We start from the raw sequence: 115,343 nt of genomic DNA, 5'->3' as shown, positions 1-115,343 counted from the left end.
GTTCCGTACGAGCGCCGGGAACGCCTCGCGCACTTCGGCGGCCGAGGAGAGCCCCACCCGTACACCGCCCGCGTCCGTCTTGTGCGGGATGTCCGGCGAGACGATCTTCAGGGCGACCGGCCCGCCGATACGGGCGGCGAGCGCCACCGCCTCGTCCGCCGTTTCCGCCAGCCCCTCCGCCGGGGTGGGAATCCCGTACGCGTCCGCGAGCAACCTGCCCTCGGGAGCTGTCAGCGTCGTACGCCCGGCCGCCCGCGCGGCCCGCAGCACCGCTGCCACGTCCACCGTCGCCGCCGCCGCTGCCGCGTCCGCCGCTGCCGCGACCGCCTGTCGGTCCGCCATCAGATGACCCCGTCCGTCGCGAGGCGCCGCAATTCCTCGGCGCCGAGCCCCAGCTCGCCGCCGTACACCTCGTCGTTGTGCTCACCGAGCAGCGGTGAACACACGATCTCCACGGGGGAGTCGGACAGCTTCAGCGGCGATCCGACCGTGGTGAACGTGCCGCGCCGCGGATGCCGGACCCGGACGATCATCCCGTCGGCGGCCAGCGACGCGTCCCGCACGATCTCCTTCGTGGACAGCACCGGACCGCAGGGGATGCCGTGCGTGGTCAGCCGCTCCAGCACCTCCCACTTGGGCAGCGTGGCGCTCCACTCCTCGACGAGCTGGAAGACCTTCGCCAGCTTGGGCAGCCGGGCGGCCGGCGTCGACCACTCGGGGTCGTGGGCCAGCTCGGGCCGGCCGATGAGCCGGGAGAGCGGTTCCCAGCCGGCCGGCTGCACGATGACGTACACATAGTCGTTGGGGCCGCCCGGCGCGCACCTGACCGCCCAGCCGGGCTGCCCGCCGCCGCTCGCGTTGCCGCTGCGCGGCACCTCGTCCCCGCAGGTGTCGTCCGGGTACTCAGGCAGCGGACCGTGCTCCAGCCGCTGCTGGTCGCGGATCTTGACCCGGCACAGATTGAGCACCGCGTGCTGCATCGCGACCTGCACGCGCTGTCCGCGCCCGGTGCGTTCCCGCTGGTAGAGCGCGGCGAGGATGCCGGCGACGCAGTGCACCCCGGTGCCCGAGTCGCCGATCTGCGCGCCGGTCGCCAGCGGCGGCCCGTCCGCGAACCCGGTGGTCGCCATCGAGCCGCCCATGGCCTGCGCGACGACCTCGTAGGCCTTGAACCGGGTGTACGGACCCTCGCCGAAGCCCTTGATCGAGGCGTACACGAGCCGCGGATTGATCTCCTGGACACGCTCCCAGGGGAAGCCCATCCGGTCCACGGCACCCGGCCCGAAATTCTCCACCAGCACGTCGGACCGGCGGATCAGCTCGGTCAACAGCTCCTTGCCGCGGTCGGTCTTGGTGTTGAGGGTGATGCTGCGCTTGTTGCAGTTGAGCATCGTGAAGTACAGGGAATCCACGTCCGGTATGTCCCGCAGCTGCCCCCGGGTGACGTCCCCGGTGACCGCCTCCAGCTTGACGACGTCCGCGCCGAGCCAGGCGAGCAGCTGGGTGGCGGACGGGCCGGACTGCACATGCGTCATGTCCAGGACCCGCACGCCGCTGAGTGCCTTCCCGCCGGCCTCCTGAGCCGGGACCGTGCTCATCGAGTTCATCGCGCGCATCGCGTTCATCAGCGGCTCCTCACTTGTACATGGTCTGGTTGACGGTGCCGGGGGCGTACGCGTCCGGATCGATCCAGACGTTGACCAGCGACGGCTTGCCGGACTGCCGGGCGCGCTCCAGCGCCGGCCGGATCTGCGCGGGGTCGCGGACCTCCTCGCCGTGCCCGCCGAGCATCCGCGCGAACGCGTCGTACGGCACGTCGCCCAGCGTGTTGCCGAGCCGCTCGCGTGCCGCGCCGTACTTGGCGCGCTGGCCGTAACGGATCTGGTTCATCGAGGAGTTGTTGCCGACGATCCCCACGAACGGCAGGCCGAAGCGGACCAGCGTCTCGAAGTCCCAGCCGGTCAGCGAGAACGCGCCGTCCCCGAAGAGCGCCACCACCTCCGTCTCCGGCCGCGCCTTCTTCGCCGCCAGCACGAACGGCACGCCGACGCCGAGCGTCCCCAGCGGCCCCGGGTCCATCCAGCGGCCCGGCGCCTTCGGCTGCACCACCTGACCGGAGAAGGTGACGATGTCGCCGCCGTCCCCGATGTAGAGCGAGTCCTCGGTCAGGAAGTCGTTGATCTCGCTGACCAGGCGGTACGGGTGGATGGGCGCGGCGTCCGAGCGGAGCAACGGCAGCCGCTTGGCCAGCGCGGCCTCCTCGACGGCCCGCAGCTCCTCGATCCACTCCTTGCGCCGCCCGGCGCCCGCACTCGCGTCCACCCGGCCCGAAGCGGCCTGCGCGGCAGCGGCCAGCACCATCCCCGCGTCGCCCACGATCCCCAGGTCGACGTCCCGGTTCCGGCCGACCGTGCGGTAGTCCAGATCGATCTGCACGACGGTCGCGGCGGGGGACAGCCGCCGCCCGTATCCCATCCGGAAGTCGAAGGGGGTGCCGACGATCACGATCAGGTCGGCGCGGGCGAAGGCGTGGCGGCGGGAGAGCTGGAAGTGGTGCGGGTCGCCGGGCGGCAGGGTGCCGCGGCCCGCGCCGTTCAGGTACGCGGGGACGTTCAGGGCCCGTACGAGACCGGCCGCCGCGTCCGTACCGCGCGTCGTCCACACCTGGCTGCCGTACAGGATCGCCGGCCGCTCGGACCGTACGAGCAGGTCGGCCAGCTTCTCGACGGCCTCCGGATCGCCTGCCGAACGGGTCGAGGCACGGTAGTGCCCGGCCCGGGGCACCCGCGCCGTGTCCCGCGGCACCTTCGCGTCCAGCACGTCCCGGGGTATCTCCAGAAAGGCGGGTCCGGGCGCGCCGTGGAAGCACTCGCGGAACGCCATCGAGACCATGTCGGCCACCCGTGCCGTGTCCGGCACGGTGGCCGCGAACTTCGTGATCGGCGTCATCATCTCGACGTGCGGCAGATCCTGGAGCGACCCCATCTTGTGCTGGCCGCGCGCGCCCTGCCCGCCGATCAGCAGCATCGGTGACTCGGCACGCAAGGCGTTGGCCACACCGGTCACGGCGTCCGTCGTGCCGGGACCCGCGGTGACGACCGCGCACCCCGGCCGCCCGGTGATCCGGGCATGGGCGTCGGCCGCGTGCGCGGCGACCTGCTCGTGCCGGACGTCGACCACGTCGATGCCCTCGTCCGCGCAGCCGTCGTAGATGTCGATGATGTGGCCGCCACAGAGGGTGTAGACGACGTCCACTCCCTCCGCCTTGAGCGCTTTGGCGACGAGGTGGCCGCCGGAGACGAGGTCGTGGGGGGTGGTGTCCGGGGCGAGGTCAGGGGCTTCGTCGGGCATGGGGGCATCGCTTCCCTTCGAGGGCTGTGGCCGTGGCTGCGGCTTGCGGTAGATCGCATACAGTCGACGAATACTGTATGGAGCCTGTATCCCGCATCGGGCCGCCGCTGTCCAGGGCCGACCGCACCGTTCCGGCCACCGGATCGAACAGGGGATGCCCTGGTATGACCCATAACCCTCGGTTATGTCCCCACGCGCATACGCAGGTGAAACCCACTCCAAAACCTTGGTATTGTTGTCCATGTCGCCGCGGGGAACACCCCGCGAAGACCACACCTGGTCCGGGTGGCGGAATGGCAGACGCGCTAGCTTGAGGTGCTAGTGCCCTTTATCGGGCGTGGGGGTTCAAGTCCCCCCTCGGACACAAGAGCTTCGGCACGTTCACAAGAACGTCTCGAAGCGTGCACGAACTATCGGTCGAGTCATGTGACTCACCGGTATTTCGTCGTTTCTGGGGCCTTGAACCTTGCGACCGGCTCGATGAGGGGACGAGGCGGTGGCGGTCCAGGTGCTGTGCCTCTCGTCTTTTGGTCAGCCTCGTTCGAAGGTGCTGGTGGGTGTGCGGTGCGGCCGACCCCGCCATCGTCCAGCAGCCCTCGCGGCCGTCCCAGCGCAACGATCGATCGCTTCCGGCCCAGCCCGTGAGTTTCCGCTCGTGCTCCCACATCGTGTGCGCCGGGAGCCAGCAGCCGAACCATTTACCACCAGCGTGGCGAGCTGACCGGAGGCGTGGCAGGGGGGATGGCTCAGCGGCCTGTCATGGGTGATTACGAGGTCGCCCTGGTCGACCTTGATGAACCTGCGGCACTGCAAACACGTGCGGCTGAACCTACTGTCGTTCACGTCCCCCTCCGAATGCGCTGCTCGTCAGGCAGGCCACGACGTCGGAGGTGGGCCGAAGGCGCGACGGGCGGCCCGTACGGTCAGGGCGGCCAGGGCGGCATTGGCGCCACCGCCGATCGCGGCGCCGATACCGAACGGTGCCACTCGGCCGAGAACGATGATGCCCTGCTTGGTCCCGTACTTCGTGACGAAGTTCCTGCCCAGGATCTTGTTGATCTGCCGCAACGTCTCGACCGGCACTTTGGTGACGACGTGACGTCCCCAGTGCTGTCCCGTCCGCTCGGCGACCGCGGTGATGGTGGTGGAGCCGGTCCCGCCGAGCATGATGCCCAGCACGATCGTCCGGCGGCGCTCGATCATGTCGATGGGGACGCCGTGGACTTCGGCGATCGAGAGGGCGAAGAGGGCGGTCAGTTCGAGAGACGACAGGGCCTCGCCTGCCGACAGTGCCAGTGCGACTCCCGTACCGATGCCGGGGGCGGCCGCAGTTCCGCCGATCGCGGCACCGGTCCCGGTCAGGGCGCTGACGTACATCCGCTCCAGATTACGGATCACCTGCGCCGGTGTCGCTTCCGGGTTCCGTTGGCGGGCCCGGGCGACGTTCTTGCGCACCAGGGGGCTCTGGCCGCCGATTGCTTGATCCAGGAGGTCGAGGACTCGCTGCCCACGTAACTCTGCTGCCGGAACCGGTCTGTCGTGGGCGTCTGTTGTCATGCCTTGATCTCCTTAGGCCGTCAGAGATCAAGTCTGCCACTCAGGCTGCCAGTTCTGGGGTGTTTCGCGACAACTCCGATCTGTCCGGGCTCGGAGCCGCTGCGGTCCGCCTTGTCTGTCGCGGGGGATCGTCGCGTCACTCCGGAGGCCGGGCCCGCCGCGAGGTGACTGAGGCTGCGGAGGTGGTCGGCGCTGGTGGCGTGTCCGGGGACGGCGGGGTGAGAGGTGTGCTCGGGCAAGGAGGGTTTCGGGGTAGCTGCTGGGGTGGGGCCCGGAGAGCTTTCCGGGGCTTTTCGTTACGGGTAGTGAGGGTTTTGGGGGAGGTCGCGGGGAGGGCGCCGGAGGGGAATGGTGGACTCCTGAAATACTTTCCGGTGCGGCCTGGTCGGAGGGCCGGTCCGGGGTAATGTTGAGGTAATGCGGAACATGTTAGGCGGGGCGGTCGGCGCCGGGGTGCGGACGCGGGCGGTGACCGTTCCGGAGGCCGGGATAAGCGGCCGGTGTGGATTTCCTGTGACCGTGGGAGCCGAAGGGTCGGTTGCGGCTGGATATCCGTCCAACTGAACAACGCGAGTCCGGATACGGGGGTGAACCGGCTCATGAAGTTGGTGGAGCGGGACACGGAGCTCTCCGTCCTGGAGGGCCTGCTCGACGCCTGCGCGGCCGGGCGTGGCGGAGCGGTGGTGGTCGGTGGCGCGGTGGGCAGTGGCAAGACGGCCCTGCTGCGCGCCTTCCAGGAGCGGGCCGCGCCCACCGGGGCCCTGTGGCTGCAGGCCACGGCGGCCGCGGCGGAGAGGGAGGTGCCGCTGCGCGCGGCGGGGCAGCTGCTGCGTACCGCGGAGCTGGCCGGCGCGGGCGCGGAGCCGGTGGTGTGGCTGCCGCCGCCGGCCGGGGGCGGTGGCGCGCCGGTGCGGGCGGCCGCGGGGGCCATTCCCGCGGAAGTCGCCGTGAACGTCGTTCCCCGGGTGTGCGGCATTCTGTTCGCCCAGGCCAGGAAGCGGCCGGTCGTCGTGTGTATCGACGATGTCCATCAGGTCGACGCCTATTCGCTGGAATGTGTGCTGTATGTGGTGCGGCGGCTGGCCGTCAGCAGGATTCTGGTGGTTCTCGGGGAAAGCAGTGGCACGGCGTGGGAGGACAGTCCGGCGCGGCGGGAATTGCTGCGCGGTCCGGCGTGCCGATTCCTGCACGTCGGTCCGTTGCCGCGGGACGGTGTCGTCGCCATGCTGGCCGCCGGGCAGAAAGGGCGGCGTTCGGCGCCGCCCGTTCCGGAATTCCACCGGCTGAGCGGCGGCAGCCCGCTGCTGATGGAGGCGCTGCTGGACGACTACGCGGACGCGGAGCGGGCCGGGGGCGCCGGGCCGGTGCCCGGAGAGGCGTACGAGCGCGCCGTGGCGCAGTGCCTGAGTCGCAGCGACGACGTCACGCGGCGTACGGCGTGGCTGCTGGCGGTGCTCGGGGAGCGGGCCGCGCACGGCGGGCCCGCCGAACTGCTCGGGGTGTCCCGCCAGGCCGGCGAACGCGCCCTGCGCTCCCTGCACGACATGGGGCTGCTCGCCGACGGCCGGTTCCGGCACGAGGCGGGGCGGACGGCGGTGCTGCGGCGGGCGGAGCCGCCGCGCAGCGCGCGCCTGGAGGCCCGCGTCGCCCAGGTGCTGTACGAGCGCGGTGCGCCGGCGACCGCACTGGCCCGCCACCTCGTCGCCGCGGAGACCGTGGACGCGCCGTGGGCGCTGCCCGTGCTGCTGGAGGCGGCGGAGGCGGCGCTGGCCCGCGACGAGGTGGGCACCGCGCTGGACTGCCTGCGCGTGGCCAGGGACAGCTGTGCGGACGAGCAGCAGCTGCTGGAGGTCAGGCTCGCCCTGGTACGGGCCGGGTGGCGGGTCGACCCGTCCGCCGCCGTACGGCACTTGTCGGCGCTCACCGACGCGGCACCGGCCGGGCGGCTCACCACGCGCGCCATGAAGGAGCTGGTCGGCCATCTGCTGTGGTTCGGCAGGGCGGACGATGCTTTGGAGGTGTTGCGGATCGTGGAGGAGAAGGACGGGGAGGAGGAGGGCGGGGAGGAGGACGGTGCGGGGGTGGGGCTGGAGTCGGTGCGGTTCTGGTTCGCTTACGGGTATCCGGGGCTTGCGGGGAAGTACCGCGCCGAGGTGGCCGCGGGCCCGTACCGCGGTACGGCGGCGGGTGCCCGGACCCCCGGCCTGACGCCCGAGCAGGACACCCAGCAGCGCGCGCTCGCACTGATGGCCTCCGTACTGGACCAGCGGGTGACCGGCGACGTGACCGGGCGCGCGGAGCGGATTCTCCAGGAGACCCGGCCGGAGGACCGTACTCCGGCGGCGGGACTGGCGGCGCTGGTCGCGCTCATCGTCGCCGACGGGCTGCCGGAGGCGGCCCGCTGGTGCGAGATCCTGCTCGCGGAGGCGCGGGAGCACCGCACGCCCATGTGGCAGTCGCTGTTCGCCTCGGCCAAGGCGTTCATCGAGATCAGACTCGGCGAGCTGGCAGCGGCGGAGGAGTCGGCGCACACCGCGCTCACCGTCGTCCCGCCCGAAGGGTGGGGGGCGGCCGTGGCCGCCCCGGTCGCCGCGCTGCTGTACACGAAGGCCGCCACGGGCCGGCTGGACGAGGCGGTGGCCCACCTGAAGGTCCCGGTGCCCGACGCGGCGTTCCGGACGCCCGCCGGGCTGCTGTACCTCTGGGCCCGCGGCCACTACCAGCTCGCCGCCGGCCGGCCGTACGCCGCGCTGGAGGACTTCCACCGCTGCGGTGATCTGATGGCCCGGTGGCGGCTCGACCTGTCCGGGCTGGTGCCGTGGCGGACCGACGCCGCGCAGGTCCATGTCGCGCTGGGGGACGACCGCCGCGCGCGGGACCTGCTGGAGGAGGAGCTGGTCCGTACCGGGCACCGCCCGCTGTGGACGCGGGGCGTGGCGCTGCGGGTGCTGGCGTCGCTGGCCGAGCACGCGGACCGGCCGCGGCTCCTGGGGGAGGCGATGGACCTCCTCCAGCGTGGCGGGCACCGGCTGGAGCTGGCGTACGCGATGGCGGAACTGTCGTACAGCTACTGGGACGTGAACGACGACAGCCGGGCCCGGATCGCGGCGCGCAAGGCGCAGCAGCTGATGCGGGAGTGCGGCATCAAGGCGCCCGTCCTGAAGGCGTCGCCGGTCGGCGCGGCGAGCGCCTGCCCGCCCGAGCGGTCCGGGGCGGGCTGCGCCGGACGGCCGCCCGCCGAGCTGAGCGGCGCGGAGCTGCGGGTCGCGACGCTCGCCGCCCGTGGCTACACCAACCGGCAGATCGCCGCGGCGCTGTTCATCACGATCAGCACCGTGGAGCAGCACCTGACCCGGGCATACCGGAAGCTGGGCGTGCAGCGCCGTACCGACCTGGCGACGCGGCTGGAGCCGGACACCGTGGAGGACACCGGCCTCGACGGGTGCGGGGACGGCGCCCGGCGGGACTGCCTGCGTGCCGGGTAGGAGGAAGGGGGAGGGACGGGCGGGAGCGGGGCAGGCGGGAGCGGGAACAGGCCGGAGTGCGGGACGGGCGGGTGCGGGGACGGGCGGGAGCCAGGGGCAAGCCGGAGCGCGGGACGGGCGTGCGGTGCCGCGGTGGATGTTGCGCGGTTGGACAGTCCGGCGCGGGCGTGTGGAATGATTGACGGTGATACAAGAATCCGCGAACTCCGTTGAAAAGCAGGGGAGTTGATGCCGCCTGGCGGCTCGACCGGAGTTGGCGGGCGGGTGCGTACCGGGGCCGCTTCCGGAGGCGTCCGGGGCCGCGGCGCCGCGGCCGGACGGTCCGTACGGGCCCCGGCACCCGGTCCGGCGCGCGGCGGTGCGGGCGTGCGCCGGTGTCTCGTCCAACCACATCCGGCCGGCCGGTGCCGGCCACTCAACGGGAGGAACCCCTCATGGTGGTGGTGATGGCCCCCGGGGCCACGCAGGAGGATGTCGACGCCGTCGTCGGCCTGGTGCGCTCGGCGGGTGGTGACGCCTTCGTCAGCCGGGGGGTGACCCGGACGATCGTCGGACTCGTCGGGGACGTGGACGAGTTCGAGGCGCTCAACCTGCGCAGCCGCAGGGGCGTCCTCGACGTCGTACGGATCTCCGTGCCGCACAAGCTGGTCAGCCGGGAGCACCACCCCGCCCGCTCGGTGGTGCGGGTCGGCGGTGTGCCGATCGGGCCCGACACCCTGTCCGTCATCGCGGGACCGTGCGCGGTGGAGTCCGCCGAGCAGACGCTCGCCGCGGCGCGGATGGCACAGGCCGCCGGGGCCGCCCTGCTGCGCGGCGGCGCGTACAAGCCGCGCACCTCGCCGTACGCCTACCAGGGGCTGGGCGAGACCGGGCTGCGCATCCTCGCCGACGTGCGGGCCGAGACCGGGCTGCCGGTGGTCACCGAGGTCATCGACCCGGGCAGCGTCGAACTGGTCGCCTCCTACGCGGACATGCTCCAGGTCGGCACCCGCAACATGCAGAACTTCGCACTGCTCCAGGCGGTGGGCTCGGCGGGCAAACCCGTGCTGCTCAAGCGCGGGTTCGGCGCGACCATCGACGAGTGGCTGATGGCCGCCGAGTACATCGCGCAGCGCGGCAACCTGGACATCGTGCTGTGCGAGCGCGGCATCCGTACGTTCGAGACGCGGACCCGCAACACGCTGGACATCAGCGCGGTGCCGGTGGTCCAGCGGCTGTCGCACCTGCCGGTGATCGTGGACCCGTCGCACTCGGGCGGCCGCCGGGAACTGGTCCTGCCGCTGATGCGGGCGGCGCTGGCGGTCGGCGCGGACGGCGTCATGATCGATGTCCATCCGGCGCCGGAGACGGCGCGGTGCGACGGTGACCAGGCTCTGCTGGAGGCCGACATGCGGGAGATCGCCAGTACGGCCACGATCCTGTCGCCGCTGATGGGCCGGACCCTCACCCAGCCGGTGCCACAGGCCGCGGCCGCCGTCTCCTGAGATTCCAGGGACCCCGGCTCCTCCCGGCGGGGTGCGCACCGCCGGTAGGGGTACCCCGACGGGCGGCCGGACGAAAGCGCACACGACCCACCGTCCGGCCGCTTGGTACAGGCCAATTTCCGCGCCGGCGGACGGACGGGTGGGGCGTCCGGGGGCCGGTGTTCCCCGGTGCACGGCGCCGCCCGCGATAGGGGTACCGGTGCTGAACCCGTGATGTCGCCGGAGGCCGACGCGTCGCGCAGGGTGGGGTATGTCGGAGAGATGCGATACGCACAGGGCGGCGGACTGACCGCCGAGCGGCGGGAGTTCCGCGAGCGGCTGCGGCTGAAGGCGGTCGAGCGGTTCGCGCGGGGCGAGACCAACGCGGTGATCGCCCGGGAGCTGCGGGTGAGCGTGCGGTCGGTGCAGCGGTGGCGCCGGGCCTGGCAGCAGGCGGGGGAGCGGGCGCTGGACTCGAAGGGGCCGGCGTCCCGGCCGCGGCTGAGCCCGGCCCAGTTCCGCCGGCTGGAGGCAGAACTCGCCCGGGGGCCCGCGGCCTACGGCTGGTCCGGCGACCGCTGGACGCTGGAGCGCATCCAGGCCGTGATCGTGCGGCGCTTCCGGGTCACGTACACGGTGCAGGGCGTACGCAAGCTGATGCGCCGCCACGGGTGGACGTACGTGGCGCCGGTGGCCGGCGGGGCAGGGCGGGAGCCCGGCGGCTGGACGCGGGCGGAGGACGGGCGCGGCGGGCGCTCCCGGCGGGGGACGCGGACCGGCTGACCGGCGCCGCCGGGCGCCGGGGTCCCGGTGGCGGGGAGCGGGAGCCGCGGACGGTGGCCGGGAACGGGAGCCGAAAGGCCCGGTTCCGGTGCCCGGGGGAATGCGACATCGCGGGTTCAGGCACTTCAGGTAGGGGTGCCCCGTAGATAAAGGCACTGTTAGAGTATGTATCTGAATGGGGGAAGATGGTTTGTTTGCCTGTGCGTTCCGCTTTGCGTGGGACGTTTTCTGTGGTTCGGGAACCTTCCTCCCCCGCCGGGAGTTGTAACCGGTCGAGAAGCGGGGGTGGGTTCTACACACCTGAACGGCCCGGTGATGTCCTACTCAGGCCGGCATCACCGAAGCAAGGGCCTGCCGTACGACGTTAGGGTGCGTCGGCGCGAGCTTGCGCACGGGGGAATCACAACGCGAGGAGCCTGGAGTGGAACCTGGGCAGGCGCACCTGGATATGCAGACGGTCGTCGAGGTGGAGATCAATTCTCTCTCGGTGGCCGGTTCTCCGCGCATATCCGGGGAAGACATCGAACATGTGGAGATGCTGACGGTGGCACAGGCACCGCTGCCGCCCATCATCGCGCACCGCGCGACGATGCGGGTCATCGACGGCGTCCACCGACTGCGCGCCGCGGAGCGGCGCGGCGACGACAAGATCGCGGTGAGGTTTTTCGACGGTGACGAGGCGGACGCCTTCGTCCTCGCCGTCGAGTCGAACATCACGCACGGCCTTCCGCTGTCCATGGCAGACCGCAAGAACGCGGCCGAACGCATCATCCGTTCGCACCCGTTGTGGTCGGACCGGATGATCGCCTCGGTCACCGGCATCGCGCCGGGCACCGTCGCGGAGATCCGCCGGCGGGTGGCGGGCGCGGCCGCCGCGGGGCGCGGCAGGATCGGCCAGGACGGCCGCTTCCGGCCGCTCAACGGGGCCGAGGGCCGCCGGCTCGCCGGCAACCTCATCGCCGAGAATCCGGGTCTGTCGCTGCGGCAGATCGCGCGGGCGTCCGGGATCTCGCCCGAGACGGCGCGCGACGTCCGCAACCGGCTGCGCCGGGGCGAGGAACCGCTCCTGAAGGGGCGGGGCCGGCCGGCCAGGGCACCGCAGGAGCAGCTGCCCGCCGGGTCCGCCGACGCGGGGGACGGCGGCGACGGCGCGGTGCCGGTGCGGATGCCCGTCCAGGACCGGACGGTGGTGGTACGCCGCCTCAAGGTCGACCCGGCCCTGCGGTTCAGCGAGACCGGGCGGACGCTGCTGCGGCTGCTGAGCATTCACACGATCAGCGCGGAGGAGTGGGACGACATCATGGCAAACATTCCTCCGCACTGCAGCGGCATCATCGCGCAACTGGCCCGGGAATGCGCGGACATCTGGGCGGACTTCGCCCAGCGGGCCGAGCGCAATGTCGCCGAGGCCGTCTGACAGGCGGCCGCACCATGTCCAAGTGAGGAACGCGGCCGGTTGGACGGATATCGGGCCGGCCGCACCCGATGGAAATGCGCGATACGGTCGGTACCGGCGGGCGCCCGCGAAAACGCCGCCCGCCGGGCCGCCCGGCACCCGGCGCCGTGAATTATCCGGTGCACCGGTGTGCCGTGGACCGGTGCTGCACTTTCACCTTTTCCGTGGCCGGGCGAGAAAACCCCGGAGCCGCCCCGGGCCCATCGGCCTGGCCGGCGGAAGTTGACATGGGTATCGTCGAAATGGCGCACGGCGGCAGGGCAGTATTCCGGTCACCGCATCCGGTGAGCCGGCCTTCGTGAAAGCCCGCCGAACATGACGGATCAGGCACCCCTCGGGGCGCCGCCTTTTCCCTGCGGTCCGGCCGTACGACCAGGAACCAGGAATCAGGAAACAGGAATCCCGACCCAGGAGGTTTCCGCTGATATGTTTGCCGGACAAGGCTCGGGCATCATGCTGGCGACGTACGACGACCCGGGCAATTCCACGGCTTCGCAGCGGCTCCGGCCGGGAACGCTCCGCCGGATTCTCGCGTATGCGAAACCGCATTCCCGCGAGAGCGTCCTGCTGGTGCTGCTGACCGTGCTGGACTCGCTCATCATCGTCTCCACCCCGCTGCTCCTCAAGGAGATCATCGACGTCGGCATCCTGCAGAAGGACACCACGGTGCTGACGGTCATCTCGCTCGTCGTCGCGGGGCTCGCGCTCCTCGACGCGGGGCTGCAACTGGCGCAGAGCTGGTACTCGGGCCGGATCAGCCAGGGCGTCAGCTACGACCTGCGGGTGCAGGCGTTCACCCACGTACAGCGCCAGCCGCTGGCCTTCTTCACCCGGACCCAGACCGGGTCGCTGGTCAGCCGGCTCAACACGGACGTGGTGGGCGCGCAGCACGCGCTGGGCACCCTGCTGGGCTCGCTGTCCAGCGTGTTCACGCTGGTGCTGGTCCTCGGCAGCATGTTCTACCTGTCGTGGCTGGTCAGCCTGGTCGCGCTGGTGATCCTGCCGATCTTCATGATCCCCGGCGCGCTGGTCGGGCGGCGGCTGACCCGCTACTCCCGCGAACAGATGCAGATGAACGCCGAGATGGGCGCGACCATCGGCGAGCGCTTCAACGTGGCGGGCGCGATGCTCTCCAAGCTCTTCGGCCGCCCGAGCGAGGAGGCGCGGCTGTTCGCCGAGCGCGCGGAGAAGGTGCGCAAGGTCGGTATCACCTGGATGGTGCTGAGCCGGCTGACGGTCATCATCATGACGCTGCTGGCCGCCGTGGTCACCGCGCTCGTCTACGGCCTCGGCGGCGCCATGGTCGTCGACGGCACCTTCCAGGTCGGCACGCTGGTGGCACTGGCCGCCCTGCTGGCCCGCCTGTACGGCCCGATCACCCAGCTGTCCAGCATCCAGGGCGAGGCGCACACCGCGATGGTCAGCTTCGACCGGATCTTCGAACTGCTCGACCTGAAGCCGCTGATCACCGAGCGGGAGAACGCCACCGACCTGCCCGCGCCGGACGACGGCGCCGCCCCCGAGATCACCTTCGACGGGGTGTCCTTCCGCTACCCGAAGGCGAGCGAGGTCTCCCTGGCGTCCCTGGAGTCGAACGCGCTGCCCGCAGGCGAGCGGGCCCAGGAGTCGCCCGAGGTGCTGCGCGACATCAGCTTCACGGCGCCGTCCGGCAAGCTCACCGCGCTGGTGGGCCCGTCCGGCGTGGGCAAGACGACCGCCACGCACCTGGTGTCGCGGCTGTACGACCCGTCGGCGGGCAGCGTCCGCATCGCCGGGCAGGACCTGCGCGACGTCACCCTGGACTCGCTCCGCCGAACCGTCGGTGTGGTGTCCCAGGACGCCCACCTCTTCCACGACACCATCCGCAACAACCTGGAGTACGCCCGCCCCGGCGCCACCGAGGAGGAACTGATCGAGGCGTGCCGGGCCGCGCAGATCTGGGACACCATCAGCGCGCTGCCCAGCGGCCTGGACACGGTGGCGGGCGACCGCGGCTACCGGCTCTCCGGCGGCGAGAAGCAACGCCTGGCGCTGGCCCGGCTGCTGCTCAAGGCCCCCTCGATCGTGGTCCTCGACGAGGCGACCGCGCACCTGGACTCGGAGTCCGAGGCGGCCGTCCAGCGGGCCCTGAAGACGGCGCTGCACGGCCGTACCTCCGTCGTCATCGCGCACCGGCTGTCCACCATCCGGGAGGCCGACCAGATCCTGGTCTTCGACGAGGGCGGCATCCGCGAGCGGGGCACGCACGAGGAGCTGCTGGCGGCCGGCGGGCTCTACGCGGAGCTGTACCACACGCAGTTCGCCCGGCAGGCCGTCAACGGCAGCGGGCCCGCGCCGGACGGCCCCGCTGCCGAGGAGGAGCGCCGTCCGCAGGAGGCCGCACCGCAGATGATGCCGGGCGGCATGGTCTTCTTCGACGGCTCCGGGCCCGACGACGGCGGCGCCCCGGGTGGCGGCGCCCCGGGCGGCGGAGTGTGGCACACCAACGGGCCGGGCCCCGGCGGCCGCTGACCGAACGGCCGCCAGGCGGCCGCGTGCACGGGAACGACGCGCCACCGCGGCGGGCGACCGCCGCGGTGGCGCGGCAGGCAGAAGTGAGCAACGGGTTGTCCGTCAAAGGGGGAGACATGGAAGGCCAGGCACAGTTCACTGCGCCCCTGACCGCTTGCCAGGAGGGGACGTGGCTGGCCCAGCGCGCGGAGAACCCGCCCCGGCAGTACGACATCAGGCAGTACGCCGATGTCCTGGGTCCGCTCGACACGGACGTCTTCCGGCAGGCGCTGCGGCAGGCCGTAGCCGAGACCGAGGCGCTCCGGCTGCGGTTCACGCAGGACGGCGGGGGCCCGGTGCAGGTGATCCGGGCGGCAGGGGACAAGATTGCGCTGCGGCACGTCGACCTCACCGACGAGGACGAACCGTGGGAGGCGGCGCAGGCGCTGATGCACGCGGACGGCCGGCACCCGGCCGACCCCACCGAAGGGGACCTCGGCGCGCACATCCTCTTCCAGCTGGCCCCTGACCGGTACGTCTGGTACCAGCGCCACCACCAGCTCCTGGTCGACCACTTCGGAAGCACCCTGCTGGCCCGCCGTGTCGCCGCTCTCTACAGCGCGTCCCTGCGCGGTGAGCCGTACTGCCCGCCCGGACACGTCCCGCTGCGGGAGCTGTGGGAACAGGAGAACGCCTACCGCGAGTCGCCGCAGCACGAGGCCGACCGCCGGTACTGGCACGAGCACTTCGCGGACCGCCCGGAGCCGGCCACCGTGCCGGGCCACCGGTCGGTGAGCCGTGACGCCCACCCCCGCGCGTCCGGACGCCTCTCGGTCGCGGGCCGGGAAGCGCTGCGGACGGCCGCCGACCGTACGGGGGTGAGCCGCGGCGCGCTCGTCGTCGCCGCGGTCGCCACCTTCGTGTGCCGCACGACGGGGGCGGACGAGGCGCTGCTGAGCTTCCCGGTCGACGGACGTACGGGCCCCGAGGCCCGGCGGACGCCCTGCGCGACGGCCAACGTGCTGCCGCTGCGGCTGCCCGCCCGGCCCGGCGACAGCCTCGCCGGGCTGGCCCGTGCCGCGCAGCGGGAGATCGACGGGCTGCTGGAGCACCGGCGGTACCGCGGTGAGCGCCTGCACGCGGAACTGGGACGGCCGGGCGGCCGCCGCAACTTCGGCCCCTCGGTCGCCGTCCCGGCGAACGGCACGGGCCTGCGGTTCGGCGAGGCCCGGGGGACCCTGCACGACCTGCCGGGCGGGCCCGTCGAGGCGTTCTCCGTGGTGCTGCGCGAGCTGCCGGACGACGCCGGGACGAGCGTCGTCCTCGAAGCCGACCCGGCGCTGTACGACCAGGAGTGGGCCGGGGCGGGACACCGGGCCTTCGTCCGGCTGCTGGAACAGGCGGCCGCCGAACCGGACACGCCCGTCGGGCGGTTCGGGGTGCTGGGCGCGCCGGAGCACGGGCTCGTCGTGGAGGGCTGGAACGCCACGGGTGCCGAGCGGCCGGGCACCTCGGTGCCGGAGCTGGTCGCCCGCCAGGCAGCGCGCCTGCCCGGCTCCGTAGCTGTGTCCGACGACGCACGGTCCCTGACCTACGCGGAGTTGGACGCGGAAGCGGGCCGTCTGGCCACGTACTTGATCAGCCGGGGCGTGACGCGCGGCAGCAGGGTCGCCGTACTGATGGAACGGTCGGCCGGACTGCTGGCGGCGCTGCTCGGCGTCTGGAAGGCGGGCGCCGCGTACGTGCCGGTGGACGCCGCGTACCCGGCGGAGCGGGTGGCGGTGATGCTGGCCGACTCGGCACCGGCGGCCGTGCTGTGCACCGAGAGCACCCGGGCCGCGGTGCCGCCCGGCGGACCCGGCGACGTCGTGGTGCTGGACGATCCCCGGACCCGGGCGGCCGTGGCCGCGAGCCCGGCACAGGACCCCGCGGTCCGGGTGGGCCCCGAGGATCTGGCGTACGTGATGTACACCTCCGGCTCGACCGGGGTGCCCAAGGGCGTGTCGATGCCGCACGGCAGCGTCGCCGGGCTCGTCGGGCAGCGCGACTGGTCCGTCGGCCCGGGTGACGGCGTGCTGATGCACGCCCCGCACGCCTTCGACGCCTCGCTGTTCGAGGTGTGGGTGCCGCTGGTGTCCGGCGCGCGTGTGGTGGTGGACGGGCAGGGCGTGGTGGACGGCCCGCGGATCCGTGCGGCCGTGGCGGCGGGGGTCACGGCGGTCCATCTGACGGCGGGGTCGTTCCGGGTGGTGGCCGAGGAGTCACCGGAGTGCTTCGCCGGGTTGCGCGAGGTGCTGACCGGCGGTGACGTGGTGCCGCCCGCCGCCGTGGCGCGGGTGCGCGAAGCCTGCCCCGAGGTGGCCGTACGGCATCTGTACGGGCCGACCGAGGCCGCCCTGTGCGCCACCTGGCACCGGCTGCGGCCCGGCGACCCGGTGCCCTCCGTACTGCCGGTGGGCCGCCCGCTGGACAACCGCCAGGTGTACGTACTGGACGCGTTCCTCCAGCCCGTACCGCCGGGTGTGACAGGCGAACTGTGCATCGCCGGCACGGGACTGGCGCGCGGCTACCTCTCCCGCCCCGGCCTGACGGCGGAACGCTTCACCGCCAGCCCCTTCGTCCCCGGCGAGCGCATGTACCGCACCGGCGACATGGTGCGCTGGACCGACGACGGGGAACTGGTCTTCGTCGGGCGGGCGGACGCCCAGGTCAAGGTGCGTGGCTTCCGTATCGAGCCCGGGGAGATCGAGGCGGCGCTGGCGGCGCACCCGGCGGTCGGCGAGGCGGTGGTGGTGGCCCGCGAGGACCGGCCGGGAGAACGCCGGCTGGTGGCGTACGTCGTGGCGCAGCCCGCGTCCGACGGCGGCCCGCGGGACGGGCAGCCGCCGCGCGACGAGCAGCCGTTCCGCGCCGAGCCGGGCGGTGAGCGGGCCGCCGTGGGCAGCGCCCCGGAAGCCCTGCTCACCGGGGAGTCCGGCGGCAGCGCGGCGGCGGGCCGGGACACCGGCGCGCTGCTCGCGGCGCTGCGCGAGTTCGTGGGCGGGCGGCTGCCCGAGTACATGGTGCCGTCGGCGTTCGTCCCGCTGGACGGGCTCCCGCTGACCGTGAACGGCAAGGTCGACCACCAGGCGCTGCCCGCACCCGACTTCACCGGCAGCGGCTCGGCGCGGGAGCCGCGCGGCGCCGCCGAGGAGACCCTGTGCGCGCTGTTCGCGCAGGTGCTCGGCCGGGAACGGGTGGGGCCCGAGGACAGCTTCTTCGAGCTGGGCGGCGACTCGATCATGGCGGTGCAGCTCGCCTCGCGGGCGCGCCGCGCCGGACTGGTGCTGACCACCCGCCAGGTCTTCGACGAGCGCACCCCGGAGCGGCTGGCACAGATGGCCCCCGCCCCGCCCGCCGGGCAGCCGGACACGGACACGGAGACCGGCGAGGTGCCCTGGGCGCCCTTGAGTCCGGCGCGCGGCGGGAACTTCGCGCGCTGGGCGGTACTGGCGGCCCCGGACGGTCTGCGGACGGACACCCTGCGGGCCGCTGTCGCCGCCCTTCTGGACACCCACGCCGTGCTGCGCGCACGGGCCGCCACCGGGGACGCCGGGCCGTGCCTGGTGGTGCCCGGCCGCGGCACGGTGGACGCGGCGCCACTGGTCACCCGGGAAACCGTGGCCGCGGCGGACCTCGGCCCCGCCGCCGAACGCGCGGCCCGCGAAGCGGTGGCGCGGCTCGACCCCTCGGCCGGGGCCAACCTCCGGGTGACATGGCTGGACGCGGGTGCCGCGCAGCCCGGCCGCCTGGTGCTCGCGGTCCACCACACGGTGGCGGACGCGGCGTCCTGGCGCATCCTGGTCCCGGACTTCGTGGCCGCGTGCGAGGCCGCGGCCGCCGGCCGCACGCCGGAGCTCGGCCCGGTGGGCACGTCCTTCAGGCACTGGGCGACCCGGCCGGCCGCGCAGGCGAAGCAGGAGCACCGGGACGCGGAACCCGCCGGAACGGCGCGCCGCATGGTCTGGACCGTGCCGCCGCAGCAGACGGCGGCGCTGGTGGACCGGGCACCCGCCGTGTTCCACTGCACCGCCGACGAGGTACTGCTGACCGCGCTGGCCGCGGCCGTCGCCCACGGGCACGAAGGCCGTGCGGACGCCCGTACCGGTGTCCTGCTGGACATCGAGCGGGACGGGCGCCGCGACGGTCCGGACGGGCTGGACCTGTCCCGTACGGTGGGCCGGTTCACCCGCGTGCACCCCGTACGGCTAGACCTGTCCGCCACCGCCCTGAGCGAGGTTCTGCTGGGCGGCCCGGCGGCCGGGACGCTGCTCAAGTCGGTCAAGGAACAGGTGCGTTCGGCCCCCGACGGCGACGGGTCCGGCCCGCCAGGGCACCGCACCTCCGAGGCGACCGCCGCCCCCCGCATCGCCTTCGGCTGCTCGGGACGCCCGGAGCGAGGCGGCGCACAGGTCACCGCCGGAGCCGTCGCGACCGGCCGCGACGGACCGTCCCCGTACGACCTGGAGGCGGACGCGGCGATCGGTACGTCCGTCGCCGGGCCCACCCTGACCCTCACGCTCACCTGGCGGCACCGGGACGAGCCCGGCCGGACCGACGCGGCGGCGCAGCGGCTCGGCCGCCGCTGGGTGGAGATGCTGGGCGGGCTGGCCGCCCACGCCGCCCGGCCGGGAGCGGGCGGCCACACGCCCTCCGACTTCCCGCTGCTCGCCCTCACCCAGGAAGGCGTCGCGGAGCTGGAGGCCGCCGTGCCGCGGCCGGCGGACATCTGGCCCCTGTCGTCCCTCCAGGAAGGGCTGCTGTTCCAGTCCTCCTTCGAGGAGGAGGGCCCGGACGTCTACGAGACCCAGTGGATGCTGGAGCTGTCCGGACCGCTGGACGCCGTCCGGCTGCGCGCCTCCTGGGAGGCGCTGCTGGACCGGCACGCCGCGCTCCGCGCGAGCTTCCACCGGCGCGCGTCGGGCGAGGCCGTCCAGGTCGTGTCCCGTGAGGTGCGCCTGCCCTGGCGGGAGATCGACCTGTCCGGCCTGTCGGAGGCCGACGCGCTCTCCGGCATCGAGGAACTGGCCACACGGGAGCAGGAACGCCGCTTCGACACGGCGACGGCGCCCCTGCTGCGGCTGCTGCTGATCCGCCTCGGCCCGGACCGGCACCGGCTCGTCGTCATCAGCCACCACATCCTGATGGACGGCTGGTCCATGCCGGTCCTGCTGGCCGAACTGGCCGAGGTCTACGCTGCGGGCGGCGACGCGTCGGCCCTGGCCCCGGCCGCGTCCTACGGCGACTACCTCGCCTGGCGTGCCCGCCAGGACCGGGACGCCGCACGGGCCGCCTGGGCCGCCGAGTTCACCGGTGCCGACGAGCCGACGCTCGTCGCGCCGGGCGCGGCCGACCACGGCCCGGTGGACGCCGGGCACGTGATCACCGACATCCCCGAGCGGACCACCCGCGGCCTCGCCGCGCTGGCGCGCCGCCACGGCCTGACGGTGAACACGGTGATGCAGGGGGCCTGGGCCCTGGTGCTGGCCCGGCTGGCAGGGCGTACCGACGTGGTGTTCGGCGCCACCGTCGCGGGCCGGCCGCCGGAGCTGCCCGGCATGGAGTCCATGGTCGGCCTGCTGATCAACACCGTGCCGGTACGGGTACGCCTGGACGCCGCGCAGCCGGTGCTCGGGCTGCTGCGCGACCTCCAGGAACGCCAGTCCGCGCTGGTGGCCCACCAGCACCTGGGCCTGCCGGAGATCCAGCGGCTGGCCGGGCCCGGTGCCGTCTTCGACACGCTCGTCGTGCACGAGAACTATCCCCGCGCGATCGCCGCGCCCGGCTCCCCGGACGCGCTCTCCTTCGCCGTCCTGGGCACCCGGGAGGCCACCCACTACCCGCTGACCCTGGGCGTCATCCCGGGCGAGCGGCTGCGCGTGCACGTGGCGCACCGCCGCGACCAGGTGGCGGCGGACATCGCCGGGAAGCTGGTCGGACGGCTGGTACGGGTCTTCGAACAGCTCATGGCGGACTGCTCGGTGCCGGTGGGCCGGGTCGGTGTCCTGGACGCGGACGAGCGCGCGCTGGTCGTGGCGGACTGGAACCGTACGGACGCGCCGGTGGCCGTGGCGACGATGCCCGAGCTGTTCCGCGCCCAGGCCGCGCGCACACCCGGTGCCGTCGCGGTGCAGGACGGCCACGAGGCGCTCACCTACGCCGAACTGGAGCACCAGGCCGGGCAGCTGGCCCGGCACCTGACCGCGCACGGCGTGGGGCCCGAGTGCCGGGTGGCGGTCGTCGTCGAGCGGTCGGTGGCGATGGCCGTCGCCGTGCTGGCCGTGGCGATGGCGGGCGGCGTCTACGTACCGGTGGACCCCGAATACCCGGCCGAGCGCATCGCGTTCGTGCTGCGGGACGCCGAACCGGCCGTCGTGGTGTGCACGACGCGCACCCGGGCCGCCGTCCCGGACGGGGCGCACGGCGGCACGCTCGTCCTGGACGACCCCGCGGTGGCCGCGGCGGTGGCGCGCCGGGCGGGCGGCCCGCTGTCCGACGCCGAGCGGCCCGCGCCGCTGCACGCCGACCACGCGGCGTACGTGATCTACACCTCCGGATCGACCGGTACCCCCAAGGGGGTCCTGGTCCCGCACCGGGGCTTGGCCAACCTCGTCGCCGACCGCGTCGCGCGCTACCGCATCGGCCCGGACAGCCGAGTCGTCCAGCGCGTCTCGCCCAGCTTCGACGTGTCCATGGGGGACATCTGGCCGGTGCTGTGCGCGGGCGGACGGCTGGTGCTGGCCCCGGCCGGGCAGGAGTCCTTCGGCGAGGACCTGGCCGACCTGCTGCGCGAGCGCAAGGCCACCCACGTGGTGCTGCCCGCCGCGTTCCTGCCCCAGCTTCCGTCCGACGGCCTGTCCCGGCTGCGCGTCCTGGTCACCGGCGGCGAGCCGATGACCGACGAGGTACGCCGCCGCTGGTCCGCGGGGCGGGAACTGTTCAACGAGTACGGCGTCACCGAGGCGACCGTCACCTCCACCGTGACCGCGCCGCTGGACGCCGGCAGCACGCCCGCGATCGGCCGCCCGATCACCAACACCCGTACGTACGTCCTGGACGCCTTCCTCCAGCCGGTGCCGCCGGGCGTGGTCGGCGAGCTGTACGTGGCCGGGGTGAACCTGGCGCGCGGCTACCTGGGGCGCGCGGGGCTGAGCGCGGCCCGCTTCGTGGCGGACCCGTTCGCGCCCGGCATGGGCGCCCCGGCCGAAGGCTGGGGGAGGATGTACCGGACCGGGGACCTGGCCCGCTGGACCGGCGACGGTGAACTGGTCTTCGCCGGGCGGGCGGACGCCCAGGTCAAGGTGCGCGGCTTCCGTGTCGAACTCGGCGAGGTGGAGGCCGCGCTGGCCGCGCACCCCGCGGTGGCGGAGGCGGTCGCGGTGGTCCGGGAGGACCGCCCCGGCGAACGCCGGCTGATCGGCTACGCGGTCCCCGCCGGGCCCGGCCTCGACGAGCGGTCCGTCCGCACGCACGTCGCCGGCACACTGCCGGACTACATGGTGCCCGCGGCCGTGGTGGCCCTGGACGAGCTGCCGAGGACCCCGAACGGGAAGCTGGACCGCGCGGCGCTGCCCGCGCCCGACTTCGCCGGTCAGGTCACCGGACGGGAGCCGCGTACCCCCGCCGAGACGGTGCTGTGCGCCCTGTTCGCCGAACTCCTGGGCCTGGACCGGGCCGGCGCCGAGGACAGCTTCTTCGAGCTGGGCGGCGACTCGATCACCTCGCTCCAGCTGGTGGCGCGGGCCCGCCGGGCCGGACTGCTGCTGACCTCTCGTCAGGTCTTCGACGAGCAGACCCCCGAACGCCTGGCCGAGGTGGCGGAGCCGGTGGCGTCAGGACCCCGTGCCGACACCGCGGGCGCGGGCGTCGGCGAGGTGCCCTGGACCCCGGTGATGCGGCTGCTCGGGGAGCGGATCACCGGCGGCCGGTTCGCGCAGTGGATGACCGTGGGCGCCCCGGCCGGACTGGGCCGGGACGTGCTGGCCGCCGGGCTGGCCGCCGTACTGGACACCCACGCCATGCTGCGGGCCCGGGTGGTGCCGCGCCCGGACGGACCGGTGCTGGCCGTCGGCGGCCGGGGCTCGGTGGACGCCGACGCGCTGGTCACCCGGCTGGACGTGGCCGGAGCACCGGACACCGGCCTCGACGGCCTCGCCGAACGGGCCGCCAAAGAAGCGGTCGGACGGCTCGACCCGGCCGCGGGCGTCCTGGTCCAGGCGGTCTGGCTGGACGCGGGACCGCACCGCACCGGCCGGCTGGTGCTGGCCGTGCACCACCTCGCGGTGGACGGCGTGTCCTGGCGCATCCTGCTCCCGGACCTGCGGGCCGCCTGCGAAGCGGTGGCGGCCGGGCGCGCACCGGAACCCGACCGCGTCGGTACGGCGTTCCGGCAGTGGGCCGGACTGCTGGCCGCGCAGGCGACCCAGCCGTGGCGGGTGGCGGAACTGCCGCACTGGGCCGCCGTGCTCGACGGGCCCGACCCGGTGCTCGGTGCCCGCGCCCTCGACCCGGGCACGGACACCCAGGCGACCGTGCGCCACCGTGAGTGGCAGGTGCCCCGGGAACAGGCGGCGGTCCTCGCCACCCGGACGCCCGCGGTCTTCCACTGCGGTGTGCACGAGGTGCTGCTCGCGGCGCTGGCCGCGGCGGTCGCGTGCGCCCGGCCGGACGGGGAAGCGGCGGCCGGAATCCTGGTGGACATCGAGGGGCACGGCCGGGAACCGGTCGCCGGGGCGGACCTGTCCCGGACGGTGGGCTGGTTCACCAGCGTCCACCCCATACGCCTCGACCTGTCCGGTGTGGACCCGCACCAGGTCATGGCGGGCGGGCCCGCGGCCGGAGCGCTGCTCAAGGCCGTCAAGGAACAGACCCGCGCGGTGCCCGGCGACGGCCTCGGCCACGGGCTGCTGCGCCACCTGAACCCGGAGACCGGTCCCGTACTGGCCGCTCTCCCGGCCCCGCAGATCGGCTTCAACTACCTCGGCCGGTTCCCCGCGGGCGCCCCCACGGGCACCGTCCGGCCGTGGGAAGCGGCGGGCAGCACCGCACTGGGCGGCTCCGACGACCCGGACATGCCGGCGCCGCACGCCCTGGAGGCGGGCGCGGTCATCCGCGACACGCCCGAAGGGCCCGCACTGACCCTCACCGTCGGCGGACCGGCCGGCGTCCTCGACGACGCGGCCGTCGCCCGCCTGGGCGGCCTCTGGAAGGACCTGCTCGGCGGCCTGGCCGCCCACACGGCCGCGCCCGAGGCGGGCGGCCACACACCCTCCGACTTCCCGCTCCTGGACCTCGGCCAGGACGAGGTCGAGGAGTTCGAAGCGATCGCGGCACGGCTCGAAGGGGGACTGTCGCTGTGAAGACCTCAACACCCGCCACGGGACCGGCATCCGGCAAGGGCTCGGCACTCGCCGAGGTGTGGCCGCTGTCCCCGTTGCAGGAGGGGATGCTCTTCCACGCCGGGTTCGGCGACCAGGGGCCCGACGTCTACGTCATCCAGCGCACCCTGACCGTCGACGGCCCTCTGGACGCGGACCGCTGGCACGCGTCCTGGCAGGCGCTGCTCGGCCGGCACGCGGCGCTCCGCGCCAGCTTCCACCGCCGCAAGTCGGGGGAGGCGGTCCAGCTCGTCAGCCGGGAAGCCGTACTGCCCTGGCGCGAGACCGACCTGTCCGGCCTGCCCGAGGCCGACGCGCTCGCCGAGGTCGGGCGGCTGGCCGCCGCCGAGTGCGCGGAACGCTTCGACCTCGGGCGGGCGCCGCTGCTGCGCGTGCTGCTCGTACGCCTCGGCGCCGAACGGCACTGCATGGTCCTGACGGCCCATCACATCCTGCTCGACGGCTGGTCGATGCCCATCCTCTTCGACGAGGCGACCACGGTGTACGCGGCGGGCGGCGACGCCTCCGTGCTGCGGCGCACCGCTTCCTACCGCGACTACCTGGCGTGGCTGGGACGGCAGGACAAGGACGCCGCGCGGGCCGCGTGGCGCGCCGAACTGACCGGGGACGGCGAGCCGACGCTCGTCGCCCCAGCCGACCCGGCCCGCACCCCCGAGCTGCCCGACCAGACCAAGGCCGACCTGCCGGCGTCCCTCACCCGCGCCCTCACCGACATGGCCCGCCGCCACGGCCTGACCGTCAACACCGTGGTGCAGGGCGCCTGGGCGCTGCTCCTGGCCCGGCTGTCCGGGCGTGACGACGTGGTCTACGGCACGACCGTGGCGGGCCGCCCGCCGGAACTCCCCGGCGTCGAGTCGATGGTCGGCCTCTTCATCAACACGGTGCCGGTACGGGTGCGCCTGGACGCGGGGCAGCCCGTGGTGGACATGCTCAAGGACGTACAGTCCCGCCAGTCCGCGCTGCTCCCGCACCAGCACCTGGGCCTGGCCGACATCCAGAAGCACGCCGGTCCGGAAGCGGGCTTCGACACGCTGGTGGTGTACGAGAACTACCCCCGCCCGGCCGCCGAATCGGCCCCCGGCGCGCTCACCTTCACCACGCTCGGCCTGCGCCAGGCCACCCACTACCCGCTGACCCTCGGCATCCTCCCCGGCGACCGGCTGGAGGTGGAGGTCTCCTACCGGACCGACCTGGTCACCGCCGAGCTGGCCCGCGCGCTGGCCGGGCGGCTGGTGCGGGTGCTGGAGCAGCTGGTGGCGGACCCGTGGGTCCCGGTGGGCCGGGTCGGCGTTCTGGACGCGGCCGAGCGGCGCCGGGTCGTGACGGAGTGGAACGCCACGGCGGCTCAGGCGCCGGGCGCCACCGTGCCGGAGCTGTTCGCGGCGCGGGTGGCGGCCGCGCCGGATGCCGTGGCCGTGACGGACGGGCGTCAAAGTGTTCAATTCGGTGAGTTGGACACCGCGTCGGACCGCCTCGCCGCGTACCTGCGGGGCCTGGGGGTGGGCCGGGGCGACCGGGTCGCGGTGGTGCTGGAGCGGTCGGCCGGGCTGCTCACGACGCTGCTGGCGGTGTGGCAGGCGGGCGCCGCGTACGTGCCGGTGGACGCCGGATACCCGGCGGAGCGGGTCGCGTTCATGCTGGCCGACTCGGGGCCAGCGCTCGTGCTGTGCACCGAGGGCACCCGCGCGGCGGTCCCGGCGGACCTGGCCGGGCAGACGGTCGTGCTGGACGACCCGAAGGTGCGGACGGCGGTGGCGGAGGCACCCGCCGGGGAGCCCCGGCCGCCCCTGCGTCCGCAGGACTTGGCGTACGTGATGTACACCTCCGGCTCCACCGGCGTACCCAAGGGCGTCGGTGTGCCGCACGGCAGTGTGGCGGCGCTGGCCGGGGACCGCGGCTGGGCGCTCGGCCCGGACGACGCGGTGCTGATGCACGCCCCGCACGCCTTCGACGCCTCCCTGTTCGAGATCTGGGTGCCGCTGGTCTCCGGTGCCCGGGTGGCCGTGGCGGCGGCGGGTGCGGTGGACGCGCAGCGGGTGCGGGAGGCGGTGGCGGCGGGCGTCACGGCGGTGCACCTGACCGCCGGGTCCTTCCGGGTGGCCGCGCAGGAGGACCCGGAGTGCTTCGCCGGGCTGCGCGAGGTGCTGACCGGCGGCGACGTGGTCCCGGCGGCGTCGGTCGCGCGGGTGCGCGCGGCCTGCCCCGAGGTGTCCGTACGGCATCTGTACGGGCCCACCGAGACCACGCTGAGCGCCACCTGGCACCGGCTCCGGCCGGGCGGGCCCGCCCCCGACGTGCTGCCGATCGGGCGCCCGCTGGCCAACCGGCAGGCGTACGTGCTCGACGCGTTCCTCCAGCCCGTACCGCCCGGCGTGGCCGGCGAGCTGTACCTGGCCGGTACGGGCCTGGCCCGCGGCTACCTCGACCGCCCCGGCGCGACCGCCGAACGCTTCACGGCCGACCCCTTCGGGCGCGGCGGGAGGATGTACCGCACGGGCGACCTCGCGCGCTGGACGCCGGACGGCGAACTGCTCTTCGCCGGGCGCGCCGACGCGCAGGTCAAGGTGCGCGGCTACCGGATCGAACCGGGCGAGATCGAGACCGTGCTCGCGGCCGCGCCCGGGGTGGCGCAGGCCGCCGTCGTCGCCCGCGAGGACCGGCCGGGTGAACGCCGGCTGGTCGGCTACGTGGTGGCAGCCGCGGACGGCACGACCGGCACGGACGGCCCCGCGCCGGACGGCCAGGCCCTGCGCGAGCACCTCGCCCGCGCCCTGCCGGAGTACATGGTGCCCGCCGCCGTCCTCGTCCTGGACGCCCTGCCGGTCACGGCCAACGGCAAGGTGGACCGCAAGGCCCTGCCCGCCCCCGGCTTCGCCGGGAAGGCCGCCGGACGCGCACCGCGCACGGTGGCGGAGGACATCCTGTGCGGGCTCTTCGCCGAACTGCTCGGTCTGGAACGGGTCGGCGCGGAGGACGGCTTCTTCCAACTGGGCGGCGACTCGATCATGTCGATGCAGCTCGCCACCCGGGCCCGCCGGGAAGGCGTGGTCTTCAGTGCCCAGGACGTCTTCGAACAGGAGACGCCGGGCGCGCTGGCCGCCGTCGCCCGGCTCGCCGACGAGGTGCGCGCCGCCCCGGACGCGGGCGTGGGCGAGGTGGCCTGGACCCCGGCCATGGCGGCGCTCGGGGAGTACGCGCTGAGCGGCGGCTTCGCACAGTGGATGGTCGTCACCACCCCCGCGGGCCTGCGGCCGGACGCGCTGACCGGCGGGCTGGCCGCCGTACTGGACACCCACGACATGCTGCGGGCCCGTGTGGTGCGCGCGGAGGGCGGACCGCGCCTGGTGGTGCCGGGACGCGGCACGGTCGACGCCACCACCCTGCTCACCCGTATCGACGCGACGGACGCACCGGCCGACTCCTTGGACGACAGGGCCGACAGCGCGGCCCGTGAGGCGACCGGGCGGCTGGACACCGAGGGCGGTGTGCTGGTGCAGGCCGTCTGGCTGGACGCCGGGCCCGCGCAGCCCGGCCGGCTGGCGCTCGTGGTGCACCACCTGGTGATGGACGGCGTGTCCTGGCGCATCCTGCTCCCGGACCTGCGGGCCGCCTGCGAAGCGGTGGCGGACGGGCGCACACCGGAACTCGACCCCGTCCCCACCTCCTTCCGGCAGTGGGCGGGCGCCCTCGCGGCCCAGGCCACCACCGACGACCGAATATCGGAACTGCCGGACTGGGCGGCCCTCTTCAAGGACGTGGCGCCCCCGCTCGGCGGCCGGCCGCTCGACCCGGCCGAGGACACCTTGGCCGCCATGACCTGGCACACCTGGACGCTGCCGGGACCGACGGCGGCCACCCTCGTCGGCACGGCACCCGGCGTCTTCCACTGCGGCGTCCACGAAGTGCTGCTCGCGACGCTGGCGGGCGCGGTCGCGCACGAGCGGCCGGACGCCGCGCTCGTCGTGGACGTCGAAGGACACGGACGCGAACCGGCCGACGGCGCGGACCTGTCCCGGACGGTGGGCTGGTTCACCGGCGTCCACCCGGTCCGCCTGGACGTGTCGGGCATCGGCCTCGACGAGGCGCAGCACGGCGGTCCGGCCGCCGGTGACCTGCTCAAACGCGTCAAGGAGCAGGCGCGGGCGGTGCCCGGCGACGGCCTCGGCCACGCCCTGCTGCGCCACCTGAACCCGCTCACCGCACCGGAGTTGGACACCCTGCCGGACGCCCACATCGGGTTCAATTACCTGGGCAGGTTCGCGGGTGCGGGCCGGGCCGGAGCGCCGGGGGACGCCTGGCAGCCGGCCGGCACCTCGGTGGTCGGCAGTTCGGCCGATCCCCGCACACCCGCCCCGCACGCCCTGGAGGCGGGGGCGTACGTCCAGGACACCCCGGACGGGCCGGAACTGACCCTCAGGCTCGGCGGACCCGCCGGTCTGTGGCCGGAGGCGGCCGCCGAGCGGGTGGGCCGGCGCTGGCTGGACCTGCTGGACGGCCTGGCGGCGCACACCGCCGATCCGGCCGCCGGCGGACACACCGCCTCCGACTTCCCCCTGCTGGACCTCGGCCAGGACGAGGTCGAGGAGTTCGAAGCCGGTTTCGAGGACGGCGCCCCGTAGCCCGCCCCGCGAGCCGCCGGCCGCACCCGTTGCCCGATGAACGCACGTCGTTTTGAGGAGTAAGCGATGACCCGATCTCTTGTCGAGGACGTGTGGCCGCTCTCGCCGTTGCAGGAAGGGCTGCTGTTCCACGCCGCCTTCGACGAGGAGGGCCCGGACGTCTACCAGGGTCAGCGGACGCTGGCCCTGGACGGCCCGCTGGACGCGGACCGGCTGCGCGCCTCGTGGGAGGCGCTGGTCGCCCGGCACCCGGCGCTGCGGGCGGGCTTCCGGCGGCGCAGGTCGGGCGACGCGGTGCAGGTCGTCGCGCGCGAGGTGACGCTGCCGTGGCGGGAGGCCGACGTGTCGGGCCTGGACGAGGCGGCGGCCGTCGCCGAGGCCGAACGGCTGGCGGCGGAGGAACGGGCCGAGCGGTTCGACCCGGCGGTGCCGCCCCTGCTGCGCCTGCTGCTGATCCGCCTGGGCGCCGGTCGGCACCGGCTGGTCATCACCTCCCACCACGTCCTGATGGACGGTTGGTCGATGCCGGTCCTGCTCAACGAACTGACCACGGTGTACGCGGCAAACGGCGACGCGAGCGGCCTGCCCAGGGCGGCCCGCTACCGCGACTACCTGGCCTGGCTGAACCGCCAGGACAAGGACGCCGCCCGGCAGGCGTGGCGGGCCGAGCTGGCCGGCAACGACGAGCCGACCCTGGTGGCACCGGCCGACCCGGCCCGGCTGCCGGTGGTCCCCGAGAGCCTGATCAGCGAGATCCCCGAGGACCTGACACGCGGTCTGGTGGGGCTGGCCCGCGCCCGTGGGCTGACGGTGAACACCGTGGTGCAGGGCGCCTGGGCGCTGCTCCTGGCGCGGCTCGCCGGGCGCGACGACGTGGTGTTCGGCGCCACGGTGGCCGGCCGCCCCGACGCCCTGCCCGGCGTCGAGTCGATGGTGGGCCTGTTCATCAACACGCTGCCGGTCCGCGTCCGGCTGGACGGCGGACAGCCGCTGCACCGGCTCCTCGCGGGCATCCAGGAGCGGCAGACCGCACTCATGTCCCACCAGCACCTGGGGCTCGGGGAGATCCAGAAGCTGGCCGGGCCCGGAGCGGTCTTCGACACCCTGGTGGTGTTCGAGAACTATCCGGCGGCGCCCGCCGGGGCGACCGGCCCGGACGCCTTCACCCTGCGCTTCCTCGAAGGGCGGGAGACCTCCCACTACCCCTTCACGCTGGTCGTCGTGCCGGGCGAGCGGATGCTCTGCAAGCTCGACTTCCGCCCCGACCTGTTCGACCGCCGTACCGCCGAAGCCGTGTTCGCCCGGCTGGTGCGGGTGCTGGAGCAGGTGGTGGCGGACCCGTCGGCGCCGGTGGGCCGGATCGGCGTCCTGGGGGCGGACGAGCGGCACCTGGTGGTGGACGGCTGGAACGCGACGGCGGCGGAGGTGCCGGGGGCGTCGGTGCCGGAGCTGTTCGCCCGGCGCGTGGCGGCGGCGCCGGACGCCGTGGCCGTACGGGACGAGCGGCGCACGCTGACATACGGCGGGCTGGACGCCGAAGCGGGCCGGCTGGCCGCGTACTTGAACGGTGCGGGCGTGCGGCGCGGCGACCGGGTCGCGGTGGTACTGGAACGGTCCGCCGACCTGGTCGTGGCGCTGCTGGCGGTGTGGAAGGCCGGAGCGGCGTACGTGCCGGTGGACGCCGGGTACCCGGCGGAACGCATCGCCTTCATGCTGGCCGACGCGCGGCCGGCGGCCGTGCTGTGCGCGGCGGCGACGCGCTCGGCGGTCCCGGTCGACGCGGACGGCCGCCTGGTGGTGCTGGACGCGCCGGAGACCGCCGGACACGACGGCCCCGACCCCCGCACGCCGCTCACCGCGCACGACACGGCGTACGTGATGTACACCTCCGGCTCGACCGGGGTGCCGAAGGGCGTGTCCGTACCGCACGGCAGCGTGGCGGCGCTGACGGGCAGCCGCGGCTGGGCGCTCGGTCCGGACGACGCGGTGCTGATGCACGCCCCGCACGCCTTCGACGTGTCGCTGTTCGAAATCTGGGCGCCGCTCGTCTCCGGCGCGCGCGTCGAGGTGGCGCGGCCGGGCGCGGTGGACGCGGAGCGCATCCGCGAGGCCGTCGCGGACGGCGTGACGGCGGTGCACGTCACGGCCGGACTGTTCCGGGTGGTCGCGGAGGACGCCCCGGAGTGCTTCGCCGGGCTGCGCGAGGTGCTGACCGGCGGCGACGTGGTCCCGGCGGCGTCGGTCGCGCGGGTGCGCGCGGCCTGCCCCGAGGTGACCGTACGGCATCTGTACGGGCCCACCGAGGTCACGCTGTGCGCCACCTGGCACGTCCTGCGGCCCGGCGCCGACGCGGGCGCGGAACTGCCGGTGGGCCGCCCGCTGGACAACCGGCAGGTGTACGTCCTGGACGCGTTCCTCCAGCCCGTACCGCCGGAGGTCGTCGGCGAGCTGTACGTCGCGGGCACCGGCCTCGCCCAGGGCTACTGGCAGCACGCCGGGCTCAGCGCCGAACGCTTCGTGGCCTGCCCGTTCGCGCCCGGCACGGGGGTCCCCCCGGCCGAAGGCGGGGGGAGGATGTACCGCACCGGCGACCTGGTGCGCTGGACGGCCGAGGGCGATCTGGTCTTCGTCGGGCGGGCGGACGCGCAGGTCAAGGTGCGCGGGTTCCGCGTCGAGCTGGGCGAGGTGGAGGCGGCGCTGGCCGCGCACCCGGCCGTCGGCCAGGCCGTGGTCGTGGCCCGTACGGACGGCCCCGGCGAGCGGCGCCTGGTGGGTTACGTGGTGCCCGACGGGCAGGAGGCGGACGCGGCCGAGATCCGCGAGCACGTCGCCAAGGTGCTGCCGGACTACATGGTCCCGGCGGCCGTGCTGGTGCTGCCGTCCCTGCCGGTGACGGTCAACGGCAAGGTGGACCGGGTGGCGCTGCCCGCCCCCGACTTCGCCGGGCGGGTGTCCGGGCGGGCCCCGCGCACCCCGTCCGAGGAGCTGCTGTGCGGCCTGTTCGCCGAGGTGCTGGGCCTGGAGCGGGTGGGGGCCGACGACGGCTTCTTCGCGCTGGGCGGCGACTCGATCGGCTCGATGCAACTGGTGTCGCGGGCCCGGCGCGCCGGACTGGTGCTGACGCCGCGTCAGGTCTTCGACCTCAAGACTCCCGGGCGGCTGGCGGCGGTGGCGGCCCCGGCCGCCGCCGCGGCCAGCACCGGCTCCGACCCGGGCGACGGCGAGATCCCGTGGACGCCCGTGATGCGGGCGCTGGGGGAGCGCGCCGCCCGTCCCGGCTTCGCCCAGTGGATGGTCATGGGCGCGCCCGCCGGGCTGGGACTCGACGTGCTGACCGCCGGACTGGCCGCCGTACTGGACACCCATGCCGTGCTGCGGGCCCGTGCCGAGACCGGCGAACGGCCCACGCTGCACGTGCCCGGTCGCGGCGCGGTGGACGCCGCCGCGCTGGTCACCCGTACCGACGCCACGGAAGCACCGGACGACGCCCTGGACGGCATCGCCGAGGACGCGGCCCGCGAGGCCGCCGCCCGGCTGGACCCGGCCACGGGCGCGATGGTCCGGGCGGTGTGGGTGGACGCCGGTCCGCACCGGACCGGACGGCTGGCCCTGGTCGCCCACCATCTGGTCGTGGACGGCATGTCCTGGCGCATCCTCGCCCCCGACTTGCGAGCGGCCTGCGAAGCGGCGGCCGCGGGAGACATTCCCGAACTGGACCCCGTCGGCACGTCCTTCCGCCGGTGGGCCGACCTCCTCGCCACCCAGGCGACCGACGCGGCCCGCACCGCCGAACTCCCCGGCTGGACGGCCCTGCTCGACACCACGGCCTCCCAGCTCGGCACCCGCACGCCCGACCCGGACACCGACACCGCTGACACCCTGCGCCGCCGCTCCTGGACGCTGACCGGCGCGACGGCCGCGGCCGTGCTGAACCGCGCCCCGGCGGCGTTCCACTGCGGAGCGCACGACGTCCTGCTGGCCTCGCTGGCCGGCGCGGTCGCGCACCGGCGGCCCGGGACCGGCGCCGCGCTCCTGGTGGACGTCGAAGGACACGGCCGGGAACCGCTCGACGGCACCGATCTGACCCGTACGGTGGGCTGGTTCACCAGTGTCCACCCGGTCCGCCTGGACCTCTCCGGCCTCGATCTGGCCCAGGCCCTGGCGGGCGGGCCCGCGGCCGGGGCGCTGCTCAAGACCGTCAAGGAACAGGCACGCGCGGTGCCCGGCGACGGGCTCGGGTACGAGCTGCTGCGTCACCTCAACCCGGAGACCGGCCCCGCCCTGGCCGCCCTCCCGGCTCCGCAGGTCGGCTTCAACTACCTCGGCCGCTTCACCGCGGGCGCGGACGGCGGCGCGGTCGGCCCGTGGCAGACGGCCGGCGCCACCGCGATCGGTGGTACGGCCGCGCCGGACCTGCCCGTTCAGCACGCCCTGGAGGCGAGCGCCGTCGTCCGCGACACCCCGGACGGGCCGGAACTGGACCTCGCGCTGAGCTGGCCCGCCGCCCTCCTCGACGAGACCGCGGTGGACGGTCTCGGCCAGGCCTGGCTGGACGTCCTCGGCGGCCTGGCCGCCCACACCGGGAGCCCCGGTGCCGGCGGGCACACCCCCGGCGACTTCCCGCTCCTGGACCTCACCCAGGAGAGCGTGGCGGCGCTGGAGACCGCCGTGCCGTCCCTGACGGACATCTGGCCGCTGTCGCCCCTCCAGGAAGGGCTGCTGTTCCACGCCGCCTTCGACGAGGAAGGCCCGGACGTCTACGAGACCCAGCGGCTGCTGGAACTGTCCGGCCCGCTGGACGCGGCCCGGCTGCGCGCCTCCTGGCAGACGCTGCTCGCCCGGCACGACGCGCTGCGGGCGAGCTTCCACCAGCGGGAGTCCGGCGACACCGTGCAGGTCGTCGCCGGGAACGTCGAACTGCCCTGGGGCGAGGCGGACGTGTCGGCGCTGCCGGAACCCGAACGGCAGGCCGCACTGGACCGGCTCGCCGCCAACGAGCGGGCCCGGCGCTTCGACCTCGCGGCGGCCCCGCTGCTGCGGCTGCTCCTCGTCCGCCTGGCGGAGGACCGGCACTTCCTGGTCGTCACCAGCCACCACATCCTGCTGGACGGCTGGTCGATGCCGATCGTCCTCGACGAGCTGGGCGCGGCCTACGCCGCGGGCGGCGACGGCGCGGGCCTGAAGCGGACCGCCTCCTACCGCGACTACCTGGCCTGGCTGGACGAGCAGGACAAGGACGCCGCGCGGGCCGCCTGGCAGACGGAACTCGCCGGTGCCGAGGAATCCACCCTGGTGGCCCGCTCCGACCAGGGCCGGGCCCCGGCGGAGCCCGAGACCGGCGCCGCCGAACTCTCCGAGGACGGCACCCGCGCCCTGACCCGGCTGGCCCGGCAGTACGGCCTGACCGTCAACACCGTGGTGCAGGGCGCCTGGGCGATGGTGCTGGCGCGCCTGGCCGGGCGGACCGACGTGGTGTTCGGCGGCACCGTCTCCGGCCGCCCGCCGGAGCTGCCCGACGTCGAGTCGATGGTCGGCCTGTTCATCAACACCCAGCCCGTACGGGTACGGCTGGACGGCGCCGAACCGGTCCTGCGGATGCTCACCGGCCTCCAGGAGCGCCAGTCCGCGCTCCTGGCCCACCAGCACCTCGGCCTGCCGGAGGTGCAGGGCCTGGCCGGCCCCGGCGCGGTCTTCGACACCATGCTGATGTTCGAGAACTACCCGCGGACCACCGCCACCCTGTCCGCCTCCATGCGGGCGGGCGGCGAGGTGACGATCTCCCAGGCGAACCTGGTGGCGGGCACCCACTACCCGCTGGCCGTGGGCGTCGTCCCCGGCGACCGGCTGCGGATCTACGTGACGTACCGCCCGGACCTGTTCGACCGGCGCGAGGCCCGGCAGCTCGGCGAGCGCGTCGTCCGCGTACTGGAACAGGTCGTGGCGGACCCGCAGGCGCCCGTCGGCCGGATCGGCGTCCTGGGCGCACCGGAGCACCACCGCGCCGTGACGGAGTGGAACCCGGCTGCTGCCGGGGAGCCGTCCGCCGCCTCGGTGCCGGAGCTGTTCGCCCGCCAGGTGGCGCGCGCCCGCTCGGCGGCGGCCGTGGTGGACGGGGGGCGAACTGTTCAATATGGCGAGTTGGACACCGAGTCGGACCGTCTCGCCGCGTACCTGGGCGGCCTCGGCGTGGGCCGTGGCGACCGGGTCGCGGTGCTGATGGAGCGCTCGGCCCACCTGGTGACGGTGCTGCTGGGCATCTGGAAGGCCGGTGCGGCGTACGTGCCGGTCGACGCCGGATATCCGGCGGAGCGGGTCGCGTTCGTGCTGGCCGACTCGGGCCCGTCGGTCGTGCTGTGCACCGAGGCCACGCGGGCGGCGGTGCCGGCCGACGCGGCCGGACAAGTGGTCGTGCTGGACACGCCGGAGGTACGGGCGGCCGTGGCGGCGTGCCCGGCCGGTGATCTCCAACTGGTCCTGTCCGCACAGGACTTGGCGTACGTGATGTACACCTCCGGCTCCACCGGTGTGCCCAAGGGCGTCGGCGTGCCGCACGGCAGCGTGGCGGGACTGGCGGCGGACCCCGGCTGGGCGCTCGGCCCGGACGACGCGGTGCTGCTGCACGCCCCGCACGTCTTCGACGCCTCGCTGTACGAGATCTGGGCGCCGCTGGCCACCGGCGGCCGCGTGGTGGTGGCCGCGCCCGGCACGGTCGACGCCCGGCGCGTCCGTGAGGCGGTGGCGGCGGGCGTGACGGCCGTGCACCTCACGGCGGGCCTGTTCCGCGTGGTCGCCGAGGAGTCCCCGGACTGCTTCGCGGGCCTGCGCGAGGTGCTGACCGGCGGCGACGTGGTCCCGGCCGGGTCCGTCGCCCGCGTACGGGAAGCGTGCCCCGGCGTCGTGGTGCGGCACATGTACGGGCCGACCGAGACCACCCTGTGCGCCACCTGGCGGCCACTGCGGCCGGACGAGCCGGTGACGGACGACGTACTGCCCATCGGGCGCCCGCTGGACGGCCGCCGGGCGTATGTGCTCGACGCCTTCCTGCGGCCCGTGCCGCCGGGTGTGGACGGCGAGCTGTACCTGGCCGGCGCGGGACTGGCGCGCGGCTACCTCGACCGCCCCGGCGCGACCGCCGAGCGGTTCGTCGCCTGCCCGTTCCCGCCCGGCACGGGGGTCCCCCCGGCCGAAGACCGGGGGAGGATGTACCGCACGGGCGACCTGGCGCACTGGACGCACGACGGTGAACTGGTCTTCGCCGGGCGGACGGACACCCAGGTCAAGGTGCGCGGCTACCGGGTGGAACCGGGCGAGGTGGAAGCCGCGCTGGCCGGGCACCCGGCGGTCGCCCAGGCCGTGGTGGTGGCCCGCGAGGACCGGCCCGGCGAGCGGCGCCTGATCGGGTACGTCGTGCCGGACGGGACGGACGTGGACGCCGAGGCGGTCCGCGAGCACGTCGCCGGGCTGCTGCCCGACTACCTCGTCCCGGCCGCCGTGGTGGTCCTCGCCACCCTCCCGGTGACCGCGAACGGCAAGGTCGACCGGGCCGCGCTGCCCGCACCCGACTTCGCCGCGCGTGCCTCGCGGCGGGCGCCGCGCACCGGCACCGAGGAGACCCTGTGCGCGCTGTTCGCCGAGGTGCTGGGCCTGGACCAGGTCGGCGTCGAGGACAGCTTCTTCGAGCTGGGCGGCGACTCGATCATGTCGCTGCAACTGGTGTCGCGGGCCCGGCGCGCCGGGGTGGTCGTCACGCCCTGGCAGGTGTTCGAGGAGAAGACCCCGGAACGGCTGGCCGAGGTGGCCGAGACAGCCGGGGACGACACCGCGGCCGCGCCGGAACCGGCGGACACCGGGGCGGGCGAGGTCGCCTGGACCCCGGTCGTACGGGCCCTCGGCGTTCCGGCCGCGACGCGCGGCGAGTTCGCGCAGTGGGCCGTCGTGGGTGCCCCGGCCGGGCTCGGCCAGGACGTGCTGGCCGCCGGGCTGGCCGCCGTACTGGACACCCACGCCATGCTGCGGGCCAAGGTGAGCGACGGTTCCGAACCGGCGCTGCACGTCGCCCCGCGCGGCGCGGTGGACGCCGCCGCACTGGTCAGCCGTGTCGACGCCACGCAGGTGCCGGACGACGGCCTGGACGCGGCGGCGGACCGGGCCGCGCGGGAGGCGGTACGCCGCCTGGCGCCCGCCGACGGCGTCCTGGTGCAGGCGGTGTGGCTGGACGCCGGTTCCGCGCGGACCGGCCGGCTGGTGCTCGCCGTCCACCACCTGGTCGTCGACGGCGTCTCCTGGCGCATCCTCGTCCCGGACCTGCAAGCCGCCTGCGAAGCCGTCGCGGCGGGCCGCGAGCCGGACCTCGACCCGGTCGGCACGACCTTCGCCCAGTGGTCGGCCCTGCTCACCGAACAGGCCGCCGACCCCGTACGTACCGCCGAACTGGAGCACTGGACCGCCCTCCTGGACGGCCCCGACCCACTGGTGGGCGAGCGCGCGCTCGACCCGGAGCGGGACACCGCGGCCACCGTCCGCCGCCTCACCTGGACCGTGCCCGCCACCGCGGCCGCCGTCCTCGCGGCCCGGACACCGGCCGCCTTCCACTGCGGCGTCCGCGACGTACTACTGGCCACACTGGCCGCCGCCGTGACCCGGCGGCAGCGGGAGCGCGGCCAGGACACCGGCGCCGGAGTCCTGGTGGACATCGAAGGACACGGGCGCGAACCGGTCGCGGGTGCTGACCTGTCCCGTACGGTCGGCTGGTTCACCAGCACGCACCCGCTGCGGCTGCGCCTGGGCGGCCTCGATCTGGCCCAGGCCCTGGCGGGCGGGCCCGCGGCCGGGGCGCTGCTCAAGACCGTCAAGGAACAGGCACGTGCCGTGCCCGGCGACGGCCTCGGGTACGAGCTGCTGCGCCACCTCAACCCGGAGACCGGCCCCGCCCTGGCCGCCCTCCCCGCCCCGCAGATCGCGTTCAACTACCTCGGCCGGTTCACCGCCGGGGCCGCGCCGGAGACGGCCGCGCCCTGGCAGATGGCCGGGGAGGCGGCGCTCGGCGGCTCGGTGGACGCGACCATGCCCGCCCGGCACGCCCTGGAAGCGGGCGCGGTGGTCCAGGACGGCCCCGACGGGCCCGCCCTGACCCTGACCCTGAGCTGGCCCGGCGGACTCCTGGACGAGGACGCCGTACGGCGGCTCGGCCAGGACTGGCTCACGGCGCTCGGCGGCCTGGCCGCGCACACCGACGGGCCCGGCGCGGGCGGGCACACGCCCTCCGACTTCTCCCTCCTGGAGCTGACCCAGGACACCGTGGAGGAGCTGGAGGCCGCCGTGCCGTCCCTGGCCGACATCTGGCCGCTGTCGCCCCTCCAGGAGGGGCTGCTGTTCCACGCCGCGTTCGACGAGGACGGCCCCGACATCTACGAGGGCCAGCGGATGATGGAGCTGACCGGCCCGCTCGACGTCGCCCGGCTGCGCGCCACGTGGGAGACGCTGCTGGTCCGTCACCCGTCCCTGCGGGCCAGCTTCCACCCGCGCGCGTCCGGCGAGACCGTGCAGGTCATCGCCCGGGACGTGCCGTTGCCGTGGCGCGAGGCCGACCTGTCGGACGTGCCCGCCGACGCCGTACCGGCCGCCCTCCAGGAACTGGCCGACGGCGACCGCGAGCACCGGCTGGACCTGACGGTCGCGCCGCTGCTGCGGCTGCTGCTGGTCCGGCTCGGCGAGCGGCGGCACATGCTGGTGCTGACCAGCCACCACATCGTCAAGGACGGCTGGTCGCTGCCGGTGCTCATCAACGAGATGGCCGCGGTGTACGCGGCGGGCGGCCACGACCGCACGCTGCCGCCGGCCACCTCCTACCGGGAGTACCTGACCTGGCTGGACCGCCAGGACAAGGCGGCCGCCCGCGCCGCGTGGCGGGCGGAACTGGCCGGGGTGGACGAGCCGACCAGCGTGGTCCCGGCCGAACTGGTCCGGGCACCCGCCGTGCCGGAACGCATCCGCTTCGAGCTGTCCGACGACCTCACCCGGCGGCTGACGGAGCTGACCCGCGGCCTCGGCCTGACCACGAACACCGTGCTGCAGGGCATGTGGGCCCTGCTGCTGGCCCGGCTGACCGGCCGCGACGACGTGGTCTTCGGGACCACCGTGGCCGGCCGCCCGCCGGAGCTGCCGGGCGTCGAGTCGATGATCGGCCTGTTCATCAACACGCTGCCGGTCCGTGTGCACCTGGACGGCGGCCAGCCGGTCGTCGACATGCTCACCGACCTCCAGCGCCGCCGTACCGCGCTGATGGCCCACCAGCACGTCGGGCTGCCGGAGATCCAGCACCTCGCCGGGCCCGGCGCGACCTTCGACACGCTCGTGGTCTACGAGAACTACCCGCAGCCGCCCGAGCAGCCCGCCGACCCGGACTCCCTCGCGGTACGCCCGGCCGGCATCCCCGAGGACCGGGGCCACTACCCCCTCACCTGGATCGTGGCCCCCGGAGAGCGCGCCCAGGGCGACTTCATCTACCGCCCGGACGTCTTCCCGCGCGCCCGCGCCGAGCGGATGCAGGCCGCACTGGTCCGCGCCCTGGAACAGGTGGTCGCCGACCCGACGACGCCCGTGGGCCGTGTCCGGCTGCTGGGCGAGGACGAACGCGAGCTGGTCGAGACGCGGTGGAACAGCACCGCGGTGCCGTCCCCGGCCGCCACCCTGCCGGACCTGTTCGCCCGGCAGGCCGCCGCGTCCCCGGACGCCACGGCCCTGGTGACGGACGACCGCACACTGACCTACGGCGAACTGGCGCAGGAGGCCGGCCGCCTGGCCCGCTACCTGACCGGGCTCGGCGTCGGGCCGGAGCGGCGCGTCGCGGTGGCCGTGCAGCGGTCGGCGGCCATGGTGACCGCCGTACTGGCCGTGACGGCGGCGGGCGGCGCGTTCGTACCGGTGGACCCGGCACACCCGGCGGAGCGCGTGGCGTACGTCCTCGCCGACGCCGGACCGCCGGTCGTGCTGTGCACCACGCGGACCCGGCACGTCGTACCGGACGGGTACGCCGGACGCGTCGTGGTCCTGGACGACGCGGCGGTGGCGGCCGAGATCGCCGCCTTGCCGGGCGGCCCCCTGACCGACGCCGAGCGGACCGCGCCGCTGCGCCCGGCCCACGCGGCCTACGTCACCTACACCTCCGGCTCCACCGGACGGCCCAAGGGCGTCGTCGTCCCGCACACGGGCGTGGGGAATCTCGCCCGCGCCCAGATCGAACGGTTCGCGGTGACACCGCGCTCCCGGGTCCTGCAGATGGCGTCGCTGAGCTTCGACGCCGCGGTCTCCGAACTGTGCATGGCCCTGCTCTCCGGCGCGGCCTCGGTCGTCCCCGGCGCGGAGGGGCTGCCGCCCCACGTGGCACTGGGCGCCGCGCTGCGCCGCTGGGACATCACCCACGCCACGGTCCCGCCGAGCGTGCTGGCGGTGGCCGAGGAACTGCCCGCGACGCTGGAGACGCTGACCGTGGCGGGCGAGGCGTGCCCGCCGGGCCTGCCCGCCCGCTGGGCCGGGACCCGGCGCATGGTCAACGCGTACGGGCCCACCGAGACGACGGTGTGCGCGGCGATGAGCGCCCCGCTGGCACCGGACGCCGACGTGGTGCCGATCGGCCGGCCGATCGCCAACTCCGGTACGTACGTGCTGGACGCTTTCCTCCAGCCGGTCCCGCCGGACGTCGCCGGTGAGCTGTACGTCACCGGCGTCAACCTCGCCCGCGGCTACCTCGACCGGCCGGGCCTGACCGGCGAGCGCTTCGTGGCCTGCCCGTTCGCGCCCGGCGGGAGGATGTACCGCACCGGCGACGTGGCGCGCTGGACGCCGGACGGCGACCTGGTCTTCGTCGGCCGCGCCGACGCCCAGGTCAAGGTGCGCGGCCACCGCGTCGAGCCGGGGGAGATCGAGGCCGCGCTGGCCGCCCACCCGGCGGTGGCCCAGGCCGTGGTGGTGGCCCGCGAGGACCGGCCCGGCGAACGCCGCCTGGTCGGCTACGTCGTCGCGGACACGGCCACCGGCGACCGCGACGAACGGCTCGAACAGGAACACGTCGGCGAGTGGCAGGACCTGTACGACACGCTGCACGCCAACCCGGAGTCCGACGTCCTCGGCGAGAACTTCGCCGGCTGGAACAGCAGTTACGACGGGCAGCCCATCCCGTTGGAGCAGATGCGTGAATGGCGGGCCCGCACCGTCGAACGCATCCGCGCCCTGCGCCCCCGCCGGGTGCTGGAGCTCGGCGTCGGCACCGGCCTGCTCCTGTCGCAGCTCGCTCCCGACTGCGAGACGTACTGGGGCACCGACTTCTCCGCCTCGGCGATCGAGGAGCTGCGCCGGCACGTGACCGCGGACAAGGAGCTGGCCGAACGGGTCGAGCTGCGCACCCAGGCCGCGCACGAGGACGACGGCCTGCCCGCCGGGTACTTCGACACGATCGTGCTCAACTCGGTCGCGCAGTACTTCCCCAACGCCGGATACCTCCAGGAGGTCGTCGAGCGGGCCGTACGGCTGCTGGCACCGGGCGGCGCGCTGTTCGTCGGTGACGTACGCAACGTCCGTCTCCTGCGGGCACTGGCCACCGCCGTGCACACGGGCCGCGCGGCGCACGACGGCGACCCGGCCGCGCTGCGGCGGGCCGTGGAGCGCAGCGTCGTCCTGGAGAAGGAACTCCTGGTCGACCCGGAGTTCTTCACCGCGCTGCGGGACCGGCTGCCGGACGCCGCCGGGGTGGACATCCAGCTCAAACGCGGACACCACCACAACGAGCTGACCCGCTACCGCTACGACGTGACGCTGCACAAGCGGGGCGCCGCCGTGCTCTCCCTCGACGGCGCGCCCGAGCGGGACTGGGCCGGGCACCACGGCGGCCTCACCGCGCTGCGACGCCATCTGGAAGCCGAACGGCCGGACCGGCTGCGCGTCACGGGTGTGCCCAACACCCGGGTCGCGCACGAGGCCGCGCTCGCCCGCACCGTCCAGGACGGCGGGGACCCGGCACAGCCGGGAGCCGGTGCCGCTGCGGGGCACCGGCGCCCGAGCGCCGACACCCCCGACGTCGAGGCGTTCCACGAGCTGGGGGAGAGCCTGGGCTTCTGGGTGGGCGCCACCTGGTCCACCGGCACGCCGGAGACCCTGGACCTCACGTTCGTCCGCGCCGAACTGGCCGACGGCAGCGCACCGGTGGACACGTACCTGCCCGCCGCGGGCTCGGCGGACCCGGCGGCCCCGCTGACGGCGTGGACCAACGCGCCCGCCGCGGGCCGCGACACCGGAGCACTGCTGACCGCCCTGCGCGAACACGTCGCCGAGCGGCTGCCCGAGTACATGGTCCCCGCGGCCCTGGTGCCGCTGGACCGGCTGCCGCTCACCCCGAACGGCAAGACCGACCGCGCGGCGCTGCCCGCGCCGGACTTCGCCGGCCAGATCTCCGGGCGAGCGCCGCGCACCCCGGTGGAAGAGACCCTGTGCACCCTGTTCGCCGAGGTTCTCGGGCTCGAACGGGTGGGCATCGACGACAACTTCTTCCACGTGGGCGGCGACTCCGTCATGTCGATGCAGCTGGCCTCCCGGGCCCGCCGCGCCGGACTGACCCTGACACCGCGGCAGGTCTTCGAGCAGCCGACCCCCGAACGCCTCGCCGAGGCCGTGGAATCGGACCGGGCGGCGGACCGCGCACGGGCGGCCGGAAACGTGGGCACCGGCGAGATCGCACCGACCCCCGCCGTGCGGGAACTCGGCGCCCACGCCTTCGACCGGGGGCGCGCCGAGTGGATCGTGGTGACCGCACCGGCCGGTCTGCGGACGCACACCCTGACCGCGGGCCTCAGCGCCGTCCTGGACACGCACGACATGCTGCGGGCCCGGGTACGGCCGGACGACCACGGACAGCCGGTGCTGGTGGCCGGTGAACGCGGCACGGTGGACGCCGACTCGGCCGTCATCCGTATCGACGGCTCCCGCATCCCCGACGAGGAGCTGGACGCCGTCGCGGACCGGGCGGGCCGCGAGGCGGCGGAACAACTGGACCCCGCCACCGGCCCCGCGCTCCGCGCCGTGTGGCTCGACGCCGGGACCGGGCGTACCGGTCGGCTGGCCCTCGCGGCCCACCACCTCGTCGTGGACGAGCCGTCCTGGCACATCCTGCTCACCGACCTCGCGGCGGCCTGCGCCGCCGTGGCGGCCGACGCCGTACCGGAACTCGCGCCCGTCGGCACGTCGTTCCGGCGGTGGGCCGCGGAGCTGGACACGCCGCCGTCCGACGAGAGCGGGACCAGCACCGGGGAACGGCTCGCCGCCGCCCCCGTACAGCACCGGACGTGGACCGCACCGCGCGACACCGCGGCCACCCTGCTGCACCGGACCCTCGCCCTCTACCACTGCGAGACCGAAGAGGTGCTGCTCGCGGCCCTGGCGGGCGCGATCGCCCGCCAGGGGGACGGCGAACCCGTCCTGGTGGCCGTCGAGGCGGACGGCAGGCGCTCTGCCCCGGAACCGGACGACGGGGAACTGGCCCGTACGGTCGGCAGGTTCACCCGCACCCGCCCCGTACGGCTGGACCTGTCCGGCGCGGATTTGGACGGGGCTTGGGCAGGCGGACCGGCGGCCGGTACGTTGTTGAAGGCCGTCAAGGAACACCTGCGTGCCGACCCCGGGGCCGGCGCGGTCCCGGACGCCCTGCCGGAACCCCGCCTCTCCTTCACCCACCGGGACCGGACCCGCACCGGGCCCGCGGACACGCCCTGGCAGCCGGCCGGACCCGCGGCCGCCGGCGGCACCACCCGGCCGGGCCCGGCCGCCCCGTACGACCTGGAGGCGAGCACCGTCCTCCGGGGCACCCCGGACGAGCCGGAACTGACCCTCACGCTCGGCCGGACCGCCTCCACCGCGGACGACGCGGCGGCCGAGCGCGTCGGCCGGGCCTGGCTGGACCTGCTGGCCGCCCTGGCCGCGCACACCACCGATCCCACGGCGGGCGGTCACACCCCCTCCGACTTCGGCCTCCTCGATCTCGCCCAGCAGCAGATCGACGAGCTGGAAGCCGGATTCACCGACGACAAGCGCTAGCTACCGAGCACGACGAGGCGTTGTGAGGAGAAAGCGATGACCCGATCCATGGTCGAGGACGTGTGGCCGCTGTCACCACTGCAGGAGGGGCTGCTCTTCCACGCCACCTTTGACGAGGAGGGGCCGGACGTCTACACGGTGCAGTCCGCACACGCCGTCGACGGCCCCTTGGAAGCGGGCCGGCTGCGCGCGGCATGGGAGACCCTGGTCGCCCGGCACGCGGCTTTGCGCGCCTGCTTCCGCCGGGTCAGCGGGGCCCGGATGGTGCAGGTCATCGCCCGCGAGGTGGAACTGCCCTGGCAGGAGGCCGACCTGTCCGGCCTCGCCCCGGACGACGCCGAGGCCGAGGCCGCGCGGCTGGCCGACGCCGAACGCGCCCGCCGCTTCGACCTGGCCACCGCGCCCCTGCTGCGGATCCTGCTGATCCGCCTCGGCGCCGACCGGCACCGCATGGTCGTCACCAGCCACCACATCCTGATGGACGGCTGGTCGATGCCGATCGTCCTCACCGAGCTGTCGGCGGTGTACGCGGCGGGCGGCGACGGCACCGCCCTCCCGCCGACCGCCTCCTACCGCGACTACCTGGCCTGGCTCAACCGGCAGGACAAGGACGCCGCCCGCGAGGCGTGGCGCGCCGAGCTGGCCGGCGCCGACGAGCCCACCCTGGTGGTCCCGGCGGACCGCACCCGCGCCAGTGTGGTGCCCGAGGACGTCCTGATCGACATCCCCGAGGGGCCCTCCAGGGAGCTGACCGACCTGGCCCGCCGCTACGGACTGACCCTCAACACCCTGTTCCAGGGCGCCTGGGCGCTGGTCCTGGCCCGGCTGGCCGGCCGTACCGACGTGGTGTTCGGCGCCACCGTCGCGGGCCGCCCGCACGACCTGCCGCACGTCGAGTCGATGGTCGGCCTGTTCATCAACACCCTGCCGGTACGGGTACGGCTCGACGGCGGACAGCCCGCGATCGACATGCTCAGCACCCTCCAGGAACGCCAGTCGGCGCTCCTCCCGCACCAGCACCTGGGCCTGTCCGAGGTGCAGCAGCTCGCCGGACCCGGCGCGTCCTTCGACACCCTCGTGGTCTACGAGAGCTTCCCGCGCCCGCCCGCCGGACCGGACGACCCGCAGGCCCTGACCCTGGAGCCGGCCGGGCTGTCCCGCAACGCGGCGCACTACCCGATCACCCTCGGCGTGTTCCCCGGCGACCGCATCAGCCTGCGGCTGTCCTCCCGCCCCGACCTGTTCGGCGCGGAGGCGACCCGGCTGATCGGGCAGCGGGTGGTCCGGGTGCTCACCCAGCTCGCCGCCGACCCCACGATGCCGGTGGGCCGCATCGGCGTCCTGGAGGACCAGGAGCGCGACCTGGTGCTGGCGGGCTGGAACGCCACCGCCGCCAAGACCCCCGGCACCTCGGTGCCGGAACTGATCGCCGGACAGGCCGCGCAGGTACCGGGCGCCGTCGCGGTGAGCGACCCGCGCCGCTCCCTGTCCTACGCCGAACTGGCCCGGGAGTCGGACCGGCTCGCGGCGTACCTCGCGGACCGCGGCGTGGCGCGCGGCGACCGGGTCGCGGTGCTGATGGAACGCTCCGCCGACCTGCTCGTGGCGCTGCTCGCGGTGTGGAAGACGGGCGCCGGGTACGTCCCGGTGGACCCCGGGCACCCGGCGGAGCGGGTCGCGTTCCTGCTGGCCGACTCCGGCCCGTCGGCGGTCGTGTGCACACGGGCCACCCGCGACGCGGTGCCGGTCGACGCCGCCGCCGAACTGGTGGTGCTGGACGACGACCCGACCCTGGCCGCCCTCGCGGTGAGCCCGGCCGACGCCCTGGTGCCGGTACGCGTGGGAGCGGAGGACCTCGCGTACGTCATGTACACCTCGGGCTCGACCGGTGTGCCCAAGGGCGTGGCCGTACCGCACGGCAGCGTGGCCGGGCTGGTCGGCGACCTCGGCTGGTCGGTGGGCCCGCGGGACGCGGTGCTCATGCACGCGCCGCACGCCTTCGACGCCTCGCTGTTCGAGATCTGGGTGCCGCTGGCCTCCGGCGGCCGCGTGGTGGTCGCGGCGCCGGGCGCGGTGGACGCCCAGGACATCCGCGCGGCGGTCGCCGCCGGAGTGAGCGCGGTGCACCTGACGGCCGGCACGTTCCGCGTCGTGGCGGAGGAGTCACCGGAGTGCCTGAACGGCCTGCGCGAGGTGCTGACCGGCGGTGACGTGGTGCCCGCCGCGGCCGTCGACCGGGTACGCGCGGCCTGCCCCGGCACCGCCGTACGCCACCTGTACGGACCGACCGAGACCACGCTGTGCGCCACCTGGCAGCTGACCCGGCCGGACGACGGACCGGCCGGCGTGCTGCCGATCGGCCGCCCGCTGGCCAACCGGCAGGTCTACGTCCTGGACGCGTTCCTCCAGCCGGTGCCGGCGGGCACCGTGGGCGAACTGTACGTGGCCGGCACCGGACTGGCCCACGGCTACCTCGGCCGCGCCGGACTGACCGCGGAACGCTTCGTGGCCTGCCCGTTCGCCCCTGGCATGGGGGTCCCCCCGGCCGAAGGCGGGGGGAGGATGTACCGCACCGGCGACCTGGTGCGCTGGACGGAGGCGGGCGAGCTGCTGTTCGCCGGCCGCGCCGACGACCAGGTCAAGATCCGCGGCTTCCGGGTGGAGCTCGGCGAGGTCGAGGCGGCCCTGACCGCGCACCCGGCGGTCGGCCAGGCCGTGGTCGCGGCCCGCGAGGACCGGCCCGGTGAGCGGCTGCTGGTCGGCTACGTCGTCCCGGACGGCCAGGAGGTCGACTCCGACGAGGTCCGCGACCACGCCGCCAAGGTCCTGCCCGGCTACATGGTCCCCGCCGCGGTGATCGTGATGGGCTCGCTGCCCGTCACCGCCAACGGCAAGGTCGACCACAAGGCCCTGCCCGCCCCCGACTTCGCCGAACGGGTCTCCCGGCGGGCACCGCAGAACGAGACCGAGGAGATCCTCTGCGGCCTCTTCGCCGACGTCCTCAAACTCGAACAGGTCGGCGCCGACGACGACTTCTTCGAGCTGGGCGGCGAGTCCGGCCTGGCGATGCGCCTGATCGGACGCATTCGCGAGGAGTTCGACGCCGCACTGAACCTGCGGCAGTTCTTCAGCGCGCCCACCGCGGCGGGCGTGGCCCGCACCCTGGCCACGAAGGCCCGCCCGGTCCTGAACCCGGCCGGCCACGACGGCGAGGCACCCGCCACCGTCGCCCAGCTCCGAACCTGGCTGCTGACCCGGCTGCACGACAGCGGCCCGGCCCACCAGTTCTCGGCCGCGCTGCGCCTGACCGGCGAGCTGGACCGCACGGCGCTGGAAGCCGCGCTCGGCGACGTGGCGGCCCGCCACGAGATCCTGCGGACCACCTTCTCCGGCGCCCGCAACGAGCTGCGCCAGCACATCGTGCCCGCCACCGACGAGGCTGCCCGCCCGCGGCTGCCGGTGACCGCCGCCACCGAGGAGGACCTGCCGGAGCTGTTGGCCGACCGCGCCACCCGCTCCTTCGACCTGACCCGGGAAGCGCCCTGGGCGCCGCACCTGTTCACGCTGTCGGACACCGACCACGTCCTGCTGGTCACCGTCCACCGGATCGCCGCGGACGACCAGTCCCTCGACCCGCTCTTCCGCGACCTGTCGGCCGCGTACGGCGCACGCTGCGAAGGCCGGGCGCCCGAACGCGCTCCGCTGCCCCTGCAGTTCGCCGACTACGCCGTGTGGGAGCAGGAGCTGCTGCGCGGCGCCGACGAGCCGGAGAGCCTGGTCAGCGACCAGCTCACGTACTGGCAGGACGCCCTGGCCGGACTGGCCGGTGAACTGGAACTGCCCACCGACCGGCCGCGCCCCGCGCTGCCCTCGCGGCGCGTCGAGCGCGTACCGCTGCGCCTGGACGCGGCGGCCCACGCCCGGCTGATGGCGGCGGCCGAACCCCGCGAGGCCACCGGCTTCATGGTCGTCCAGGCCGCGCTGGCCCTGCTGCTCACCCGCCTCGGCGCGGGCACCGACATCGTCCTCGGCACCACCCGGGCCCGCCGGGACGAGGACGGCCTGGAAGGACTGGTGGGCCCCTTCGACGGCCCGCTGGCCCTGCGGACGGACACCTCCGGCGACCCCGGCTTCCTCGAACTGCTGCGCCGCGTCCAGCAGACCCACCGCGAGGCCGTCAACCACCAGGACGTGCCCTTCGAGCGCGTGGTGGACGCGCTGCCGCTGCCGCCCTCCGTGGACCGGCACCCCGTCTTCCAGATCGGCCTGGACGTCCACGAGGGCAGGACCGAGGTGTGGGACCCGTGGGAGCTGCCCGGCCTGCGCACCGGCCGCCTCGACGTGGACGGCGCGACCGGCGAGCTGGACCTGTCGGTCGGCCTGACCGAGCGGCAGCGCGCCGACGGTTCCCCGGACGGCATGGACGGCCACCTCACGTACGCCACCGACTTGTTCGACCACGACACCGCGCAGGCGTTCGCCGACCGGCTGGTGCGCGTACTGGAACAGCTCGCGGCCGACCCCGAACTGTCCCTGAGCCGGGTGGACGTCCTGCTGGACGAGGAGGAGTTCCGCCGTCTGGTGGCGGACTTCCACGGCACCGCGGCCGAGACCCCGGACCGTACCGTCGTCGAGCAGCTGGCCGCGCAGGCGGCCCGCACCCCGGACGCGGTGGCCGCCACCGGCCCCGACGGCGTGCTCACCTACGGGGCGCTGGACACCGCGAGCGGCGCGCTGGCCCGCCGGCTCACGGAGCTGGGCATCGGTGCCGAGGACGTCGTGGCCGTGGCGGAACCGGTCACCACCGCCTTCCTGGTCGCGCTCACCGGCGTCCTGAAGAGCGGTGCCGCCTGCCGCCCCGTGGACTCCCACCGGCCGGTCGGGGACATCGGGGCCGTCTTGGCCGCGAGCCGGCCCGCCGCCCTGGTCTGCGCCGCGGCCACGGCCGCGCGGCTGCCGGCGGACGGCCCGGTGCCGACCGTCGTTCTGGACGCCCCGCCGACCGACGCACCCGGCGCGGCCGCCGGCCCGGCGGAACCGGAATTCCGGCCGCCGCTGCCCGCCCAGCCCGCGCTGATGCTCGACGGCACGGCACCGGACGGCCCCGCGGCCGTCGTCGACCACCGGACGCTGGCCGGCCAGACGGCGTACCGCGCCCAGGCCACCCCGGCGGTCGCCGGCACGGCCCTGCTCGACACCCGGGCCCCCGTCGCGGCGCTCGTCATCCCGCTGCTCGCGGCCCTGTGCGGCGGCGGCAGCGTCCGGCTCGGCGCCCCGGAGGACGTCCGCACACCCGACGGGACCGGCACCGAACGGCTGCTGGTGACCACCCGGGACTTGGTGCCGACGCTCACCGAACTGCCGGACGGGCAGCGGCCCACGGAAGTCCTCGTGGTGTCGGCGGGCACGCCGGAGGCCGACGACGGCCTGCTGAAGTGGCGGGCGATGCACCCGGACGTCACCGTGGTCACCGGCCACGCCGCCGCCGGGACGGCAGGCCCCTGGCTCGAACACCGGGCGGCCCCGCACGAGTCCGTACCGTCGCCGCTGCCTACAGGCCGGCCGGTGCCCAACACCCGCGCCTACGTCCTCGACGACCTGCTGCGGCCGGTCCCGCCCGGCGTCACCGGCGACCTGTACGTCGCGGGCGCGGCGATGGCACGCGGTTACACGGGCGCCCGCGCGCGCACCGGTGAACGGTTCGTCGCGGACCCCTTCGGGCCGCCCGGCGAGCGGATGCTGCACACCGGCGACCGGGCGCGGCGCAGCACGGCCGGCCTGCTCACCGTGGCGGACGCGAGCAGCGCGCGCCAGGCCCGTACCGGCGCGGCCCGCGGCACCAGCCGCGGCGACCTCGGCGTCCTGCTGCCGCTGCGGACCCAGGGCAGCCTGCCGCCGCTGTTCTGCCTCCACCCCAGCCTCGGGCTGAGCTGGGGCTACCGGGGGCTGCTGCCGCACCTGCCCGCCGACCGGCCGGTCTACGGGCTCCAGGCCCGCGGCCTGGCCGGGCCCGAGCCGCTGCCGCTGACCATGGAGGAGATGGCCGCCGACTACGTCGACCAGATCCGCACGGTCCAGCCCAGCGGCCCGTACCACCTCCTCGGCTGGTCCTTCGGCGGTACCGTGGCCTACGCGGTCGCCACCGCCCTGGAGGCCCAGGGCGAGAAGGTCGCCCTGCTCGCCCTGCTCGACACCTATCACGGCGGAGACACCGGCGAGTTCTTCGGCGAGACGCCCGCCGCCCGCGAGGGCGAGGACGTCACGATGCGCCGCGAGCTGGGCGAGCAGGGGCCGCCGGACGGCGGCGGGGAGGCCGGCGGCGACGGTGGCGGCGTCGCCGGACTCGGACTGGACGAACAGCTCCTGACCGCCATCAGGGAAGTGACCGTCAACTCGGGCCGGCTCTCCTACGGCTACACCCCGAAGCGGTTCGGCGGCGACCTCGTGGTCTTCGTCGCCACCGTCAACCGGCCCGAGAACTCCCAGGCGTGGGACGCCGTCGCCAGCTGGCGGACCTTCGTCGCGGGCGACATCGACACCCACGACATCGCCGTCGACCACAACGACATGCTCCAGCCCGCGCCCTTGGCACAGATCGGGCGCGTCGTAGCGGAAAAGCTCCAGGCCGTGCGGCCGACAGGGGAAAGGAACCCGTCATGACCAATCCGTTCGACAACGAGAACGGCACCTTCCTGGTGCTCGTCAACGACGAGGGCCAGCACTCGCTCTGGCCCGCATTCGCGGAAATTCCGGAAGGCTGGACCTCGGTGCACGGGGAAGCCGGCCGGCAGGAATGCCTCGACTACATCGACGAGAACTGGACGGACATGCGTCCGAAGAGTCTCATCGCGGAAATGAGCGCGAGCGGCAACGCGTAACCGCGCACGCGGCACGGCCATGGAGGGGGCGGTCCGGACGCGGGCCGCCCCCGCGGGGACGTTCCGGCGTGCGGACCAAAACCGTGCCGGCCGTGTCCGGCGCCGCCCCGCCGGTCCCGGGCGCGGTAGGGCGTGGGCACGGTCCGGCGGGTACGTGATCGCCGCCGGGACCGGGGACGTGGCGGCGTGGTGGCAACGCCCGTTGCACCGCGTCGCCGCCGTCACCGACCGGCCGGCGCGTACCGCGGCCCGGTGTCAAATCGCCTTCCTTGACGACTTCTCAGGAAAAATTAACAATCGAATAGCAGGCGGACAGGATTCTGCGCGCAAACGCACAGAAACATTCCGCCCGAGAATGGGGGAGAGGGCCGTGGCGAATTCAGCGAACGCAGGGAACTCCGCTCGCTCGGAGACGTTCGACGTGGTGGTCGTCGGCGGCGGGCCGGCCGGCTCGACGCTGGCCGCGCTGGTGGCGCGGCAGGGACACCGGGTACTGGTGCTGGAGAAGGAGTTCTTCCCCCGCTACCAGATCGGCGAGTCGCTGCTGCCGTCGACGGTGCACGGGGTGTGCCGGCTGACCGGGGTCGCGGACGACCTGGCGGCGGCGGGCTTCACCCGCAAGCGGGGCGGCACCTTCCGCTGGGGGGCGACGCCCGAACCGTGGACGTTCTCCTTCTCCGTCTCGGAACGCATGGCCGGGCCGACCTCGTACGCGTACCAGGTGGAGCGCTCGAAGTTCGACGAGATCCTGCTGCGGCACGCCGGGCGGTCCGGTGCGGTGGTGCGCGAGGGCTGCGCCGTCGCGGACGTGATCGAGGACGCCGAGCGGGTCCGGGGCGTGCGCTACACCGACGCCGACGGGGCACGGCGTGAGGCGTACGGGACGTACGTGGTGGACGCCTCGGGCAACAAGAGCCGCCTCTTCCAACGGGTGGGCGGCGAACGGAAGTACTCGGAGTTCTTCCGCAGCCTCGCCCTGTTCGGCTACTTCGAGGGCGGCAAGCGGCTGCCCGAGCCGAACTCCGGCAACATCCTCTCCGTCGCCTTCGACAGCGGCTGGTTCTGGTACATCCCGCTCAGCCCCACCCTGACCAGCGTGGGCGCGGTGGTACGGCGCGACATGGCGGACAAGATCCAGGGCGACCGCGAGCGCGCGCTCGCGGCCCTGATAGCCGAGTGCCCCCTGATAGCGGAGTACCTCTCCGGCGCCACCCGGGTCACCGACGGCCAGTACGGCCAACTGCGCGTCCGCAAGGACTACTCGTACCACCAGACGACGTTCGCCCGCCCCGGCATGCTCCTGGTGGGCGACGCGGCGTGCTTCGTCGACCCGGTGTTCTCCTCCGGTGTCCACCTGGCGACCTACAGCGGCCTGCTGGCCGCCCGCAGCATCAACAGCGCGCTGGCCGGGCTGGTCGACGAGACGGTGGCGATCCGCGAGTTCGAGGCGCGCTACCGGCGCGAGTACAGCGTCTTCTACGAGTTCCTGCTCTCGTTCTACGAGATGCACCACAGTGAGCAGTCCTACTTCTGGCAGGCGAAGAAGGTCACCCACCACGACCGCACCGAGATGGAGGCGTTCGTCGACCTGGTCGGCGGCGTCTCGTCCGGGGAGGCGGCGCTCTCCGAAGCCGACGCGATGGTGGAACGGCTGCGGGCCGACTCGGCGGAGTTCGCGGGCGCCGTGGACCAGCTGGCGCACAGCGAGGACGGCAGCATGCTGCCGCTGTTCAAGTCCGCCGTGGTCAGCCAGGTGACCCGGGAGGGCTCGCAGGTGCAGATGCGGGCCCTGCTGGGCGCCGACGCCGAACCGGAGGCCCCCCTCGTCCCCGGCGGACTCGTCTCGTCCCCCGACGGCATGTTCTGGCTCCCCGCCAGCAGCGGCTGACCCCGACGCAGGAAAGGATCCGCGGATGCCCGAGACACCCGAGATTCCCGCCCACTACCGGCGGGACCGCTTCGACCCGGTGCCCGAACTCGTCGCGATGGCCAGGGAGACGCCCCTGGTCGAGACCGACGTGACCATCGGCCCGTCCCGCCAGCTCGGCTGGGTGGCCACCGGGCACGCCGAGGTACGGGCGGTGCTCTCCGACACCGAACGGTTCAGCACCCGGCCGCCCGCCGACAGCGAGGAGGACGCGCAGAACCTGGTCCAGGCGGGCAACCTCCTCCAGTACGACCCGCCCGACCACACCCGGCTGCGCAAGCTCCTCACGGCGGAGTACACGGTGCGACGGATGCGCCGGCTGGAGCCCCGCGTCGAGGAGGTCGTCGAGGACTGCCTCGACACCATGGAACGCATCGGGCGCCCCGCGGACCTCGTACGGTACTTCGCCTGGCCGATCCCGGGGCTCGTCAGCTGCGAGCTGCTCGGCGTGCCCCGGGACGACCAGACGGAACTGGCCCGCTACCTCGACATCACCCGCGACGTCGGCCGCACCCAGGAACAGCAGCTGGCGGCCGGCAAGGCGTACTGGGCGTACATGGGACAGCTCGCCGAGCGGCGGCGCCGCAACCCCGGCGAGGACATGATCGGGAACCTGGTCCGCGAGCAGGGCCCGGCGATCTCCGACGCGGAACTGGCCGGCATCGGCGCGACCGTGATGGCGGCCGGCTTCGAACAGGTCGCCAGCATCATCGGCCTGGGCACCCTGCTGCTGCTGGAGCACCCGGACCAGCTCGCCCTCTGGCGCGACAACCCCGAGCTGACCGACCGCGCCGTGGAGGAGATGGTCCGCTACCTCACGGTCATCCACACCGCCTCGCCCCGCACCGCCCTGGAAGACGTCACCATCGGCGGCCAGCAGATCAAGGCCGGGGAGAGCGTGGCCTGTTCCCTGCTGGCCGCCAACCGCGTACCGGCCGCCGGCGAACCCGAGGACCGCTTCGACATCACCCGCGAGCCGACCCCGCACATGGCCTTCGGGCACGGCATCCACCACTGCCTCGGTGCCCCGCTGGCCAGGATGGAACTGCGCATCGCCTTCCCGGCACTGCTGCGCCGCTTCCCCGGCCTGCGGCTGGCGGTACCGCCGGAGAAGGTCCGCTTCCGGCCCGCCCGGTCACGTCAGTACGCCCTGGAATCTCTGCCCGTCGAATGGTAGGAGGCGCAATGCCGGAGGAGACCCAGCACCAGTTCGACCATGCCCGCAGGGCCGGTTTCGGCCCGTCCGACGACATCCGTCAGCAGCGCGCCCAGGGCGCCCTCGTCAAGGAGGAGGTGGCCCCGGCGCCCGGCGCCGCGCCCGAGCCCATCTGGATGGCCCTGGGCTACGAAGCGGTCCGGCAGGTGATGGGCGACCACGTCCGCTTCAGCAACCAGCGCCGGTTCCGTGCCCAGGCCGTCCGCGGCGGGAGCAAGCACCGCCCGCAGGAGATGTCCGGCCACCTCATGGACTACGACCAGCCGGAGCACACCCGGCTCCGCAAGATGCTCACCCCGGAGTTCACGGTGCGCCGCATCCAGCGGCTCAAGCCGGTGACCGAACAGATCGCGGAACGCTGCCTGGACGCCATGGAGCGCAACGGGCAGCCCGCCGACCTCGTCGACCTCTACGCGAGCCCGATCTCCGGCGCCGTCCTGTGCGAACTGCTCGGCGTGCCCCGCGACGACCGGCGCGAGTTCCTGGTCAAGCACCAGTGGCAGCTGGAGCAGGACCGCAGCCGCAAGGACCGGGCCGCCGCCCAGGCGTACACCTCCGGCTACCTGCGCGCGCTGGTCAAACGGCAGCGCAAGGACCCCGACGAGGGGTTCATCGGCCAGCTCATCCGCGACCACGGCGACAACTTCGACGACGAGGAACTGCTCGGCATCTGCGGCCTGATGGTGCTCGCCGGGCTCGACAACGTCACCGGCATGATCAGCCTCGGCGTGCTGGCCCTTCTGGAACACCCGGACCAGCTCGCCATCCTGCTGGCGGACCCCGAGAAGAACGTGGACCGCGTGGTCGACGAACTGCTGCGCTTCCTGTCCGTCGCCCACGCGCCGACCCCGCGCACCGCCGTCGAGGACGTGGTCGTGGCCGGACAGCTGGTCAAGGCCGGGGAGGAGATCGTCTGCTCGATCCCGATGGCCAACCGCGACCCGGCGCTCGGCCCCGACGTCGACCGGTTCGACGTCGACCGCGACCCGCTGCCGCACATCGCCTTCGGGCACGGCATCCACCACTGCATCGGCGCCGCGCTCGGCAGGATGGAACTGCGCACCGCCTACCTGGCGCTGTGGCGGCGCTTCCCCGGCCTGCGGCTGGCCGTACCCGCCGCCGACGTGCCGCACAAGACGAACTCCATCGCCTACGGCCTGGAGCGCCTCCCGGTCGCCTGGTGACGGCCGGGAACCACCAGGGCGCCCGGCGCCCGGACACCCCGGAGATGAGGAGAGCACGATGGTCGAGGTACGGGTGGACCCGGAGATCTGCGCCGCTTCCGGCATGTGCAAGCTGCTGGTGCCCGCGGTCTTCGACCAGTCGGAGGAGGACGGCACGGTGCGGCTCACCGACCCGGTGCCGCCCGCGGCACTGGAGGCGAAGGTACGGACGGCGGCCCTGCGCTGCCCGGCGGGCGCCATCGCGGTGCACGAGATGGAGACGGACGCCTCGTAACGTCACCGGGTCCGGCGGCGCGCCGGGCCACCGGGAACACCACGACGAAGCTCCTGGGGGCCGGAGAACGGCCGCCAGGAGCTTTGTCGTGCGTCGTCGAGCGGGACGGGACACCGGCACGTCGGGGTTACGGCCCGCCGGCCTCCGGCCGGTCTAGGGCCCGCCGGTCTCCGACCGGGCGGCGCCGGCCCGGGCTCCGGAATCGTCCGGCCGGTCCGGTGCGGTCGCTCCGACGGGGCCAGTCGGTCCGGCAGACCTCACCGGCGCCCCGATCCGCACCGTACGCAGCCGCCGCGCGTCCGCCACCGTGGCGCAGCCCGCCAGCCCCAGCGCGTCGGACAGTTCCGCGGCCAGCAGACCCAGCACCCGGTGCACGCCCGCCTCCCCGGCCGCGGCCAGGCCCCACACCGGCGGACGCCCGACCAGTACTCCGGCCGCGCCCAGCGCCAGCGCCTTGAGCACGTCCGTACCCGAGCGGACGCCGCTGTCCAGCAGCACCTGGCAGCTCCCGCCGACCGCCTCCGCGATCTCCGGCAGCGCCTCGACGCTCGGCAGGGCACCGTCCAACTGTCGACCTCCATGGTTGGACACCACGACGGCATCCACCCCGAACTCCGCGGCACGCACCGCGTCCTCGGCCGCCAGCACCCCCTTGAGCAGCAGCGGAAGCCGGGTCCGCGCCCGCAGCTCCGCCACCTGCGACCAGGTCAGCGCCGACGAGAACTCCTGGCCGGTGTGCACGGCCACCGCCGAGGCACCGGCGGCGCGCCGGTGCGCGGCCGAGGGGCCGCCACCGTCCAGATGGACCGCCCGCACCCGCTCCGGCAGCGCGAACTCGTTGCGTACGTCGCGCAGCCGCCGCCCCATCCAGGGCACGTCCACGGTCAGCATCAGCGCCTCGCAGCCGGCGTCCTCCGCACGCCGCGCCAGCTCCAGGGCCCGGCCCGGCTCGCGCAGCCAGTACAGCTGGAACCAGACCCGGCCGCCGAGCGCTGTGATCTCCTCCACCGGCACGGTGCTCAGCGTGCTCACCGTGAACGGCACCCCCGCGGCCTTCGCCGCCCGCGCCGCCGCCAGTTCGCCGTCCGGATGCACCAGGGCCTGGTACGCGACCGGGGCCACCGCCACCGGCATCCGCGCCGGGCGGCCCAGCAGGTCGGCGCCGGTCGCGCACCGCGACACGTCCCGCAGCACCCGAGGCCGCACGAAGACCCGGTCGAAGGCCTCCCGGTTGGCGGCGAGCGTCCGCTCGCGTCCGCTGCCGCCCGCGACGAAGTCCCGTACCCCGGCGGGCAGCACCGCGGCGGCGGCACGCTCGACGTCCTCAAGGGTCAGGAGCGTGTCCGCCGCCGCGCCGCCGGGCGCCGGTTCCTCACAGGACACGCTGGCCCTTCTTCTCCAGCTCCACGGCCTCGTACAGCGCCTTGATGTTGGAGCTGCCGAACGTCTGCGCGCCCTGCCGCTCGATGATCTCGTAGAAGATCGTCCGCCGCGGGTGGGTGGAGGCGGTGAAGATCTGGAACAGCTGCCCGCCGTGGTCCTGGTCCGCCAGCAGACCGGTCGACCGCAGGTCGTCCAGGCTGTGGTCGCTGAGCGCGATCCGCTCGCCCAGCAGGTCGTAGTAGGCGGCGGGGGAGCTGAGGAACTCCACGCCGCGGCCGCCGAGGGTACGCACCGCGTGCACGGCGTCGTCACAGGAGAACGCGAGATGCTGCACCCCGGCCCCGTGGTGGCTCTTGAGGAAGTCGTCGATCTGCCCCGGGTCGGCGGTGGTGTCCGGCTCGATGAGGGTCAGGGTGACCCGGCCGGTGGGGCTCTGGACGACCTTGGAGTCCATCGCCTGCGCGCCCACGACGATGTGCTCCTCGAAGATCTCGCGGAAGCCGAGCGCCCGCTCGTAGTACGCGACGGTCGCGTCGAGGTCGCCGTGGTTCAGGCACACCGCGATGTGGTCCAGTTCGAGCAGCCCCACCTCGCTGGGCACCGGCTGCCGGGACTTGAGCGTCGGCACGAAGCCGACCGGCAGCCCGGGGCCCTCCTCCGGGGCGCGCTGCACCAGCGTGTGCACCACGTCGCCGAAGCCGCTGACGGTGGCCGTGACGCCGCCGCCGGGGCCGTGCCGGGCGGGCTCGCGCAGCGGCTGGGCGCCGTTGGCCACCGCGTGGGCGTACGCGCGCTCGACGTCGGCGGTGCGCAGCGCGATGTCCGCGACGCCCTCGCCGTGCGCCAGGACGTAGACCGACGCCGGGTGCCGGTCGGAGGTCGCCATGGTGAGCACCAGGGTGATCGTGCCGTGCCGCAGGGCGATGCTGCGGTGCTCGCTGGAGCCGCCGGTGCCGACGACGGTGAACGCGTACCGGTCGACCCAGGCGAACGCCGCCGCGTCCAGGTCTTCCACGTACAGCTCGACGTAGTCGATCGCGAGATCGCTGACCGGGCTGACAGCAGCCGTTGCCGCTGTGGTTTTCGAAACTGTCATGAGAGTCCCCGTTTGAAGGAATGATCTGGACGCGGCTCGTCGAGCCGGCTCGCCTACCGGAGTGGACGGATTACCTGCCGCACGACCGCGCCGATGACCGCCCGGCCCGGCCGAATCCGTGGACCTCTTCGCGGGTTCGCCACTGCCGCCGGACAGCGGAAGGCGAACCAATTCGGTGTTGCCCGACATTACACCGGCCCCCACCGCCGTCGCAGCTGTCAAGAAAAGCGTGGGCCGGCCGTCGGCGCGCTGTCACCTTGACCCCGTACGCGCGCGGGAGAACCATTGCCGTCGATCCGGCCCTGGGGGATGCTGAGGGCCCGGCACGGGCCGCGGACGCGCGCCGTAACCCTTCCTGACTGACAGAAGGCAGCCATGGAAATCACGCAACCGGAAATTGTCGCCGAGTTGAATGCCGCGACGCTGCACGCTTCGCTGGCCGACGCCTCGATGGAGTCCATGAATCTTCTGAATCAGATCGCCGACGAGTATCCGGAAGCGATCTCTTTCGCGGCGGGGCGGCCGTACGAAGGCTTTTATGACGCAGCTCAGGTGCATGAATACCTGCAGACCTTCTGCGATCATCTGCGGTCCGAGCGCCGGATGACGGAAACGGAAATCGCCCGGACCCTGTACCAGTACGGCGAGACGAAAGGGATCATCGCCGGACTGATCGCGCGGGGCCTGGCCGTGGACGAGGGCATCGAGGCCGTGGACGGGTCCGTGGTCGTCACGGTCGGCTGCCAGGAGGCGATGTTCCTCGTCCTGCGCGCGCTGCGGGCCGGCAGCCGCGACGCCGTGCTCGCGCCGCGGCCCGCCTACGTCGGCCTCACCGGCGCCGCGCTCCTCGCCGACCTGCCCGTGCTGCCGGTGCACACCGGGGAGCACGGCATCGATCTGGACGACCTGCTCACCCAGCTGCGCCGCGCGCGGGCCGCGGGCCGGCGGGTGCGCGCCTGCTACGTGACGCCCGACTTCTCCAACCCGGTGGGCGCCAGCATGGACGTGGCCGACCGGCACCGGCTGCTGGAGATCGCCGAGAACGAGAACCTCCTCCTGCTGGAGGACAACGCGTACGGCGTCTTCCACACGTCCGCCGAGCGGCCGCCGACGCTGAAGTCCCTGGACCGCAACCGCCGGGTCGTCTACCTGGGTTCGTTCGCCAAGACCGGGGTCCCCGGGGCGCGGGTCGGGTTCGTGGTCGCCGACCAGCGGGTGACCGGCGACGGCGGCGACCGGCTCCTCGCCGACGAACTGTCGAAGATCAAGAGCATGCTCACCGTCAACACTTCGCCGATCGCCCAGGCGGTCATCGGCGGCAAACTGCTCCGGCACGGGTGCAGCATGGTCGAGGCCAACCGCCGGGAGACGGACGTCTACCGGCGCAACCTCAACCAGGTGCTGGCCGGACTGGCCCGGCGCTTCGCCGACTGCCCCGGCGTCACCTGGAACGAACCGACCGGCGGCTTCTTCGTCGTCGTCAGCGTGCCGTTCGTCGTCACCGACGCCTTCCTCCAGCACGCGGCCCGCCGCTTCGGTGTGCTGTTCACCCCGATGCACCACTTCTACGGCGCGTCCGCGCAGTGCCGCCAGCTCCGGCTGTCCATCAGCACCCTCACCCCCGAACGCATCGAGCAGGGCCTCGACCGGCTCGCCGCGCTCATCACCGAACGGCTCCGCGCCAACGGTGGTACGGCGGCGCAGGAGGCCGGTGCGGCGAACGGGGCCGCCACCCCGCCCGCCGCGCCGGCCGGCCCGCCCCCGGACGGTGCCCGGTGATCCGCACCCTCGCCGTCGTCGGCACCGGACTGATCGGCACCTCACTGGCCCTCGCGGCGGCCCGCCAGGGTGTCCGGGTGCACCTCCTGGACAGCGACCCCTGCGCCGTACGGACCGCCGCCGCGCTGGGCGCCGGGCTGCCGGGGCCGCCGCCCGAACCGGTGGACCTCGCCGTGATCGCCGTCCCGCCCAGCCTCGTCGCCACCGTCCTCGCCCAGCAGCAGGCGCGCGGACTCGCCCGTACGTACACCGACGTGGCCAGCGTGAAGTACGAACCGGAACGGGCGGTCCTGGCCCGGGCACCCGACCCGACCCGCTACATCGGCGGCCACCCGCTGGCCGGCCGCGAACGCTCCGGCCCCCTCGCGGCCCGCGTCGACCTCTTCCAGGACCGCGTCTGGGTGCTCACCCCGTCCCGGCTCACCTCCCGCACCGCCCTCGACCGCGCGCTCTCCCTGATCGGGCTGTGCGGAGCCGTACCGCTGGTGATGCAGAGCAAGGCGCACGACGATGCGGTGGCGCTCACCTCCCACGTGCCGCACGTGGTGTCCAGCCTGATGGCGGCCCGGCTAGGCGCCGGACCTCCGCAGGCCGCGCGGCTCGCGGGCCAGGGGCTCCGGGACGTGACCCGGATCGCCGGCGGCGACTCCCGCCTCTGGAGCGACATCCTCCAGGCCAACGCCGGTGCCGTCGCCGGCGTCCTCACCGACCTCCAGGCCGACCTCGCCGACCTCCTCACCGCCCTGCGCGACCTGGCCGGACCGGCCGACCGGCGCAGCGCGCACAGCCTGGCGGCGGTCGTCGACCTCCTCGACCGGGGCATCTCCGGGCTCGGCGAGCTCTCCACGGCGCTCCCCGGCCGCCCGGCGCAGCTCGCGTCCGTACGCGTCCGGATCGCCGACCGCCCCGGCGAACTCTCCCGGCTGCTGGCCGCCACCGCCGAACTGGGCGTCGGTCCCGAGGACGCGCAGGTACGTCCGGCCGACGGCGTGCGCGGCGACCTGACGGTCCGGCTCGCCGTACCCGCCGCCGTTTCCGGCCCCCTGCTGGCCCGGGTCACGGCCGAGGGCTGGGAGGCCGGCACGGAGGCCGACGGGCACCCGGCGTGCGTCGCGTGAGCCGGCTCGGCGCGAGGGCGCTCACAGGGCGACGGGCAGGCCCAGGACGGCGAAGAGGCCGGGGCCGAAAACGGTGATCTCCGCGATCCGTCCGTTCTCGACGCGCAGCACGTCGAGGGCGTGGGCGCGGTGGGTGGTCCCGCCCGGTCCCCGGGCGTAGAGCGCGACAGCGGGCTGCCGGTTCATCCGGGTGGCTACGGTGCGCAGGTCCGGGGGCACGGTGAGCCGGGGCGCGCTTGCCGCCTCTCCCCATACGGCGGCAAGCGCGATGTCGTCCGCGTTCTCCAGCGCCGCCACGTAAAGCTGGAGCACCTCGGCGCCTTCGGAGCTCGCCGTTTCCGTGACCTCCCGGCCCCGCACCCTCGGGCGGGCCCGTTGCAGCGCACTGTTCACTGCCGCCACACTGACTCCCAGTGTCGCGGCGGTCTCGCGTGCCGACCAGCCCAGCACGTCCCGCAGGACGAGCACGGCGCGCTGGCGCGGCGGCAGGGACTGGAGCGCCTCTATGAAGGCCAGCCCGATCGTGTGCTCGGCCACCACCTCACCCGACGCCGGTTCCTGGGTGAGCACCTGGTCCAGCAGCGTGTCGGGGCACGGCTGCACGGTCGCAGGGGTGCGCGGCCGGGCGGCCAGGTGCTCCAGGCAGGTGTGGGTCGCGACGCGGTACAGCCAGGTACGGAACGTCGCGTGCCCGGCGAACGTCTCCCGCTCGCGCCAGGCCCGCAGCAGCGTTTCGGCCAGCAGCTCGCCGGATGCCTCGAACGATCCGAGCAGCCGGTAGCAGTGCACCTGTAACTCCGCCCGGTACCTGGCCCCCAACCGGGAGAACGCCGCCGCGTCCTCGCCTCCCGCCTCCCCGTCGCCCATCGAAGCCTCCTGTGCCCCATGCGTACCGCGCAGCATCACCTTTCTCGGGTGAGGGTACTGACGTCGGGTGAACGGGGGTGCTGCGTATGGAGGTTCGAGGTGCTGGTGAGCCGGGCCCGTACGGGCCCCGGGAGGCGGGGACGCGGCTTCGGCGCTCCGCTCAGCCCAGTTCCAAGCTCGTCACCGCGTAGGCCCGCTCCGCCTGCACCGGTGCCACCGGGCCCGTGTACATGCGCATCGTGTGGGAGTCCGGGGTCAGCCCCCGGGAGAGGGCCAGGGTGCGGGCGCTGTGGTGCGGGTCGGGGATGTCGACGTGGACCACGTCGTCCGGGGACACGTGCGCGGTGAGCGCGTCGAACAGGGCCTCGGCGCCGCGGGACGTGTCGGCGAAGAGGGGGCCCAGGCGGTATCCGTCGCGGGCCGGGCGGATCGCGCCGTACCCCGCGATCCTGCCGTCCCGCAGCTGCGCGTACGCGTGGTGGCCGTCGGCGGTGAGCCAGCGGGAGAGGAACGCCTGCCGGTCGGTCGGGAAGCACCGGCGGTCGTATGCGGCGATCTCGTCGAGGTGTCCGGGTGCGACGGGGACCACCGGTGCCGCGGGTGTGCCGGGACGTACGGGGCGTCCGCGGTAGCGCGTGGTGCGGTGGGCGGTGGTGAAGCCGGAGCGCCGGTACGTGGCTTCCTGTGCCGGGACCGCGTCCAGACCGATGGTCCGGTTCCCGGCGTGCGGCACCGCGGCCTGCCAGGTGGCCATGCCGAGTCCGCGGCCGCGGTGGTCCGGGTGCACCAGGTAGTAGCCGAGGAACGCGTACTGCGAGGAGTAGTTGACGACGGACACCGACGAGACGAGCTGTCCGTCGAGCAGGCCTATGAAGAAGCCGTCCGGGTCGGTGGCGTGGAAGCAGTCGGTGTCGCGGTGGCCCGGGTTCCAGCCTTCGTCGGCGGCCCACTGTGCCACGTCGCGCCATTCCTCAAGGGTGGCGGGGCGGACGGTGAACTCACCGGCCGGGGCGCCCGGGGCCGTGGCCAGCGTGGCGGTCGCGGTCGCGGTCCCGGGGGCGGTGGCCGCCGGGGTGCCGGTGGCGGCGTTCTGGTGCGGGATCTCGCCGGGGGAGGTCATACCTGGTGGGTGTCCTTGGCTGTCGGGCCCCGCTGCCGTGCGGGGCGGCGGGGCGGTGGCGGTGGGTCAGATGAGGTCCATGGCGGCGACTTCGTCGGGGCGACCGTAGCTGACCGGGCCCTGGAAGCGCCGCCGGGCGGTGGCGAACCACCACACGGTGGCGATGACGAGGACCACGCCGAGCGCGATCGGCGCGTAGTTGAACGATTCCGCAGTGATCGGCGAGGCCTGCGGCAGCATGAACAGCACACTGCTGATCACGATCCAGGTCACCGCGACGGCCGCGACCAGCTTGCCGTACCGCCCCAGGTTCCACGGACCGGGCTGGAAGGTGTCCAGCCGCAGCCGCAGGAAGATCGGCACCGCGTAGGCGAGGAAGAGCCCGACGACGTTGACGCTGACGACGGCGGTGAACGCGGTGTGCGACCACCAGCCCGGGATCACGAGGACCAGGGAGCAGGCCGCGGCCAGCCAGACCGCCTTGACGGGGGTACGGGTGCGCGCGGAGACCGAGTGCCACCAGCGGGACCCGGGCATCGCGCCGTCCCGTGAGAAGGCGAAGATCTGCCGGGTGTTGCTGGTCATGTTGGCCAGGCCGCAGAAGAGCATCGCGCCGATCACGATCAGCAGCAGGAACTTGGCGGTGCCGGTGCCGAGCGCGTCGATGAGGATCTGCACCGGCGGCGCCTCGGCGCTCGCCGCGCCCGCGTAGTCGCGGATCGCGAAGACCAGGGCGAGCATCAGGACCAGGCCGGCGACCGCGGAGTAGCCGATGGCCCGCATGATGCCCTTGGGGGCGTTGACGGTGGCCCGGACCGTCTCCTCGGACATGTGGAAACTGCCGTCGAACCCGGTGAACGTCCAGCTGGTGACGAGCAGGCCGAGCATCGCGCCGTACAGGCCGTTGGTGAACCCGGTGTTGTTCACGAAGTGCGTCACGAACGACGGGGACTGGTGGTGCGAGGGCAGCACGATCAGCGCGGTGACGATGGCGACCAGGCCGATCAGCAGCCACCACACGGAGATCCGGTTGAGCACCGCGACCAGCTGCACCGTAAAGGTGTTGGCGAGCGCCTGGACGAAGAGGATCGCCGCGGTGATCAGGACCGCCCGCTGCGGGGTGGCCTCGTAGGACGGCCACTGCATGGCGATGAACGCCTGGATGAAGGTGGCCGCCGCGTAGCCGGTGGCGGCCGTGCCGCCGACCTGGCCGACGAAGTTCAGCCAGCCCGTGTACCAGGACCAGGCGCCCCGGTGCCGCTTGGCCAGTTTCCCGGCCGAGAAGTACAGCGCGCCGCTGGTCGGGTACGCGGAGGCGATCTCGGCCATCGAGGCGCCGACGAACAGCACCATGGCGGCGACGGCCACCCAGCCGAAGACCAGGATCACCGGCCCGCCGGCGTTCATACCGAACCCGAAGGAGGAGAAGATCCCGGAAAGGATGTTGATGATGGTGAAAGAGATGGCGAAATTGTCGAACGCGCGGAACCGCCGGGTCAGTTTCCGCGGATAGCCCATGGCGTGCAGCGTCGCGTCGTCGTCGAACGTGACGGGATCCGCGGCGCGGTGGCTTCTCGTGCGGGCGGGGGACACGGAATCGGACACAACCGCAACCTTTCTGGTGGGGACAGGAAGACCTCGGCGCGGAGCGCCGATACGCGGTGTCGGCACCTGTCTTCGGGGCGAGCCGGAGCACGGGAGACCGTGTCCGGCAGGCCGGGAGGGATAGGGGAGCGGGGGACCGGGGGCGGGGAAGCGGAGCGATGGGTGCCGGGTCCCGGCCCGGTGGTCTCAGGAAACATGGGACGGCGGTTCCGGGGGCGGGCGCGCGGCGCCGCTCCCGGAACCGCCGTCCGGGACGTCAGGGAGCATCGGGCACCGGGAGACCGCACGCGCGTCTCGCCTTGTTCAGCTGCTCCTCGGGGTCGCCGAAGGCGCTCCACGGCATACGGGAGGCGTACGGGCCCATGGCCGTGAACACCGCACGTGCCTCGAAGGCGCACTGCGCCATGTGCAGCGCGTGCGCCAGGTAGGCCAGGTCCAGCACGGGAGTGAAGCGGTAACCGGCGACGTGCGGCAGCCAGTTGCGGTAGACGCTCAGGGCCGTGGCCTTCCACTGCGGCTGTTCCCAGGTGCGTTCCGCGAGGAGCGAATCGGCGTTGTAGCCGTCCACCAGGGCCACCAGCGGCAGCAGCCGCAGCGGTGAGGAGGCCGGGGCCCGCTGGCTGAGGAACGCCGCGACGTCCCAGGACGCGTTCGCCTCGCCCCCGTGGCGCGGGAAGAAGAACGACAGGAAGCGGTGGTGGCCCTCGCGGTTCCAGGGGTCGAGCCGCAGGATGTGGGAGAAGAGCCGCCAGGGGCCGGGCGGCGCGGTGAGCAGTCCCTGCGGGGCCGGGTCGCGGGGCTGTTGCAGGCGGGCCAGGGTCAGTTTGGCCGACCACGGGGTGGGGTCGTCGGGAGCCGCCTCGGCGGCGCGGTCGCAGGCGGCCACCGCGATCCGGCCGAGGGCTTCGGCCCGGCTGTCGCCGCCGTCGGCCGCCCGGACCGCCCGCAGGACCGCGACGCGCGCCCACAACAGGGCAGCTTCCCGGCCGGGTTCCTCGGCCAGCCAGCGCTCCGCCAGGTCCGAATCCGCCGCTTCGGAGGCCAGTACCAAGGAGCGGTGGGCGCGTACGCCGTGGTCCCCGCGCGCCTCCTGCAGGATTTCGCGCGCGCCGAAGTAGCGGCCCGCCCGGATGTCCACGCAGGCCCGCGCGAGCCGGAGGTCATCGGCTGCCGGATGCCACACGTACTGCCCCTCGAATAACCCAGCGGTCATGTCCCCTGCCGCTCCTGCCGTTCTGCCGGTGAGGTCGGACACCAGCGCATTTTCAGCCATGCCGAAATCAACCGGTACGCACTGTTCCCCCAGCTCCACCGGCAGTGCCACACCCTACTCAGCAGCAACTCGGTTCGAAACTGGTGATCGGAATTACCTGATTCCGCATCGGCGGCGGGCGCGACATTGGCGGCGAAATCGGTCGATCAGGCGGCGGCGGAAATTGCGCGGTATGCAATTGGCATATGCCAAGGCAGCAGAAGGGGGACGTCGGCACCGGTTCGGCCCGAGACGTCGCCACCTGTCCGCCTCGGGCCGGGCGGACCGGTATGGGCGGCGGGTCACCATATGCCCTGGGCGGAGGTGGCGCAGGACGGTCCGTCGCCTGTTCACGCCTCGTCCGGCGGCTCTTCACCCGGGTGTCACGGCGTCTTCCCACGGCCTCGTTCCTCTTGGAACACTCCAGTCGCGCCCGTACCCTCCCAGCCCAAGGGGGCATTTCAGCCATGCCAGAACTCGACCGGCGGCGGTTCCTGCAACTCACCGGCGGGGCCGCCGCCTTCTCCGCGCTGTCGCAGAGCATCGCCCGTGCCGCCGCGATCCCCGCCGACCGCCGCACCGGCTCCATCGAGGACGTCGAGCACATCGTCGTGCTGATGCAGGAAAATCGTTCCTTTGACCATTACTTCGGAACCCTGCGCGGGGTACGGGGTTTCGGCGACCCCCGGCCGGTGACGCTGCCCAGCGGCAAGCCGGTGTGGCACCAGTCCGACGGCAAGGGCAAGGAAGTGCTGCCGTTCCGGCCCCAGGTCAAGGACGACAACCTGGGGCTGACCTTCATCGAGGACCTCAACCACGACTGGAAGGGCAGCCACCGGGCCTTCAACGACGGCCGCTACGACCAGTGGGTCCCGGCCAAGACGTCCACCACGATGGCGCACCTCGCGCGAAAGGACATCCCGTTCCACTTCGCGCTGGCCGACACTTTCACCGTCTGCGACGCCTACCACTGCTCGTTCATCGGCTCCACCGACCCGAACCGCTACTACATGTGGACCGGATACACGGGCAACGACGGCAAGGGCGGCGGCGACCCCAGCGGCCCGGTCCTGGACAACGCCGAGAAGGGCTACAGCTGGACCACGTACCCGGAGCGGCTGGAGGCGAAGGGCGTCTCCTGGAAGATCTACCAGGACATCGGCGACGGCCTGGACGCGGCGGGCAGCTGGGGCTGGATCAAGGACCCGTACCGGGGCAACTACGGTGACAACTCCCTGCTGTACTTCAACAGCTTCCGCAACGCCAAGCCCGGCGACCCGCTCTACGAGAAGGCGCGGCGCGGCTCGAACGTGAAGGGCGGCGGAAAGCTCCTCGACGACCTGCGGGCGGACGTCAGGAACGGCCGGCTGCCGAAGATCTCCTGGATCGCCTGTCCCGAGGCGTACACGGAGCACCCGAGCTGGCCCGCCAACTACGGGGCCTGGTACATCTCCCAGGTGCTGGACGTGCTGACCTCCGACCCGAAGGTCTGGGCCAAGACGGCGCTGTTCATCACGTACGACGAGAACGACGGCTTCTTCGACCACGTCGTCCCGCCGTACCCGCCGGCCGGCGCCGCCCAGGGCCGGTCCACCGTCTCCACCGAACTGGAGCTCTACCCCGGCGGCGGTGGCCTCCCGGCCGGCCCGTACGGCCTCGGCCAGCGCGTGCCGATGCTCGTCGTCTCCCCCTGGAGCACCGGCGGATACGTCTGCTCCGAGACCTTCGACCACACCTCGATCATCCGCTTCATGGAGCGCCGCTTCGGGGTCGCCGAGCCGCACATCTCGAAGTGGCGGCGCGCCGTCTGCGGCGACCTGACCTCCGCCTTCGACTTCAGCCGTACGGGAAAGCCGGGCGCGCTGCCGGACACCGGCGGCTATACGCCCATCCATCCGAAGCCCGCCGACTTCCACCCCGAGCCGCCCACCGCCGGCAGCCTGCCGAAGCAGGAGCGCGGCACCCGTCCCACCCGGCCGCTGCCCTACGCTCCGTACGTGGACGGTGCGGCCGACACCACTGCCGGGAAGTACCGCCTGACCTTCAGCGGCGGGGACGCCGCCGGGGCGCACTTCTATGTGACGGCGCCGAACCGCGGCGACGGCCCGTGGACGTACACCACCGAGCGCGGCAAGGCGGACTCCGACAGCTGGAACACGGCCTACTCCAACGGCACGTACGACCTCTCGGTGTTCGGCCCGAACGGCTTCCTGCGGACGTTCCGGGGGCCGGGCAGGACGGCGGGCCCCGAGGTGACCGCGCGGCACAACAGGACCACCGGCAACCTCGACCTGGCCCTGACCAACGCGGCCGACGGTACCCGCACCCTGAAGGTCACCGACGCGTACGGCGGCACCTCCCGCACGTTCACCGTGCGCCCGGGACAGCGGGTGACCCACACCGTGGATCTGCGGGCGGGCAAGCGCTGGTACGACGTGAGCGTGGTCTGCGACGCGGACCGCACGTATCTGCGCCGGTTCGCGGGACATGTGGAGAACGGCGCGGCCGGGGTGAGCGATCCCGGCATCCACACGGTGTGAGCCGTACGGCCGCCCCCGCACGCCGGGGGCGGCCCCGCGCGCCGGCCGGATCATGGCGGCTTCCTCTTGGCATGTGCGCGATATCGTGCCGACGCCTGATCACCCGTTCGAGGGAGAGAGTCCATGGCCAGGAACTCGGCAGTCCGCAGGACGTGCGTGTGCGCGGGAGCGCTGTCCGTGGCCGCGCTGTTGGCGGTGGTGCCCGGCAGCAACGCGGTCTCCGCCGGTCAGCCGGAAGCGACCGAGCCCGTCGCGGCGCGCGCGGCGCAGACCGCCGAGGGGAAGCCGCGGCCGGACGCCCGCCATGTCGTCATCGCGGTGCACGGCGGCGCGGGCACCGCCCTGAAGCGCGAGGACACCACCCCCGCCCAGGAGAAGGCGTACCGCGACGGTCTGGCCGGGGCGTTGCGCGCCGGACAGAAGGTGCTGCGCGGGGGCGGCAGCAGTGTGGCGGCGGTCGAGGCCGCGGTACGCAGGCTGGAGGACAACCCCTTGTTCAACGCGGGCAAGGGCGCGGTGTTCAACGAGGACGCGGGCCACGAGCTGGACGCGTCGGTCATGCGCGGCTCCGACCTGGCGGCGGGGGCCGTGGCAGGGGTCCGCAACGTACGCAATCCCGTCTCCGCGGCCCGGCTGGTGATGGAGAAGACCAAGCACGTACTGCTGGCGGGCGAGGGCGCCGACGACTTCGCGGCCCGCAGCGGCCTGCCGACCGTCACCCAGGACTACTACTGGACCGAGAAGCGCTGGCAGGAGCTGATGAAGGCCAAGGGGCGGCTGAAGGGCTCAGGAGAGACGCTGGCCCAGGGCACGGTCGGCGCGGTGGCCGTGGACGGGAAACGGGACCTGGCGGCGGCGACCTCCACCGGTGGCATGACGAACAAGATGGCCGGCCGGGTCGGTGACTCGCCCGTCGTCGGCGCGGGCACGTACGCCAAGAACGGCACGGTCGCGGCCAGCGCCACGGGCGCGGGCGAGGTGTTCCTCCGGGGCGCCGCCACCGCCACGATCTCCGGCCTGATCGAGTTCGGCGGGCGGGACCTGGCCGGCGCCGCGTACGAGGTGCTGGTGCGTCGGCTGCCGCGGCTGGGCGGCACGGGCGGTGTGATCGCACTGAACGCCCGGGGCGTCTTCGACGCCCCGCACAGCAGCGAGGGGATGCTGCACGGCTATCTGACCGAGGACGGCCGCCTGGTCACCAAGATCTTCGCGGACGAGACCCCCGCGAACCGGTGAGCCCGGCCGTACCCGCCCGACGGCGCCCGGTGGCGTGATCCGCTCACTTTGCCCGCCGTCCTGACGATGGCTCAATAGGCCCTCTCCCTCCCGAACCGCAGCGGCACTACCGTCCCCCGACGCGGGGGGATCACTCTGGGGAGGGGATCAGTTACATGTTCTATCACTTGTTCAAATCCATCGTCCTGGTACCGCTGCTGCGGTGCCTGTTCCGCCCCCGCGTCGAGGGACTGGAGAACCTGCCCGCCTCGGGCGCCGCCATCATCGCCGGGAACCACCTCTCCTTCTGCGACAGCTTCCTGATGCCGGCGACGGTCAAGCGCCGGATCACCTTCCTGTGCAAGCAGGAGTACTTCACCGGACGCGGCGTCAAAGGGCGGCTGACGGCGGCCTTCTTCCGCGCCTGCGGGCAGATCCCGGTGGACCGCTCCGGCCGCAGTGCGGGCCAGGCCGCCGTGGAGGAAGGCGTACGGGTGCTGCGCGGCGGCGAGCTGCTCGGGATCTACCCGGAGGGCACGCGCTCGCACGACGGCCGGATGTACAAGGGCAAGACCGGCGTCGCGGAGATGGCGCTGCGCACCGGCGCGCCGGTGGTGCCGTGCGCGATGATCGGGACGTTCGAGGCCCAGCCGGCCGGCCGCCGGCTGCCGCGGGTCGTCCCGATCACCATCCGCTTCGGGGAGCCGCTGGACTTCTCCCGGTACGCCGGGATGGCCGGCCAGCGGCTGGTGCTGCGGGCCGTCACGGACGAGATCATGTACGCCCTGCTGAAGCTGTCCGAGCAGGAGTACGTCGACACGTACGCGGCGGAGGCCAAGGCCCGGGCCCCGCGGCCCGCCGTACCGGCCGGCCGCGCCGCCTGACGGTGGGCCACCGGCCGGCCTCCGTGCCGCTCACCCGGGGAGAGCGGCACGGCCCGTACGCCGGGTCAGCGGGCCGGCGTGCAGGTGGCCTGGACGGACTTGCGGGGGTCGCTCTCGGAGCGGGCCTTCAGCACGACCCGGCCGTGCCGGGCGGCGCCCGGCTGCGCGGTGACGGCGACCGGGACGCGCACCGTGCTGCCGGCCTTCGCGGTGGCGATCCGGTTCGGCAGCCAGGCGGACCAGCCGCGTCCGGTGGCGGCGGCCGAGAGCCGGTACACGTCGGAGTCCAGGTGCGCGCCCCCGCTGCCCGGGCGGCCGGTGTTGGTCAGCGGGAAGGCGCACACCGCCCGGCCCTTGGCGGCATGGCCGTACGCCGTGCCGTGCCGCAGCTTCGCACCGCGGCGCTGCGGGCCCGCGCCGTCCAGGGACCGGACGGCGACGGTGTAGCTCAGCACGCCCTTCTTGTCCCGCTGGATGTCCAGGACGTAGAAGTGCAGCCGGTTGGCCCGGTCGACGTACTCGTACGCGCTGCCGGAGTCCGCGCCCGCGTGGAACAGCGCGTCGCTGAGCTGCCGGTAGTCACCCATGGTGATCATCTGCGGGGTGCCGTCGGGGCGCCGGAAGTCGACCATGCCGATGTCCTCCGGGTGGGCGTCGATCACCCAGGCGAACGGGGCCCGGTCCTCGTTCTTGGTCTTGGACAGCAGCACCCCGTTGTCCGGGGTGAAGGAGTCCATGCCCATCCGGTCGACGACCTCGACGGTGTAGTTGTCGTAGCCGCCGCCGTCGCACAGCGGATCGGTCGTGGTGGAGCAGGCCGGTTCCAGGTCCCGGCCCAGCGTGATGTTGACGCCGGACAGGCCCTTGGCGCCGGGCGGCGCGGAGCGCGCGGTGACCTTGGCGACCGCGACGCCGGACGTCTTCAGCGCGTCCCGGTCCAGCCGCAGCACGTTCTTCTCGTCGACGATGCCGAGCTTGAGCTTGTCGCGCAGCACGTGCTGCGAGCCCATCGAGGCGCCGTTGGCGGCCGGTATCTGCCAGCGGGTGTGCGGGCCGCCGGGGCCGTTGAAGGAGCCGCGCGAGAGCATGCTCCAGATGCCGGTGTAGGCCCGGCGCTGCGGCGTGCCGTACGGGTTGTTGTAGTTGTCCGCGATGCCCAGGATGTGGCTGAACTCGTGGGCGTACACGGCCATGCCGGAGCTCTCGGCCTGGGTGGAGGAGCCCGGCTCGGCGTTGGGCCAGATGCGGGCGGCGGCCTTCCAGGAGGTCCACGGCACATAGCGGGTGCGGGCGGCGTTGCCGCCGCCCTGGACCGGGGAGGGCGGGCCCCAGGCGGCCGGGACGTCCTCGGGCGTGGCGAACTTCATCTGCCCGAACTCCTGCCAGGCCGCCGACTCGTCCTGGCCCGCGGTCAGGTAGAAGATGAAGTCGTACTTCTTGGTCTCCGCGTCGCCCACGTCGGCGGTCCAGGCGGCCTTGCCGTCGGTGCGGATGTTCTTGCCGCAGCTGTCGCCGACGGGGCAGGCGCCCGGGTTCATGCCGGGCTCGATGCCGTACTGGTACGACTTGAACGGCATCCGGTAGACGCCGAACGACGTCAGCTCGACGCCGAGCCGGCCGCCGGAATCCTCCATCCAGTACTCGTTGATGGTGTGGCCGCGGTTGAGCTTGCCCGGCTTGTTCAGGAAGTCCCGGTAGAACGCGGGAACTCGTGCGCGGGGGATGTCGTGGGCGCTGGGCTGCGGGTTGCCGAAGACGGACGAGCCGGCGGGCCTGCTGACGCTGAACTCCTCGTCCGGGTAGTCCAGCAGCACGAGCGCGCCCTTGAACATCCGCTTGGTGGGCTTCAGGGCGGGGTCGGCCCAGTTCGTGCCGGGGACCGCGCGGTATTCGGCCCACGTCATGTCGTCGGGATTGCGCCAGTTCTGCGGGTCGACGGGCTGGACGAGCGGGGGCTGGACCGCGGGCGCGGCCTCGGGGGCCGCGCGGGCGGGTCCGACGGCGACGGCGGCGGCCAGGACTCCGAGGAGCAGGGCCGGAATGCCCAGTCTGCGGGCGCCGCCGCGGTATGGGCGGGCCGGTCTGTGGGGAAGGAACAAGGCGCACCTCTTGTCTGTGATCTCAAGACCGGGACATGACAGGTGATCGAACAGAATTCCTACCCCCGACAAGGTAAGGCGGGGGCCCCAGTGACGCCAGAGTGCCGTGAGGAGCCGATGATGCCGCGAACGGTCCGTGACCGGCACGGTCACGTGATGTCGGAGACCAGCGCGGAAGCCCTGTCCCATTACGAGGACGCGCTGCGCGAACTGCTCTTCTTCCGCGGGGCGGTCGCCACCGCGTCCCAGGCGGTCCTCCAGGCCGCCCCGAAATCCGTCATGGGCAACGTCCTCGCCGCCTACCTCGGCCTGCTGGGCACGGAGGAGAAGGACGCCACCGCCGCCAAGGCGGTGTTCACCCGCTTCACCGACTGCGTACGCGCCGGGCGGCCGACGGACCGCGAACGGATGCACCTCGCCGCCGCCGCGTCCTGGCTCGACGGCGACATCCACCGCGCCGGGCACGTGCTCGGCGAGCTGACCGTCGCCTTTCCGCACGACGAACTCGCGCTCGCCGTCGGCCACCAGATCGACTTCCTCACCGGTGACGCCGCCCGCCTGCGCGACCGCGTCGGCGGCGCGCTCACCGCCTGGCCCGAGGACGACCCGCACTACGGCCACCTCCTCGGCATGTACGCCTTCGGACTGGAGGAATCCAGCCATTACACCCGCTCCGAGGAGGCCGGCCTGGCAGCCGTCCAGCACAACCCCCGCGACGTGTGGGGCATCCACGCGGTCGTGCACACCTACGAGATGCAGGGTCAGTTCGCGCAGGGCATCCGCTTCCTGGACGCCCGCATGGAGGACTGGGCCTCCGGCAACTACCTGAACGTGCACAACTGGTGGCACTACTGCCTCTACGCCCTCGAATCCGGCGACACGGACCGGGCACTGGAGATCTACGACGCCGTGCTGCACCACGAGGAGTCGCCGGGCCTGGCGATGGAACTCCTGGACGCCTCGGCCCTCCTGTGGCGGCTCCTGCTGGCCGACCGCGGCGCCGGCCCCCGCTGGGACCGCCTCGCCGACGCCTGGGCGGCCCGCCAGGACCCGCCGTACTACGCCTTCAACGACGTGCACGCCGTCATGGCGTACGTCGGCGCCGACCGCATCGCCGACGCCGAACGCCTCGTCGAGGAGCGGGCGGCGTGGCTCGTCCGCGCCCGGCCCCAACTCTCCAACGTCGCCATGACCGCCGGGGTCGGCCTACCCGTCTGCCGCGCCCTGATCGCCTACGGACAGGGCAGGTACGGGCAGGCCGTCGACCTCCTCACCCCCGTCCGCTACCGCCTGAACACCTTCGGCGGCAGCCACGCCCAGCGGGACGCCGTACAGAAGACGCTGCTGGAGGCCGCGCTCCGCGCCGGACGCGACGACACCGCCCGCACCCTGCTCAGCGAGCGCATCAGCCTGCGCCCGGTCTGCCCGTACAACTGGCTGGCCCAGGCGCGCCTCGCCGACCGGCTCGGGGAAGCGGCCAAGGCGGCCACGGCCCGGGCACGGGCCGCCGAACAGGCGGCGACGGGGGCCGCGGCGCTGGCGCGCTGAGGGGCGGAGCCGGCCCCCGGACGTTCTTGATCAATTTCACGCTGGCCCGATGCACCCCGTACCGGTCATCCTTGACCCGTACGGGTGCGGTCCCGCCGAACCGGCCGGACCGCACCCGTACGAGCAGCCCGACCATCGGCCCACCAGCACAGGAGCACGGACACATGACGGGGAAGAACGCCTGGATACGGGACGTCCGCCGGGGGCCGCGGCCCGCCGCCCACCTCATCTTCTTCCCGCACGCCGGGGGATCCGCCTCGTACTACCGCCCGTTCGCCGCCCACCTCGGCGAACGGTTCGACGTGTCGGCGATCCAGTACCCGGGGCGCCAGGACCGGTGGAACGACCCGTTCGGCACCTCCGTGGAGGGACTAGCCGAGGAGATCGTCGGCTGCCTGAGCCCGCAGGACACCACCCCGCTGGTGCTGTTCGGACACAGCATGGGGGCGTCCGTCGCCTTCGAGACCGCCCGGCGGCTCGCGGACCTCGGGCGGCCCGCGCCGCGCCGGCTCGTCGTCTCCGGCCGCCGCGCACCCTCGATGTTCCGGGAGGAGAAGCACTTCCACCTGGGCACCGACGCGGAACTCCTCGCCGAGGTGGGCCGCCTGGACGGCACCCACAGCCAGCTCCTCGACGACCCGGACATGGTGAACCTGATCCTCCCGGCGATCCGCAACGACTACCGCGTCATCGAGACGTACCGGCCCGCCGCCGACGCCGTGCTCGACATTCCGCTGCTGTGCCTCACCGGCGCCGCCGACCCCCGTGTGACCCGCGAGGAAGCGGCCGCCTGGAAGGCGCACACCGTCGCCGAGTACCGCGAGGAGACCTTCGACGGCGGCCACTTCTACCTGGCCGACCACCCGGCCGCCGTCTGCCGCGCGGTGGAGGCCTTCGTGCCGGAGGGGTGAGACCTCCGGCACGCCCGCCTCAGCCGAAGATGACCGACCGCACCTTCAGGCGCTCCGACGCCCCGCCGGTGCGCGGCCGGAGACGGAAGGAGTCGCCCTTGCAACCGGTGCCGGAGTAGACCGTCGCCCAAGCGTCGGTGCGGTTCTTCGGCGAGTGGCCGGGGCGGGGGTTCTCCTGGCCGACGCCGTGGAGATCGATGCAGCGGCCGCTGGGCGGGCTGTTGAGGAAGCCGCTCGCCTCGTCACCGTCGACGGTCACGTACGAGTAGCGGAACTGCCCCGACGCCGCGGAAGCGGAGCCAGGGGCAGCGGTCACGAGCAGGACGGCGCCGAGAGCGGCGGCGAAGGCGGAGCGAAGACGCATCAACGGGTCCTTCCGCAGGGGGAGAGTTGCCGCATCCACCTCTGCCCGCCCAGATGGGCGCATATCCCCACATCACACCTACGGATGACACGGAGCGGCCCCCGCGGGCGGGTCAGGCCGCGAACGTGACCGGCAGGTGCGCCAGACCGCGCATCAGGCGGGTGTGGCGCCAGGAGAGTTCCGCCGGGGGCACGGCCAGCCTCAGGTCCGGGAAGCGGGTGAGGAGGGCGTGGAAGGCGATCCGCGCCTCCAGACGGGCTAGCGGGGCTCCGAGGCAGTGGTGCGGGCCGTGACCGAAGGACAGATGGCCCGAGGCGCGGCCCGGGGTGACGGTGTCGGGGTCGGTGAAGCGGGCGGGGTCGCGGTTGGCGGCGCCCGGTGAGACCAGCACCACGTCGCCCGCCGCGATCTCGGCGCCGCCCAGGGTGAGCGGCTCGGCCGCGTACCGGAACGTGGCCGTGGTGATCGGGGAGTCGTGGCGCAGCAGCTCCTCCACGGCGTCCGGGATGAGCGCGGGCTCCTGGCGCAGACGGGTGCGGAGCGCGTCGTCCTGGAGCAGCGCGAGCGCGCCGTTGCCGATCAGGTTGGTGGTCGTCTCGTGACCGGCGACGACCAGGAGGACGGCCAGCGAGACCAGCTCGAACTCGCTGAGCCGCTCGCCCTCGTCCCGTGCGGCGATCAGGTCGGTCAGCAGGTCGCGGCCCTCGCCGGCGGCGTCCTCGGCCGCTCCGGCGGCCCGCTTCTTCGCGATCAGCTCCGTCATGTAGTCGCTGATCGCGTGCGAGGCGGTGTCGATGGTGTCCGGGGCGCCCGCCGCGAAGAGGTCGTTGGACCAGCCGCGCAGCGCGGCCCGGTCCTCGCGGGGCACCCCGAGCAGGTCGCCGATGACCTCGATGGGCAGCGGTACGGCGAAGTCCTCGATGAGATCGGCCGTACCGCCGCGCGCGGCCATCCGGTCCAGCAGGCCGTCCGCGGTCTCGGCCACCCGCGGCTCCAGCCGGGCCACCGCGGCCGGTGTGAACGCCTTGACGGCCAGCCTGCGCAGCCGGGTGTGGTCCGGCGGGTCGGTGGCCAGCATGGTGGCGCTGACGGCCGGGGCCAGATTGCGCTTGGACGGCTTGTCGGCGAAGTAGCGGGCGGTGTCCTTGGACAGCCGTGGCTCCGCCATCGCGGTACGGGCCTCGGCCCACCCGGTGACCAGCCAGGTCGCGCCGTGCGGCCCGGACCGTACCTGCTGGACGGGGCCGCGTGCGCGCAGCGCGGCGAGCAGCGGGTACGGGTCGCGGAAGAACTCCGGTGACTCCATGGGGTGGCTCACGTGTGACCTCAGATTCCTGCGGCGGGCCGGGACGGTTCGGACGGTGCGGGGCCGGTGCCGGACGCCACGAAGGCGTGCGAGACCCGGCGCAGCCAGCGGGCCTCGTCGAACAGATCGTTGAGTTCGGGGCGGGTCAGGGTGGCGTCCTCGGCGCTGACCGTGTGCGCGGGGGCGCCGCCGTCGCGCCGCGACTCCAGCGCCGCGGCCAGCACCGCCGCCTCCACCCCGGCGTCCAGTTCCCGCGCGTCGGCCCCGCCGGACCGCAGGCGTTCCTCGGCGGCCCGGCGCACCTCGTCGCTGCGGTGCGGGCGCAGCGCCAGCATCCCGTCCCGTATCTCGATCACCCGGCGGTAGAGGCGGAATTCGGGGTCGGGCGCCGCGTACCGGTTCTCGGTGGCGGTGAGCTGGATCTCCGGGACCGCCGCCGTCAGCGCGGCCCACAGCGGGTGCAGCCCGCGGTGGAGCTGCCACAACTGGAGCCGCCGCCAGGGCCAGGCCAGGGCCGGACCGACGGCGGGCAGCAGCACGCCGATGACCAGGAGCAGGCTGCAGATGGCGGGCAGGCCGACGCTGAAGGTGCAGGTCGCGGGCGTCACCAGGGAGCTGCACAGCTGCTCGGGCGGCAGCCACCCGGCGTCGGTCCACAGGCCGACGACATGGACGATCTTGTAGCCGATGTAGACCATGCCGAGCGCGCAGCCGGCGGCGATGACGCGCAGCCCGGCGCGGAGGCTGGTGCGCGGCGCGTGCCGGGAGTAGCGCAGCGCCTGGCGCAGCAGGTCGACGATGGCGGCGCCGAGGTGCGCGGTGAACACCAGGACGTAGATGTTGAGCAGCGGCTCGGTGCGCGGCAGCTCGCCGAAGGTGGGGGCACCGGGGGAGTCGTCCACCGGCGAGGCGAAGAACAGGACGGCCATCGCGACCAGGACGACGCCCAGCGAGACCAGCCGGTGGCGCGCCTTGCGGTCCGCGTCCGGCGGCTCCTCGTTGAAGCGCAGCAGCAGGATCGAGATGCAGGTGGCGGCGGCCAGCGTGCTGCAGTTGCCGAGCAGCCGGCCCAGCTTGGGCGTGACGACGCTGAGCGCGTCGCCGACGGCCGGCGTCAGGAACACCAGCGAGGCGCCCAGCCCGGTCAGGAACCCGCACAGGGCACCCAGGCCCCGCGGCCGCGGCCGGCGCAGCAGCGGCCGCGCCTTGTACGCGGCGGCCAGCAGCAGGACGGCGGCTATGGAGAGGAAGAGAACGTTGACCATCTGGGGTGTCTACCGTCGCTTCGGGGAGCCGAAGACGTCGTCCATCCGGCTGAGGACCTCGGCCTGCTGGGACGTCGCCGGGCGGCGGGCGGGGGTACGGTCGGCGCGCCGCAGGATCAGCGAGGCGATCATCTCGGCCTCCTGCTCGTCCTGGTCGCTGTAGTGGCTGCGGCCCAGGACGGATTCCACCGACGCGGGGTCGAGGTCGGGTACGAGGGCGTGCGCGACCTCGCCGGAGAGCAGGTTGGAGTGCCCGCTGAGCATGTGCCCGACCTCGTGCAGCACGATGTGGTCGCGGTGCAGCGCGGTGGTGGCCGCGTCGTAGAAGACGTAGTCGGCCCGCCGCGTGGCGATCCACAGGCCGCACGGCCCGGCGGGCGGCGTGACCTGCGGCTCCAGGTGGATCGGGCGGCCGCGCTGTTCGGCGAGCCGGTCCAGGAAGGCACCCAGCTCGAAGGGGCGGGGGAGGTGCAGCCCCCGCAGCCGGTCCGAACAGTCGGCAAGCACACGGTCCGGTCGCCGTGCGAACTTCATGGCGTGCTCTCCTTCGGCCTCAGCCATGAAAGGTACACGTGCCATTCTCATGCAGCGCCGGATGGCCCCTCCCGGGCGGGGTCGTGCACGGGCCCGCGGGCTGCCGAGGCCCCGGCCGCCCGGCCGTCCGGCCGGGAGAGGAACGGGGCGGTGTCCGGGGACGGCGTGGGGAGTACGTCGGTCAGGGTCATGGGTCAGCGGGCGGTACGCCAGGTTTCTCCCGTGTTGCCCATCGGATTTCCCGCTCCGTTGCCCGTGGAGCTGCCGACGTCCGGCAGTCCTTCCAGCTTCCGTACGCGGTCGATCATCTCCAGCACGGCCGTACGGGACTCGGCGGACATGTCCATGAAGCGCGCGGCCATCGCGATGACTCCCGCGTCCTGCATGGCCTCCAGCAGCTCCGGGGCCTGGTCGGCCCGGTCGGCCGCCGCGCCGCCGGAGCCCGCGTCCTGCTGGTCGTGGAAGTGCGCGGCGGGCACGCCGAAGTACTCCGCCAGCGCTTCGATGTGGCGTTTGGTCGGGTTGTCCCGCTTGCCCTTGCGCAGCTGCCAGATGTAGTTGCCGGAGATCACCTGCTCGCCGGCCCTGATGTTGATATCGGTGGCGACATCGTTCGCGGAGAGCGATTTGCCCCGCTCCCGACTTCGTTCCTGGAACAGCCGGTCCAGCTTTTCGGCCAGGCTGACCGGCCCGCGGTCCTCGTCCCCCATCGCGCCGCGCTCCTCTCAAGGCCAAACGTGAGACTTCCACTGTAGTGGTCCGGTCGCCGGGACGGATGGGCGCTCCCTCCCGTGCGGGCTGGCACGCTCCGCCCGGACCCTCTATTCTTCACACCTGAGTCAAAGACTCTGGTGTGACGCGGGGCGGACAGTTCGGACCGGCACGGGGGTGTGGTCCGAACCCGTCCGCAACCGCAGGCGGGGCCCGCCCCGCCTCCGGGGGAGCCCCACACGTACGCTCGCACACTCAGGCGCCGTCGCGCCCCGCCCGTGCCGCGGTCACTTCACCGCGCTGCGCTGCTTCCACTGGTCCCAGCTCTCCTGCCAGACCTCCAGACCGTTGCCGACATCGGTCTTCTTGGTGCTGGTGGTGTTCTTCACCTCGACCGTGGAACCGATCGTCAGGAAGTCGTAGGCCCGCTTGGCGTCCGAGGTGGTCATGCCGAAGCAGCCGTGGCTGTTGTTGACCACGCCGATCGACTTGTTCCAGGGCGCGGAGTGCAGGAAGGTGCCCGACGCGGTGAGATGCGTCACCCACTTGGAGTCCAGCATCCACTCGTTGCCGTGGCCGATGGTGGAGGAGTCCATCGTCTCGGCCGCGTTCTTGCTGCGTACGGTGTGCACGCCGCCGCGCGTCGGGTCCTGCGGCGAACCCGCGGAGCCGCGGATCGTGTCGACGGCCTTGCCGTTCTCGTACAGGGTCATGCTGTGCGCCGTGACGTCGATGACGGCCTTGTGGTCGGCGCCGATGGTGAACCCGAAGTCGTAGTCGCGCGCGAACCAGCCGCCCTTCTGGCCGGAATTGATGCCGCCCAGGCCGCCCTTGACGGACACCTTGGTGCCGGCCGGCCAGTAGGTCTTGGGCCGCCAGTCGAGACGGTCCTTGCCGCCCCAGTCCCTGACCCAGCCCCAGGCGCCCTCCACCTGCGGCTGCGTGGTGACCTTGAGGGCCTTCTGGACCTCGGCGCGCCGGTCCTTGGCGACCGGGTTGTCGAAGAGGATGGATATCGGCATGCCGGTGCCGACGGTCATCCCGTTCGACGGGGTGTTGGTGAGCTTGTTGACCTTCTCGGCCTGCGCGGTGGTGAAGGACGAGTCGGCGGCCGACTCCTTGCCGTCCCCCGACTTCGTCTTGGTGTGCACGGTGTACGTGGTGCCGGGCTTGACCTTGCCGTCCGACGTCCACGACGACCCGTCACCGGACAGCTTGCCCTCGACCTTGCCGCCCTTGTCGTCCTTGGCCTCGACGGCGGTCAGGCTGCCGCCGTCCACCTTCACGGATATCGGCGAGCCCAGCGCGGCGGACTTGCTGCCCGCGGCCGGGGTCACGGTCACCTTCGCGGCCGGCTTGTCCGACGTCGCTGAGCCGCCGTCCGCTCCGCACGCGGTCAGCAGCGCGGCTCCCGCCAGGGTGGCGGACAGCAGGACGGTGCGACGGGCTGATCTGACGTGCACGAGCGGTTCCCTCCAAAGCAACACAACAGGCTGTGGCGGGCGTCGCCCGGCCTCCGGCGCGGTCACGCCGCCCCCCGGAACCGGTCGCAGGCAACCGCCGTACATGCAGACGGGTGACACCGCATGATCGGTTGCCTGAAGAAACGGATATTTGTGTCACAGATCGGTACAGGTGTGCGCCGGGGCGCCGGACCCGGGCGATGGGGTCACCGCCGGACCGGGCCGAGGGCACGAAAAGCCCCGCCAGGCCGGGCTTGGCGGGGCTTCGACGGCGGAACCGCCGGGGACGGACTCTCAGCGCTCCGTGAGTTCGGGCCACGCACTGCTGAAGTGCACGACCCGCGTTGCGTCGGACAACGGGGAGCCGGTGAGTTTCATGACCGCACGGATGCAGTCCATCGGCGAGAACCCCTTGTCCCGGAGCCGGCCCAGTACGGAATCCATGTCCGCGCCACTCGCCAGCGCCTCAGCCGCCTCGGCTTCCGCGGGGGCGCGCTCGGGCTCGCTGATCATGCTGGTTCCTCATTCCTCGGGAATCTTGAACTTCAGGTCGGGCCGGTGGCCGACCGGCCCGGACACCCGGACGCCCGCGATCCGCAAGGTGCCCCCACCGTAGCCCTGCTTACGCAGAGACGGCAGAAGGTTCCGGCGGATCTCCTTCAGCATGAGTGCGGTGCCCTCCCTGCCGAGGGAGCCACGGCTCATTTTGCCCTGCCCGTACACGGCGATGTCCGACAGGGTGACCTCCAGGCCGGAAATACTCACCCCCGCCATCATTTCCATCGGGCCCTGCTCGGTTTCGATGACGTGGTAGAGGTAGGCGTTGTCGGCGAAATTGTTGATCCCGCACATTTCCTCGTTGTGCACCAGCACCGGGGCGGTGCCGACGAGGACGTAGTACGTGTGCAGACCGGCGACGGTGAGGTTGTAGGCAGGGGCCAGCCCGGTCCAGTGACGGATACCGGCGATCTGTGCGGTGCCGCCGTCAGGGGTGCGCAGGACATCGGCCGGGGTGAGCTCGGCCGCGTCCTTCCACTTCTTGCCGTTCTCGGTCCAGAAAGGGTGGCTGTCCGTCGTCGTGAGGGAGCCGCCGCCGCTGTTCCTGTCGAGAGTGATGTCGGTGAACTCGCGGTCGTCGGGGGTGTAGATCGTGGCGTCGACACGGCGTGCGCCGGTGACCCCGCTCCCGGGGTCGGTGGCCAGGACCGTGTCGCCGGTCCTGATGTCCTCGATCGGCCGGGTGGCCCCGTCGCCCGTCAGGACCCGGGTACCGGCCGGGAAGCTGTGCTTGCCCGGTTTCCTCAGACACGGGGGCACCGCCCGGCCGAACCGTGTTCCCTTGGCGACGTCTTCGACACCTTCGGCAGCCTTGCCGAGCAGCTTGACCTTGCCCACGGGAATCACGCCCGCGGCAGCCATGGCGCAGCCGCCCCAGCTGGGTTCCTTGATGCACCTCTCGATGTCGGCGGCGCCCGAGACCTCCCAGGCGACCTTGCCGATGAGCTTGACGAGTTCCGGGTCGGGCCGGGAGAAGATGACCTCGTACTTGTCGTGCTGCGTCACGCACGGCGGCACGGTGTCGCGGTTGTACGGGATGATGCAGGGCGTCTTCTTTTTCTTGGCCGCCTCGGCCTGCTCCTTCCGCAGAGCCTCGGCCAGCCGCTTGGCCTCGGCGATCTCCGCCTCACGCTTGCGCTTGACCTCGCTCCAGGCTTGGCTCGCGGCCTTGTCGGCCTCGTCCTTGCTCTTGCCGGCCGCGATCGCGGAGGCGCGGGCCTGTGTGGCGGCGTCGTCGGCCCTCCTGGCGGACTCGCGGGCGTACGTGGCGGAGAACTCGGCCTGCGCGGCGGACGCCTCGGCGTCGTCGGCGTCACGGTCGGCGGCGGTCGCCGCCTTGCGCGCCGTGACCGCGGAATCCCTCGCCCGGCCCGCACTGACGTCGGCCGCGTCGGCGGACCTCTTGGCGTCGGCTGCGTAGCCCTTGGCCGCGGCGGCGGACTTCTTGGCCTCGCCTGCCGCGGCGGCCGCTTCGTCCGACGCCTTACGTGCCACGGCGGCGGCTTCGGCGGCGCGCCAGCGGTTGGCCTGGGCCGTGGCAGCGATGATCTCACCTTCGGCCAGGAGCCGTTCGACCTGGGCGCGGTGGTGGCTGCCGAGGTCGTCCTTGCGGGCGGCCATGTACTGGCCGACCTGGATGAACTCGTGCAGTTCCTGCGGGGTGCCGGCCAGGGCCGTCTTGGCGGCGGCCTTGACTTCGTCGCCGGTGTCGGCGCTGCCGACGAGCTTGGAGGCGAGGACCTCTTCGTCGGAGCGGCGTGCGGAGTACTGGTGCACCTCCAGGAAGGTGGCCAGCGCCTTGCCGGACCCGTCGGCCAGGGCCGCCTTGGACGCCTCCTTGACGCCGGGGCCGCCGAAGTTGTTGACCTTGGAGACAGCGACGGTCAGGTCGGTCTTGCCGACGGCGTACTGACCGGTGGTGTAGAAATCGGCTGCTTGCTCAGGGGTGCCCTTGAGCGCCTCGGCGGCGCCCTGCCGGATCGAGGGGTACGGGCTCACCACGCTGAGCTGCAGAACCTTGTCACGGGCCTCTTCCAGGCTCGCCTTCTTCCAGCCGGTGCGGAGATATTCCAGCACGTCGGCGTCCGTACCTCCGAGCGCGGTGGCAGCGGCCTGCTGCTGCCAGGAACCGCGGAGCTTGAGGGCGTCCAGGGCCAGCCTGCGCCCCGCAGCGGCGGTGGCGGCGACGTCCACATCCGGCTCGGCCGCCTTGGCGGCCAGCGCCTCGGCGGTGGTATCGAGGGCGCGCGCGTCCCTGGCCACGGTCGCGGACGCGGAGGTCAGCTGGTTCGCCTGGTCCTTCTCGGCACGGGCACGCTCCAGGTCGGCCGCGCTGCGGGAGGCGAGTTCCTCGGCCTCGACGTCGAGGGCGACCTGGTGGACCTTCTTCGCCGTTTCGACGGCGGTGGTGGCGGTGTCGGCGGCCACCTTGGCGGCATCGGCCCACTTGCGGGCGTCGGCGGCGGCGTCCGCGCTCTGACCGGCGTACTTCGCGGCGAGGTCAGCGGCGGCAGCGGCCTTGTCGGCGTGCGCGGCCGCGGAATTCGCCGCGTCACGGGCCGCGAACGCCTGCTGCGCCGAACGCCGCGCCAGGGCTTCGGCGTTGTCGGCGGCGCGATTCGCGGCGTTGGCATGCCTGCGGGCCTCGGCCGCCGCGTTACGTGCCTCGGCGGAATGCACACCGGCGGCCTCGGCGTGCCGGTTGGCCTCCTCGGCCGAGGAGGCGGCGGCGTTCGCGTTCGCGCCGGCGCTGCGTGAGGCGCTCGCGGCGTTGCCGGCGGCCCGGGACGCCTCACCGGCCCGTCGAGCGGCCTCGGCAGAGGTCCGGGTGAGGGCTGCCGCGTCACGGGCGGTGATCGCCGCCTTCTTGGCGGCGTCCGCCTTGCTCGCGTCCCCTGCTGCGGCGATCGCCGCCTTGTAGGCGTCGTTGGCCGCGTTCGCTGCCGCCGCGGCGGCGTTCGCGGTCTGCGCCGCGGCGAGCGCGGCGGTGCGGGCAGCCCGGTTCGCGGCGTTGGCGGCTCCGATGGCCTGTCGGGCAGCGGCTGCCGCGGCTCGCGCGGAGGCGGCGGCCTGCTGTGCCTTGTAGGCGGCACGCTGGGAGTCCTTGCGGGCCGCTTCGGTCTCCTGGGCGGCCTTCGCGGCAGCTTCCTTCGCCAGTTCCGAGGCGGCGACCGCGCGCGCGGAGGCTGCTTCGGACTTCTTGGTGGCGGCTTCGGCCTGGAGACCGGCCTGCTTGGCCTGTTCGGTCAGCTGCGCGATCGTGGCGTGTTCTTGATCGCGATTGCGGGCGACGTACTGCCCGACCTCCAGGAACTCGGTGATGTCGTCCGCAGTGCCCTTCAGCGCGACCTTCCCGGCGGCCTTCATGTTCGTGCCGCCGGAGTTGATCAGCTGGGAGACCTCGACCTCGTTGTCGGTCTTCTTCGCTTCGTACTGGCCGGTCTCCAGGAACGCGGCGACGGCATCGGGCCCGGCCTTGAGTGCGGCCTTGCCTGCTTCCTTGACCCCTGGGCCACCGAAATTGATGACGCGGGAGGCTTCGACCTCGCGATCTTCCTCCAGCGGTTTCTGCCAGCCGCCGCGCAGATACTCGCGCAGTTCTCCAGGGGTGCCCCGCAACGCCGTCTTCGTCGCTTCGCGTACGGCCGGGCCACCGGTGTTGAAGATGCGGCTGGCATCGATGTAGTCGTCGTCGTACTGGATCGCGGGTGCTTCGTCGAGGAACTTGCGGATGTCGTCGTCCGTGCCCACGAGCGCCTGCTCGGCCGCCTGGCGGATGCCCGAACCGCCGAGTCTCCAAGCGGATACGGCCAGGGCCCTGTCGGGGGCGAGCGGAAAGTCCTCAGGGTCGTCCTGAGCGGACGCGGGCGCTGCCCCCAGCAGGCCCGCCGCCAGCGCGACGGACAGCACGACGCCGCTGAAGCTTCGTCGCGCCCTTCCCGCTGTGCGGACCGGTGCTTCGGAACCAGTGCTTTCGGATAAGAGTCTTCGCCTGTGCATGCGGTGCTTTCTCGCTCGATGAGGCGTGCCGCACGCATGAACCTCATGGAAAGTCGCAGCATTCAGTCGCAGACGCCGTGATGCGATGACGGGCCGGCTTCTTGAGGTGCTCCTTGAGTGCCACGCGGCGGCCGCAGAACGCGGTGAGCTTATCCGCCCCCCGAGTCATGGGCGGGGCAGGGGAAGATCTGCGTGACACTCCGGGAAGTCACCCGTGATCGCTGAACGTCCTGCCGGGCCGTCCGGCAGCGGCACCCCCGTCAGGACGACGACGTGGCGGCCGGGTCCTCGGGGTCGTCCGCTTCGTCGTCCGAGGTGGTCCGGTCCGCCGCCTCCTCCGGGGTCTCGGCGGCGTGGCCGGCCAGGACGCAGGTGCGTTTGCGCTGGACGAACCAGTAGTACGTGAAGCCGCCGACGGCGACGATGCCGACGAACAGGAACGCGCCCCAGCGCAGGTACCAGTGCTGCGGGCCGGTCGCGTTGTAGACCTCGGGGCGGGGCCAGGCGAGGTTGGTGGCCATCGCGGTGCCCCACAGGACGGCGAGGATGTTGACCGGCAGGCCGAACTTGCCCAGCGAGAACTTGCCCTCGGCCGGTTCCCACTGGCCGCGCAGTCGTCGTACCAGCAGCGGCACGGTCACCATCAGGTAGGCGACGTAGATCATGATGATCGCGATGCTGGTGATCACGGAGAAGATCTGCGGCTGGTTGATGTTGAGCAGCAGGATGCCGAGCGCGATGCACCCGATGATCACCGCGGGCGCCACCGGCGTCTGGAAGCGCGGGCTGACCCGGGCGAGCAGCGAGGCGGCCGGCAGGTTGGTGTCCCGGGCCATGGCGAACGCCAGCCGGATGCCGGCGGTGTGCACGGCCAGCGCGCACACCGTGATCGCGATGACCACGCACCACAGCATGATCTGGCCCATGGTCGAGCCGAGGGTGCTGAGCACGACGTACTGGAGCCCGTCCACGGACAGCTCCTTGGCGTGCAGGTCCGGGGTGGCCAGCAGGGCGAACAGCAGGATCAGCCCGCCGATGAGGAACGAGGCGAACAGGGCCCGCAGGATCGCGCGCGGCGCGTTGCGGCCGGGGTCCTTGGACTCCTCACCGAGGGACGACGCCGTGTCGAACCCGTACATGACGTAGGCGGAGGCGAGACACGCGGTGAGGAACGCGCCGAGGTAGCCCAGCGACTGGCCCTCCGCCAGCCCGTAGGTCTCGGTCAGCGCGCTCGGGGGGCGGGTGATGTGCGCGGCCAGCAGCACGATCAGGGCCAGCGCGGCGATCAGCTCGATGGCCACACCGGCGGAGTTGATCTGGGCCATCAGCTTGACGCCGAAGGCATTGACGAGCGTCGTGAACAGGACGAGGACGGCGCCGAGGAGCACCGCGTTGGCCGCGTGGTCGGTCTGTCCGCTGCCGTCGCCGACGAACTGGAAGAACGAGGAGATCTGCGGCAGCGTGACCTGGTAGGCGAGGGCCACGGCGGCCAGCGACACCATGGTCGCGGTCATCATCATCCAGCCGCCGAGCCAGCCCACGTGCGGACCGCCCAGCTGCTTGGACCAGTTGTAGACCGATCCGGCCACCGGGTAGCGGGCGGCCAGCTCGCAGAAGCACAGGGCCACCATCAGCTGGCCGCAGAAGACCATCGGCCAGGACCACCAGTAGGCGGGCCCGCCGTGGCTGACACCGAAGTAGAAGAGCTGGAAGGTACCGGTGAGGATGGAGATGTAGCTGATGCCGGCGGCGAAGGTGTGGAAGTTGCCGAGGGTGCGTTTCAGTTCGGGCTTGTAGCCGAGTTCGGCGAGCGATTCGTCGTCGTCGGGACTGCCGGTGGCGGCGTCGGTGTCGTCGGCCGGGGCGGTGCCGTTGGCGTCCGGCTGCTCGTCGGCCGGTCTTCCGGTGTGCGCGGCGCCTCCGTCCGCTGCGGGGCCGCTCACTCGAACCACCGCTGCGGCCGGGGCGCGGTGTTGCGCCAGACGTGCTTGGCCTCCTGGTACTCCCCGAGCCCGGCCGGGCCCAGCTCCCGCCCGACGCCGGACTGCTTCATGCCGCCCCACTCGGCCTGCGGTACGTACGGGTGGAAGTCGTTGATCCACACGGTGCCGGCCCGCAGCCGGGCGGCCACCCGGTGCGAACGCTCCACGCTCTGCGTCCACACGCCCGCGGCCAGCCCGTAGACGGTGTCGTTGGCCAGCGCCACGGCCTCGTCCTCGGTACGGAACCGCTCCACGGTCAGCACCGGGCCGAACGATTCGTCGCGGATCACCGACATGCCGGGGGAGCACTCGTCCAGCACCGTCGGCAGGTAGTAGAAGCCGTCCCGCAGCGCCGCGTCGTCGGGGCGCGCGCCGCCGCAGCGCAGTACCGCGCCTTCGGCCAGGCCCGCCGCCACGTACTTCTCCACCTTGTCGCGGTGCTGCGCGGAGATCAGCGGCCCGCTGCGGGCGTCCTCGTCGAACGGCCCGCCCAGCCGGATCGCACGCGCCCGGCGCACCAGCTCGTCCACGAAGTCGTCGTGCAGCCCGTCCTCGACCAGCAGCCGCGCACCGGCCGAGCAGACCTGCCCGGAGTGCAGGAACACCGCCATCAGCGCGTAGTCGACGGCGGTGTCGAACTCGGTGTCGGCGAAGACGAGGTTGGGGTTCTTGCCGCCCAGCTCCAGCGCGATCTTCTTCACGGTGGGCGCGACGGCGGCCATGATGCTCCGCCCGGTCATCAGGCCGCCGGTGAAGGACACCAGGTCCACCCGCTCGTCGGTGGTCAGCGGCGCGCCGACGGCGGCGCCGGCGCCCAGCACCAGATTGGCCACCCCGTCCGGCAGCCCGGCCTCGGCCAGCGTCCGCATCAGCAGGATCGCGGTGTGCGGGGTCAGCTCACTGGGCTTGAGGACGAAGGTGTCGCCCGCGCCGACGGCCGGGGCCACCTTCCAGGCGGTCTGCAGCAGCGGGTAGTTCCACGGCGTGATCAGGGAGCAGACGCCGACCGGCTCGTACACCACCCGGCTGTCGACCTCCGGCTGCCCGGTGTCCACCACCCGGCCGTCGTTGCCGGAGGCGACCAGGCTGCCGAAGTAGCGGAAGCAGTTCGCGATGTCGTCCATGTCGTACCGGCTCTCCACGAACCGCTTGCCGGTGTCCAGCGACTCGGCACGCGCGTACGTGTCCTTGTCGCGCTCCAGCAGACCGGCCACCCGCAGCAGCAGCGCCCCGCGCTCCGCGGCCGGGGTGTGCGGCCACGGCCCGTCGTCGAACGCCGCGCGGGCCGCGGTGACGGCGGCGGCCGCGTCCGCCGCGCCCGCCTCGTCGACGGTGGCGACCAGCGTGCCGTCCGCCGGGCAGCGGATCTCGCGCACCTCCCCGTCGGCCGCGGCGGTCCACTGACCCCCGATGAACAGCTCCGGCATGGGTGAGCCTCCGTGCCTGTGCTCGCGGTCGGGCGGCCCGGCCGGACAGCCCGTCGTGACGATCTGTGCGATCTGTGTACCGAGCGTAGGCGGGGGGTGGTGCGCCCGCACGGTGCGCTGCTCCGGGTGGCTGCCCCGGCAGGGCGCGCCGGACGGTCCCCGGGCGGGGCGGCGGACTCCGTACGCGGAGCCGGCCCCCGCCTCCGGAGAGACGGGGGCCGGTCGCGGCCGTGCGAGGGTCAGGCGGCCGTCGTGGCCAGCTCGCGCAGCTTCTTCTTGTCCGGCTTCCCGGCGTCGGTCAGCGGCAGCGAGCCGACGAACTCGATCCGGGCCGGCTCGTACATCGCGCCGCGCGCCTCGCGCACCAGCGTGCGCAGGCTGTCCTCGTCGACGCTCTCACCGGCGGCGGGCACCACGGCCGCGTACACCTGTTCCATCCGGTCCGCGTCGCGCACGCCGAAGACGGCGCTCTGCGCGACCTGCGGGTGGGTGTTGAGGAGGTCCTCCAGCTCGGTGGTGTACACATGGCCGCCCACCACGACGATCATGTCCTTGATCCGGTCGACGATGGTCAGGTAGTTCTCGTCGTCCAGGAAACCGATGTCGCCGGTGTGCAGCCAGCCGTCGCGGAGCACCTCGGCGGTCAGCTCCGGCTGCTTCCAGTAGCCCTGCATGATGCTGGACGAGCGGATGCATATCTCGCCGTGCTCGCCGCGCGGCAGGTCGCGGCCGTTCTCGTCGCGGACCGCCACCTCGACGTTGGGCAGGATGCGGCCGGCCGACCGCAGCCGCTCCAGGTTGTCCGGGTCGTGCTCCTCGGCGGGGAGCACGCTGATCCCGCCAGCCTCGTTCTGGCCGTAGAACTGCACCAGCACCGGGCCGAAGCGCCGGATCGCGTCGGCGATGCGGGCGGGCGAGGACTGGCAGCCGCCGTAGGTCAGGCAGCGCAGGCTGGAGGTGTCGGTGGTGGCCGCGGCCGGGTGGTCGGTGAGCTGGTAGAGCAGCGGCGGCAGCAGGAACAGGTGGGTGATGCGCTCCCGCTCGACGGCGGCGAGCACCTCACCGGGCTCGAAGTCCTCGTGGAGCACGACCAGGCCGCCCTCGCGCAGGGTGACGTCGGCCATCATGCCGCCCGCGTGCGCCAGGGTGGTGCACACCAGGAGGCGGGCCGCCTCCTCGTCGGAGGGGCGCTCCCAGATCACCTTGGCGTCGCCGGCGTCCTCGTCGTTGTCGGCGACGAAGGAACGGACCTGTCCGTAGGTGGTGCAGATGCCCTTGGGGTGGCCGGTGGTGCCGCCGGTGTGACGGATGGTGCAGATGTCGTCGGGCTGGGCGAGGCTCGGGAACGGCTCGTCGCTCTCGGCGGCGGCCAGTTCCAGCAGGTCGGTGCCCAACTTCGCGGGGCCCAGGGTCAGTACGGTCGCCACCGGCGCCAGCGCGGTCAGCTCGGCGGCGCGGTCGTCGAAGCGCGGGTCGACGATCAGGGCACCGGTCTCCACGTCCTTGACGATGGTGGCCTGCACGTCGGCGGAGAGCTTGTTGTAGAGGTGGTTGACCCGGCAGCCGATGAGGTTGGCGGCGTAGCGGGCGGCGATGGTCTCGGGCAGGTTGCCGCTGAGCAGCGTGACGGTCTGACCGCGGTCGATGCCCTGACCCCGCATCGCGCGGGCCGTGCGGTGGACGAGGGCGCGGAACTCACCCGCGGTGACGCGTCGCCCTTGGTGCACCAGCGCCACGCGCCCGGGGTCGGTCCCCAGGGCGTCGAGGTTCTCCTCCACGTAGGTGCGGAAGTCGTGCGCGGTGTCGGGCATAGGTGATTCCTCCTTGATTCCGGGGCACGACGGATAGTTAGTTGCCCCGGACAACCATTTCCATGCTAACGGTCGCCGATCAAGGGTTCCAAGTCGATGCGAACGCGCGTTGGCGGGCCTTTTACCGAGGCGCGGACATTCGGCCAACCGGTCGTTTCGTGCGGGGGTGTCCGCGGCGGTGGCGGCTCGCCCCCGGTTTCTTTTCGGCCGTACGAAGTGGCAGGTCAGGCCGGTGCCGCGGGAAGTCGGAGGGTGTCACGAGAATGGCCGGTCAACAGGGGGCGCGGCCGCTCGGGCGGTATGCGGGCGCGAGCGGCCGTGCACGCGGAGGCGACGGCCGCTCAGCGAAAAACATAACGTCCGAAATGACGGACTCCGTACTGACGGCAAATTGACGGAGTGTTTGCCTTCCTTTTACGGGGGGCGCTCCGTGCGATGTGCCTAAAGCGTGGATTTGCCCGGGTCGCCCATCGGGACGGCGTCCAGGACGGCGACGTCCATCGGCGCGGCGAGCAGGCCGCTCACCCCGGCGGCGATCCCGGCGAGCGCGGCACCCCGGGAGTGGGCGTCCAGCGCGGCACCGTCCGCCCAGTTCTCCACGACCACCACCCGGTCCTCTCCCGCGTGGACCGCGTACAGCAGACAGCCGTCCTCCTCATGGACGGCGGGCGCGTGCGAGCGGAAGACGTCGAGCGCCGTCTCCAGCTCGCCGGGCTTCGTCCTGACCGTGGCGACAACGACGGGCATACCTGCGACCTCCAGGGCGAACGGAATGTCGGACGAACCTATCCCACCGCGGGGCCGGAGCCGTAACGCCTGGTCAGGAAGCGGAACGCGTCGCGTCGGCCGGGTTCGGCGGGCCCGGCTCCCCGTCCGGCCCTGCCCGCCGGGACGCGGGAGTCGGGCCGCAGGTGTCAGGTGGCGGCGCGCGTGCGGGGGCGCAGCCCGGCCGGCCGCTCCCGGCCCGGGTGGACGGCGCCGCAGTGCGGGCAGCGGCGGTCACCGCCGTAGAACCGGACGCCCCGCGGCGGGCGGCCCTCCTCCTCCATGATCCGCAGCACCATGCTGCCGCGTATCTGGTGGAAGAACTCCTCGATCGGATCGTCATGGAAGTCGGTGCGCTGGTCGGGCCCGCCGACGACGGTGACCATCAGTCCGGACTCCTCCTGCAACTGGGCGTTTCCCACCGGCGGTTCCAGCAGGCCACGATGGCCGTCCAGCCACCGCTGGAAGTAGAAGGGACGGCCGTACATCGGTTCCGGCCGCTTCGCCACGATGTTCAGCCCTCTTCCTGTCGTCTTTCGGTCGTCTTCCTGGCGTCGTCACGGACCGGCCGGGCGCGCGGCCGCTCGTGGATGCCGACGGCGCCGGACGGAACAGTCTTGAGCATGGCGGCCCAAGACCGCTAGGAAGATCCCATGCGCATACGAGCAGCACTGGCCGAAACGCCCGGCGGCCCCTTCACCGTCCACGAAGCCGAACTGGAAGAGCCGAGGGCGGACGAGATCCTGGTACGGATGACGGCCGCCGGCATCTGCCACACCGACCTCGCCATGCGACAGGTCTGGCCTCCCGGGCGGCTGCCCATGGTCTTCGGGCACGAGGGCACCGGAGTCGTCGAGGCGGTGGGCGACGCGGTGTCCACCCTCGCCCCCGGTGACACCGTGTGCCTGACGTACCGGAGTTGCCGTGCCTGCGGGCAGTGCTCGGCGGGAGAGCCCGCCTACTGCGAGCACTCCGCGCTCCTCAACGCCGCCGGAACCCGCCCCGACGGCAGCACCCCGCTCTCCCGTACGGACGGTACCCCGGTCTACGGCAGTTTCTTCGGCCAGTCCGCCTTCGCCTCCCACTGCCTCACCACGGAGAGCAACACCGTCAAGGTGCCCGAGGACCTTCCCGCTGCCGTCGTCGCTCCGCTGGGATGCAGCGTCCAGACCGGCGTCGGTACGGTCCGCGCCGTGCTGCGTCCGGCGGCGGGCGCCACCCTGGCCGTCTTCGGCGCCGGCGGCGTCGGCCTGAGCGCGGTCATGGCGGCCGTCGCCGCGGACATCCCCGTCGTCGCCGTCGAACCCTTCGCCGCGCGCCGTGCCCTGGCCGAAGAACTCGGAGCCACAGCGGTCGTCGACCCCACCGCCGGGGACGAGGTGGTGCCCGCGCTCCGTGAACTGACCGGCGGCGGACCGCACTGCGCCATCGACACGACGGGGCGGCCGGGCGCGGTGTCGCAAGCGGTCCAGGCCCTGCGCAGGCGCGGCACGCTCGCCCTGGTCGGCATCGGCACGGCGGAGTTCGACACCATGCCGGTGCTGACCAAGGGCCTCACGATCCGGGGGGTGACCGAAGGCGACGCGGTACCGGCGGTGACCGTACCGGAACTGATCGGCCTCTACCGGCAGGGCAGGCTTCCGCTGGAAAAACTCGTCACCGAGTTCCGCTTCGCCGACATCGAGGCCGCTGCCGAGGCCGCGCTGACGGGGCGGGTCGTCAAGCCGGTCCTCAGGATGGACTGAGGGCGACGGGAAGGGGAGGGGGTGCGGGCTTCGGGAGTGACTGCCCCGAGTCGGAGTTCGGCCAGAACCACCGCCCTTTCATGACGGAATGCCGCGGCGGCGCGTGATACCGCTGGACGTGCCGCTGTCCGACCCCGGTGTCTCGCGGCCGGCCGGGCAGCTCACCGCCGCCGAGGACTACTGGCGGCTGTCCCGTTTCAGCCGGGTGGCCACTGCTCGGCGCCGGGCCGCTACTGCCCCGTGTCCGGCTCGATGTCGGTGATGCGCAGGGTGTTCAGGTCGGAGGTGACCAGCAGATGCGTATAGCGCGGCTGCTCCGGGCCGCCCCAGGTGAGGCGGACCCGGGTCCAGGCCCGGCCCATGGCGCTGTCGTTGTAGGTGACGCGCCAGGCCGTCGGGGTGTCCTGGCCGCGCAGCACGCCGTCCGCGTGCTCCCGCTGCTCCCAGTTCGCCAGCCGGGCCCGTAGTTCGGGGGTGAGGTAGTGGCCGCGCAGGGCCTGGGCCAGCGCGCTGCGTCCGTCGTCGGTCACGGCGTCCAGGTAGCTGCCGTAGAAGTGGGCGACCCGGTCGACGGCCGAGTCGGTGCGGCCGCTGCGGGCGGGTATCTCGGACCGGTCGCCGGCCGGCGCGGGGGCGGGCGCGGCGGTGGCGCTCGATCCGGCGGGCGCGGTGACGGCGAGGGCCGACAGGGCGGCGGCCAAGGCGGCGCGGCGGACGGTCCGGTTTCCGGGCATGGTGACGCTCCTCCTCAGGCATGTCCCCCCTCCCGCCGGTGCGCCGTGCGGGCGGCGGCCGCTGCCGGGTGTGCTGCGCGGGAGGAGAGGCGGGTACGCCGGGACGGCCGCCGCCGCGCGGTGGACGGGTATCCGGCGGGCGGGCCGCCAACCCTCCGACGGCCGGGTGTCCCCGGGAACGGCGTGAACCGTGGCCCCGGCGGCCGGATGTGGCCGGTGGGGGAGCCGGGACGCGCCGGGTACGGGCCCCGGCGGGCGCCGCGTGGTGCGGCGGGGGCACCATGCAGAGGGAGACATTCATGCGACGAGGAGAGTGCCGTGGCCCAAGACGTCAGGTCGCTGCTGGCCGAGCTCGACTTCGCGAGCGTCACGCCGGAGGAGTTCGCGCGGATCGTGAAGGGGCTGTCCGCCAAGGAGATCACCGCGCTGGTGCGGGGCGAGCTGCGGGACCGGGTGCTCGGTGAGGTCTTCGGCCGGATGGGGCGGCAGTTGCGTCCCGGCGCCGCGGCCGGGGTACGGGCGGTGATCCGCTGGCGGATCACCGGCGAGCGGGAGGCCGTCTGGGAGACCGTGCTCGCGGACGGCGAGTGCATGGTGCGCCAGGGCGCCGGTACGGACGCGCCTCGGCTGACCATGACCATGGGCGACGCGGAGTTCCTGCGGCTGGTGTCGGGGAACGGCAATCCGGTGACGATGGTCCTCACCCGCAAGATCAAGGTCGCCGGTGACCTGGGGCTGGCCGCGAACATGCACCGGTACTTCGACATCCCCAAGGTGTGAGGGACGGCGGGAGCCGGGGTGCGGCGGCATCCGCTGGTGGGGCGTGAGTGACGCCTGGGGCGGTACGAGTTGATGTCCGCCCCCTTGACCGGGGCCTGCCAATCAGTAAAGTCTAGACCAATTGGCGAGCGGGAATCCGGCCTTCCCCAGGTAGTCGGCACTGTACCCGGGACGGCCGCGGTCCTCGCGCGTCGGCACCACACCTTCGCGTCACCCCACCCCCACCAGCGGGGCCCGCACGGACCGGACGCACCGCGCGACAGCGCCGGTACGTGTCCGTCCCGCGCCGGGCCCCCACCGTGAAGGAGTCGACATGCACCAGAAGAGGAAGATCGCCACGGCCGTCGGCGCCGCGCTGGCCCCGCTCCTCGTCGTGACCCTGCCCGCGAGTTCGGCGAGCGCCCACGGCTATGTGAACGCCCCGGCCAGCCGGCAGGCGCAGTGCGCGGCGGGCACCGTCGCCTGTGGAGACATCAAGTGGGAGCCGCAGAGCGTCGAGGGCCCCAAGGGCCTGAAGAGCTGCAGCGGCGGCAACGCCCGGTTCCGGGACCTCGACGACGACAGCAAGGGCTGGAAGGCCACCTCGGTCGGCAGCTCCCAGGCGTTCACCTGGCGGCTGACGGCCCAGCACCGCACCAGCACCTGGCAGTACTTCATCGGCGGACGCAAGATCGCCGAGATCAACGACAACGGCGCCAAGCCGCCGGCCACCGTCACGCACAACGTGAACTTCCAGGGCATCAAGGGCAAGCAGAAGGTCCTCGCCGTCTGGAACGTCGCGGACACCTCCAACGCCTTCTACGCCTGCATCGACGTCAACATACGCTGACGCCAGGCCGGGGTGGCGGACCCGCGCCCGCCACCCCGGCCCACGGCCGCCCGGCGGCCTTACAGCTCCTTGATCCGGACGTCGCGGTACGAGATGACGTCGGCCGTCCCGTGCACCTGGAGGCCGAGGTAGCCGGCGGCGTACCGGCGCCCGTCGGTCCCCGGATCGTCCGCCCGCGGCGGGAAGAACTGCTGCCCGCCGGTGTTGTCGAACTCGTTGATCAGCACACCGTTGCGGAAGACCGAGTAGTGCTGGCCCACCACCCGGATCTCGTAGTCGTTCCAGGTGCCCTTCGGCGTGACGCCCGCGCCGCCGAGCCCGACCCGGTCGAACCCGTACACCGAGCCCGTCTTGTACAGGTCGCCGTCCGGCCGGTCCAGGATCTGGATCTCGTGCCCGTACTTGATCGCCACCCACTCCGGCCGGGGTTCCTCGGGGTGGTCGTCCACGGACGGGAAGCGGACGAAGACACCGCCGTTGGCGTTGCCGGTGCCCGGCGCGTCGTCGCGGAACCGCAGCCGCAGCGAGAAGTCGTCGTACGTCCGCCGCGGGAACCACAGCATCCCCATGCCCGGCACCGTGGAACTGCTGGTCATCGCGCCGTCGGCGGTCAGCCCGAAGGCGCCGCCGCCGACCTGTCGCCAGCGGTCGAAGGACGCCTTCGTCCCGTCGAACAGGTCGCGGTAGCCGGTGTGGTGGCCGGGCGTGCCGATCCCGGACGCGTCGGCGGCCGCGTTGACGGCCCGGCTCTCGCGCTCGTCGAGCACCCCGTCCGCGAGCAGCTCGGCGGTGACCGTCCTGACGTGCTTGAGGAACAGGGCGCGGGAGGACCAGTCCTTCTCGTCCTCGATCAGTTCGTTGACGGTGCAGCGGTTGCGGGTGACGCGGTTGGGCACGCCGGTGTCGACCGTGCCGACGACGACGGTGCGCCGCTCGTCCCACTCGGGGCAGCTCGGCGCGGGCACCCCGCCGCCCGGGGCGACGGTGAAGGACACCCGTACCGCCTCGGACGTGTTGCCCGCCCGGTCGGTGGCGCGGTGCGCGACGGTGTGCCGGCCGGTGCGGTCCACGACGACGGGCGCCGTGTACGCGAGGAACGGGCCGCCGTCGAGCGAGTACTCGATCGTCGCGACGCCGGACCCGTCGTCGGCGGCGGTGACCGTCACGGTGGCCCGCCCGAGATACTCGCCGTCCGAGTTGCGCTGCCCCTCGGTCGTCGCGGAGGTGCGCGGCGGTGTCGTGTCACCGGGCGGCGCCACGACCGTGAAGCCCGCCGACTTCTCGGCGGCGGTGTTGCCGGCCTTGTCGGTGGCGCGGTAGCGGACCTGGTACGTACCGGGCTCGCGGAACAGCACCGGCGCGGTGTACGGCTGGAACGCCCCGCCGCCCACCGCGTACTCGACGGTGGCGACGCCGGACCCGGTGTCGGAGGCGGCGACCGTGACGGTCGCCCCGCCGACGTACGCGCCGGCGTCGTTCCGTACGCCGTCCACCGTCGCCGAGGTCTCCGGCGGCGTGGTGTCGGGGCCGCCGCCGGCTGTGACGACCAGGACGCCCTGCATCTGCTCGTGGCCCGGGATGGTGCAGTGGTAGCGGTACGTGCCCGGGGTCAGGGTGACCTCGGTGGTGTACTTGCCGCCCTGCGCGTCGCCCGGGTTGGCCATGATGTTGAGCTGCACGTCGTTGTTGTACCGCGGGTCGGAGACGTCGAAGGTCAGGGTGTGCGGCATGCCCATGGTGTTGCCGGTGGCCGTGCTGTTCTCGAAGACGATGGTGGTCCGGCCGGCCACGGCGGTGGTGGGGGCGGTGGTGTACTTGGTGATGTCGTCGCCCGCGGTCCAGGTCAGGGTCTGCTGCGCCGCCGGGGGCTCGGGAGCCGTCGGCCTTGCGGGCGGACGGCCGTGTGCTGCCGTGACCGTCAGGCCGACGAGCATCAGCAGCGCGGTCAGCAGCACCGTCCAGCTGCGCCGTGGAGTCATCGTCCCGCCTCCCGTCCAGGGCGGGCCAGCTCCGTGGCACGCGGGGTGGGCTCGCCGCCCGTGTAGGTCACCCGCCACAGTGCGGACTTGGCGTCCGAGGTGAAGAAGCCGCGCCCGTAGTCCAGGACGTACAGCGCGCCGTCGGGGCCGAACGTCCAGCCCATGAGGTTGCGGATGCCGTTCACGCCGACCGGCACGATCTTGTCCAGGCTCTCCGCGTGCGCGGGCAGGCCGCCGGAACCCGCCGTCCGCGGGTCCATCACCAGGGCGTGCCGGGGCTGGTCGCCGTCGTAGAAGTCGCCGACGAACCACTTGCCGTCCCAGTAGGCGGGCCAGGCGCCCTGGCCGGTGGCGGCCGCGTCGTGGCGGTGGACCGGGCCGTCCATCGCGGCCTGGCCGCCGCCCTTGAGCCAGGGGAGCAGCAGCTTCTGCTCGGACAGCCTGTAGCTGGGGACGCCTTGGGCGTCACGCGGGAAGTCGGGGCCGCCGCCCTGCGGCGCGTACCAGACGTTGTTGGGTTCGGCGGGCGGGATGGATACCAGGCCGTCGTTGTGCGGCGACTCGTTCTTGAGGTGCTTGCAGTCGTACCAGCCCAGCGGCTTCGACGGGTCGGGCAGATTGCGGTCGCGGTAGGGCTGGTTGTTGCCCATGCAGTACGGCCAGCCGCGGTTGCCCGCGTGGGTGATCGCGGCGAACGTGTCGTACTTCGCCGGGCCCCAGGTGGTGCTGGGCTCGGTCGCGTCCGGTCCGACCCAGCCCGCGTACAGCGTGTCGGTCTTCTTGTCGACCGAGATGCGGGAGGGGTTGCGTACGCCCATCACGTAGATCTCGCCGCGGGTCTTGCCGCCGCCCTCGTCCGGCTCCTTGCCGGTGAAGAGATTGCCTTCCGGCAGGGTGTACGTGCCGTCCGGCTCGGGGTGGATGCGCAGGATCTTGCCGTTGAGGTTGTTGGTGTTGCCGGCGGTGCGCCGCGCGTCGGCGAAGGCGACGCCCTTGTAGACGGGCTGCGGGTTGTTGCCCGAGTAACCGTCACTGAAGCGCGAGGAGTTGTTGTCCCCCGTGGCGATGTACAGGTTGTTCTTGGAATCCCAGGCCATGCCGCCGCCCGCGTGGCAGCAGCTGTGCACCTGCACCGGCCACTTCAGCAGGACCTTCTCCGAGGCCGGGTTCAGCTTGTCCGTACGGGGATTCAGCGTGAAGCGGGAGACGCGGCGCTCGGCCATGCGTGTGGTCCGGTCCACGCCGGAGTGCGGGGTGTAGTGCACATAGACCCAGCCGTTGGTGAGGAAGGCCGGGTCCAGCTCGATGCCCAGCAGCCCTTCCTCGTTCTTGACGAGCTCGTCGCCGCCGCCCTTGTTGCCGAAGACGGACACCGTGCCGGCCAGGGCGGCCTTGCCGGTCTTCGGGTCCCAGACGTGGACGGTGCCCTCGCCCTTGCCGACATCCGGGTCGTTCCAGTCGGTGACGACCGGGGCGCTCGCGTCACCGCCGCCGCGGCCGATGTAGAAGACCCGGCCGTCCTTGGCGGTCACCAGGCCGTGCGGTTCGCCGATCTGGTCCGACGTGCCCGGCTGGTTGGGGGCGGTCAGGCGCTCGGCCTTGTAGTGCGAGGCGATGGTGGCCTGGCAGTCGGCGCGGGCCAGCCGGGTGGTCCACAGCAGCGCGCCGCGCAGATGCGTACGGAAGTCGGCCTCACGGAAGCTGTCCGGCGTGCCGCCCATACCGGTGTAGAACGACCTGCCGCCGTCGTAGTCGCGGCACCAGGAGATGGGGTGGTCCCAGCCGTTGGCGCCAGGTCCGGGCCGATAGGTGTTCTCCCGTACCCGGGCCACGGTGTGCACCGAACCACTGGGGCTGGTCGCCCAGTTGAGCCACTTGTCCGGGCGCTTCCACTCGACGGGAAGGTCGCGGGTGGCCGGATGGCGGCGGTCGCCGGTCTCCACGACGGCCCGCTGTGCCGTGCCCGGCACGGTGGCCGCGGGCCGGGCACCGATCAGGCCGGTGAACCAGTCCGAGTACGGCTCGGCGCGGGCCGCGTCATGGATGCCGACGAACCCGCCCCCGGCCTCCAGGTAACTCTCCAGGCCCGCCTCCTGCTCGGGGTCGAGCAGGTCACCGCCGCCGGTCAGGAAGACGACCGCGTTGTACGTCCCGAGGCGCGGGTCGGTGAAGACCGAAGCGTCGTCGGTCGCGTCGACCGCGAAGTGCTCGGCGGGCGGACCCTGGCGGCCGATGCGCTCGACGGCCTCGATCCCCGCGTCGACGGTGGGCGGTTCCGCGCCCGCCGAGGCGTGGAAGACCAGGACGCGGACGTTCTCACCGCCCGGCGGGGTGGGCAGCCGCAGCCCGGCACCCGGCCCGGAGGCGTTCGCCGGCGCGCCGCCGAGCAGGGCGGCCGTCACGGCCAGCACCAGCGCGGGGAGGTCGGCGGACCGCCCGGAACGCGGCCGCTTCTTCGGCGGTCGGTGGCGGCCGGTGCGCGGCATCGCGCGAAGCGGCCGTGGTAAGTGGTGCCGGAATCGTCGCACGGGTGCACCCACCCCTCTGTGGCCCTCTGTGGCCACGGACAGCAGCAGCCGATGAAGCTAGACCCCTTTCGGTGACTCGCCAAGAGCTATGACCGCGACCCGTCCAACTTTGTCCTGAGTGTGGATAAACAAGGCCCGTACGGCTACCGTCCCTGGCATTCCCTGCGCCCCGCTCCGCCGCCCCGCCCCGTCCCCTCCTGCCGTGGGAGCACGATGACCGAGGAACTCGACGTCCCCAGGCGCCGTTTCAACCGCCGTCTCCTGGCCGGAGGCGCCGCCGTCGCCGCGCTCGGCACGGCGGCGGCCCCGGCCGTGGCTCCGGCCGCGACCCGGGCCGCGGCCGCCGGGCGTCCGGCGCGAACCGGCCGCACCGCGGTCGCCGCGGGCGCGGTCAGGCACCTCAAGCTCTACATCGAGGAACTGCCGGGCGGACAGCTCGGCTACGGCCTGGAGAAGGGGAAGGCGACCATACCGGGCCCGGTGATCGAGCTGGTCGAGGGCGACACGCTGCACATCGAGTGCGAGAACACCCTGAAGACCGCGGCCAGTCTGCACGTCCACGGCCTGGACTACGACGTGGCCGGCGACGGCACCCGGATGAACCGCAGCCACCTGGAACCGGGCGCCACCCGTACGTACACCTGGCGCACCCACGCCCCCGGCCGGCGCGCGGACGGCACCTGGCGGCCGGGCAGCGCGGGCTACTGGCACTACCACGACCATGTCGTGGGCACCGAGCACGGGACGGGCGGCATCCGCCGGGGCCTGTACGGGCCGGTGGTCGTACGGCGCGTCGGCGACCCGCTGCCCGACCGGCAGTTCACCATCGTCTTCAACGACATGACGATCAACAACCTGCCGAAAGGGCCGGACTTCCGGGCCACGGTGGGGGAGCGCGTCGAGATCATCTCGATCACCCACGGCGAGTACTACCACACCTTCCACGTGCACGGTCACCGCTGGGCGGACAACCGCACCGGCATCCTGGAAGGCCCGGACGACCCCAGCCGGGTCGTCGACAACAAGATCACCGGCCCGGCCGACTCCTTCGGCTTCCAGTTCCTGGCGGGCGAGGGCGTGGGCGCCGGCGCGTGGATGTACCACTGCCACGTCCAGAGCCACTCCGACATGGGCATGGCCGGACTCCTCCTGATCGCCAAGCCGGACGGGACGGTTCCCGGCCACGACGGGCACGGTGGCCAGGCCGGGCACGGAGGCCACGGCGAGGCGCCGCCGTAGCCTCCTGCACAATGATCGACATGACGGAGACGACGGGCACGGGTGCGGGGACGGGGCCGGAACGCGGCGCGGCCGGCGGCGGACTGCTGGACGGCAAGGTCCTGCTGATCACCGGCGCGGGACGCGGCATCGGCGCCGCCGCGGCACGGCTGTTCGCGCGGGAGGGGGCCGCGGTCGTACTGACCGCGCGGACCGGGCCGGAGCTGGCCGCGGTGACCGAGGAGGTACGGGCCGCGGGCGGCACCGCCGACCACGTCGTCGCGGACCTGGCGGACCCGGCCGCCGTACAGCGGGCGGTGGACACGGCGGTGGAGCGCCACGGCCGCCTGGACGGCGCGTTCAACAACGCGGGCATGGGCATCGGACACGCCCCGCTCGCGGAGATCCCCGTCGAGGAGTTCGACCGGATCACCGCAGTCAACCACCGGGGTGTCTGGCTGGCGATGGCCGCCGAGATACGGGCGATCACCGCCACCGCGGGCGGCGGCGCCATCGTGAACAACAGCAGCGTCGGCAGCCTGAAGCCGTCCGCCGGGATGAGTCTGTACGGCGCCTCCAAACGGGCCGTCAACAGCCTCACCCAGACCGCCGCCGTCGAGTACGGTCCGCAGGGCATCCGCGTCAACGCCGTCGCCCCCGGCACCACCATGACCGCCATGATCGAGGACTGGGCCGCCCGCGAACCGGACGTCGTCGACCGGCTCACGGCCCGTACCCCGCTGCGCCGCGCGGCCGCCCCCGACGAGGTGGCACAGGCCGCCGCCTGGCTGCTCAGCGACCGGGCCTCGTACGTGACGGGCGCGATCCTGCCCGTCGACGGCGGCCTGACGATCTGAGCGGGAGAGCGGAGTGGACCTGCCGGCCCTGCGGACGTTCCAGGTGGTGGCCCGGCACGAGCACATCAGCCGGGCCGCCGCCGAACTGCGGGTCGCGCAGCCCGCGGTGAGCCGGACGATCGCCCGGCTGGAGGCCGGCCTCGGGGTGCTGCTCTTCGACCGGCAGGGGCGCTCGGTCCGCCTCAACCGGTACGGCGCGGCCTTCCTGCGCCGCGTCGAGCGGGCGCTCGGCGAACTGGACGACGCGCGGCGTGAGCTGGCCGATGCGGCGGGCCTGGACCAGGGGCGGGTCGCGGTCGCCGCCGAGACGCTGCTGACGCTCTCCTCGCTGCTCTCGGCCTTCCGGGCCGCGCACCCCGGTGTCGAGATACGTCTGCGCCAGTCGACCGCTGAGGTGATGCGGCGTCAGCTGGCGGCGCGTGAGGTCGACTTCTGCGTCGCCTCGCAGCCGTTACGCGGGGCCGGGCTGCGTTCGGTGGTGCTGATGGAGGAGGACGTGCTGCTGGCCGTCCCGGTCGGGCATCCGCTGGCCGGGCGGGGGCGGGTCCGGCTGGAGGACGTCATGGACGAGCCGTTCGTCACCACGCGCGCCGGACACTGGCAACGCGAGCTGCTGGACCGGCTGTTCGCCGCGGCCGGCCGTACCCCCGTCGTCACCTGCGAGGGTGACGAGCCGGCCGCGACGCAGTTCCTGATCGGCGCCGGGCTGGGCATCGGACTCATCCCGGCGCTCGCCCGCAACGAGACGGCCGAAGCGCCCGTCCACTGGCTGCGCCTGGACGCCCCGGACTGCCGCCGCACCCTCAGCCTGGTGCGGCGCGCGGACACCTATGTCTCCACGGCGGAAAGGCACTTCGCGGCGGCAGCCGTCGCACACTTCGCACGGCGGGGCCGGGCGGACCATTGACGGAGTGAGTACTCACTCCGTACGGTGGTCGCCTCGTCGACCCTCGGGGGAGCACCCGTGCCCGTCACTCTCAACCACACCATCGTGCCCGCCGCCGATCACCGCGCGGCGGCCCGGTTCTTCGCCTCGGTCATGGGGCTGGAGGAACTGCCGCCGGCCGGCCGCCACGGGCACTTCGCCCCCGTACGCGTCAACGACCAGCTGACGCTCGACTTCATGGCGGTGCCGGAGCCCGAGGGCCACCACCTCGCCTTCGACGTCGACCCGGACACCTTCGACGCGATCCTCGCCCGCATCCGGGCGGCCGGGGTGCCCTACGGCAGCGAGCCCGCCCACCCGGACAACGGCCGCACCGACCATCCGCTGTGCCCGCGCGGCCTGTTCTTCAAGGACGACGCCGGGAACCTGTACGAGGTGATGTCCCCGGCGTGAGCCCGGAAGCGGACGCTACAGTTCGCCGCCCGGCATCCCGAACGCCTGGAGAATCCGCTCCGCCGCGAGCGTCGCCGTCAGCGTGCCGGACCGTACCTCCCGCTCCACCTCCGGCGCCACGTCCCGGACGCCCGGGTGGTCCCGGAGCCGGTTCAGCAGCTGCTCGCGGACCATCGACCAGGTCCAGTCGACCTGCTGGTCACGCCGCTTCTCCGCGAGCGCACCGGTGGACTCCAGCAGCTTGCGGTGCTGTTCGACGCGGTCCCACACGGTGTCCAGGCCGGTGCCCTCGCGGGCGCTGCACGTCAGGACCGGCGGGGTCCAGGCGGCGTCCGGGGGCTGGAGCAGGCGCAGCGCGCCGGACAGTTCACGGGCCGCCGACTTCGCGTCGCGCTCGTGCGGCCCGTCCGCCTTGTTGACCGACACCAGGTCGGCCAGTTCCAGTACGCCCTTCTTGATGCCCTGGAGCTGGTCGCCGGTGCGGGCGAGGGTGAGCAGCAGGAACGTGTCGACCATGTTGGCGACGGCGGTCTCGGACTGGCCGACGCCCACCGTCTCGACGAGCACCACGTCGTAGCCGGCGGCCTCCATGACGACGACGGACTCCCGCGTCGCCCGCGCCACTCCGCCGAGCGTGCCCGAGGTGGGGGAGGGGCGCACGAACGCCGCCGGGTCGGCGGCCAGCCGCTCCATGCGTGTCTTGTCGCCCAGGATGGAGCCGCCGGTCCGGCTGGACGACGGGTCGACGGCCAGGACGGCGACCCGGTGCCCGGCCCCCGTCAGCTGGGTGCCCAGCGCGTCGATGAACGTCGACTTGCCGACTCCGGGCACCCCGCTGATGCCGACCCGCCGGGCCGTGCCGGAGTACGGCAGCAGCTCGACCAGCAGCCGCTGCGCCAGCGCCCGGTGGTCGGCCCGGGTGGACTCCACCAGTGTGATGGCGCGCGCGATCCAGGCCCGGGAGCCCTCGCGCACGCCCGCCGCGTACTGGTCGATGTCGATCGTCGGTCGCTTGCGGGCCGTGCGGGGCCGGGGTGTGTCAGGCGTCAACGTAGCGGCTCACAGGTCGTGGCCGAGGGCCTCGGCGAGGTCCTTGACCAGGTCGTACGCGGCATCCGGGATCACCGTACCGGGCGGGAAGACGGCCGCGGCGCCCGCCTCGTGCAGCGCCGGGATGTCGCCCGGCGGAATCACCCCGCCCACCACGATCATGATGTCCTCCCGGTCCTGCGCCGCCAGCTCCTCGCGCAGCGCGGGCACCAGCGTCAGATGTCCGGCGGCCAGCGAGGAGACGCCCACGACGTGCACGTCGGCCTCCACCGCCTGCCGGGCGACCTCGGCCGGCGTCTGGAACAGCGGGCCGACGTCCACGTCGAAGCCCAGGTCGGCGAAGGCCGTCGCGATCACCTTCTGGCCGCGGTCGTGGCCGTCCTGGCCCATCTTGGCGACCAGGATGCGCGGCCGGCGCCCCTCGGCCTGCTCGAACTCGGCCACCAGGTCCCGGGTCCGGTCCACGCCGGAGGACGGCCCCGCTTCGTCTCGGTACACACCGGAGATCGTACGGATCTGGCCCGAGTGGCGCCCGTAGACCTTCTCCAGTGCGTCGGAGATCTCACCGACGGTCGCCATGGCACGGGCCGCGTTCACGGCCAGCGCCAGCAGGTTGCCCTCCAGGCCCTGCCCGGGACCGGCCTCGGCGGCGGCGGTCAGCGCGCGCAACGCGTCCTGGCAGGCCGCCTCGTCGCGCTCCTCCCGCAGCCGCCGCAGCTTGTCGATCTGCTGGGCGCGCACGGCGGAGTTGTCGACCTTCAGCACGTCGATCTGCTCGTCGGTGTCCACCCGGTACTTGTTGACGCCGATCAGCGCCTGCCGCCCCGAGTCGATCCGTGCCTGCGTACGGGCCGCGGCCTCCTCCACGCGCAGCTTCGGGATGCCCGCGTCGATGGCCTTGGCCATGCCGCCGGCCGCCTCGACCTCCTCGATGTGCTGCCAGGCCCGGCGCGCCAGGTCGTGGGTCAGCTTCTCGACGTACGCGCTGCCGCCCCACGGGTCGATGACCCGGCAGGTGCCCGACTCCTGCTGGAGGAAGAGCTGGGTGTTGCGCGCGATACGGGCGGAGAAGTCGGTGGGCAGGGCGAGGGCCTCGTCCAGCGCGTTGGTGTGCAGGGACTGGGTGTGGCCCTGTGTCGCGGCCATCGCCTCCACACACGTCCGCGTGACGTTGTTGAACACGTCCTGCGCGGTCAGCGACCAGCCGGAGGTCTGCGAGTGGGTGCGCAGCGACAGCGACTTGGGGTTCTTCGGGTCGAACCGCTGGACCAGTTTGGCCCACAGCAGCCGGGCGGCCCGCAGCTTGGCGATCTCCATGAAGAAGTTCATGCCGATCGCCCAGAAGAAGGACAGCCGCGGCGCGAAGGCGTCCACGTCCATCCCCGCGTCGATGCCCGCCTTCAGGTACTCCACACCGTCCGCGAGCGTGTACGCCAGCTCCAGGTCGGCCGTCGCGCCCGCTTCCTGGATGTGGTAGCCGGAGATGGAGATGGAGTTGTAGCGCGGCATCTTCTGCGAGGTGTACGCGAAGATGTCGGAGATGATCCGCATCGAGGGGCGCGGCGGATAGATGTAGGTGTTGCGGACCATGAACTCCTTGAGGATGTCGTTCTGGATGGTCCCGGCCAGCTTCTCGGGCGGTACGCCCTGCTCCTCGGCGGCCACGATGTACAGGGCGAGGACGGGCAGCACCGCGCCGTTCATCGTCATCGAGACGGTCATCTTGTCCAGCGGGATGCCGGCGAAGAGCTGCCGCATGTCGTAGAGGGAGTCGATGGCCACGCCCGCCATGCCGACGTCACCGGTCACCCGGGGGTGGTCGCTGTCGTAGCCGCGGTGGGTCGGCAGGTCGAACGCGACCGACAGGCCCTTCTGACCGGCCGCCAGGTTGCGCCGGTAGAACGCGTTGGACTCCTCGGCCGTGGAGAAGCCCGCGTACTGGCGGATCGTCCAGGGCTGGTTGACGTACATCGTCGGGTACGGGCCGCGCAGGTAGGGCGTGATGCCCGGGTACGTCCGCAGGAAGTCCAGCCCGGCCAGGTCCTCACCGGTGTACAGCGGCTTGACCTCGATGCCCTCGGGCGTCTCCCACACCAGGTCCTCGACGCCCTTGCCGGTGGCCTCCTGGACGGCCGCCGACCACTGGGCGCCGTCGCCTTCGGGGGCCGGCTCGCCCAGTTCGACCGTGCTGAAGTCCGGGATGGCGCCCGCCTGCTCCGTCGCGCGCTCCATCACGCCACCTCCATGACATCCAGGGCCGAGGACAGCACCCCGACCGCGTCGCAGCCCGCGAAGACGAAGGCGTCCACTCCGGCTCGTTCATATGCTTCCCGCCGCTCGCCCGGTTTCCCGGCCAGCAGCACCTGCCGCGCGCCCGCGGCCTTGAGCGCCGCGGCGACCCCGGCGGCCTGCTCGGCGTACAGCGCGTCACTCGAACACAGACAGGCGATACCCGCGCCGCTCGCCGTGAACGCCTCCGCCACCGACTCCGCGTCCACCGAGACCGGGTCGTGCACCGGTTCGACGCCGCCCGCCTGGAGGAGGTTGGACGCGAAGGTGGCGCGCGCGGTGTGCACCGCGGCCGGGCCCAGCGCCGCGAGGAACGCCTTCGGGCGGCTGCCGGTGGCCGCCAGGTGCGCGTCCGAGCGGGCACGCAGCGCCTCGTACGCCTCGTCCCGGCGCACCCGCGGCAGCCCGCCGCCCACCGGTACGGGCGCGGGCTCGCGCTCGACCGGCGGCTCGGCGAGGAACGGGAACTCGCTGACGCCGGTGACCGGTTCGCGGCGGTGGGCCAGGGCCTCGGACCGCTTGCGCCAGGTCGACGCCAGCCGCTCGCCGACCATCCCGGAGCCGAGCGCCGCGGCCTGCCCGCCCACGGTCTCGATCTCCTGGAACCAGCCCCACGCGGCGCGGGCCAGCTCGTCGGTCAGCCGCTCCACGTACCAGGAGCCGCCCGCCGGGTCGATCACCTTCGACAGGTGCGACTCCTCCAGCAGGATCGACTGGGTGTTGCGCGCGATCCGGCGGGCGAACGCGTCCGGCAGGCCGAGCGCCGCGTCGAACGGCAGGACGGTGACGGCGTCCGCGCCGCCCACCCCGGCGGAGAGGCCCGCCACGGTGGTGCGCAGCATGTTCACCCACGGGTCCCGACGGGTCGTCATGACGGTCGAGGTGACCGCGTGCTGGCGCTGCGCCCGCGCGGCGGGGGAGGCCCCGCACACCTCGGCGACCCGCGACCACAGCCGCCGGGCGGCCCGCAGCTTGGCGATCGTCAGGAACTGGTCGGCGGTCGCCGCGTACCGGAACTCCAGCTGCGCGCAGGCGGCGTCCACGCCGAGGCCCGCCGCGGTCAGCTCCCGCAGGTAGGCCACGCCGGTCGCCAGCGAGCAGCCCAGCTCCTCGGCGGTCGAGCCGCCCGCCTCGTGGTACGGCAGCGCGTCCACGGCCAGCGCGCGCATGCGCGGCGCCTCGTCGGCGCACCGGCGAGCCAGCCCGGCCGCCGCCTCCAGCTGCCCGGCCAGGCCGTCCGCGCGGCCGGTCCTGGCCACCACGCCCAGCGGGTCGGCGCCCAGGGTGCCCGCCGTCTCGGACGGCGCCACGCCCTTGGCGGCGCAGAGCCGGAACCATGCCTCGGCCGCCGCCGCGAAGTCCGCGCCGGCGTCCAGGGCGACGGCCGCCAGATCGAGGTAGACCCCGTCGAGCGCGGCGGGCAGGTCCGCCGTGGGCACTCCGCCGTCCCCGACGGTCAGCCACAGCGAGGTGACGCCGTTCTCCAGGTCGGCGAGGACCGCCTCGTTGGCGCGCCGCGCATCGGTGTCCGTGTGGCGCTGCCGGACGTCCCAGCCCGCGACGGTGCTGCCGGTGGCGCGGCCGGCCCGTACGAACGGCGGGAATCCGGGGCGGCCGGCGGCATCGGCGGCGGGCGCGTCCTCGGCGGTGTAGAGCGGGCGGACCCGGATGCCGTCTTCGAGCGCGGTGGTGAGCGCGTCTTCGGCGGCGGCGCCGGTCGCCTCCGCGGCGCCCGACTTGCGCAGCACGCCTTCGACCAGGCGCTGCCACTGCTCACGGTCCGCGTCGGGGAACGCGGCGGCCAGAGGGAGTTCGGGGGACTGGGCGGTCATGGCAGCAGGCTAGGCGAACGGTCGTTAGCCGCAGCAGGGCATCGGGCTGTGACCTTGCACTCGTTGACCTGGGATTGCTCCATTGGGAAGCTCTACGATCGCCCTTCCGGGCAGGTTTGTACTCGCGGGTAGCCACTATGGAGCGGACGGATCGCCGCATTTTCGGCATGTCGGGGTGTTTCGCGATCGCCGCATGACCGGTTCTGTACGGTGGGCGGCCCGTCGTCGTGACGAGGAGGGACATGCGCGTGCCGGTGAGGCGAGGCGCCGCCGTGGCGGCGGTGCTCGCCCTGATCGCCGGCCTGGCCCTGCTGCTCGCCCGCCCCGGCGCAAAGGGCCCGGCGTGCACCGGACGGACGCTCGGCTCCTGGTCCGCCGAGTCCCGCTTCACCGGCGAGTTCACCCGGTACGGCAACGACAACCTCCGCGTGGACGACTGGACCGGCGGCGACGGCACCCACTCCGTACGGCTGCCCGACGGCCGAACCCTGTGGATCTTCTCCGACACCTTCCTCGACCGGGTGCAGCCCCCGCCGAACCCGCACGGACAGCCGTACCCCTGGCGCTCCGCCGACACCGGCCGCGAACCCGCCCTGACGCACAACTCCCTCGTCGTCATGGACCGCGCGGGCCGCCTGGAGCGGACCCTGACCGGCAGCACCGGCACCGGCCCCGGACCGTTCTTCCCCGACACCCCGGACGGCTGGCGCTGGCCGGTGCAGGCACACGTGGAACCGCGTACGCCCGGATCACCCGAACAGGTCGTCCGGGTGCTGCTCTGGAACCGCGCGCCGGGCCGGGGCCCGTGGGTCTTCGGCGTGCCCCGCGCGACCGAGATCGCCACCCTCTCCCTCCCGGACCTGCGGCTGGAGAGCATCACCCAGGCCGTCGACCAGACCTCCGTACGGAATCCGGGGGACCGGGTGCTGTACGGCACCGCGTCCGTGCGGGACGGCGCGTGGACGTACGTCTACGGCGGTGACGACGGGCCCGACCGGGCGGGCTCGAACGCCTACCTCGCCCGGGTGCCGACCGGACAGCTCGGGGAGGCCCGGACCTGGCAGTTCTGGGACGGGCAGGACTGGCAGCCGCACGCCGGCCGGGCGGTCCCCGTGATCCGCGAGGGCCGGGGGCGCGGCGTGGGCAGCGCCTTCACCGTCGTACGCGACGGCGGGACCTGGGTGCTGCTGACGATGGACGACCCCGGGCCGCCGGGTGACGGCCTGTCGGCCGTCACCGCGTACTGGGCGTGTTCGGCCGAGGGGCCGTGGCACGGGCCGGCCGGGCGGATCACCCCGCCCCGCCCGGCCGACCCCACCGGACAGCAGCGCGTCGCCGTGTACAACCCGCAGGCCCATCCGGAGTTCACGGCCGACGGCGCGCTGCTGGTCAGCTACGACGTCAACTGGCTGGGCCCGCCGGGCGCGCCTTCCGTCGCGCAGGTCAACCGCGACGTCGAGCTGTACCGGCCGCGCTTCCTGAGGCTGCGCCTGCACCGCGGATGAGACTCCGGCCGGGCCCGGCGGTCAGTCGGTCTTCGGCCCCGACCGGAGTGAGCAGCGCAGCGAGAACGGGTGCCCGGCCGGGTCGGAGTAGATCCGCACCTCGCGGGGCCCGGTGTCGTCCTTGGTGTCCAGCGGACGCGCGCCCAGGCCGACCGCCCTGCGCTCGGCCTCGTCCATGTCCCCTTCGTCGACCAGCAGGTCCAGGTGGGCCTGGAGCGAGCTGTCCGGACGCGGCCAGGTCGGCGGCGTCATGTTCAGGTCGCGGCGGAAGGACATGACGGTGCCGTTGACAGCGACCTCCACCCGGTCCGGCAGGTGTTCCCTGCGGACCTCGCCCTCCAGCAAGTCGGCGTAGAAGTCCGCCAGCTTCTCCGGGTCCGCGCAGTCGAGCACGATCACGGCGGCTTTGACCAGTCCCATGGCATCTCCTCGGCCCCGTGGGCCCTCCTCGGCAGGGCACCGTCCGCGGTGCCGGCCCCGCGGCGCGCGGGCCGGGACGACGAGTACCGCGGTCAGGCCGGTTCACTCCCGCCGCGGGGGACCGGCGCGGTCATCAGCGGCAGCACCACGGCGGACGGGCGGCCCGGCTCGTGGAAGACCTCGAACCGGACCGGCCGGCAGGCGACGGCCGACGCGGCCGGTTCACCCGTCCCGTGGTGGCGCGCGAACCGCGGGAACGCCCCGCCCGCCACCTGCACCCGCAGGCGGTGCCCGCGCAGGAACCGGTAGCCGGTCGGGTGCATCTCCACCCGGGCCGCCACCACCCCTTCGGCGTCCGCCGCCGGCGAGCCCGGGCGCAGCCGCAGGATGCCGTCGGTGACGTTGCGCGAGACGCCCGCCCGGTCCACGTCACAGAGCCGTACGAAGACATCGCCGTACCCGGAGTCCGTACGGACGTGCACCACCGCCGAGACCGGGCCGATCAGATCGAGGTCGCGGGGCAGCGGCGGGCCGGTGAAGACCAGCACGTCGGGCCGCCGTTCGACGGCCGTGTTGTCCTGCTGCCGTATCTCGCCGGGCAGCAGCAGCGGGCCGCCGGTCGACGGGGTCGGATCGGCGCCGTCGTAGGTGAACCGGTCCGGGGAGCTGCCGGGCGGCTCCGCCCAGTCGAGTCCGCCGGACGGCTGGAGCCGCAGCGGCGTCGGGACGGACTGCGGCGGCGGCCACCGGTCGAAGTCCAGCCAGCGGCCCGCCCGCTGGAGGTAGAGCCGGACCGGCGACTGGTGCAGCTGGGTGGTGTCCCCGGCCAGCTGGGCGCTCAGCCACGACACATGGTCGGTGAGCGTCGCCTTCAGCGCGCCGCGGTCGTGGGCCCACGGCCCGATCGTGATCCGCGAGCGGTGCCCGGCGGCGGTCAGCTCGGTGAAGTCCCGCAGCTGGTACGGCAGGAACAGGTCCCACCAGCCGGTCACCATGCTGGTCGGCGTGGTCATCCGCAGCGCCGCGGAACTGTGGTCGATCGGCGCCCAGAAACCGTCCCCCGGCTCCGCGTGCGCACTGACCTCGCGCAGGAAACGCTCGGGCCGCCCGATGGCCGCGAGGTCGGACTCGCCGACGGGCAGCGTCCGCATCGCGCGCTGCACCCTGCGGGTCTGGAGCGGATTGGGCAGCAGCCCGCCGAGCGGCGCCTCCTCCTGCGTGCCCGTCGCGGAGGACCACACCAGCATGTTGTGCAGCGCCAGCACACCGCCCGGATAGAAGGCGGCGGGGAAGTCGGACGTGGTGATGCCCAGGCACATCGCCTCCAGCGGCGGGTCGAGGTACGGGCCGATCGCCCACTCCGCGTGCCCGAGGTAGCTGGCACCTGCGGTGGCCAGCCGGCCGTCGCACCAGGCCCGCTCGCGCAGCCAGGCCGCGGTCGCCAGTCCGTCGTCCTTCTCGTGCACGAAGGCGTGGAACTCGCCGCCCGAGCCGAAGACGCCGCGTACGTTCTGCGCCACCACCTGGAAGCCCCGGCGCACCAGCACGCCCGCGAACAGCTTGATGTCGGGCTTGTGCTTGCCGTACGGCGTACGCAGCAGCACCACCGGCAGCGGCCCGGCGCCGCGCGGCCGGTAGCGGTCGGCGAGCAGTACGGTGCCGTCCCGCATCGGGATACGCAGATCCCGTACGCACTCGACGTCGGGTGTGACCGGCTCGGGCATGTCCAGGTACCGGTCGACCAGGCGGCCGAACGCCCGCCCGGTCCGGTCCCGCAGCATGGATTCCGCCATCGGTGCCTCCCATCGTCCGTCCCGGCCGGCGTCCCGGACGAAGAACGCTACGGAGCGTCACCGGCGTCACGCTCCGTGCGACTCCGGAGGCCGCCCCGGGTGCTCCAGTGTCCGGCTTTCGACCGGATCGCGCATGTACGCGCCCAAGCTCCACGGCACCGGCCGGGCGTCCGGGCCCGCCCTCCCGGTACCTGCCGCAACGTCCCGCCCGGCGACCCTACTTGCCGGTAGCGATCGTAGGGCAAGCAGCCGGAACGGCGTCAGTCCGGCTGCGCGCTGGACGGGCTGGGCTGGATGAACGGGAAGGCGTTGGTGCCGCCGCACACCATCGGGCCGACCCGTACAGTGCTGCCCACCAGGGTCACCAGGACCTCCGAGGGACTGCGGGCGCCGGGTACGGCGGCGTTGGCGGCGGTGCACACCAGCTGGCTCACGGACGGGGTGTCGAGCCGTTTGGCGTTCATGGGCACGTGGACGGTGACCCGGCCGTCCTCCGCCTCCGCGGTGACCGGCCCCGGGAGCACGGGCAGCACGTTGGTGAGGCCGCGCTGCCGCTCGGCGTCGTTGGGGCCCTTCAGCAGCAGGTTGATCGCCTCCTCGGGGCCGACCGGCGCGGTCGCCGGGCGGCTCGCGGGACGCAGGCCGGTCGGGCCGAGGAAGTACAGCTGGACGTCGGGCGCGGGCTTGCCCGGCGCCTTGAGGCCGTGGGCCGGCTCGCCCGCGTCGATCACCCCGGTCGGCGCGATGCCGCAGCCGGTGAGGGCGCCCGCCGACAGGGCCCCCAGCACGCCCGCCAGCAGGCCGCCCAGCATGATCCGCCGGGTCGGCCGGGTCCGCGCGGAGTTCGGCACGCTCACGTCTGGTCCGCCTTCCCGGCCGGTGCGGCCGCCTGGCTCTTCGCCGGGTGGTCACCGCCGCCCGCCGTGTCCTGATCGCCGTCCGTACCGGCGGGGCCGTTCTCCGCACCGTCCGCGGGCACCCGGCCGGTGCCGTCGGCTGTCTCCGGAGCGTCGGCGGCGGTGCCCGTCTCCTGCTCGGGCAGCGGCAGTTCCACGGTGAACACCGCGCCGCCGTCGGGACAGTTGGCGGCCTGCATGGTCCCGCCGTGCAGCCGTACGTTCTCCATGGCGATCGCCAGGCCCAGCCCGCTGCCCTCGGAACGGGCGCGCGCCGAGTCCGCCTTGTAGAAGCGGTCGAAGACGTGCGGGAGCACCTCGGGGTCGATGCCGGGGCCGCTGTCCACGATCCGGATCACCAGCCGGCCGTCGCCCGGCTCCGGCGCCCGCAGCAGCACCCGTACCGGCTCCCCGCCGTGGTGCAGCGCGTTGCCGACCAGGTTGGCCACGACGACGTCCAGCCGCCGCGGGTCCAGGCGCGCCCGTACGCCGTCCGGCAGTTCGGTACCCACCCGGCCCTGCCAGGCCCTGGCCTGGAGCGTCTTGCGGATCGTCTCGGCGACGTCCACCTCGTCCAGGTGCAGCGCGGCGGCCCCGGCGTCGAACCGCGAGACCTCCATGAGGTCCTCCACCATCCGGGCCAGCTTTCCGGTCTCCTGGCTGATCAGCCGGACGGCGGAGGCGGTGTCGGGGTCGAGGGCGTCGGCGTCCTCGTCGAGCACGTCGGTGACGGCGGTCATCGCGGCGAGCGGCGTGCGCAGCTCGTGCGAGACGTCGGCCGCGAACCGCCGCGCGTTGGCCTCCATCCGGCGCAGGTCGGCGACGCTCTCCTCCAGCTTGGCGGCCATGTCGTTGAACGTACGGGACAGGTCGGCCAGCTCGTCGGCGCCCTTGACCTCCAGCCGGGTCTCCAGCTTGCCCTCGGCGATCCGCCCGGCGGCCTGCCGCAGCCCGCGCACCGGCCGCAGCACACCGCGGGCCGCGAGCAGCGCCGGGACCACGGCCAGTCCGAGCACCGGCAGGGCGCCCCGCTGCGCGGCGCTCACCAGCGCCTCGACGTTGGCCTCTTCCGCGCGCAGCGGGAGCTGGGCGTAGACGGACAGCGGGGACGCCGTACGGGCCTCGGTCTGCGACTGCATCACCGGCATGCCGATCAGCAGCCAGGGGTCGCCGTCCCGTTCCACCCGCTGGAACGCCGTCACGTGCCGGGTCTCGACGGACTCGCGCAGCTCGGCGGGGACGACGACGGGGTTGCGCAGCTGGCTCCGGTCGTTCTCCGCGAGGCCCTTGTACTGGACGTAGACGTCCCAGTCCCGGGCCTTGCCGGAGCGGTCGAGCTGCCGGCTGAACTCGTCGACGTCCGCACGGGTCGGCGGTACGGCGAGGTCGGGCGCCAGCGAGTTGACCTGCCCCCGCAGGTCCTTGATCGCGGTGTCCTGCGAGCGCTGGAGGATGGCGTTGCGGGCCTCGCGGTAGGTCAGTGCCGCGGTGGTGAGCGCGCTGACCGCGGCGACCAGCAAGAACGCGACGACGAGCCGGGCCCGCAGGCCGCGCGGCAGGGAGCGGGTCAGCGCGGTGCGGCGCGGGCGGCCGGCGGACCAGGGACGCTTCACAGGGGGCCGAAACGGTAGCCGAAGCCGCGGACGGTCTGGACGTACCGGGGGGAGCGCGGGGTGTCCTCGATCTTCGTACGCAGCCGCATCACGCACGCGTCCACCAGGCGCGCGTCCCCGTGATAGCTGTGCTCCCAGACGTGTTCCAGCAACTGCTGGCGGCTGAAGACCTGGCCGGGGGTCGCGGACAGGAACAGCAGCAGTTTCATCTCGGACGGGGCCAGCGGGAGGTCGGTGCCGCCCTTGGAGACGACGAGTCCGGCCCGGTCGACGGCCAGTTCGCCGTAGGTCTCCACGGGGGCCGGGCCGGGCTCGGCGGGCCCCGCGGCGCTCCCGTCGGCGGGCAGCGCGGTGCGCCGCAGCACCGCGCGGATCCGGGCCTCCAGTACTTCGCCGCGCGCGGGCTTGACGATGTAGTCGTCGGCGCCCGCCTCCAGGCCGAGGACCACGTCGAGGTCGTCGCCGCGGGCGGTGAGCATGATGATCGGCAGCTGGCGGTCGGCGCGGATGCGCCGGCAGACCTCGAAGCCGTCCTTGCCCGGGAGCATCAGGTCCAGCAGCACGATGTCGGGGCGGAAGGCGGGCAGGAGGTCCAGGCCGTCCTCGCCGCTGGCCGCGGCCGCCACCTCGTGGCCGCGCCGGCGGAGCGCGAGGGTGACTCCGTCGCGCACGGCGGCGTCGTCCTCGATCAGAAGTACTCGGGGCATGGCACCAGTATCAATAAGTTTCATGATGGATCGGTAACAGGCGGATCCTGACCGCAATTCTTCGCATCTGTCGTATTGCAAGGCAGTAATCGCGCGAGCGCACCGCAGGGGGAAGCGTACGGCGCCGGCAACGGCTTCCGTACCCGGGTCCGCGGTGGCCCGCGCACGGCAGTGAGGGACGGGATTCGCAATGGCACGGCACGTCAGGCGGAGCGGCATCATCGGGGGAGCCGCGGTGGCGGTGGCGTCGCTCGGGGTGGCCGGCTATCTGACCTTCGGGCAGTCCGGCGCCACCTCCGAGGCGCACGCGGGCACCACCGAACAGGCCAAGCCCGCTCCGGTCGACCCGAGCATCGTGCACGCCTCCGACCGGCCCGGCAAGAGCCTCAACATCACCATCGACGACGGCCCGGACCCGGCCTGGAC

The 115,343-nt window shown here is 73.4% G+C and carries 64 protein-coding genes, 1 tRNA gene and 2 pseudogenes (2 of these 67 only partly in view); 32 read left to right on the top strand and 35 right to left on the bottom strand.

Translation table 11 applies throughout. The features are described 5' to 3' along the window. The 3 genes in view from OEIGOIKO_RS06055 to OEIGOIKO_RS06045 are tightly spaced (at most 10 nt apart) and all read right to left on the bottom strand, a layout consistent with a single transcriptional unit that may run on beyond the window. Positions 1-342, bottom strand: the start of a protein-coding gene (locus OEIGOIKO_RS06055) for an acetate--CoA ligase family protein (RefSeq protein ID WP_125052521.1). 1,833 nt of this gene lie to the left of the window's left edge; only the first 342 of its 2,175 coding nucleotides appear in the window; the start codon lies at positions 340-342; its stop codon lies beyond the left edge, outside the window. Then, on the bottom strand, positions 342-1,625 hold the full coding sequence (frc, locus tag OEIGOIKO_RS06050) for a formyl-CoA transferase (protein WP_246177230.1): 1,284 nt from the start codon (positions 1,623-1,625) through the stop codon (positions 342-344). The genes OEIGOIKO_RS06055 and frc overlap by 1 nt, the downstream gene beginning before the upstream one ends. A gap of 10 nt (positions 1,626-1,635) precedes the next feature. Next, complete coding sequence (locus OEIGOIKO_RS06045) at positions 1,636-3,351, bottom strand: thiamine pyrophosphate-binding protein (protein WP_125052519.1); 1,716 nt, start codon at positions 3,349-3,351, stop codon at positions 1,636-1,638. Between the two features lie 279 nt (positions 3,352-3,630). Between OEIGOIKO_RS06045 and OEIGOIKO_RS06040 the strand changes: the two genes are divergently transcribed. Further along, positions 3,631-3,715: transfer RNA gene (locus OEIGOIKO_RS06040), tRNA-Leu, on the top strand. 503 nt (positions 3,716-4,218) lie between these two features. On the opposite strand, the gene OEIGOIKO_RS06030 is transcribed toward OEIGOIKO_RS06040, so the two are convergent. After that, positions 4,219-4,908: a hypothetical protein gene (locus OEIGOIKO_RS06030; protein ID WP_125052517.1), complete on the bottom strand. Its 690-nt coding sequence runs from the start codon at positions 4,906-4,908 to the stop codon at positions 4,219-4,221. 599 nt (positions 4,909-5,507) lie between these two features. On the opposite strand from OEIGOIKO_RS06030, the gene OEIGOIKO_RS06025 reads away from it, so the two are divergent. From OEIGOIKO_RS06025 to OEIGOIKO_RS05960, 14 genes and pseudogenes are all read left to right on the top strand, one after another. Further along, entirely contained in the window at positions 5,508-8,393 is a 2,886-nt protein-coding gene (locus tag OEIGOIKO_RS06025) for a helix-turn-helix transcriptional regulator (RefSeq protein WP_125052515.1), read from the top strand. Between the two features lie 434 nt (positions 8,394-8,827). Continuing rightward, positions 8,828-9,877: a 3-deoxy-7-phosphoheptulonate synthase gene (gene aroF / locus OEIGOIKO_RS06020; protein ID WP_125052513.1), complete on the top strand. Its 1,050-nt coding sequence runs from the start codon at positions 8,828-8,830 to the stop codon at positions 9,875-9,877. 261 nt (positions 9,878-10,138) lie between these two features. Next, a pseudogene (locus OEIGOIKO_RS06015) lies at positions 10,139-10,624 on the top strand (winged helix-turn-helix domain-containing protein); the annotation flags it as partial. A gap of 436 nt (positions 10,625-11,060) precedes the next feature. Further along, entirely contained in the window at positions 11,061-12,056 is a 996-nt protein-coding gene (locus OEIGOIKO_RS06010) for a ParB N-terminal domain-containing protein (protein ID WP_246177229.1), read from the top strand. Positions 12,057-12,521: 465 nt separating this feature from the next. Further along, positions 12,522-14,606 (top strand): ABC transporter ATP-binding protein, encoded by a 2,085-nt coding sequence (locus OEIGOIKO_RS06005; protein WP_218039979.1) that lies wholly within the window; start codon positions 12,522-12,524, stop codon positions 14,604-14,606. Positions 14,607-14,722: 116 nt separating this feature from the next. Then, positions 14,723-23,983: a non-ribosomal peptide synthetase gene (locus OEIGOIKO_RS42285; RefSeq protein WP_125052509.1), complete on the top strand. Its 9,261-nt coding sequence runs from the start codon at positions 14,723-14,725 to the stop codon at positions 23,981-23,983. Positions 23,984-24,069: 86 nt separating this feature from the next. Further along, the gene (locus OEIGOIKO_RS05995) at positions 24,070-28,641 is read left to right on the top strand and encodes an amino acid adenylation domain-containing protein (protein ID WP_435851759.1); all 4,572 of its coding nucleotides are present in this window, start codon (positions 24,070-24,072) and stop codon (positions 28,639-28,641) included. 66 nt (positions 28,642-28,707) lie between these two features. Next, positions 28,708-43,722, top strand: a complete 15,015-nt coding sequence (locus tag OEIGOIKO_RS05990) for a non-ribosomal peptide synthetase (RefSeq protein WP_125052505.1) — start codon at positions 28,708-28,710, stop codon at positions 43,720-43,722. A 36-nt stretch (positions 43,723-43,758) separates the two neighbouring features. Further along, positions 43,759-50,382, top strand: coding sequence for an amino acid adenylation domain-containing protein (locus tag OEIGOIKO_RS05985; RefSeq protein ID WP_125052503.1), 6,624 nt, complete (start codon positions 43,759-43,761; stop codon positions 50,380-50,382). Continuing rightward, positions 50,379-50,600, top strand: a complete 222-nt coding sequence (locus OEIGOIKO_RS05980; protein WP_031002368.1) for an MbtH family protein — start codon at positions 50,379-50,381, stop codon at positions 50,598-50,600. The genes OEIGOIKO_RS05985 and OEIGOIKO_RS05980 overlap by 4 nt, the downstream gene beginning before the upstream one ends. A gap of 370 nt (positions 50,601-50,970) precedes the next feature. Beyond that, complete coding sequence (locus OEIGOIKO_RS05975; protein WP_246177228.1) at positions 50,971-52,488, top strand: tryptophan 7-halogenase; 1,518 nt, start codon at positions 50,971-50,973, stop codon at positions 52,486-52,488. Between the two features lie 25 nt (positions 52,489-52,513). Further along, complete coding sequence (locus OEIGOIKO_RS05970; protein ID WP_125052498.1) at positions 52,514-53,704, top strand: cytochrome P450; 1,191 nt, start codon at positions 52,514-52,516, stop codon at positions 53,702-53,704. A gap of 8 nt (positions 53,705-53,712) precedes the next feature. After that, positions 53,713-54,927 carry a cytochrome P450 gene (locus OEIGOIKO_RS05965; protein WP_125052496.1) on the top strand — a complete coding sequence of 405 codons (1,215 nt, stop codon included), beginning with the start codon at positions 53,713-53,715 and terminating at the stop codon, positions 54,925-54,927. A gap of 58 nt (positions 54,928-54,985) precedes the next feature. Then, positions 54,986-55,201, top strand: coding sequence for a ferredoxin (locus OEIGOIKO_RS05960; protein WP_125052494.1), 216 nt, complete (start codon positions 54,986-54,988; stop codon positions 55,199-55,201). 153 nt (positions 55,202-55,354) lie between these two features. Here the strand turns inward: OEIGOIKO_RS05960 and OEIGOIKO_RS05955 are convergent, their stop codons facing one another. Then, positions 55,355-56,584 carry an alpha-hydroxy acid oxidase gene (locus OEIGOIKO_RS05955; RefSeq protein WP_174857130.1) on the bottom strand — a complete coding sequence of 410 codons (1,230 nt, stop codon included), beginning with the start codon at positions 56,582-56,584 and terminating at the stop codon, positions 55,355-55,357. Continuing rightward, positions 56,574-57,680: a 4-hydroxyphenylpyruvate dioxygenase gene (hppD, locus tag OEIGOIKO_RS05950; RefSeq protein ID WP_125052492.1), complete on the bottom strand. Its 1,107-nt coding sequence runs from the start codon at positions 57,678-57,680 to the stop codon at positions 56,574-56,576. Before hppD ends, OEIGOIKO_RS05955 begins: the two co-directional genes overlap by 11 nt. 375 nt (positions 57,681-58,055) lie before the next feature. Between hppD and OEIGOIKO_RS05945 the strand changes: the two genes are divergently transcribed. Continuing rightward, entirely contained in the window at positions 58,056-59,459 is a 1,404-nt protein-coding gene (locus OEIGOIKO_RS05945) for an aminotransferase-like domain-containing protein (protein WP_125052490.1), read from the top strand. Continuing rightward, positions 59,456-60,577: a prephenate dehydrogenase gene (locus tag OEIGOIKO_RS05940; RefSeq protein WP_125052488.1), complete on the top strand. Its 1,122-nt coding sequence runs from the start codon at positions 59,456-59,458 to the stop codon at positions 60,575-60,577. Before OEIGOIKO_RS05945 ends, OEIGOIKO_RS05940 begins: the two co-directional genes overlap by 4 nt. 21 nt (positions 60,578-60,598) lie before the next feature. Here the strand turns inward: OEIGOIKO_RS05940 and OEIGOIKO_RS05935 are convergent, their stop codons facing one another. The 4 genes from OEIGOIKO_RS05935 to OEIGOIKO_RS05920 all read right to left on the bottom strand — a co-directional run bounded on the left by OEIGOIKO_RS05935 (position 60,599) and on the right by OEIGOIKO_RS05920 (position 65,382). Next, positions 60,599-61,444 (bottom strand): sigma-70 family RNA polymerase sigma factor, encoded by an 846-nt coding sequence (locus OEIGOIKO_RS05935; protein ID WP_125052486.1) that lies wholly within the window; start codon positions 61,442-61,444, stop codon positions 60,599-60,601. Between the two features lie 160 nt (positions 61,445-61,604). Further along, complete coding sequence (locus OEIGOIKO_RS05930) at positions 61,605-62,564, bottom strand: GNAT family N-acetyltransferase (protein WP_125052484.1); 960 nt, start codon at positions 62,562-62,564, stop codon at positions 61,605-61,607. 66 nt (positions 62,565-62,630) lie between these two features. After that, the gene (locus OEIGOIKO_RS05925; protein WP_125058482.1) at positions 62,631-64,082 is read right to left on the bottom strand and encodes an amino acid permease; all 1,452 of its coding nucleotides are present in this window, start codon (positions 64,080-64,082) and stop codon (positions 62,631-62,633) included. A 343-nt stretch (positions 64,083-64,425) separates the two neighbouring features. Then, a complete protein-coding gene (locus OEIGOIKO_RS05920; protein WP_174857129.1) occupies positions 64,426-65,382 on the bottom strand; it encodes a hypothetical protein in 957 nt (318 codons plus the stop codon). Positions 65,383-65,888: 506 nt separating this feature from the next. Here OEIGOIKO_RS05920 and OEIGOIKO_RS05915 point away from each other — a divergent pair. The 3 genes from OEIGOIKO_RS05915 to OEIGOIKO_RS05905 all read left to right on the top strand — a co-directional run bounded on the left by OEIGOIKO_RS05915 (position 65,889) and on the right by OEIGOIKO_RS05905 (position 70,060). Beyond that, positions 65,889-67,961, top strand: coding sequence for a phosphocholine-specific phospholipase C (locus OEIGOIKO_RS05915; protein ID WP_125052482.1), 2,073 nt, complete (start codon positions 65,889-65,891; stop codon positions 67,959-67,961). 123 nt (positions 67,962-68,084) lie between these two features. Then, entirely contained in the window at positions 68,085-69,197 is a 1,113-nt protein-coding gene (locus OEIGOIKO_RS05910) for an isoaspartyl peptidase/L-asparaginase family protein (RefSeq protein ID WP_246177227.1), read from the top strand. Between the two features lie 155 nt (positions 69,198-69,352). Beyond that, positions 69,353-70,060 carry a lysophospholipid acyltransferase family protein gene (locus OEIGOIKO_RS05905; protein ID WP_125052480.1) on the top strand — a complete coding sequence of 236 codons (708 nt, stop codon included), beginning with the start codon at positions 69,353-69,355 and terminating at the stop codon, positions 70,058-70,060. Between the two features lie 65 nt (positions 70,061-70,125). On the opposite strand, the gene OEIGOIKO_RS05900 is transcribed toward OEIGOIKO_RS05905, so the two are convergent. Continuing rightward, positions 70,126-72,159, bottom strand: a complete 2,034-nt coding sequence (locus tag OEIGOIKO_RS05900; protein ID WP_125052478.1) for a M6 family metalloprotease domain-containing protein — start codon at positions 72,157-72,159, stop codon at positions 70,126-70,128. 156 nt (positions 72,160-72,315) lie between these two features. Between OEIGOIKO_RS05900 and OEIGOIKO_RS05895 the strand changes: the two genes are divergently transcribed. Together OEIGOIKO_RS05895 and OEIGOIKO_RS05890 are read left to right on the top strand one after the other, a co-directional pair. Then, positions 72,316-73,707 carry a tetratricopeptide repeat protein gene (locus OEIGOIKO_RS05895; RefSeq protein WP_246177226.1) on the top strand — a complete coding sequence of 464 codons (1,392 nt, stop codon included), beginning with the start codon at positions 72,316-72,318 and terminating at the stop codon, positions 73,705-73,707. A gap of 164 nt (positions 73,708-73,871) precedes the next feature. Beyond that, on the top strand, positions 73,872-74,618 hold the full coding sequence (locus tag OEIGOIKO_RS05890) for a thioesterase II family protein (RefSeq protein WP_125052476.1): 747 nt from the start codon (positions 73,872-73,874) through the stop codon (positions 74,616-74,618). A 19-nt stretch (positions 74,619-74,637) separates the two neighbouring features. Here the strand turns inward: OEIGOIKO_RS05890 and OEIGOIKO_RS05885 are convergent, their stop codons facing one another. From OEIGOIKO_RS05885 to OEIGOIKO_RS05825, 13 genes are all read right to left on the bottom strand, one after another. Then, positions 74,638-74,982: a hypothetical protein gene (locus tag OEIGOIKO_RS05885; protein ID WP_125052474.1), complete on the bottom strand. Its 345-nt coding sequence runs from the start codon at positions 74,980-74,982 to the stop codon at positions 74,638-74,640. A gap of 112 nt (positions 74,983-75,094) precedes the next feature. Continuing rightward, positions 75,095-76,300, bottom strand: a complete 1,206-nt coding sequence (locus tag OEIGOIKO_RS05880; protein WP_170251573.1) for a cytochrome P450 family protein — start codon at positions 76,298-76,300, stop codon at positions 75,095-75,097. An 8-nt stretch (positions 76,301-76,308) separates the two neighbouring features. Next, entirely contained in the window at positions 76,309-77,553 is a 1,245-nt protein-coding gene (locus tag OEIGOIKO_RS05875; protein ID WP_125052472.1) for an MAB_1171c family putative transporter, read from the bottom strand. Positions 77,554-77,562: 9 nt separating this feature from the next. Beyond that, positions 77,563-78,087 carry a hypothetical protein gene (locus tag OEIGOIKO_RS05870; protein ID WP_125052470.1) on the bottom strand — a complete coding sequence of 175 codons (525 nt, stop codon included), beginning with the start codon at positions 78,085-78,087 and terminating at the stop codon, positions 77,563-77,565. Between the two features lie 194 nt (positions 78,088-78,281). After that, positions 78,282-78,797: a helix-turn-helix domain-containing protein gene (locus tag OEIGOIKO_RS05865; protein WP_174857128.1), complete on the bottom strand. Its 516-nt coding sequence runs from the start codon at positions 78,795-78,797 to the stop codon at positions 78,282-78,284. 288 nt (positions 78,798-79,085) lie between these two features. Beyond that, complete coding sequence (locus OEIGOIKO_RS05860) at positions 79,086-80,261, bottom strand: L,D-transpeptidase family protein (RefSeq protein WP_125052468.1); 1,176 nt, start codon at positions 80,259-80,261, stop codon at positions 79,086-79,088. 294 nt (positions 80,262-80,555) lie between these two features. Then, positions 80,556-80,774 carry a hypothetical protein gene (locus tag OEIGOIKO_RS05855; protein WP_031002417.1) on the bottom strand — a complete coding sequence of 73 codons (219 nt, stop codon included), beginning with the start codon at positions 80,772-80,774 and terminating at the stop codon, positions 80,556-80,558. A 9-nt stretch (positions 80,775-80,783) separates the two neighbouring features. Beyond that, the gene (locus OEIGOIKO_RS05850) at positions 80,784-84,728 is read right to left on the bottom strand and encodes a polymorphic toxin-type HINT domain-containing protein (RefSeq protein ID WP_246177225.1); all 3,945 of its coding nucleotides are present in this window, start codon (positions 84,726-84,728) and stop codon (positions 80,784-80,786) included. A 350-nt stretch (positions 84,729-85,078) separates the two neighbouring features. Further along, entirely contained in the window at positions 85,079-86,761 is a 1,683-nt protein-coding gene (locus OEIGOIKO_RS05845; protein ID WP_246177224.1) for an APC family permease, read from the bottom strand. After that, positions 86,758-88,227: an aldehyde dehydrogenase family protein gene (locus OEIGOIKO_RS05840; RefSeq protein ID WP_125052464.1), complete on the bottom strand. Its 1,470-nt coding sequence runs from the start codon at positions 88,225-88,227 to the stop codon at positions 86,758-86,760. Before OEIGOIKO_RS05840 ends, OEIGOIKO_RS05845 begins: the two co-directional genes overlap by 4 nt. Before the next feature lie 239 nt (positions 88,228-88,466). Then, on the bottom strand, positions 88,467-90,038 hold the full coding sequence (locus OEIGOIKO_RS05835) for an AMP-binding protein (protein WP_125052462.1): 1,572 nt from the start codon (positions 90,036-90,038) through the stop codon (positions 88,467-88,469). A gap of 441 nt (positions 90,039-90,479) precedes the next feature. Next, on the bottom strand, positions 90,480-90,785 hold the full coding sequence (locus OEIGOIKO_RS05830; protein ID WP_031002428.1) for a putative quinol monooxygenase: 306 nt from the start codon (positions 90,783-90,785) through the stop codon (positions 90,480-90,482). A gap of 167 nt (positions 90,786-90,952) precedes the next feature. Further along, on the bottom strand, positions 90,953-91,312 hold the full coding sequence (locus OEIGOIKO_RS05825) for a cupin domain-containing protein (protein ID WP_246177223.1): 360 nt from the start codon (positions 91,310-91,312) through the stop codon (positions 90,953-90,955). A 144-nt stretch (positions 91,313-91,456) separates the two neighbouring features. Between OEIGOIKO_RS05825 and OEIGOIKO_RS05820 the strand changes: the two genes are divergently transcribed. Then, entirely contained in the window at positions 91,457-92,548 is a 1,092-nt protein-coding gene (locus OEIGOIKO_RS05820; protein ID WP_125052460.1) for an NAD(P)-dependent alcohol dehydrogenase, read from the top strand. A gap of 118 nt (positions 92,549-92,666) precedes the next feature. Continuing rightward, positions 92,667-92,753: pseudogene (locus OEIGOIKO_RS42515) on the top strand (serine/threonine protein kinase); the annotation flags it as partial. 25 nt (positions 92,754-92,778) lie between these two features. Here OEIGOIKO_RS42515 and OEIGOIKO_RS05810 read toward each other — a convergent pair. Continuing rightward, on the bottom strand, positions 92,779-93,282 hold the full coding sequence (locus tag OEIGOIKO_RS05810) for a hypothetical protein (protein ID WP_125052458.1): 504 nt from the start codon (positions 93,280-93,282) through the stop codon (positions 92,779-92,781). Positions 93,283-93,600: 318 nt separating this feature from the next. On the opposite strand from OEIGOIKO_RS05810, the gene OEIGOIKO_RS05805 reads away from it, so the two are divergent. Both OEIGOIKO_RS05805 and OEIGOIKO_RS05800 read left to right on the top strand, forming a co-directional pair. Further along, complete coding sequence (locus OEIGOIKO_RS05805; protein ID WP_246177222.1) at positions 93,601-94,062, top strand: SCP2 sterol-binding domain-containing protein; 462 nt, start codon at positions 93,601-93,603, stop codon at positions 94,060-94,062. A gap of 313 nt (positions 94,063-94,375) precedes the next feature. After that, positions 94,376-94,891: a lytic polysaccharide monooxygenase auxiliary activity family 9 protein gene (locus OEIGOIKO_RS05800; protein WP_125052457.1), complete on the top strand. Its 516-nt coding sequence runs from the start codon at positions 94,376-94,378 to the stop codon at positions 94,889-94,891. A 59-nt stretch (positions 94,892-94,950) separates the two neighbouring features. On the opposite strand, the gene OEIGOIKO_RS05795 is transcribed toward OEIGOIKO_RS05800, so the two are convergent. Both OEIGOIKO_RS05795 and OEIGOIKO_RS05790 read right to left on the bottom strand, forming a co-directional pair. Further along, complete coding sequence (locus OEIGOIKO_RS05795; RefSeq protein ID WP_246177221.1) at positions 94,951-96,870, bottom strand: OmpL47-type beta-barrel domain-containing protein; 1,920 nt, start codon at positions 96,868-96,870, stop codon at positions 94,951-94,953. Beyond that, a complete protein-coding gene (locus OEIGOIKO_RS05790) occupies positions 96,867-99,356 on the bottom strand; it encodes a ThuA domain-containing protein (protein WP_125052455.1) in 2,490 nt (829 codons plus the stop codon). The genes OEIGOIKO_RS05795 and OEIGOIKO_RS05790 overlap by 4 nt, the downstream gene beginning before the upstream one ends. A 255-nt stretch (positions 99,357-99,611) precedes the next feature. On the opposite strand from OEIGOIKO_RS05790, the gene OEIGOIKO_RS05785 reads away from it, so the two are divergent. From OEIGOIKO_RS05785 to OEIGOIKO_RS05770, 4 genes are read left to right on the top strand one after another with little or no spacing between them, the layout of a single operon-like run. Next, positions 99,612-100,637 carry a multicopper oxidase domain-containing protein gene (locus tag OEIGOIKO_RS05785; RefSeq protein ID WP_125052453.1) on the top strand — a complete coding sequence of 342 codons (1,026 nt, stop codon included), beginning with the start codon at positions 99,612-99,614 and terminating at the stop codon, positions 100,635-100,637. Positions 100,638-100,657: 20 nt separating this feature from the next. After that, positions 100,658-101,473: an SDR family NAD(P)-dependent oxidoreductase gene (locus tag OEIGOIKO_RS05780; RefSeq protein ID WP_125052451.1), complete on the top strand. Its 816-nt coding sequence runs from the start codon at positions 100,658-100,660 to the stop codon at positions 101,471-101,473. Between the two features lie 13 nt (positions 101,474-101,486). Then, the gene (locus tag OEIGOIKO_RS05775) at positions 101,487-102,380 is read left to right on the top strand and encodes a LysR family transcriptional regulator (protein ID WP_125052449.1); all 894 of its coding nucleotides are present in this window, start codon (positions 101,487-101,489) and stop codon (positions 102,378-102,380) included. Positions 102,381-102,437: 57 nt separating this feature from the next. After that, positions 102,438-102,812, top strand: coding sequence for a VOC family protein (locus tag OEIGOIKO_RS05770; protein ID WP_125052447.1), 375 nt, complete (start codon positions 102,438-102,440; stop codon positions 102,810-102,812). A 15-nt stretch (positions 102,813-102,827) separates the two neighbouring features. Here OEIGOIKO_RS05770 and meaB read toward each other — a convergent pair whose 3' ends face one another. The 3 genes from meaB to OEIGOIKO_RS05755 are packed head-to-tail and all read right to left on the bottom strand — an operon-like array spanning position 102,828 to position 107,983. Beyond that, positions 102,828-103,862, bottom strand: coding sequence for a methylmalonyl Co-A mutase-associated GTPase MeaB (gene meaB, locus OEIGOIKO_RS05765; RefSeq protein ID WP_246177220.1), 1,035 nt, complete (start codon positions 103,860-103,862; stop codon positions 102,828-102,830). A gap of 9 nt (positions 103,863-103,871) precedes the next feature. Then, on the bottom strand, positions 103,872-106,094 hold the full coding sequence (gene scpA / locus OEIGOIKO_RS05760) for a methylmalonyl-CoA mutase (RefSeq protein ID WP_125052445.1): 2,223 nt from the start codon (positions 106,092-106,094) through the stop codon (positions 103,872-103,874). Next, positions 106,094-107,983 carry a methylmalonyl-CoA mutase family protein gene (locus OEIGOIKO_RS05755; protein ID WP_125052443.1) on the bottom strand — a complete coding sequence of 630 codons (1,890 nt, stop codon included), beginning with the start codon at positions 107,981-107,983 and terminating at the stop codon, positions 106,094-106,096. The genes scpA and OEIGOIKO_RS05755 overlap by 1 nt, the downstream gene beginning before the upstream one ends. Before the next feature lie 242 nt (positions 107,984-108,225). Here OEIGOIKO_RS05755 and OEIGOIKO_RS05750 point away from each other — a divergent pair, with 242 nt between their 5' ends. Continuing rightward, positions 108,226-109,488: a DUF4185 domain-containing protein gene (locus OEIGOIKO_RS05750; protein WP_125052441.1), complete on the top strand. Its 1,263-nt coding sequence runs from the start codon at positions 108,226-108,228 to the stop codon at positions 109,486-109,488. 21 nt (positions 109,489-109,509) lie between these two features. Here the strand turns inward: OEIGOIKO_RS05750 and OEIGOIKO_RS05745 are convergent, their stop codons facing one another. The 5 genes from OEIGOIKO_RS05745 to OEIGOIKO_RS05725 all read right to left on the bottom strand — a co-directional run bounded on the left by OEIGOIKO_RS05745 (position 109,510) and on the right by OEIGOIKO_RS05725 (position 114,917). Beyond that, on the bottom strand, positions 109,510-109,908 hold the full coding sequence (locus OEIGOIKO_RS05745) for a VOC family protein (RefSeq protein ID WP_125052439.1): 399 nt from the start codon (positions 109,906-109,908) through the stop codon (positions 109,510-109,512). A gap of 92 nt (positions 109,909-110,000) precedes the next feature. After that, on the bottom strand, positions 110,001-111,701 hold the full coding sequence (locus tag OEIGOIKO_RS05740) for a CocE/NonD family hydrolase (protein ID WP_125052437.1): 1,701 nt from the start codon (positions 111,699-111,701) through the stop codon (positions 110,001-110,003). Positions 111,702-111,961: 260 nt separating this feature from the next. After that, entirely contained in the window at positions 111,962-112,558 is a 597-nt protein-coding gene (locus tag OEIGOIKO_RS05735; protein ID WP_125052435.1) for a GerMN domain-containing protein, read from the bottom strand. After that, on the bottom strand, positions 112,555-114,210 hold the full coding sequence (locus OEIGOIKO_RS05730) for a sensor histidine kinase (RefSeq protein ID WP_246177219.1): 1,656 nt from the start codon (positions 114,208-114,210) through the stop codon (positions 112,555-112,557). Before OEIGOIKO_RS05730 ends, OEIGOIKO_RS05735 begins: the two co-directional genes overlap by 4 nt. Beyond that, positions 114,207-114,917, bottom strand: a complete 711-nt coding sequence (locus OEIGOIKO_RS05725; protein WP_125052433.1) for a response regulator transcription factor — start codon at positions 114,915-114,917, stop codon at positions 114,207-114,209. Before OEIGOIKO_RS05725 ends, OEIGOIKO_RS05730 begins: the two co-directional genes overlap by 4 nt. A 190-nt stretch (positions 114,918-115,107) precedes the next feature. Here OEIGOIKO_RS05725 and OEIGOIKO_RS05720 point away from each other — a divergent pair, with 190 nt between their 5' ends. Beyond that, positions 115,108-115,343: the beginning of a polysaccharide deacetylase family protein gene (locus OEIGOIKO_RS05720; RefSeq protein ID WP_125052431.1), read on the top strand. It continues 517 nt past the right edge of the window; 236 of the gene's 753 nt are visible here — the first part of the coding sequence; its start codon is at positions 115,108-115,110; its stop codon lies off the right edge, out of view.

Source organism: Streptomyces paromomycinus, assembly GCF_003865155.1.
GTDB lineage: Bacteria > Actinomycetota > Actinomycetes > Streptomycetales > Streptomycetaceae > Streptomyces > Streptomyces chrestomyceticus.
The sequence above is the reverse complement of the archived record's forward strand: the minus strand, read 5'-3'. Positions and strand labels throughout refer to the sequence as shown.

Coding starts and splice junctions, on each gene's coding strand:
- OEIGOIKO_RS05750 (WP_125052441.1), top strand. CDS start 108,226: ATGCGCGTGCCGGTGAGGCGAGGCGCCGCCGTGGCGGCGGTGCTCGCC.
- OEIGOIKO_RS05885 (WP_125052474.1), bottom strand. CDS start 74,982: ATGCGTCTTCGCTCCGCCTTCGCCGCCGCTCTCGGCGCCGTCCTGCTC.
- OEIGOIKO_RS05835 (WP_125052462.1), bottom strand. CDS start 90,038: ATGCCCGACACCGCGCACGACTTCCGCACCTACGTGGAGGAGAACCTC.
- OEIGOIKO_RS05990 (WP_125052505.1), top strand. CDS start 28,708: ATGACCCGATCTCTTGTCGAGGACGTGTGGCCGCTCTCGCCGTTGCAG.
- OEIGOIKO_RS05840 (WP_125052464.1), bottom strand. CDS start 88,227: ATGCCGGAGCTGTTCATCGGGGGTCAGTGGACCGCCGCGGCCGACGGG.
- OEIGOIKO_RS05780 (WP_125052451.1), top strand. CDS start 100,658: ATGACGGAGACGACGGGCACGGGTGCGGGGACGGGGCCGGAACGCGGC.
- OEIGOIKO_RS05905 (WP_125052480.1), top strand. CDS start 69,353: ATGTTCTATCACTTGTTCAAATCCATCGTCCTGGTACCGCTGCTGCGG.
- aroF (WP_125052513.1), top strand. CDS start 8,828: ATGGTGGTGGTGATGGCCCCCGGGGCCACGCAGGAGGATGTCGACGCC.
- OEIGOIKO_RS05960 (WP_125052494.1), top strand. CDS start 54,986: ATGGTCGAGGTACGGGTGGACCCGGAGATCTGCGCCGCTTCCGGCATG.
- OEIGOIKO_RS06045 (WP_125052519.1), bottom strand. CDS start 3,351: ATGCCCGACGAAGCCCCTGACCTCGCCCCGGACACCACCCCCCACGAC.
- OEIGOIKO_RS05865 (WP_174857128.1), bottom strand. CDS start 78,797: ATGGGGGACGAGGACCGCGGGCCGGTCAGCCTGGCCGAAAAGCTGGAC.
- OEIGOIKO_RS05995 (WP_435851759.1), top strand. CDS start 24,070: ATGCTCTTCCACGCCGGGTTCGGCGACCAGGGGCCCGACGTCTACGTC.
- OEIGOIKO_RS05725 (WP_125052433.1), bottom strand. CDS start 114,917: ATGCCCCGAGTACTTCTGATCGAGGACGACGCCGCCGTGCGCGACGGA.
- OEIGOIKO_RS42285 (WP_125052509.1), top strand. CDS start 14,723: ATGGAAGGCCAGGCACAGTTCACTGCGCCCCTGACCGCTTGCCAGGAG.
- OEIGOIKO_RS05800 (WP_125052457.1), top strand. CDS start 94,376: ATGCACCAGAAGAGGAAGATCGCCACGGCCGTCGGCGCCGCGCTGGCC.
- scpA (WP_125052445.1), bottom strand. CDS start 106,094: ATGGAGCGCGCGACGGAGCAGGCGGGCGCCATCCCGGACTTCAGCACG.
- OEIGOIKO_RS05820 (WP_125052460.1), top strand. CDS start 91,457: ATGCGCATACGAGCAGCACTGGCCGAAACGCCCGGCGGCCCCTTCACC.
- OEIGOIKO_RS05855 (WP_031002417.1), bottom strand. CDS start 80,774: ATGATCAGCGAGCCCGAGCGCGCCCCCGCGGAAGCCGAGGCGGCTGAG.
- OEIGOIKO_RS05830 (WP_031002428.1), bottom strand. CDS start 90,785: ATGCCCGTCGTTGTCGCCACGGTCAGGACGAAGCCCGGCGAGCTGGAG.
- OEIGOIKO_RS05785 (WP_125052453.1), top strand. CDS start 99,612: ATGACCGAGGAACTCGACGTCCCCAGGCGCCGTTTCAACCGCCGTCTC.
- OEIGOIKO_RS05920 (WP_174857129.1), bottom strand. CDS start 65,382: ATGACCGCTGGGTTATTCGAGGGGCAGTACGTGTGGCATCCGGCAGCC.
- OEIGOIKO_RS05915 (WP_125052482.1), top strand. CDS start 65,889: ATGCCAGAACTCGACCGGCGGCGGTTCCTGCAACTCACCGGCGGGGCC.
- OEIGOIKO_RS05745 (WP_125052439.1), bottom strand. CDS start 109,908: ATGGGACTGGTCAAAGCCGCCGTGATCGTGCTCGACTGCGCGGACCCG.
- OEIGOIKO_RS05890 (WP_125052476.1), top strand. CDS start 73,872: ATGACGGGGAAGAACGCCTGGATACGGGACGTCCGCCGGGGGCCGCGG.
- OEIGOIKO_RS05945 (WP_125052490.1), top strand. CDS start 58,056: ATGGAAATCACGCAACCGGAAATTGTCGCCGAGTTGAATGCCGCGACG.
- hppD (WP_125052492.1), bottom strand. CDS start 57,680: ATGACAGTTTCGAAAACCACAGCGGCAACGGCTGCTGTCAGCCCGGTC.
- OEIGOIKO_RS05935 (WP_125052486.1), bottom strand. CDS start 61,444: ATGGGCGACGGGGAGGCGGGAGGCGAGGACGCGGCGGCGTTCTCCCGG.
- OEIGOIKO_RS05870 (WP_125052470.1), bottom strand. CDS start 78,087: ATGAAGTTCGCACGGCGACCGGACCGTGTGCTTGCCGACTGTTCGGAC.
- frc (WP_246177230.1), bottom strand. CDS start 1,625: ATGAACGCGATGCGCGCGATGAACTCGATGAGCACGGTCCCGGCTCAG.
- OEIGOIKO_RS06025 (WP_125052515.1), top strand. CDS start 5,508: ATGAAGTTGGTGGAGCGGGACACGGAGCTCTCCGTCCTGGAGGGCCTG.
- OEIGOIKO_RS05740 (WP_125052437.1), bottom strand. CDS start 111,701: ATGGCGGAATCCATGCTGCGGGACCGGACCGGGCGGGCGTTCGGCCGC.
- OEIGOIKO_RS05795 (WP_246177221.1), bottom strand. CDS start 96,870: ATGACTCCACGGCGCAGCTGGACGGTGCTGCTGACCGCGCTGCTGATG.
- OEIGOIKO_RS06030 (WP_125052517.1), bottom strand. CDS start 4,908: ATGACAACAGACGCCCACGACAGACCGGTTCCGGCAGCAGAGTTACGT.
- OEIGOIKO_RS05895 (WP_246177226.1), top strand. CDS start 72,316: ATGTCGGAGACCAGCGCGGAAGCCCTGTCCCATTACGAGGACGCGCTG.
- OEIGOIKO_RS05790 (WP_125052455.1), bottom strand. CDS start 99,356: ATGCCGCGCACCGGCCGCCACCGACCGCCGAAGAAGCGGCCGCGTTCC.
- OEIGOIKO_RS05930 (WP_125052484.1), bottom strand. CDS start 62,564: ATGACCTCCCCCGGCGAGATCCCGCACCAGAACGCCGCCACCGGCACC.
- OEIGOIKO_RS05985 (WP_125052503.1), top strand. CDS start 43,759: ATGACCCGATCCATGGTCGAGGACGTGTGGCCGCTGTCACCACTGCAG.
- OEIGOIKO_RS05925 (WP_125058482.1), bottom strand. CDS start 64,082: ATGGGCTATCCGCGGAAACTGACCCGGCGGTTCCGCGCGTTCGACAAT.
- OEIGOIKO_RS05910 (WP_246177227.1), top strand. CDS start 68,085: ATGGCCAGGAACTCGGCAGTCCGCAGGACGTGCGTGTGCGCGGGAGCG.
- OEIGOIKO_RS05970 (WP_125052498.1), top strand. CDS start 52,514: ATGCCCGAGACACCCGAGATTCCCGCCCACTACCGGCGGGACCGCTTC.
- OEIGOIKO_RS05875 (WP_125052472.1), bottom strand. CDS start 77,553: ATGGTCAACGTTCTCTTCCTCTCCATAGCCGCCGTCCTGCTGCTGGCC.
- OEIGOIKO_RS05980 (WP_031002368.1), top strand. CDS start 50,379: ATGACCAATCCGTTCGACAACGAGAACGGCACCTTCCTGGTGCTCGTC.
- OEIGOIKO_RS05965 (WP_125052496.1), top strand. CDS start 53,713: ATGCCGGAGGAGACCCAGCACCAGTTCGACCATGCCCGCAGGGCCGGT.
- OEIGOIKO_RS06005 (WP_218039979.1), top strand. CDS start 12,522: ATGTTTGCCGGACAAGGCTCGGGCATCATGCTGGCGACGTACGACGAC.
- OEIGOIKO_RS05810 (WP_125052458.1), bottom strand. CDS start 93,282: ATGCCCGGAAACCGGACCGTCCGCCGCGCCGCCTTGGCCGCCGCCCTG.
- OEIGOIKO_RS05755 (WP_125052443.1), bottom strand. CDS start 107,983: ATGACCGCCCAGTCCCCCGAACTCCCTCTGGCCGCCGCGTTCCCCGAC.